This window comes from uncultured Stenotrophomonas sp., assembly GCF_913778665.1.
Lineage (GTDB): Bacteria > Pseudomonadota > Gammaproteobacteria > Xanthomonadales > Xanthomonadaceae > Stenotrophomonas.
This window is the reverse complement of the sequence record NZ_CAJYVQ010000012.1, coordinates 284,883-396,823: the sequence shown is the minus strand read 5'-3', so window position 1 is coordinate 396,823 and position 111,941 is coordinate 284,883. Positions and strand designations below refer to the sequence as shown.

The 111,941-nt window shown below is 67.2% G+C and carries 102 protein-coding genes, 1 other RNA gene, 3 pseudogenes and 2 riboswitches (2 of these 108 cut by a window edge); of the genes and pseudogenes, 39 read left to right on the top strand and 67 right to left on the bottom strand.

The genetic code is table 11. The annotated features are described in order from the left end of the window. The 6 genes and pseudogenes from QZ853_RS19455 to QZ853_RS19430 form a co-directional block, all read left to right on the top strand. Positions 1-1,251 (top strand): annotated as a pseudogene (locus QZ853_RS19455) (peptidylprolyl isomerase) (its annotated part extends 78 nt beyond the left edge of the window); the annotation flags it as partial. Positions 1,252-1,269: 18 nt separating this feature from the next. Then, on the top strand, positions 1,270-2,250 hold the full coding sequence (gene pdxA / locus QZ853_RS19450) for a 4-hydroxythreonine-4-phosphate dehydrogenase PdxA (RefSeq protein WP_295578520.1): 981 nt from the start codon (positions 1,270-1,272) through the stop codon (positions 2,248-2,250). Next, positions 2,247-3,050, top strand: coding sequence for a 16S rRNA (adenine(1518)-N(6)/adenine(1519)-N(6))-dimethyltransferase RsmA (gene rsmA, locus QZ853_RS19445; RefSeq protein ID WP_295578513.1), 804 nt, complete (start codon positions 2,247-2,249; stop codon positions 3,048-3,050). The genes pdxA and rsmA overlap by 4 nt, the downstream gene beginning before the upstream one ends. Before the next feature lie 13 nt (positions 3,051-3,063). After that, a complete protein-coding gene (gene apaG / locus QZ853_RS19440; RefSeq protein ID WP_295578505.1) occupies positions 3,064-3,447 on the top strand; it encodes a Co2+/Mg2+ efflux protein ApaG in 384 nt (127 codons plus the stop codon). Between the two features lie 15 nt (positions 3,448-3,462). Next, on the top strand, positions 3,463-4,488 hold the full coding sequence (locus QZ853_RS19435; protein WP_295578497.1) for a symmetrical bis(5'-nucleosyl)-tetraphosphatase: 1,026 nt from the start codon (positions 3,463-3,465) through the stop codon (positions 4,486-4,488). Beyond that, positions 4,485-5,132, top strand: coding sequence for a DUF1287 domain-containing protein (locus QZ853_RS19430; protein ID WP_295578490.1), 648 nt, complete (start codon positions 4,485-4,487; stop codon positions 5,130-5,132). The genes QZ853_RS19435 and QZ853_RS19430 overlap by 4 nt, the downstream gene beginning before the upstream one ends. Before the next feature lie 56 nt (positions 5,133-5,188). Here QZ853_RS19430 and QZ853_RS19425 read toward each other — a convergent pair whose 3' ends face one another. The 9 genes from QZ853_RS19425 to QZ853_RS19385 form a co-directional block, all read right to left on the bottom strand. Next, on the bottom strand, positions 5,189-5,680 hold the full coding sequence (locus tag QZ853_RS19425; protein WP_295579023.1) for a dihydrofolate reductase: 492 nt from the start codon (positions 5,678-5,680) through the stop codon (positions 5,189-5,191). A gap of 5 nt (positions 5,681-5,685) precedes the next feature. After that, the gene (locus QZ853_RS19420) at positions 5,686-6,480 is read right to left on the bottom strand and encodes a thymidylate synthase (RefSeq protein WP_295578484.1); all 795 of its coding nucleotides are present in this window, start codon (positions 6,478-6,480) and stop codon (positions 5,686-5,688) included. Continuing rightward, positions 6,477-7,364: a prolipoprotein diacylglyceryl transferase gene (gene lgt, locus QZ853_RS19415; protein ID WP_295578476.1), complete on the bottom strand. Its 888-nt coding sequence runs from the start codon at positions 7,362-7,364 to the stop codon at positions 6,477-6,479. Before lgt ends, QZ853_RS19420 begins: the two co-directional genes overlap by 4 nt. A gap of 95 nt (positions 7,365-7,459) precedes the next feature. Further along, a complete protein-coding gene (locus QZ853_RS19410) occupies positions 7,460-7,954 on the bottom strand; it encodes a TPM domain-containing protein (protein WP_295578457.1) in 495 nt (164 codons plus the stop codon). Continuing rightward, positions 7,954-8,832: a TPM domain-containing protein gene (locus QZ853_RS19405; protein WP_295578441.1), complete on the bottom strand. Its 879-nt coding sequence runs from the start codon at positions 8,830-8,832 to the stop codon at positions 7,954-7,956. The genes QZ853_RS19410 and QZ853_RS19405 overlap by 1 nt, the downstream gene beginning before the upstream one ends. Positions 8,833-8,835: 3 nt before the next feature. Then, the gene (locus QZ853_RS19400; protein ID WP_295578421.1) at positions 8,836-9,453 is read right to left on the bottom strand and encodes a LemA family protein; all 618 of its coding nucleotides are present in this window, start codon (positions 9,451-9,453) and stop codon (positions 8,836-8,838) included. Between the two features lie 565 nt (positions 9,454-10,018). Continuing rightward, entirely contained in the window at positions 10,019-11,179 is a 1,161-nt protein-coding gene (locus QZ853_RS19395; RefSeq protein WP_295578414.1) for an MFS transporter, read from the bottom strand. A gap of 187 nt (positions 11,180-11,366) precedes the next feature. Beyond that, complete coding sequence (locus QZ853_RS19390) at positions 11,367-12,116, bottom strand: TerC family protein (protein ID WP_295578395.1); 750 nt, start codon at positions 12,114-12,116, stop codon at positions 11,367-11,369. 33 nt (positions 12,117-12,149) lie between these two features. After that, positions 12,150-12,545: a diacylglycerol kinase gene (locus QZ853_RS19385; protein ID WP_295578389.1), complete on the bottom strand. Its 396-nt coding sequence runs from the start codon at positions 12,543-12,545 to the stop codon at positions 12,150-12,152. Positions 12,546-12,757: 212 nt separating this feature from the next. Between QZ853_RS19385 and QZ853_RS19380 the strand changes: the two genes are divergently transcribed. Further along, positions 12,758-13,459 carry an SGNH/GDSL hydrolase family protein gene (locus tag QZ853_RS19380; RefSeq protein WP_295578376.1) on the top strand — a complete coding sequence of 234 codons (702 nt, stop codon included), beginning with the start codon at positions 12,758-12,760 and terminating at the stop codon, positions 13,457-13,459. 133 nt (positions 13,460-13,592) lie between these two features. Here the strand turns inward: QZ853_RS19380 and QZ853_RS19375 are convergent, their stop codons facing one another. The 3 genes from QZ853_RS19375 to QZ853_RS19365 all read right to left on the bottom strand — a co-directional run bounded on the left by QZ853_RS19375 (position 13,593) and on the right by QZ853_RS19365 (position 16,481). Then, positions 13,593-14,864, bottom strand: a complete 1,272-nt coding sequence (locus QZ853_RS19375; RefSeq protein WP_295578369.1) for a HAMP domain-containing sensor histidine kinase — start codon at positions 14,862-14,864, stop codon at positions 13,593-13,595. 156 nt (positions 14,865-15,020) lie between these two features. After that, the gene (locus tag QZ853_RS19370) at positions 15,021-15,734 is read right to left on the bottom strand and encodes a response regulator transcription factor (protein WP_002811889.1); all 714 of its coding nucleotides are present in this window, start codon (positions 15,732-15,734) and stop codon (positions 15,021-15,023) included. Positions 15,735-15,821: 87 nt separating this feature from the next. Next, a complete protein-coding gene (locus QZ853_RS19365; protein ID WP_295578363.1) occupies positions 15,822-16,481 on the bottom strand; it encodes an arylesterase in 660 nt (219 codons plus the stop codon). Between the two features lie 61 nt (positions 16,482-16,542). On the opposite strand from QZ853_RS19365, the gene QZ853_RS19360 reads away from it, so the two are divergent. Together QZ853_RS19360 and QZ853_RS19355 are read left to right on the top strand one after the other, a co-directional pair. Then, positions 16,543-17,190 carry an ATP-binding cassette domain-containing protein gene (locus QZ853_RS19360; RefSeq protein WP_345777923.1) on the top strand — a complete coding sequence of 216 codons (648 nt, stop codon included), beginning with the start codon at positions 16,543-16,545 and terminating at the stop codon, positions 17,188-17,190. After that, positions 17,187-19,694 carry an FtsX-like permease family protein gene (locus QZ853_RS19355; protein WP_295578350.1) on the top strand — a complete coding sequence of 836 codons (2,508 nt, stop codon included), beginning with the start codon at positions 17,187-17,189 and terminating at the stop codon, positions 19,692-19,694. Before QZ853_RS19360 ends, QZ853_RS19355 begins: the two co-directional genes overlap by 4 nt. 78 nt (positions 19,695-19,772) lie before the next feature. Here QZ853_RS19355 and QZ853_RS19350 read toward each other — a convergent pair whose 3' ends face one another. From QZ853_RS19350 to QZ853_RS19320, 7 genes are all read right to left on the bottom strand, one after another. Beyond that, entirely contained in the window at positions 19,773-20,162 is a 390-nt protein-coding gene (locus QZ853_RS19350; RefSeq protein ID WP_295578342.1) for a hypothetical protein, read from the bottom strand. 23 nt (positions 20,163-20,185) lie between these two features. Then, positions 20,186-20,713 (bottom strand): hypothetical protein, encoded by a 528-nt coding sequence (locus tag QZ853_RS19345; protein ID WP_295578325.1) that lies wholly within the window; start codon positions 20,711-20,713, stop codon positions 20,186-20,188. Positions 20,714-20,987: 274 nt separating this feature from the next. Beyond that, the gene (locus tag QZ853_RS19340; protein ID WP_295578319.1) at positions 20,988-21,917 is read right to left on the bottom strand and encodes a DUF6607 family protein; all 930 of its coding nucleotides are present in this window, start codon (positions 21,915-21,917) and stop codon (positions 20,988-20,990) included. A gap of 73 nt (positions 21,918-21,990) precedes the next feature. Then, positions 21,991-22,590: a Hemin transport protein gene (locus QZ853_RS19335; RefSeq protein ID WP_295578316.1), complete on the bottom strand. Its 600-nt coding sequence runs from the start codon at positions 22,588-22,590 to the stop codon at positions 21,991-21,993. A gap of 4 nt (positions 22,591-22,594) precedes the next feature. Beyond that, entirely contained in the window at positions 22,595-24,751 is a 2,157-nt protein-coding gene (locus tag QZ853_RS19330) for a TonB-dependent hemoglobin/transferrin/lactoferrin family receptor (protein WP_295579020.1), read from the bottom strand. Between the two features lie 189 nt (positions 24,752-24,940). After that, on the bottom strand, positions 24,941-25,135 hold the full coding sequence (locus QZ853_RS19325) for a hemin uptake protein HemP (protein ID WP_005412278.1): 195 nt from the start codon (positions 25,133-25,135) through the stop codon (positions 24,941-24,943). 264 nt (positions 25,136-25,399) lie between these two features. Next, positions 25,400-26,371 carry an aldo/keto reductase gene (locus QZ853_RS19320; protein WP_295578313.1) on the bottom strand — a complete coding sequence of 324 codons (972 nt, stop codon included), beginning with the start codon at positions 26,369-26,371 and terminating at the stop codon, positions 25,400-25,402. Between the two features lie 193 nt (positions 26,372-26,564). Here QZ853_RS19320 and QZ853_RS19315 point away from each other — a divergent pair, with 193 nt between their 5' ends. From QZ853_RS19315 to QZ853_RS19290, 6 genes are all read left to right on the top strand, one after another. Continuing rightward, positions 26,565-27,863, top strand: a complete 1,299-nt coding sequence (locus QZ853_RS19315; protein ID WP_295578303.1) for a nucleoside transporter C-terminal domain-containing protein — start codon at positions 26,565-26,567, stop codon at positions 27,861-27,863. 25 nt (positions 27,864-27,888) lie between these two features. After that, on the top strand, positions 27,889-28,854 hold the full coding sequence (locus QZ853_RS19310) for a ribokinase (RefSeq protein WP_295578273.1): 966 nt from the start codon (positions 27,889-27,891) through the stop codon (positions 28,852-28,854). A gap of 251 nt (positions 28,855-29,105) precedes the next feature. Continuing rightward, positions 29,106-30,101 carry a tRNA dihydrouridine synthase DusB gene (gene dusB / locus QZ853_RS19305; protein ID WP_295578263.1) on the top strand — a complete coding sequence of 332 codons (996 nt, stop codon included), beginning with the start codon at positions 29,106-29,108 and terminating at the stop codon, positions 30,099-30,101. Between the two features lie 90 nt (positions 30,102-30,191). Further along, the gene (locus QZ853_RS19300) at positions 30,192-31,019 is read left to right on the top strand and encodes a class I SAM-dependent methyltransferase (RefSeq protein WP_295578261.1); all 828 of its coding nucleotides are present in this window, start codon (positions 30,192-30,194) and stop codon (positions 31,017-31,019) included. A gap of 169 nt (positions 31,020-31,188) precedes the next feature. Continuing rightward, positions 31,189-32,997, top strand: coding sequence for a hypothetical protein (locus QZ853_RS19295; protein ID WP_295578258.1), 1,809 nt, complete (start codon positions 31,189-31,191; stop codon positions 32,995-32,997). Next, positions 32,994-34,001 carry a glycosyltransferase family 2 protein gene (locus QZ853_RS19290; RefSeq protein ID WP_295578255.1) on the top strand — a complete coding sequence of 336 codons (1,008 nt, stop codon included), beginning with the start codon at positions 32,994-32,996 and terminating at the stop codon, positions 33,999-34,001. The genes QZ853_RS19295 and QZ853_RS19290 overlap by 4 nt, the downstream gene beginning before the upstream one ends. A gap of 50 nt (positions 34,002-34,051) precedes the next feature. On the opposite strand, the gene QZ853_RS19285 is transcribed toward QZ853_RS19290, so the two are convergent. From QZ853_RS19285 to QZ853_RS19275, 3 genes are all read right to left on the bottom strand, one after another. Beyond that, the gene (locus tag QZ853_RS19285) at positions 34,052-35,086 is read right to left on the bottom strand and encodes a metal-dependent hydrolase (RefSeq protein ID WP_295578252.1); all 1,035 of its coding nucleotides are present in this window, start codon (positions 35,084-35,086) and stop codon (positions 34,052-34,054) included. Positions 35,087-35,205: 119 nt separating this feature from the next. Further along, positions 35,206-36,006 (bottom strand): UDP-2,3-diacylglucosamine diphosphatase, encoded by an 801-nt coding sequence (locus tag QZ853_RS19280; protein ID WP_295578249.1) that lies wholly within the window; start codon positions 36,004-36,006, stop codon positions 35,206-35,208. Beyond that, complete coding sequence (locus QZ853_RS19275; protein ID WP_295578247.1) at positions 36,003-37,718, bottom strand: lysophospholipid acyltransferase family protein; 1,716 nt, start codon at positions 37,716-37,718, stop codon at positions 36,003-36,005. The genes QZ853_RS19280 and QZ853_RS19275 overlap by 4 nt, the downstream gene beginning before the upstream one ends. 332 nt (positions 37,719-38,050) lie before the next feature. On the opposite strand from QZ853_RS19275, the gene metK reads away from it, so the two are divergent. Beyond that, positions 38,051-39,262, top strand: coding sequence for a methionine adenosyltransferase (gene metK, locus QZ853_RS19270; RefSeq protein ID WP_295578244.1), 1,212 nt, complete (start codon positions 38,051-38,053; stop codon positions 39,260-39,262). A gap of 159 nt (positions 39,263-39,421) precedes the next feature. Further along, positions 39,422-39,928 carry an acyl-CoA thioesterase gene (locus tag QZ853_RS19265; RefSeq protein ID WP_295578241.1) on the top strand — a complete coding sequence of 169 codons (507 nt, stop codon included), beginning with the start codon at positions 39,422-39,424 and terminating at the stop codon, positions 39,926-39,928. Positions 39,929-39,995: 67 nt separating this feature from the next. Here the strand turns inward: QZ853_RS19265 and ppc are convergent, their stop codons facing one another. After that, positions 39,996-42,704 (bottom strand): phosphoenolpyruvate carboxylase, encoded by a 2,709-nt coding sequence (gene ppc, locus QZ853_RS19260; RefSeq protein ID WP_295579016.1) that lies wholly within the window; start codon positions 42,702-42,704, stop codon positions 39,996-39,998. Positions 42,705-42,927: 223 nt separating this feature from the next. Then, positions 42,928-45,444 carry a prolyl oligopeptidase family serine peptidase gene (locus QZ853_RS19255; RefSeq protein ID WP_295578238.1) on the bottom strand — a complete coding sequence of 839 codons (2,517 nt, stop codon included), beginning with the start codon at positions 45,442-45,444 and terminating at the stop codon, positions 42,928-42,930. A gap of 119 nt (positions 45,445-45,563) precedes the next feature. Further along, positions 45,564-45,647, top strand: a riboswitch (S-adenosyl-L-homocysteine riboswitch). Between the two features lie 36 nt (positions 45,648-45,683). Here QZ853_RS19255 and ahcY point away from each other — a divergent pair. The 3 genes from ahcY (at position 45,684) to QZ853_RS19240 (ending at position 48,284) form a co-directional block, all read left to right on the top strand. Beyond that, positions 45,684-47,129: an adenosylhomocysteinase gene (ahcY, locus tag QZ853_RS19250; RefSeq protein WP_049451423.1), complete on the top strand. Its 1,446-nt coding sequence runs from the start codon at positions 45,684-45,686 to the stop codon at positions 47,127-47,129. A 178-nt stretch (positions 47,130-47,307) separates the two neighbouring features. Continuing rightward, positions 47,308-47,781: a Cys-tRNA(Pro) deacylase gene (gene ybaK, locus QZ853_RS19245; protein ID WP_295578231.1), complete on the top strand. Its 474-nt coding sequence runs from the start codon at positions 47,308-47,310 to the stop codon at positions 47,779-47,781. Further along, entirely contained in the window at positions 47,781-48,284 is a 504-nt protein-coding gene (locus QZ853_RS19240) for a hypothetical protein (RefSeq protein ID WP_295578228.1), read from the top strand. The genes ybaK and QZ853_RS19240 overlap by 1 nt, the downstream gene beginning before the upstream one ends. Here the strand turns inward: QZ853_RS19240 and QZ853_RS19235 are convergent. From QZ853_RS19235 to QZ853_RS19215, 5 genes are all read right to left on the bottom strand, one after another. Then, positions 48,281-48,799, bottom strand: a complete 519-nt coding sequence (locus QZ853_RS19235) for an energy transducer TonB (protein WP_295578215.1) — start codon at positions 48,797-48,799, stop codon at positions 48,281-48,283. The two genes, QZ853_RS19240 and QZ853_RS19235, sit on opposite strands and share 4 nt — an antisense overlap. Positions 48,800-49,003: 204 nt before the next feature. Then, the gene (locus QZ853_RS19230) at positions 49,004-49,561 is read right to left on the bottom strand and encodes a DUF3228 family protein (protein ID WP_295578203.1); all 558 of its coding nucleotides are present in this window, start codon (positions 49,559-49,561) and stop codon (positions 49,004-49,006) included. Positions 49,562-49,611: 50 nt separating this feature from the next. Then, a complete protein-coding gene (locus QZ853_RS19225; RefSeq protein WP_295578190.1) occupies positions 49,612-50,343 on the bottom strand; it encodes a LytTR family DNA-binding domain-containing protein in 732 nt (243 codons plus the stop codon). After that, entirely contained in the window at positions 50,340-51,389 is a 1,050-nt protein-coding gene (locus tag QZ853_RS19220) for a histidine kinase (protein WP_286070968.1), read from the bottom strand. Before QZ853_RS19220 ends, QZ853_RS19225 begins: the two co-directional genes overlap by 4 nt. A gap of 36 nt (positions 51,390-51,425) precedes the next feature. Then, positions 51,426-52,352, bottom strand: coding sequence for an alpha/beta hydrolase (locus QZ853_RS19215; protein WP_295578146.1), 927 nt, complete (start codon positions 52,350-52,352; stop codon positions 51,426-51,428). A 203-nt stretch (positions 52,353-52,555) separates the two neighbouring features. Here QZ853_RS19215 and metF point away from each other — a divergent pair, with 203 nt between their 5' ends. Next, on the top strand, positions 52,556-53,383 hold the full coding sequence (gene metF / locus QZ853_RS19210) for a methylenetetrahydrofolate reductase [NAD(P)H] (RefSeq protein ID WP_197619763.1): 828 nt from the start codon (positions 52,556-52,558) through the stop codon (positions 53,381-53,383). 40 nt (positions 53,384-53,423) lie between these two features. After that, on the top strand, positions 53,424-54,008 hold the full coding sequence (locus QZ853_RS19205; RefSeq protein WP_295578133.1) for a DUF4124 domain-containing protein: 585 nt from the start codon (positions 53,424-53,426) through the stop codon (positions 54,006-54,008). An 87-nt stretch (positions 54,009-54,095) separates the two neighbouring features. Here QZ853_RS19205 and QZ853_RS19200 read toward each other — a convergent pair whose 3' ends face one another. The 3 genes from QZ853_RS19200 to QZ853_RS19190 form a co-directional block, all read right to left on the bottom strand. Further along, positions 54,096-55,052, bottom strand: coding sequence for a Nudix family hydrolase (locus tag QZ853_RS19200; protein ID WP_295578122.1), 957 nt, complete (start codon positions 55,050-55,052; stop codon positions 54,096-54,098). Positions 55,053-55,153: 101 nt separating this feature from the next. Then, positions 55,154-57,886, bottom strand: coding sequence for a preprotein translocase subunit SecA (secA, locus tag QZ853_RS19195; protein WP_295578108.1), 2,733 nt, complete (start codon positions 57,884-57,886; stop codon positions 55,154-55,156). 185 nt (positions 57,887-58,071) lie between these two features. Next, a complete protein-coding gene (locus tag QZ853_RS19190; RefSeq protein WP_295578080.1) occupies positions 58,072-59,028 on the bottom strand; it encodes a M23 family metallopeptidase in 957 nt (318 codons plus the stop codon). A gap of 12 nt (positions 59,029-59,040) precedes the next feature. On the opposite strand from QZ853_RS19190, the gene QZ853_RS19185 reads away from it, so the two are divergent. Next, positions 59,041-59,490 carry a DUF721 domain-containing protein gene (locus tag QZ853_RS19185; protein WP_295578069.1) on the top strand — a complete coding sequence of 150 codons (450 nt, stop codon included), beginning with the start codon at positions 59,041-59,043 and terminating at the stop codon, positions 59,488-59,490. 282 nt (positions 59,491-59,772) lie between these two features. On the opposite strand, the gene lpxC is transcribed toward QZ853_RS19185, so the two are convergent. From lpxC to mraZ, 15 genes and pseudogenes are all read right to left on the bottom strand, one after another. Further along, positions 59,773-60,684 carry a UDP-3-O-acyl-N-acetylglucosamine deacetylase gene (gene lpxC, locus QZ853_RS19180; protein ID WP_197582494.1) on the bottom strand — a complete coding sequence of 304 codons (912 nt, stop codon included), beginning with the start codon at positions 60,682-60,684 and terminating at the stop codon, positions 59,773-59,775. A gap of 191 nt (positions 60,685-60,875) precedes the next feature. Continuing rightward, positions 60,876-62,111, bottom strand: coding sequence for a cell division protein FtsZ (gene ftsZ / locus QZ853_RS19175; protein ID WP_295578039.1), 1,236 nt, complete (start codon positions 62,109-62,111; stop codon positions 60,876-60,878). A gap of 169 nt (positions 62,112-62,280) precedes the next feature. Further along, positions 62,281-63,516: a cell division protein FtsA gene (gene ftsA, locus QZ853_RS19170; RefSeq protein ID WP_005408083.1), complete on the bottom strand. Its 1,236-nt coding sequence runs from the start codon at positions 63,514-63,516 to the stop codon at positions 62,281-62,283. Between the two features lie 71 nt (positions 63,517-63,587). Then, positions 63,588-64,262: pseudogene (locus QZ853_RS19165) on the bottom strand (cell division protein FtsQ/DivIB); the annotation flags it as partial. Continuing rightward, on the bottom strand, positions 64,259-65,221 hold the full coding sequence (locus tag QZ853_RS19160; protein ID WP_295578027.1) for a D-alanine--D-alanine ligase: 963 nt from the start codon (positions 65,219-65,221) through the stop codon (positions 64,259-64,261). The pseudogene QZ853_RS19165 and the gene QZ853_RS19160, both read right to left, overlap by 4 nt. Continuing rightward, entirely contained in the window at positions 65,218-66,654 is a 1,437-nt protein-coding gene (murC, locus tag QZ853_RS19155; protein ID WP_295578015.1) for a UDP-N-acetylmuramate--L-alanine ligase, read from the bottom strand. Before murC ends, QZ853_RS19160 begins: the two co-directional genes overlap by 4 nt. Positions 66,655-66,694: 40 nt before the next feature. After that, a complete protein-coding gene (murG, locus tag QZ853_RS19150) occupies positions 66,695-67,780 on the bottom strand; it encodes an undecaprenyldiphospho-muramoylpentapeptide beta-N-acetylglucosaminyltransferase (RefSeq protein WP_295578011.1) in 1,086 nt (361 codons plus the stop codon). Beyond that, positions 67,777-69,096: a putative lipid II flippase FtsW gene (ftsW, locus tag QZ853_RS19145; protein WP_295578008.1), complete on the bottom strand. Its 1,320-nt coding sequence runs from the start codon at positions 69,094-69,096 to the stop codon at positions 67,777-67,779. The genes murG and ftsW overlap by 4 nt, the downstream gene beginning before the upstream one ends. 1 nt (position 69,097) lies before the next feature. Beyond that, a complete protein-coding gene (mraY, locus tag QZ853_RS19140) occupies positions 69,098-70,183 on the bottom strand; it encodes a phospho-N-acetylmuramoyl-pentapeptide-transferase (protein WP_004154219.1) in 1,086 nt (361 codons plus the stop codon). Continuing rightward, complete coding sequence (murF, locus tag QZ853_RS19135; protein WP_295578004.1) at positions 70,173-71,567, bottom strand: UDP-N-acetylmuramoyl-tripeptide--D-alanyl-D-alanine ligase; 1,395 nt, start codon at positions 71,565-71,567, stop codon at positions 70,173-70,175. Before murF ends, mraY begins: the two co-directional genes overlap by 11 nt. Then, complete coding sequence (locus QZ853_RS19130) at positions 71,564-73,072, bottom strand: UDP-N-acetylmuramoyl-L-alanyl-D-glutamate--2,6-diaminopimelate ligase (RefSeq protein WP_295578001.1); 1,509 nt, start codon at positions 73,070-73,072, stop codon at positions 71,564-71,566. Before QZ853_RS19130 ends, murF begins: the two co-directional genes overlap by 4 nt. Continuing rightward, entirely contained in the window at positions 73,069-74,913 is a 1,845-nt protein-coding gene (locus tag QZ853_RS19125; RefSeq protein ID WP_049461624.1) for a penicillin-binding transpeptidase domain-containing protein, read from the bottom strand. The genes QZ853_RS19130 and QZ853_RS19125 overlap by 4 nt, the downstream gene beginning before the upstream one ends. Further along, positions 74,910-75,173, bottom strand: coding sequence for a cell division protein FtsL (gene ftsL / locus QZ853_RS19120; RefSeq protein WP_005408074.1), 264 nt, complete (start codon positions 75,171-75,173; stop codon positions 74,910-74,912). Before ftsL ends, QZ853_RS19125 begins: the two co-directional genes overlap by 4 nt. Beyond that, positions 75,170-76,138, bottom strand: coding sequence for a 16S rRNA (cytosine(1402)-N(4))-methyltransferase RsmH (gene rsmH / locus QZ853_RS19115; RefSeq protein ID WP_295577988.1), 969 nt, complete (start codon positions 76,136-76,138; stop codon positions 75,170-75,172). Before rsmH ends, ftsL begins: the two co-directional genes overlap by 4 nt. Positions 76,139-76,152: 14 nt before the next feature. Beyond that, positions 76,153-76,599 (bottom strand): division/cell wall cluster transcriptional repressor MraZ, encoded by a 447-nt coding sequence (mraZ, locus tag QZ853_RS19110; protein WP_004143635.1) that lies wholly within the window; start codon positions 76,597-76,599, stop codon positions 76,153-76,155. 323 nt (positions 76,600-76,922) lie between these two features. On the opposite strand from mraZ, the gene QZ853_RS19105 reads away from it, so the two are divergent. Together QZ853_RS19105 and QZ853_RS19100 are read left to right on the top strand one after the other, a co-directional pair. Continuing rightward, positions 76,923-77,699, top strand: a complete 777-nt coding sequence (locus tag QZ853_RS19105) for an NRDE family protein (protein ID WP_295577976.1) — start codon at positions 76,923-76,925, stop codon at positions 77,697-77,699. A 101-nt stretch (positions 77,700-77,800) separates the two neighbouring features. After that, positions 77,801-78,271, top strand: coding sequence for a DM13 domain-containing protein (locus QZ853_RS19100; protein ID WP_295577961.1), 471 nt, complete (start codon positions 77,801-77,803; stop codon positions 78,269-78,271). A 113-nt stretch (positions 78,272-78,384) separates the two neighbouring features. Here the strand turns inward: QZ853_RS19100 and rnpB are convergent. Together rnpB and rsmI are read right to left on the bottom strand one after the other, a co-directional pair. Beyond that, positions 78,385-78,736, bottom strand: an RNA gene (gene rnpB, locus QZ853_RS19095) — RNase P RNA component class A. Positions 78,737-78,870: 134 nt separating this feature from the next. Continuing rightward, complete coding sequence (gene rsmI / locus QZ853_RS19090; RefSeq protein ID WP_295577948.1) at positions 78,871-79,689, bottom strand: 16S rRNA (cytidine(1402)-2'-O)-methyltransferase; 819 nt, start codon at positions 79,687-79,689, stop codon at positions 78,871-78,873. 81 nt (positions 79,690-79,770) lie between these two features. Here rsmI and QZ853_RS19085 point away from each other — a divergent pair, with 81 nt between their 5' ends. The 4 genes from QZ853_RS19085 (at position 79,771) to QZ853_RS19070 (ending at position 83,923) form a co-directional block, all read left to right on the top strand. Further along, entirely contained in the window at positions 79,771-81,492 is a 1,722-nt protein-coding gene (locus tag QZ853_RS19085) for a penicillin-binding protein activator (RefSeq protein ID WP_295577936.1), read from the top strand. Continuing rightward, positions 81,482-81,850 carry a YraN family protein gene (locus tag QZ853_RS19080; RefSeq protein ID WP_295577926.1) on the top strand — a complete coding sequence of 123 codons (369 nt, stop codon included), beginning with the start codon at positions 81,482-81,484 and terminating at the stop codon, positions 81,848-81,850. The genes QZ853_RS19085 and QZ853_RS19080 overlap by 11 nt, the downstream gene beginning before the upstream one ends. A gap of 109 nt (positions 81,851-81,959) precedes the next feature. Beyond that, on the top strand, positions 81,960-82,541 hold the full coding sequence (locus tag QZ853_RS19075) for a metal-dependent hydrolase (protein WP_295577924.1): 582 nt from the start codon (positions 81,960-81,962) through the stop codon (positions 82,539-82,541). Continuing rightward, on the top strand, positions 82,538-83,923 hold the full coding sequence (locus QZ853_RS19070; RefSeq protein ID WP_295577921.1) for an FAD-linked oxidase C-terminal domain-containing protein: 1,386 nt from the start codon (positions 82,538-82,540) through the stop codon (positions 83,921-83,923). The genes QZ853_RS19075 and QZ853_RS19070 overlap by 4 nt, the downstream gene beginning before the upstream one ends. A gap of 57 nt (positions 83,924-83,980) precedes the next feature. Here QZ853_RS19070 and QZ853_RS19065 read toward each other — a convergent pair whose 3' ends face one another. Further along, complete coding sequence (locus QZ853_RS19065) at positions 83,981-84,376, bottom strand: hypothetical protein (RefSeq protein WP_295577919.1); 396 nt, start codon at positions 84,374-84,376, stop codon at positions 83,981-83,983. A 150-nt stretch (positions 84,377-84,526) separates the two neighbouring features. Between QZ853_RS19065 and QZ853_RS19060 the strand changes: the two are divergent. Next, a pseudogene (locus tag QZ853_RS19060) lies at positions 84,527-84,936 on the top strand (hypothetical protein). A 64-nt stretch (positions 84,937-85,000) separates the two neighbouring features. Here the strand turns inward: QZ853_RS19060 and QZ853_RS19055 are convergent. The 3 genes from QZ853_RS19055 to QZ853_RS19045 are packed head-to-tail and all read right to left on the bottom strand — an operon-like array spanning position 85,001 to position 89,081. Then, positions 85,001-85,993: a fimbrial protein gene (locus QZ853_RS19055; protein WP_295577916.1), complete on the bottom strand. Its 993-nt coding sequence runs from the start codon at positions 85,991-85,993 to the stop codon at positions 85,001-85,003. Positions 85,994-86,025: 32 nt separating this feature from the next. Continuing rightward, positions 86,026-86,529 carry a fimbrial protein gene (locus QZ853_RS19050; RefSeq protein WP_295577913.1) on the bottom strand — a complete coding sequence of 168 codons (504 nt, stop codon included), beginning with the start codon at positions 86,527-86,529 and terminating at the stop codon, positions 86,026-86,028. Further along, positions 86,526-89,081 carry a fimbria/pilus outer membrane usher protein gene (locus tag QZ853_RS19045; protein WP_295577910.1) on the bottom strand — a complete coding sequence of 852 codons (2,556 nt, stop codon included), beginning with the start codon at positions 89,079-89,081 and terminating at the stop codon, positions 86,526-86,528. Before QZ853_RS19045 ends, QZ853_RS19050 begins: the two co-directional genes overlap by 4 nt. Before the next feature lie 296 nt (positions 89,082-89,377). Here QZ853_RS19045 and QZ853_RS19040 point away from each other — a divergent pair, with 296 nt between their 5' ends. The 3 genes from QZ853_RS19040 to QZ853_RS19030 are packed head-to-tail and all read left to right on the top strand — an operon-like array spanning position 89,378 to position 91,072. Next, positions 89,378-89,890 carry a fimbrial protein gene (locus QZ853_RS19040; protein ID WP_295577907.1) on the top strand — a complete coding sequence of 171 codons (513 nt, stop codon included), beginning with the start codon at positions 89,378-89,380 and terminating at the stop codon, positions 89,888-89,890. A gap of 12 nt (positions 89,891-89,902) precedes the next feature. Continuing rightward, the gene (locus tag QZ853_RS19035; protein ID WP_345777922.1) at positions 89,903-90,655 is read left to right on the top strand and encodes a fimbria/pilus periplasmic chaperone; all 753 of its coding nucleotides are present in this window, start codon (positions 89,903-89,905) and stop codon (positions 90,653-90,655) included. Between the two features lie 45 nt (positions 90,656-90,700). Further along, positions 90,701-91,072 (top strand): DUF805 domain-containing protein, encoded by a 372-nt coding sequence (locus QZ853_RS19030; protein ID WP_295577894.1) that lies wholly within the window; start codon positions 90,701-90,703, stop codon positions 91,070-91,072. Positions 91,073-91,262: 190 nt separating this feature from the next. On the opposite strand, the gene thiL is transcribed toward QZ853_RS19030, so the two are convergent. From thiL to QZ853_RS19005, 5 genes are all read right to left on the bottom strand, one after another. After that, positions 91,263-92,219, bottom strand: a complete 957-nt coding sequence (gene thiL, locus QZ853_RS19025) for a thiamine-phosphate kinase (protein WP_295579006.1) — start codon at positions 92,217-92,219, stop codon at positions 91,263-91,265. 218 nt (positions 92,220-92,437) lie between these two features. Next, positions 92,438-92,917: a transcription antitermination factor NusB gene (gene nusB, locus QZ853_RS19020; RefSeq protein WP_295577882.1), complete on the bottom strand. Its 480-nt coding sequence runs from the start codon at positions 92,915-92,917 to the stop codon at positions 92,438-92,440. Next, complete coding sequence (gene ribH, locus QZ853_RS19015; protein WP_010481977.1) at positions 92,914-93,381, bottom strand: 6,7-dimethyl-8-ribityllumazine synthase; 468 nt, start codon at positions 93,379-93,381, stop codon at positions 92,914-92,916. The genes nusB and ribH overlap by 4 nt, the downstream gene beginning before the upstream one ends. 152 nt (positions 93,382-93,533) lie before the next feature. Beyond that, positions 93,534-94,634: a 3,4-dihydroxy-2-butanone-4-phosphate synthase gene (ribB, locus tag QZ853_RS19010; RefSeq protein ID WP_295577869.1), complete on the bottom strand. Its 1,101-nt coding sequence runs from the start codon at positions 94,632-94,634 to the stop codon at positions 93,534-93,536. Beyond that, on the bottom strand, positions 94,631-95,233 hold the full coding sequence (locus QZ853_RS19005) for a riboflavin synthase (RefSeq protein ID WP_295577857.1): 603 nt from the start codon (positions 95,231-95,233) through the stop codon (positions 94,631-94,633). Before QZ853_RS19005 ends, ribB begins: the two co-directional genes overlap by 4 nt. Before the next feature lie 74 nt (positions 95,234-95,307). Beyond that, positions 95,308-95,453: riboswitch (FMN riboswitch) on the bottom strand. A gap of 187 nt (positions 95,454-95,640) precedes the next feature. On the opposite strand from QZ853_RS19005, the gene QZ853_RS19000 reads away from it, so the two are divergent. Next, entirely contained in the window at positions 95,641-96,261 is a 621-nt protein-coding gene (locus QZ853_RS19000) for a hypothetical protein (protein WP_295577844.1), read from the top strand. A gap of 152 nt (positions 96,262-96,413) precedes the next feature. Further along, entirely contained in the window at positions 96,414-97,298 is an 885-nt protein-coding gene (locus QZ853_RS18995) for a hypothetical protein (RefSeq protein ID WP_295577833.1), read from the top strand. Positions 97,299-97,381: 83 nt separating this feature from the next. Here the strand turns inward: QZ853_RS18995 and ribD are convergent, their stop codons facing one another. The 6 genes from ribD to glyA all read right to left on the bottom strand — a co-directional run bounded on the left by ribD (position 97,382) and on the right by glyA (position 101,906). Further along, positions 97,382-98,467 (bottom strand): bifunctional diaminohydroxyphosphoribosylaminopyrimidine deaminase/5-amino-6-(5-phosphoribosylamino)uracil reductase RibD, encoded by a 1,086-nt coding sequence (ribD, locus tag QZ853_RS18990; protein WP_295577830.1) that lies wholly within the window; start codon positions 98,465-98,467, stop codon positions 97,382-97,384. 71 nt (positions 98,468-98,538) lie between these two features. After that, on the bottom strand, positions 98,539-99,060 hold the full coding sequence (gene nrdR / locus QZ853_RS18985; protein ID WP_004143350.1) for a transcriptional regulator NrdR: 522 nt from the start codon (positions 99,058-99,060) through the stop codon (positions 98,539-98,541). Between the two features lie 151 nt (positions 99,061-99,211). Beyond that, a complete protein-coding gene (locus QZ853_RS18980) occupies positions 99,212-99,670 on the bottom strand; it encodes a hypothetical protein (RefSeq protein WP_295577827.1) in 459 nt (152 codons plus the stop codon). 18 nt (positions 99,671-99,688) lie between these two features. Beyond that, positions 99,689-100,105 carry a hypothetical protein gene (locus QZ853_RS18975; protein ID WP_295577822.1) on the bottom strand — a complete coding sequence of 139 codons (417 nt, stop codon included), beginning with the start codon at positions 100,103-100,105 and terminating at the stop codon, positions 99,689-99,691. Then, positions 100,098-100,586 (bottom strand): hypothetical protein, encoded by a 489-nt coding sequence (locus QZ853_RS18970; RefSeq protein WP_295577819.1) that lies wholly within the window; start codon positions 100,584-100,586, stop codon positions 100,098-100,100. Before QZ853_RS18970 ends, QZ853_RS18975 begins: the two co-directional genes overlap by 8 nt. Before the next feature lie 66 nt (positions 100,587-100,652). Further along, positions 100,653-101,906, bottom strand: a complete 1,254-nt coding sequence (gene glyA / locus QZ853_RS18965) for a serine hydroxymethyltransferase (RefSeq protein ID WP_295577817.1) — start codon at positions 101,904-101,906, stop codon at positions 100,653-100,655. Between the two features lie 275 nt (positions 101,907-102,181). Here glyA and QZ853_RS18960 point away from each other — a divergent pair, with 275 nt between their 5' ends. After that, a complete protein-coding gene (locus tag QZ853_RS18960; protein ID WP_295577789.1) occupies positions 102,182-105,397 on the top strand; it encodes an autotransporter domain-containing protein in 3,216 nt (1,071 codons plus the stop codon). A 57-nt stretch (positions 105,398-105,454) separates the two neighbouring features. Here QZ853_RS18960 and QZ853_RS18955 read toward each other — a convergent pair whose 3' ends face one another. Next, entirely contained in the window at positions 105,455-105,913 is a 459-nt protein-coding gene (locus tag QZ853_RS18955; protein ID WP_295577777.1) for an RcnB family protein, read from the bottom strand. 253 nt (positions 105,914-106,166) lie between these two features. Between QZ853_RS18955 and ettA the strand changes: the two genes are divergently transcribed. From ettA to QZ853_RS18940, 3 genes are all read left to right on the top strand, one after another. Continuing rightward, positions 106,167-107,831: an energy-dependent translational throttle protein EttA gene (gene ettA, locus QZ853_RS18950; RefSeq protein WP_010481992.1), complete on the top strand. Its 1,665-nt coding sequence runs from the start codon at positions 106,167-106,169 to the stop codon at positions 107,829-107,831. A gap of 101 nt (positions 107,832-107,932) precedes the next feature. Next, a complete protein-coding gene (locus tag QZ853_RS18945; RefSeq protein WP_295577765.1) occupies positions 107,933-109,249 on the top strand; it encodes an NCS2 family permease in 1,317 nt (438 codons plus the stop codon). Between the two features lie 131 nt (positions 109,250-109,380). Beyond that, positions 109,381-110,379 (top strand): DUF4434 domain-containing protein, encoded by a 999-nt coding sequence (locus QZ853_RS18940; RefSeq protein ID WP_295577753.1) that lies wholly within the window; start codon positions 109,381-109,383, stop codon positions 110,377-110,379. 59 nt (positions 110,380-110,438) lie between these two features. On the opposite strand, the gene QZ853_RS18935 is transcribed toward QZ853_RS18940, so the two are convergent. Both QZ853_RS18935 and QZ853_RS18930 read right to left on the bottom strand, forming a co-directional pair. Continuing rightward, positions 110,439-111,572: an acyl-CoA dehydrogenase family protein gene (locus tag QZ853_RS18935; protein WP_295577741.1), complete on the bottom strand. Its 1,134-nt coding sequence runs from the start codon at positions 111,570-111,572 to the stop codon at positions 110,439-110,441. 4 nt (positions 111,573-111,576) lie between these two features. Then, a protein-coding gene (locus tag QZ853_RS18930) for an alginate O-acetyltransferase AlgF (RefSeq protein ID WP_295577738.1) crosses the window boundary here: on the bottom strand, positions 111,577-111,941 show its 3' portion. 322 nt of this gene lie beyond the right edge of the window; the window shows 365 of its 687 coding nt (coding positions 323-687); the start codon falls outside the window, past its right edge — the gene reads right to left on this strand; the stop codon is at positions 111,577-111,579.

Genomic DNA, 111,941 nt, shown 5'->3' with positions numbered 1-111,941 from the left:
CAGCAGGCGCAGGCGCTTGACCGCATCGCCGCTGTCGTCGATGAGGACGTCATCCTGCAGAGTGAACTGCAGCGTGCGATCGCCAACATCAAGGCGCAGTACGCCGGCCGTGAAAACCAGCTGCCGCCGGAAGACGTGCTCAGCCGCCAGGTGCTCGAGCGCCTGGTGCTGGTCAAGCTGCAGGTGGCCCGCGCGCAGAGCAGCGGCATCCGTGTCAGCGACCAGGAGCTGAACCAGGCGATGAACACCATCGCCCAGCAGAACGGCTCGAACCTGGACGCCCTGCGCCAGCGCCTGGCCCATGACGGCATCGATTTCAATGATTTCCGGGCGTCGGTGCGTGACGAGATCACCGTGCAGCGCCTGCGCCAGAGCTTCGCGCAGAGCCGCATCAGCGTCAGCGAGGGCGAAGTGGATGCCGCGCTGAAGCAGCAGGCCACGATCGGCAACCAGTATCACCTGGCGCACATCCTGATCGCCCTGCCCGACGGCGCCAACGCTGACCAGATCGCCACCGGCCAGAAGAAGGCCGACGGCGTGAAGGCGCTGCTGGACAAGGGTGAGCTGGACTTCAATGCAGCCGCAGTCCGCTATTCGGACAGCCCCAACGCGCTGGAAGGCGGCGACCTCGGCTGGCGCAGCCTGGATGAAATTCCGCAGGCCTTCGCGCAGATGATGGAAAGGATGAAGCCCGGCGAAGTGGTCGGCCCGATCCGCGGCCCCAGCGGCTTCCAGCTGCTGAAGCTGGTGGAAGTGCGTGATGCCAGCGCCAGTGCCGGCGCCAACACCGTCACCGAGTACCACGGTCGCCACATCCTGGTGCGCGTGGACGACCACCAGACCGACGCGGCCGCCAAGGCCAAGATCGATACCCTGCGCGCCCGCATCGCCGGTGGCGCGGACTTCCAGACCGTGGCCAAGGAATCTTCCGAGGACAACAACAGCAAGGGCCAAGGCGGCGATCTGGGCTGGTTCCCGGCCGACGCATTCGGCCCGGCGTTCGGCCAGCAGGTGTCCGGCATCCAGGACGGCGGCGTCAGCCAGCCGTTCCGTACCGATGCCGGTTGGCACATCGTGCAGCGGGTGGCAACCCGCCAGACCGACGTGACCAACGACAACCAGCGTGCCCAGGTGCGCGAGACCATCGGCCGCCGCAAGCTGGAAGACGAGTACAACCGCTTCCTGCAGGAACTGCGTGGCGAAGCCTACGTCAGCTTCCGCAGCGGCGACCGCGCGGAAAACACCGCCACGCCGCCGCAGTCCTGACCGATGCGCCCCGAGCTCGCTCTGGTACCGGGCGAGCCCGCCGGGATCGGTCCGGAGCTGTGTGTCCGCCTGGTCCAGCAGCCGCGTGAAGACTGCCGGCTGTTGGCCTTCGCCGACCCGGACACCCTGCGCGCGGCCGCCGTCGCGCTGAACCTGCCGCTGCAACTACTGCCCGAGGATGCCGAAGCGCGCGCGCCCGGCGACCTGCGCCTGCGTGTGGTCGCCAATCCCGTACCCAGCCGCTTCGGTGTAGCCGCTCCCGCCAATGCCCACGCTGTCATCGGCGCCCTGCTGGGCGCCGGCCAGGCCTGCCTGTCCGGTGAACTGCACGGCGTGGTGACCGGCCCGGTGCACAAGGCGGTCATCAACGAGGGCGGCATCGCCTACAGCGGCACCACCGAGCTGCTGGCCGAACAGGCCGGGGTCAAGGTGGTGATGATGCTGGCCAACACCATCGTGCGCGTGGCTCTGGCCACCACCCACCTGCCGCTGCGCGAGGTGGCCGATGCGATCACCGCCCCCGCCCTGGAACACACACTGCGCACCCTGCACGCCGCGCTGCGCCGCGAATTCGGCCTGCCGGCGCCGCGCATCGCCGTGCTGGGCCTGAACCCGCATGCCGGTGAAGACGGCCACCTCGGTCGCGAGGAACTGGACCTGATCATCCCGCTGATGCAGCGTCTGCGCGCCGAAGGCATGGACTTGGTCGGGCCGCTGCCGGCCGATACCGCGTTCCTGCCGGCCAAGCTGGCCGGTTTCGACAGCGTGCTGGCGATGTACCACGACCAGGGCCTGCCAGTGCTGAAGTATTCCGGCTTCGAGCAGGCGGTGAACCTGACCCTGGGCCTGCCCTACCCGCGCGTGGCGGTGGACCATGGCACCGCGCTGGACCTGGCCGGCCGCGGCATCGCCAATCCCTCCAGCCTGCAGGCAGCCACGGCGCTGTGTGCGCAGCTGGCGCGGCAACGTACACTGAGCACATGAATTCCCCGCATTCCCCCTCCGGCCCGGTGTTCACCGCCCCGGCCAAGAAGCAGCTTGGCCAGCATTTCCTGGCCGATCGCCACTACATCGACAAGATCGTCATGGCGGTCAACCCGAAAGACGGTGACCGCCTGGTCGAGATCGGTCCCGGCCAGGGCGCGATCACGCTGCCGCTGCTGCGCGTGCATCCGAAACTGACGGTGATCGAGTTCGACCGTGACCTGATCGCACCGCTGACTGCCGCCGCCGAACCGCTGGGCGAGCTGACCATCGTCCACCGCGACGTGCTGCGCGTGGATTTCACCGAACTGGCCGCCGGCCAGCCGATCCGCCTGGTCGGCAACCTGCCCTACAACATCTCCTCGCCGATCCTGTTCCATGCGCTGGAGCACGCCGCGGTGATCCGCGACATGCACTTCATGCTGCAGAAGGAAGTGGTCGACCGCATGGCCGCCGGCCCGGGCAGCAAGGTCTATGGCCGCCTCAGCGTGATGCTGCAGGCGTACTGCCAGGTGACCTCGCTGTTCGTGGTGCCACCGGGTGCGTTCCGGCCACCGCCGAAGGTCGATTCGGCCGTGGTGCGGCTGGTGCCGCGCGACCCCGCCACGATCAACATCCTCGACCACAAGCGCTTTGCCGACGTGGTCAAGGCCGCCTTCGGCCAGCGCCGCAAGACCCTGCGCAACGCCCTGAACACTGTGGTGTCCGCCGAGCAGTTCATCGCTGCCGGCGTGCGTCCCGATGCCCGCGCCGAACAGTTGGACGTGGCCGAATTCATCGCTTTGGCCAATGCCTCCTGATTACACTGCCGGTATGGAAAACGCTGACGTTTATGCCATCTCTGTCGAAGTCGCGCCGCGCTTCCTCGACGATCAATCTGCGCCGGAAGACGGCCGCTATGCGTTCGCCTACACGATCCGCATCCACAACCAGGGGCGGGTTGCCGCACGCCTGGTCGCACGCCACTGGCGCATCACCGATGCCAACGGTCGCGTCGAGCATGTCGATGGTGACGGGGTGATCGGCGAGCAGCCGAGGCTGCGTCCCGGTGAAGACTTCCATTACACGTCCGGTGTCATGCTGGCGACCGATCACGGGACCATGCAGGGCCACTACGACATGGTCGCCGACGACGGCACCGAATTTGCCGCGCCGGTCGCACCCTTCGTGCTGGCCATCCCGCGCACCCTGCACTGACACGGAGGCCGAACGATGAGTGTGTGGGCGATCGGCGACCTGCAGGGCTGCTATGACGTCACCCAGCGATTGCTGGAGAAGATCCGTTTCGACCCGGCGCAGGACACCCTGTGGTTCTGCGGCGACCTGGTCAACCGCGGCGGCCAGTCGCTGGAAACACTGCGGCTGGTGCACTCGCTGCGCGAACACAGCGTGGTGGTGCTGGGCAACCATGACCTGTCACTGCTGGCCGTCGGTGCGCGCACCGAAGAGGAACAGCGCAAGGTCAACCCGGACCTGCTGCGCATCGTGCAGGCCGAAGACCGCGACGAACTGCTCGAATGGCTGCGCCTGCAGAAGCTGGTGCACGTGGACCGCGAGCTGGGCTGGATGATGGTGCACGCCGGCCTTGCGCCGAAGTGGACCACGCAGATGGCCGAGAAGCACGCGGCCGAAGTCGAAGCGCAGCTGCACGGTGCCGGCTATCGCAAGCTGTTCCGCAACATGTACGGCGACAAGCCGAGCTGGGCGCCCAACCTGTCCGGCTACGACCGCTCGCGCGCGATCATCAACGTGCTCACCCGCATGCGCTATTGCACCCCGCGCGGACGCATCGGCATCGAGGACAAGGGCACGCCGGGCACGCAGGAACAGGGGCTGTATCCCTGGTTCGAAGTGCCGGGCCGCGTCGAGCGTGACCTCAAGGTTGTCTGCGGTCATTGGTCCGCGCTGGGCCTGACCATCACCCAGGGCGTGCACGCCATCGACACCGGTGCGGTGTGGGGCGGCAAGCTGACCGCGCTGCAGCTGGACACCGACGAACTGCGCGTGGTGCAGGTGCCAGGCCGCGATGTGCCGGCGCCGGTTCCCAATGCACGTCCGCCGGCGCGCCCGGCGCACGAGCGGCCGGCGGCGGCTTTGCAGGGCAAGGAACACGGCGGCGGCAACACGCCCGCGGCCAATCCGGGCAACCGTGGACCGCGTCGCCGCCGCCGTCGAGGCGGGGGTGGCGGAGGTGGCTCCGCAGGCCCAGGCAACAACGGCGCCCCGCCGCAGGCATGATGCGCGCGGGCCGGGCACCAGGGACGGTGCTGCTGCTGACACTGGCAGTCGCCAGCGGCTGCCAGCCCGCCTCGTCTCCGGCGCCGACAACCGCGGAAAACGCCGCACACCCGGCGGCACAACCGCAGGTGCCTTCGCCGCCGTTGGTGGCTGCCGCACGCGCGCAGATCGGCGTGACCACCCGCTACGATCCTGCTTACCAGGTGCTGGCCTATCCCGGCGGCGACGTGCCACTGGATCGCGGCGTGTGCACCGACGTGGTGGTGCGCGCCCTGCGCGATCTGGGCCTGGACCTGCAGGCACGCGTGCATGAAGACATGCGCGACAACTTCAGTGCCTATCCGGCGATCTGGGGGCTGTCACGACCGGACCGCAACATCGATCATCGCCGCGTGCCGAACCTGATGCGCTGGTTCGAGCGGCAGGGATGGCAGCAACCGATCACAGGCTCTGCTGCCAACTACGCCGCCGGCGACATCGTGGCCTGGAATCTCAATGGCAACGGCCTGCTGCATGTCGGCATCGTCTCCGACCGGCGGCTGGCCGATGGCACCCCGCTGGTGCTGCACAACATCGCGCGCGGCACGCACGAGGAGAACCTGTTGTTCCAGCACACGATCATCGGCCATTACCGGATGCCGTAGCGACAGTCCCGGTAGAGTCGATGTTCCCGTCGGTGTTTTCGTTGGTATCTGCGCGATCAGCGGCGCATGTAGTGCACGAAGCGGAACGCGTAGGCGTGTCGTTCGTCGGCGGGGTGCGGCTCGCTGCTCACGTCCTGCCACACCGCGACATCCACCTCGGGGAAATGGGTGTCGGCCGGTACTTCGGCATCGACCCAGGTCAGGTACAGGTCACTGGCCTGGTCAAGCAGCTGACGGAAGATCTCGCCGCCGCCGATGACGCATAGCTCGCTAGCGCCCTCGCCTTCGGCAATCGCCTTCGCCTCCTCCAGCGACGCCACCGCGCGCATGCCCTCGAACGGCACCTGGCCGCTGCGGGTCAGCACCAGGTTGGTCCGCCCCGGCAGCACGCGGCCGATCGACTCGGCCGTCTTGCGCCCCATCAGGATCGGCTTGCCCAGGGTCAGTGCCTTGAAGTGCTTGAAGTCATCCGGCAGGTGCCAGGGCATGGCGTTGCCCTGGCCGATGCCACGGTTGCGGTCCAGCGCCACGATCATCGACAGCTTCATCGCGCTCACACCGCCACCGGCGCCTTGATGGCAGGATGCGGATCGTAGCCGTCGATGCGGATATCGTCGAACTGGAAGCCGAACAGGTCGGTCACCTCCGGGTTCAACCACAGCTTTGGCAGCGCGCGTGGTTCGCGCGACAGCTGCTCGCGGGCCTGCTCGAAATGGTTCGAATACAGGTGCGCATCGCCCAGCGTATGCACGAAGTCGCCCACGCCCAGACCGGTGGCCTGCGCCACCATGTGGGTCAGCAGCGCGTAGCTGGCAATGTTGAACGGTACGCCGAGGAAGATGTCGCCGCTGCGCTGGTACAGCTGGCAGCTGAGCTTGCCGTCCACTACGTAGAACTGGAACAGGTTGTGGCACGGCATCAGCGCCATCTGCGATAGCTCGCCCACGTTCCAGGCGCTGACCACCAGCCGCCGCGAATCGGGGTTGCGCTTGATCTCGTCCACCAGCCACTGCATCTGGTCGATCGCGCCGCCATCGGCCGTGGCCCAGCTGCGCCACTGTTTGCCGTACACCGGGCCGAGATCGCCGTTGGCATCGGCCCACTCGTCCCAGATCCGCACCTGGTTGTCCTTCAGGTAACCGATGTTGGTGTCGCCCTTCAGGAACCACAGCAGCTCGTGGATGATCGAGCGCAGGTGCAGCTTCTTGGTGGTGACCAGCGGGAAGCCGTCGTTGAGGTTGAAGCGCATCTGCCAGCCGAACACGCTGCGGGTGCCGGTGCCGGTGCGGTCGCTCTTTTCCGCGCCGTGCTCAAGCACATGCGAGAGCAGGTCCAGGTAGGGCTTCATGCCTTGCCCTCGGTAGCCACCGGCAGCTGCGGCTGCAGCACCGGCGCGCGGCGCGACATCACCAGCAGCACCAGGCCGAAGGCGATCAACGGCACGCACAGGATCTGGCCCTTGGTCAGCCAGCCGAAGGCCACGTAGATGCCGTTGTCAGGCATGCGCACGAACTCCACCGCGAAGCGGAAGATGCCGTACAGCAGCGCGAACAGGCCACCGATCAGGTAACGATGGCGGGGCTTGGCCGATACCGTCCACAGCACCACGAACATCACCAGGCCTTCCAGGAAGGCTTCGTACAGCTGCGACGGATGGCGCGCGAACTGGTTCAGTGCGCCGCTGGCGAACTGCGCCTGCAGCGTCGCGTGGTCGAGCTGGTTCAGCGGCGCCGGCAGGCCCGACGGGAACACCACGCCCCAGCTGCCATCGGTGTACTTGCCCCACAGTTCGGCGCCGATGAAGTTGCCGATGCGGCCGAAGCCCAGGCCCAGCGGCACCAGAGGCGCCATGAAATCCATGGTGTCGAAGAAGTGCAGCGCGTGCTTGCGCGACCACCACCAGCAGGCCGCGATCACGCCCAGCAGGCCGCCGTGGAAGCTCATGCCGCCGTCCCACACCTTGAACAGCAGCAGCGGGTTGTGCAGGAAATCGCCCAGCGCGTAGAACAGCATGTAGCCGATGCGTCCGCCCAGCACCACGCCGAGCATGGCGTAGAACAGCAGGTCGGAGAAGCCGTTGGCATCGACGCCCGGCAGGCGCCCGTCGGCGATGCGCTTGCGGCCCAGCAGCCAGGCCGCGGTGAAGCCCAGCAGGTACATGATGCCGTACCAATGCACCTTGATCGGCCCCAGCGAGAGGGCGATGGGGTCGATGTCGTGGAAATAGATCATGGAAGACGCCTGGCAGGAGTACGGACATTTTAGCGTCCCGGCCCGGCCCCGGGCCGGCATCGGCACGGGTCGGCCCGCACATCGCAGAACGGGGTTCAGCCCAGGATCTGCGGGGTGTCCGGCAACGCGTCATCCTCGGACCGCGCCGCCGCCGGAAAGTGCCCTTCGATCAGGCTTGACACCTCATCGATGGCGCCCTGCAGCGCCGCCACCGGGTTGGCCCCGCGCAGGCCCTCGCGCAGATGGGTACAGACCCGCTGCCATTGCGCCGGGCTGACCCGTCCGTGCAGGCCACGGTCGGCGACGATCTCGATCGCATGGTCGGCCAGCAGCAGGTAGATCAGCACGCCGTTGTTGTGAGTGGTATCCCAGGTGCGCAGGCGGGCGAAGGCATGTTCGGCGGCCTGGCGCGGGGTGACCCGCCGCCACAGCGCGTCGAGCGGCAGGTCGGCTTCCACCGCGAACATCACCTGGCCGCCGTGGCGCTGCTCACCGGCGGCGATGGCCTCGGTGATCGCCTGCAGCGTGGCCGGCGGGAACGCGCGCCGTACCGACGGCGAGAACAGATGGCGCCACAGACGTTGGATCATCACCAGCCCCCCGAAGCACCGCCGCCACCGGACCGGCCACCACCGCCACCCCAGCCGCCGCCGAATCCCCCCCCGCCACCGAAGCCGCCGCCGCCCCAGCTGCCACCGCCCCAGCCACCGCCGCCGGCAAAGCGGCCCGGGTGCCCGGAGAGCATGGCCACGATCAGGCCCACGATACCGGCCAGGCCGCTGGCCAGCAGCGTGGAGGTGAACAGGAACGCCGCCAGTGCCGCACCGGCGCCACCGAGCAGGCCGCGCAGCGGGCGCGGCACCCGCGAGAACACACCACGCAGGATGCTGCCGGCGAACACGCCGATGAACAGCGCCAGCAGCCAGCTGTCGCCGCCCCCATCGGGCTCGCGCCCGCGATGGCCACTGACCGGCGCCGGCAGGTCTTCGCCGTCGATCAGCTTGACCAGCACGCCGGTGGCGTCGCTGATGCCACCGGCATAGTCGCCGCTGCGGAAGCGCGGCACCAGGTATTCCTGGATGACCCGGTTGGCGATGGCATCGGGAATCGCCCCTTCCAGGCCGTAGCCCGGCTCGATGCGCACGCGCCGGTCCTCCTTGGCCACGACCAGCAGCACCCCGTCATCCACGCCCTTGCGGCCGATCTGCCACTGGTCGAAGACCCGCGTGGTGTACTGCGCGATGTCCTCGGGCTGGGTGCTGGGCACCACCAGCACCTGCAGCTGGCTGCCCTTGCGCTGCTGCAGCTCGACCGCCTGCTGCACCAGCGCCTGCTTCTGCGTCGCATCCAGCGTGCCGGTGGTATCGACCACCGGTGAATCCAGCGCCGGAATCGGCGCCAGCTGCTGCCCCTGCGACGCCAGCGGCAGCCACATCAGCAGGGCCAGCAGCGCAGTGGCCAGGCGCATGGCTCAGTGACCCGGCTGCGGGGCCGGCTGCTGCGGCGCGTTGCCGAAATCGACCGCCGGCGCGTTGGAGATCTGGGCTTCGTTTTCCACGGTGAAGTTCGGCTTGGTCTTGTAGCCGAAGATCTTGGCGGTGATCACCTGCGGGAACGAGCGGATGTAGGTGTTGTAGTCCTGCACCTGCTGGATGTAGCGGCCACGGGCGACGGTGATGCGGTTTTCGGTGCCTTCCAGCTGCGCCTGCAGGTCGCGGAAGTTCTGGTCGGACTTCAGCACCGGGTAGTTCTCGGTGACCACCAGCAGCCGCGACAGCGCGCTGCCGAGTTCACCCTGGGCCTGCTGGAACTGCTTGAGCGAGGCTTCGTCATCGGCGTTGACGTTGATCTGGCCAACCCGCGAGCGGGCGTTGGTGACTTCGGTCAGCACGCGCTCTTCCTGGCTGGCAAAGCCCTTCACGGTCTGCACCAGGTTGGGCACCAGGTCGGCGCGGCGCTTGTACTGGTTGAGCACTTCCGACCAGCTGGCCTTGACCGCCTCATCCTTCTGCTGGATGGCGTTGTAGCCGCAGCCGGAGAGCAGGGAGGCCAGCAGTATCAGGGGCAGGACACGGGTGAACAGGCGCATGGCGGAGGTTCCGGGTGGACGTGGCGCCGAGCATGCCATGGTTGGGGTGAAAGACCGGCCATCGGGCGGCGCCCCCTCCGCGGTGGCCATGCTCATGGATCGCCTGAGTAGTCCGGGCGGGTGGACATGGCGGGGGACGCCGTGAATCCGTCCCTGGAGGCTCAGCCGCGCCATCCATGGCGCGGATACCCCCGCCACGCCTACCCGCCCGGCCTCATACGGTTTCCTGCGCACCGCGGGAAGATCAAAAGAAAAAATCAAAGCAAAAGCGGGTTCTTGAGGCATTCGTGTCGACCAAGGTCGACACCTACCAGAGCGGAACGCCGTTACGACAGATCGCGGCAATCTGTCGGAGGTGGGGCGGTGTGGGTTGGCAGGACCGTTGCCGCCATGGATGGCGCCATCGAGCCCCTATGGATGGGTTCACGGCGTGTCCTGCCAACCCACACCGCCCCGCCCAACCCTCAGAAAACCAGCGCCGGCTGTTGCAGTTGCTGTTGCTTCGGCCGTTGCCTTGGCCTGTAGCGGGTGCAGGGCTGCAAGCCCTGCCGTAACCCCACCCCCCTCAGCAGGCCTCAGCCACCGCGCTGCGTGGACGCCCCAGCCACGCCAGCAGCAGGCCCGATGCCGCCAGCAGGCCACCGGCCACCGGCACCGCCGCGTACCCCAGGCCCGAGCTGATCACCGCGCCACCCAGTGCGGCGCCCACGGCGTTGCCGAGGTTGAACGCACCCACATTGATCGACGACGCCAGGCCCGGCGCCTCGCTGGCGGCCTGCATCACCCGGATCTGCAGCGGCGGCACGATGGCGAAGGTCGCCGCGCCGAACAGCAGTACACCCAGTGCCGCAGTGGCGTGATGCATGAAGGCCAGCGGCAGCACGAACATCAGCACAGCCAGCGCCGCCAGCAGGATGCGGGTGGCACCATCCAGCGACCAGTCGGCCATGCGCCCGCCGATGCCGTTGCCGACGGTGAAGCCGATACCGATCAGCATCAGCGACATCGCGATGAAGGCGTTGGAGGCTCCGGTCAGTTCGGTCAGCACCGGCGCCACGTACGTGTACAAGGTGAACATCGCACCCGCGCCGAGCACGGTGGTGCCCATCGCCAGCAGCACCTGTGGCTGCAGGATCGCCCGCATCTCGCGACGCACGTCCGGGCGCGGACCCGGCGCCGATGCCGGCAGGGCCAGGCCCAACGCGGTGATCGCGACCACCCCCAGCGCTGCGGTGCCGGCAAAGGACAGGCGCCAGCCGAGCTGCTGGCCGACCCAGGTGGCCAGCGGCACACCGCCGATGTTGGCGATGGTCAGGCCCATGAACATGGTGGCGACGGCCGCCGCCTGCTTGTCCTTCGGCACAAGGCTGGCGGCGACCACCGCGCCGATGCCGAAGAACGCACCGTGGTTGAGGCTGGTGACCAGCCGCGACAGCAGCAGCAGGCCGTAGTTCGGTGCAAGCGCGGACAACAGGTTGCCGACCACGAAGATCGACATCAGCAGCATCAGCGCGGTGCGCTTGCCGAACCGGCCCATCAGCAGGGTCATCACCGGCGCCCCCAGCATCACGCCGACCGCGTAGCCGGTGATCAGCATGCCGGCCGACGGGATGCTCACGCCGACGCCATCAGCGATGACCGGCAGCAGTCCCATCGGGGCGAATTCAGTGGTGCCGATTGCGAAGGCGCCAACGGCGAGGGCCAGCAGCGCGGCTCTGGAATTCATGGGGATTCCTGGGGGAGGAAATGGAAGCTGCGTAGCCTGCGCGCTTTCCCGCCGCCGATTAAGCCTCGGCGGGGGAAAACAGTGTTGACCCCGGTTCACAGGTGGCGACCGTAGCCATTCCCGCAGATCCGATACCTGCCCCATAACGCAGGACCCCCGGCAGTGCCGGGGGTCCTGGGTGGATCGCTTACCAGTCGCCGGCACCCGGCACGTGGTGATCGCGTGCGCGGCGGCGCATCAGCAGGTTCAGCCACTCCACCAGCACCGAGAAGCCCATCGCGGCGTAGATGTAGGGCTTGGGCACGTGCACGTCCAGGCCGTCGAGGATCAGCACCGCGCCGATCAGCAGGATGAAGGCCAGCGCCAGCATCTTCACCGTCGGGTTGGCATCGATGAAACGGCCCAGCGGATTGGCGGCCAGCAGCATCACCATCACCGACAGCAGGATGGCGGCGACCATCACCGGGATATGGTCGGCGATGCCGACCGCGGTGATCACCGAGTCCAGCGAGAACACGATATCGATCACCGCGATCTGGGCGATCACGTAGCCGAACACCGCCGAAGCCTTGGTGGTGCTGGGATCTTCATCCTCGCCACCGGTGATCAGCTCCTTGATCTCCATGTAGCCCTTGATGATCAGGAACAGGCCGCCGACGATCAGGACCAGGTCGCGGATGGAGATGCCCATGCCGGCCACGGTGAACAGGTTGGCGGCCATGTGCGCCAGGTAGGCCAGCGAAACCAGCAGCGCGATGCGGGTGATGCAGGCCACCGCAATGCCGAGCTTGCGCGCGAACGGGCGACGCTCTTCCGGCAGCTTGCTGACCGCGATGGAAATGAACACCAGGTTGTCGATGCCGAGCACGATTTCCAGCGCGCTGAGGGTGAACAGGGTCACCCAGGCGTTGGGGTCGGCGAGGAACTCAAAGGACATGGAAACTCTTCAAGGCAGTGGGGGAATGGGGTTTCAGCGGTAATTGCCGGCCAGCGCGTGCGGGACCACGACCAGCGCCCAGCACAGCAGTACGTTCATCATCAGCACAAACACCGCCGCCGAGCCCATGTCCTTGGCGCGGCCAGCCAGTTCATGGATCTCGCTGCCGTAGCGCTCGATCACCGCCTCGATGGCCGAGTTGGCCAGTTCCATCGCCAGCACCAGCAGCATCGAGCCGATCAGCAGCGCGCGCTCCACCGGGGTCTGGCCCAGCCAGATCGCGACCGGAGCCAGCAGGATCAGCAGGTAGACCTCCAGCCGGAACGAGGACTCGTGCAGCCAAGCGGCGCGCAGGCCCTGCCAGGACCAGCGGGCGGCCTGGAAGATGCGGCGCGGGCCACGGGGCAGATGACCGAACTGATCAGCCACGGGTGGAACATCCAGCAACAGGGGCGCGGCGCAGCGACCGCTCAGACGCACGGCAGGGAATCATAGGTGCACAGGAATAGGCAGATGGCCGTCATTTTGCCACAAGGCCGCCAGCCATACCCTGCGCAGCCCGTGCGAATGGCCCAGGTGGGGAAAGCGCCCGGCCGCCGCCTCCTCCTATGATGGAGGCCTCTTTCCTGCTGGAGCGCCCGATGTCCCGTCGCCCTACCTGCCTGTTGATGCTGGGCCTGCTGGCCGCCGCACCGCTGGCCCAGGCCCTGAGCCCGGCCAGGCAACCGCGTGTCCCCGAACAGGTCTCCAACGTGGCGTGGGCCAGCGACATGGCCCACTTTGCCAGCGCAGACCAGGCCAACCCGCCGCCGCGGGGTGGCATCGAATTCATCGGCAGCTCGTCCATCCGCTTCTGGGAGAGCCTGGCCCAGGACTTCCCGGGGCAACCGGTGTTCAACCGTGGCTTCGGTGGCTCGGAAGTGCGCGACAGCACTTGGTATGCCGGCCAGATCGTGGTGCCGTATGCGCCGTGCAAGGTGTTCTTCTACGCTGGCGACAATGATCTCAACAGCGGCCGCAGCGCCGTGCAGGTGCGTGACGACGTGGTCGCCTTCGTGCAGCGCGTGCATCGTGACCTGCCGAAGACCAGGGTGGAGTACCTGTCGATCAAGCCGAGCCCGTCGCGCGCGCACCTGTTGCCGGCGATCAACGAGGCCAACACGCTGATCAAGGCCGCCCTGGCCAAGCTGCCCAACACCGGTTTCACCGACATCTACACGCCGATGCTGGGTGCCGACGGCCAGCCGGACGCGAAGCTGTTCCGCGAGGACATGCTGCACATGACCCCGGCCGGCTATGCGATCTGGACCAAGGCGGTGGCGCCGAAGGTCAACTGCAACTGAGCCCCATCCACGCATCGCGTGGATCTACCGACTTTCCGGCAAGTAAAGCAGTCGAGCATGGCTCGACGCTACAAAGCCGGTTCCTGCAGAGCCGAGCCCTGCTCGGCTTCGTGCAGGGTGGCAGGTCGCCGCATCAGCGGAAGATCACCGTGGCCTCGGTGCCCTTCCCCGGTTCGCTGCTCAGGCTGACCTTCCAGCCGAAGCGGTCGCACAGGCGGCGCACGATCGACAGGCCCAGGCCGGTGCCCTGCGGGCGGCTGGGTTCGGCGCGATAGAACGGCTCGAACGCGCGCGCCAATGCCTCGGCCGACATACCGATGCCGGTATCGCGCACCACCACCCGGTCATTGAGCACCTGCACGTCAATGCGGCCCTCGTCGGTGTAGCTGCAGGCGTTGCGCACCAGGTTGCTGACCACCACCTGCAGCACCCGCGGCGGCGCATGCAGCTGCGCCGGGCCATCACTGTGCAGGTGCACCGCGACCGGGCGCGACCCGAGCAGTTCGTTGGCGTTGTCCACTTCATGGCGGACGATGTCGTTGACGTCGAACAGCTCGATCTGCGGCTCGACGTCGGCCTCGCGGGCCAGGATCAGGAACGCATCGATCACCGCTTCCATGTCACGCCCGGCGCGCTGGATGCGCTGCAGGCTGCGACGCAGGCGCGGCTCCAGGGTTTCATCGCCCAGTGCCATGTCGCTGGCAACGCGGATCACGGTCAGCGGGGTGCGCAGTTCGTGGCTGGCATCGCGGGTGAAGTTGCGTTCGCGCGCCACATGCGCGCTGACCCGGTTGGCCAGCGAATGCAGTGCGGCGGCCAGCTGTCGGGTCTCGCCCTGCATGTCGGCCGGCAGCTTGTTCGGCTCCAGATCGGCCGCCTCCGGATGTCCCGGGTCCCATCGCGACACCCGCCGTGCCAGCCAGTTCACCGGCGATACCAGCCGTTTGGATGCGCGGTAGGTCACCCAGCTGGCGCCATACACCGCCAGCAGGGTCAACAGCACCGGCACGATGCCGAACCAGAACGCCAGCATCTCCGCGCGCGAGCGCAGGAACACCAGGTACAGGCGACCGGCCGGGCGCACGTCGACCAGCACCAGCTGGTCGTCCTTGGGCAGTTCGTGGAAGCCGGGCTCCAGATTGCGCAGGTTGGCCGGCAACGACAGTGCCGACTGCCCGCTTTCCAGCAGATAGCCGCGAATGTTCTGGGTGTTGGGTGGTGGCTGCACCGGTGATGCGTCGTGCAGCGTCCAGAAGTACGCCGCCTCTTCGCGCAGGGCGGCGCCCACCAGGCTGTGCTTGATCACCAGCGAGACCAGCCAGGCACCGAGCAGGATGCCCAGGCTGGCCAGCACTGCCTGCAGGATGAAGGCGATACGGATCTTGCGCGGCAGGCCGTGCGGCATTACGGAGTCCCGGTCAGAGCGCTGCGATTATAGGCAGCGCACTGCGCAGTGGGGGGGCATGGGTGATGACCGTCGGCAATACCGGCCGGTCATCCCCTGCCCACGTGCGTGGCCATTACCCGGCCGGGCCTGCTGCAGCACCGGTGCGGGCCCTGCTCAGGCCATTGGCTGGGCGATGTCGGCAATGCGGTAGCCGGCGCTCTGCACGGTATGCAGCAGCGGACGGTCGAACGGCTTGTCGATGATCTTTCGCAGGTTGTACAGGTGGCTGCGCAACGTGTCCGAATCCGGCAGGCCGTTGCCCCAGATCTCGCGCTCGATCTCCTGGCGGGTGACCACACGCGGCGATTCGCGCATCAGGATGGTCAACAGTCGCAGGCCGATCGGCGAAAGCTGCAGCTCGGTACCGGCACGGGTGGCACGCATGCTGACCGGATCGAGCACGAGGTCGGCGACCTTGAGCACTTCCGAACCGACCTGGCGACGTTCGCGGCGGATCAGCGCGCGCAGGCGGGCTTCCAGTTCCTGGATCGCGAACGGCTTGGTCAGGTAGTCATCGGCGCCGAACCCGAGGCCGGTGAGCTTGTCGTCCAGGGTGTCGCGCGCGGTGAGCATCAGCACCGGGGTGGACTTGCGCGCATCGTTGCGCAGGCGGCGGCACACTTCGATGCCATCCAGGCGCGGCAACATGAGGTCGAGCACAACGACGTCATAGCTGTTTTCCGCCGCTAGGCGGTAGCCATCCAGGCCGTCCTGTGCATAGTCGACTTCGAAGCCGCGACCTTCCAGGTATTCCCCGATCATTTCGGAGATGTTGCGGTTGTCTTCGACCACCAGCACCAAGCCGGAGGTCTCCTTCGTCTGACGCATGTGATTCCCTCTAACTTCAGCTTTGTGAAACATGCCGCATCGACGGTGGACGTGATGTGAAGTTCCGTCAAGAGGAAACAAAATTGTTCAGAGCAGCGGCCTGAGCAGCGGCCAGACGTTGTCCAGTACCTTCGGCTGTCCCTGCGCGGTCGGGTGCAGGCCGTCGGCCTGCATCATGCCCGGTTGCAGCGCCACGCCCTCCAGCAGGAACGGCAGCAGCGGCACCTTGTACTGGGTGGACACCGCGCGATAGACCGCCGCCAGGCGCTGGCGGTAGGCCGGGCCATAGTTGGGCGGCACATCGATGCCCAGCAGCAGGACCTTGGCACCGGCTTTCTGGCTGGCCTGCACCATCTTCTCCAGATTGGCCTGCACCTGCGCGGGGGTCAGCCCGCGCAGCGCGTCATTGCCGCCAAGGGCGATCACCACCACGGTCGGCTTCTCCCTGGACAGCAGCCCCGGCAGCCGGGTCAGCGCGCCGGCGGTGGTTTCCCCGCTCATGCTGGCGTTGACGATGCGCGCCGGCGTTTTCGACTGCGGCCTGACCCGCTGCTGCAGCAGGCTGACCCAGCCGGCGTCGGCGGGGATATTGTGGGCAGCACTGAGGCTGTCGCCGAGCACCAGCACGGTGCCGGCCGGACCTTTGGCACAGGCCAGCCCCGGCAACAGCAGGAACGCTAGCAGCAGCACCATCATCGCGCCGGCTCGCCGGCTCCATTCCGTCTTGCGCATCTGGAGTCTCCTCATCGACAGCCTGTCCCCCCGCAGCGCGCCCGTCGCCATCGCCGTCGACCAGGTCGGCAAGTCCGTGCAGGGCCCGGAGGGTGAAGTCCACATACTGGACAACATCACCCTGACCGTCCATGAAGGCACCAGCGTGGCCATCGTCGGCGCCTCCGGTTCCGGCAAGACCACCCTGCTCGGCCTGCTGGCCGGGCTGGACCTGCCCAGCCGCGGCAGCATCCATCTGGCCGGGCACGATCTGGGAAACCTTGACGAGGAAGCACGCGCCCAGCTGCGCGCGCGCGAGGTCGGCTTCGTGTTCCAGAGCTTCCACCTGCTGCCGGCGCTGACCGCCGCCGAGAACGTGGCGCTGCCACTGGAGCTGGCCGGGCGCGAGGACCGCGCGCGGGTCGATGAGGTGCTGGCCCAGGTCGGCCTGGCCCATCGTGCGCGCCACTACCCGCGCCAGCTGTCCGGTGGCGAGCAGCAGCGCGTGGCGCTGGCCCGCGCCTTCGTCACCCACCCGCGCATCCTGTTCGCCGACGAACCGACCGGCTCGCTCGACCACGCCACCGGCCAGCACATCAGCGACCTGTTGTTCGAACTCAATGCCGGCAGCGGCACCACCCTGGTGCTGGTCACCCATGACCTGCGCCTGGCCGAGCGCTGCCAGTTCATCCACCGCATTGACGATGGCCGGCTGCTGCCGGTCGAACGCGGGGCCCAGGCATGAACGTGCTGCGGCACGCGTGGCGCGCGTTGCGCCGCGAGGCCCTGGCCGGCGACCTGCTGACCGTGTTCGCTGCGCTGGTGCTGGGCGTGGCGGTGATGACCGCGGTCGGCACGCTGGTGAACCGGGTCAACCTGGCCCTGACCGGCAGCGCGGCGGAGATGCTCGGCGGCGACCTCGGCATTGCCGGGCGCGACGACCCACCCGCCAACTTCGCCGACGAGGCGCAGCGACGCGGGCTGGCACACACCCGCATCGCCGGCTTCGGCAGCGTCCTGTTCCATGGCGATGCCAGCCAGATGGCCAGCATCAAGGCTGTGCAGGCAGGCTATCCGCTGCGCGGTACGCTGCGAGTGCGCAGCACGCCCGGTGGTGCGCTGATCGCCAACGCCGGCATGCCGCCCCAGGGCCAGGCCTACGCCGACCCACGCCTGCTGCAGGCACTGGGCCTGAAGGCCGGCGATGATCTCGAATTCGGCGCCGGCACGCTACGCATCAGCGGCATCATCGAGGCCGAGCCGGACAGTGGCGGCGACCTGCTCACCCTGTCGCCGACCCTGCTGGTCAACCGCGCCGATGTGGATGGCACCGGCCTGCTCGGCCCCGGCAGCCGCATCAACCACCGGCTGATGTTCGCCGGGCCGGCAGACCAGATCGCCGCGTTTCGGCAATGGCTGCTGCCGCAGGTCAAGGGCCTGCGCCTGCTGAGCGTGGACGACACCCAGCGCGGCGTGCGCCAGGCCTTCGACCTGGCCGGGCGCTTCCTTGGCCTTAGCGCGCTGCTGGCGGTGCTGCTGGCCGGCGTCGCCACCGCGCTGGCGGCCAACCGCTTCGCCCTGCGCCGCATCGACCAAGTGGCGATCCTGCGCTGCCTGGGCGCGCGCCAGCGCGACATCCTGCTCGGCCTGGCGCTGCAACTGCTGATGCTGGCGGTACCGGCCTGCGCGCTCGGCATCGGCCTGGGCATGGCCGCGCAGGAAGGGCTGGTGCAGGTGCTGGGCAGCCTGGTGCCGCAGCGCCTGCCGCTGCCCGAAGCGATGCCGGCACTGACCGGCGCCGGTATCGGTCTGCTGCTGTTGTTCGGCTTCGGCCTGCCGCCGCTGTTGCGCCTGCGTGGGGTGCCGCCGATGCGCGTGCTCAACCGTTCCTTCGCCGCCCTGCCGCGTGCCTCGCTGCTGGCCTATGTGGCCGCACTGGGGGCGAGCCTGTTGCTGGCGGTGCAGGTCACCGGTGACCTCAAGCTGGCGCTGTGGGTGCTGGGCGGCCTGGCCGCGCTGGCGGTGGCGGCCGGCGGGCTCGGCTTCGTGCTGCTGCAGCTGTTGCGCGGCCTGCAACACCGCCTGCATGGCAACTGGCGGCTGGGCCTGGCCGCGCTGACCCGGCGCCGGATGCTGGCGGTGATGCAGCTGGTCGGGTTGTCGCTGTCGCTGTGCGCGCTGCTGTTGCTGGCCGTGACCGGCCCCGGCCTGCTGCAGCAATGGCGCGAGCGGCTTCCCGCGGATACGCCCAATTACTTCCTGATCAATATCCAGCCCGAGCAGCGTGACAGCGTGCTGGCGACGCTGCGTGGGTTGGGCGCCAACGACGCCAGCATCGAACCGATGGCCACCGGGCGCCTGATCGCCATCAACGGCAAGCCACCGCAGCGCGTGGACCGCGAGCCGGGTCAGGACAGGCAACCGGCGCAGGGCGGCCAGCGCGATGACGAGAACCGGCCGTTGAATTTCAGCTGGCGCAGCACGTTCCCGCCGGCCAATACGCTGGTCAATGGCTCGTTCTGGAAAACCGACAGCACCGCACCGGAAGCCTCGGTGGAAATCGGCTGGGCCAAGCGCTACGGCGTGTATCCCGGCGACCGCATCAGCATTGCGGTGGGCGAGCAGGAGCGCGAGTTCACCGTCACCAGCGTACGCAAGGCGGACTGGAACACTTTCCGGCCCAACTTCTTCGTACTGTTGAACCCGAACGCGGTGGGTGACACCCCGCACAACCTGCTGTCGGCGTTCCATCTGCCGGCGGGCAAGGCCGCGGGGCTGGGCGAACTGGTACGCACACAACCCAACCTGTCGCTGCTGGATGTGGATGCGGTGATCTCGCAGGTGCGCGACGTGATGGACCGCGTGGCGCAGGCGGTGCAGCTGGTGATGGTGTTCAGCCTGCTGGCCGGCGTGCTGGTACTGCTGGCCGCGCTGCAGGCCACGGCCGGCGAGCGGCGCTACGACAGCGCGGTGCTGCGCACGCTGGGCGCGACCCGACGCCAGCTGCGCGGCGCAGTGCTGGTGGAGTTCGGCGCACTGGGCACATTGGCCGCGTTGCTGGCGGTCGGTGCGGCCGCGGCCATCGGTGTGGTGGTCTCGCAGAAGGTGTTCGAGCTGCCGTTGCTGCCGCCGTGGCCGGGCCTGCTGATCGGCGGCGTGGTCGGCATCGGGTTGAGCCTGCTGGCGGGCTGGTGGGGTACCCGGGCAATCCTGCATACGCCGCCGGCGTTGGCGCTGCGCGAGGCCTGAGGCGACCGTGACACGCTGCGGGTGGGGCCGGCTGTACGCTGCGCGCCCCACCTAAGCGCATCCACACATGGCGTGGGTCTACTGACGAGTGGCCGGGATGATGGACACCTGTTGCTGCGCCCAGGCCACGGTCGTGCTCATCGCGCGCTGCACGCCCAGAAGCGTTGTGAACAGGCAGAGCTCGTCCTTCTCCTCGTTATCCCCTACCCGCTTACGGACTTCGCTGTACTCAGGCGGGCTGTCAAAAATGACGATACGAACGATGTTGCCGCTGGGCAGGTGCTTGGCGGAGAAGATCGGGTTGGCATCGCGATCCTTAGTGCCATCGACGAAGAACGTGCTGTAGTGCGGGCTGCGGAAGTCTTCAATGCGCAGGCTTGCCGCGTTGATTCCCGTCATGAAGTGGTCGTGGATATGCTGTTCAAGACGATCGTAGACCTGCGGATCGGACAGATAGGTATCGAACATCTGGCGTTCTGGCACAACCATCATCAAGCCTCGTTTCCATGCATTGGAATCGCAAAGACACGAACAACTTCGTAACCGGGAGGGCCATCGGTGCGGCTTTCGCAGAAGCGAAAACCCGCGAGCAGGCCAGCATCTTCGACAACGGAGCGCACGGTGTCGATTTCCGTCGAGGTGTTGCTGCCGCTTTCGTGCCAGCGCCGGGCTCCAAATGCGATCCCCTCCGTACCTGGATAGTAGAAAACGTTGGGGAGCAGCACGCCCTCTTCCGCATACAGCTCGAAATCGGTGAAGCTCAATGCCAGAAACATCTTCGCTCCGGCTGGATCGCGCGCGCTGCCGGCAATACGAACGGTCGCCAGAACATGCATGCAGAGACTGAACAGATAAGCCGATGTCCATCGAGGCCCAAGACGCGCGAGCAGCCCGTCTATCCGCTGGGTTCGCGAAACAAGTGCGGCTTCCTCGAAGTCATCGATTTCGAGAAAGAAGCTGTCGATATCATCGCAGGCTTCGCCGGACAACATTTGACTGCACAAGGCGGAAAGCTTCATCTGCGGCGATGTTCAATGACTGCGTGGGCGGCCACCCTACCCCATGCGCAGAAGCCGGAAAGCGGACTCGGACAAAATCCAGCGAAATGCGTCATGTTTATGCGCACAAGGCACCAATCCGTCCGGCGACGCGCGCAGACACCGCATCGCGTCACCACCGAAAGCGTGCCGAGCAAGCTCGGCACCTACCAAGAGCACATGAACGGCCCGGCAGAGCCACGCCATGAGTGGATGCGGTTGTGGAGTCGAGCACAGCTCGACTCCACACGCGGCCTCAGTTCGGCGCCTTTTCCACGTACTTGGCGAACACTTCGTCGATCTGCTTGTCCTTCACCTTCTTGCCGGACTGGATCTCTTCGGCCTGGGTGAACAGCGGAATGATCATCGCCATGCCGTCGATCTTGGTCTTCAGATGCACCCCCGGGGCCTGGGTCAGGAACCCGTCCCAGCGCTGGCGCACCTTGGCCCAGTAACCGGCAGTGGCCTTCCAGTAGTCGCGGGCCGGAGCAAAGTCGATCTCGGTGGTCTTCACGTAGTCGTTGAAGCCGAATTCGCGCGCGATCTCCACCTGGCTGCCGTCGGCATTGCGCTGCACCTTGGTGTTGAACTGCTCGTGGGTCCAGCCGTTCGGGGTCAGGGTGTGGCGGTTGACCACGGCCAGCGCGTTGTAGTCGCTGCGCTTGGTGTACTCACGGCGCGGCAGCGGGCGCCAGCTCAGGTCGCTGGTCCAGCTCGGCACGTTGTTGGTGTAGGTCCATGTGCCGGTGCCGCAGTAGCGCGGTGCGTCGCTCACTTCGTAGACGCACTGGGTCCATGCGCCCTGGTTCACCGCCGCCGGAATGCTGCGCACCTGCCAGGTCTGGTCGGCACTGAACTCGAAGCGGCTGGGCGCTTCGTAGACCCAGTCCTGGCGCCAGTGCTTGGTGATGTGCCCGCTCTTTTCGTCCAGCAGCAGGTGTTGCAGCACGATGCGCTTCGGGGTGTCCTCGACCACGATGACCACTTCGTTGCCGCCGCTGCGCATCGCCGGCGCACGCTCGTAGCCGGGCTTCAGCAGTACGGTCTCGTCGAACGCGAAATCGACGGTGTACTCGCCCTGCATGGCAAGGATGCTGCCGTGGTCACGGGCGATATCGGAGGGCTGCGCGCTGGCCGCGCCGCTGGCGGCGAGCAGCAGCATCGCGCTGGCTGTCTGAAGCTTCATCGGGGTCTTCCTTCGGGGTTGCAGGTTCGTTGAAAGGCCGTCCATGGCCGCCGGGCGTTCCATCAGGAAAGGATCACAGGCGGATCAGCGGCAGGTCGCCGGGAACCCGCGGTGTCGGCCGGCGTGCAGCGTCGGCGCAGCAGCAATCGTCGATCGCCAGCTCGCCTTCGGCACCTTCCAACCGTGCGATGCGACGCGCGGTGGCCGCGCCCAGCGAGGACAACGTCGACAGGCTCGCGGCGAGGGTGCGGCCATCGTCAGCGGAATGCAGGCGCAGTGCGCACAGCCGCCAGCGTTGGCCACCGAGGTGGCCGGCCAGACGTCGCCACAGCCGCTCGCCGACGCTGCCATCGGCATCGCGCGGCCGCGCCGACGGCAACGCAGCCACCAGCCGGTCCCAGGCCAGGAAATCACTGTCCGGCAGCAGGTACAGCCGCCATACGCAGCGGCCGCGGGCATCGAGGAAACACAGGCTTTCGCGCAGGCCTTCGCTGTCCACGCCCTGGCAGGCGTGCACGCTTACCGCCTGGCGCCAGCCACCGAGTTCGTTGCCGTCGGCGCGGTACAGGCACAACACGGTGCCGAGCGCAGCCAGCTGTGCCGGGGTCGGCCACGCCGCGCGGTGTGGCGCGGCGATGGAGTCATTCCTGCGTGCGGACAAGGCTCGGCTCATGAGGTCACCAGGACACGGCAAGGCTGGCCGACAGGGTGCGGCCAGGGCTGGTATAGCGGTCCAGCACGCGACTGGCCGGCGACAGCGTCGAGCCGACGTTGGACCAGTCGATGTAGCGCTTGTCGCCCAGGTTGAACACGCCGACATTGAAGGTGGCACCCGGGGCGAAGTTCCAGTGCGCCATCAGGTCGGCCACACCGTAGCCGGCCGGGCGGTACACCGTGGCCGAGGCCACGCGGTCCTTGCGCTTGACGAAGGTGCCGGCCAGTTCAACACCCCAGGTATCGGTGTCGTACATCAGGCCCACGGTGCCACGCAGCGGATCGACCGAATCCAGCGGCGTATCCTCGGTCTTGTTGTCGCCACGCGACCACGCCACCGCACTGCGCAGTGCCCAGCCCTGCAGGCTCGGGCTGATCTGGCCGAAGTCGACGCCGGCCTTCAGTTCGGCACCGTAGATGCGGGCGTCGGCGATGTTGCGCGACTGGAATACCATCAGGCCCTGCGCGTTGGTGCCGACCAGCGACTGCGACTCGATGAAGTCCTTGTACTCGTTGTAGTAGCCGCTGACGCTGACGTAGGCAGCCGGTGACAGGAAGCGCAGGCCCAGTTCCATGCCATCACTGGTTTCCGGCTTCAGGTCCGGATTGGGAATGGCGGTGTAGCCGAAGGCGAAGTTGGTGAAGCCGAGGTTGACGTCGTTGTACGGCGGCGAGCGGAACCCGTGCGAGTAACCGGCAAACAGCGACCATTCGTCGGTGAAGCGATAGACCATGCCCAGCTTCGGCGAGACGCTGGTCTTGGTCAGCTTGGCCACCGGCACACCGGGATTGTCCTCGGCGAAGATGCTGTCCACTTCCGGCTTCAGCTCGTAGCGGTCCACGCGCGCACCCGGCACCAGCGACAGCTTGCCGCCGGCCATGCGCATTTCGTCCTGTACGTACAGGCCCAGCTCGGTGGTCTTGCTGATCGGGAAATCGCGGACCGGGAAGGCGTCGGGCAGGATGGTGGTACTGGTCTGGCCGTTGGCCAGCACCTGGAAACCATCGCGCTTCTGGCGGATCTCGGTGCGTGCGCCTTCGAAGCCATAGGTCAACGCGTGCTCGACGCTGCCGGTGCTGAAGGCCTTGTTGAACTGGGCCTGCAGTCCGTACACGCGCTGGTCGAAATTGAACTCGCGGTGGCGACGGCTGCGGTTGGCGCGGTCCTCGTCGGTGACCTGGGTGGTCTCGCTGTGCTGGGTGTAGACCTGCCAGTGCAGGCTGTCGGCGAAAGCCTTGTCCAGCGCATCCATTTCATGCGCGAACGACACGCGGGTGCGGTTCTGCTTGTCGCGCGCCTTCATGCCGGTGGTGGTGGTGCGGTCGATCGAAGACAGCACGTTGGTCTCGGTCTTGTCTTCGTTGCCTTCCATGGTCAGGCGGAAACGCTGGTCCTCGCTCGGTGCGTAAACCAGCTTGGCCAGGCCGCTGCGACCGTCGCGGTCCTGTGGGTTGGCGGCGGTGCGGGTATTGTCGTTGCTGCGCACGTCACCCTTGTTGTCGGTTTCCTGGCCCTGGCGATGGTTGATGTTGGCCATGCCGCTCCAGTGGTCGCCACCGAACGCGGTGGTGACACCGCCGAGCAGGCCCTTCCATTGGCCGTCGTAGCCGAACTTCAGGCCGACGTAGCTGTCCTTGCCGCCCTTCAGGTAATCGGCCGGGTCCTTGGTGACGAAGGCCACGACGCCACCGAGTGCGTCCGAGCCGTACAGCGAGCTGGCCGGACCGCGCACGATCTCCACGCGCTTGAGCGTGTCCAGGTCGGTGAAGTTGCGGTTGGCATTGGAGAACGAGCCGATGTTGAAGCTGGTCGGCATCGCGATGCCGTCGGTCTGCACGCGCACGCGGTTGCCGTCCAAGCCACGGATGCGGATGCTGCCCAGGCCGAAACGCGCAGCGCTGCGGTTGACCGACAGGCCCGGCTCATAGCGCAGCAGGTCCTTGATGTCCTGCACCAGATGGCGATCCATCTGCTCGCGATCGATCACATCGACCGTCGCGGCAACGTCGCTGACCGCACGTTCGGTGCGCGTGGCGGTGACCTGCACGCGATCGAATTCACGCGCATCCGGCGCGGCGCTGGTGGCGGTGGTGGCGTGGGCGGACAGCGGCAGCGCCATCCAGACAGCAAGGCAAAGGGCGGTATGGCGGGTCATCGGGTTCGTTCGGTCAGGCAGGGGAACCCCCGGTTACCGGCACACCCGGAAGGTGCACACAGTAGACCGAGGGGGAGAGAGCGGGAGCGGACCGGCCGCCTACCCTGTCGGCGCTGCCGGCAGGAGGGAGGGAGGCGGGCGACCAGACCGCGATTACTTGGTCAGGATCAGCTTGTCGTTGCTGGTGTGCCGCAGGCGATAGAAGCGGTCGCCGTGCTGGATCAGGATTTCACGACGGCCCTTGAGCAGGGCTTCGCTGTCGATGACCTCTTCCGGCGGAACGACACGGACCGGACGATCACGGAGGGTCAGCGTTTCGGGGCGCAGCAGTACAGGTTGAGCATTCATGAGCATCTGGACTCGTGCGAGGGACGAGTTAAATGATAATGATTCTCAGTTGACAATCAACAACCATTCTCACTTTCATTGATGAGATTAATGATCGGATTCTTAAATTCGATAGATGACATCGATCGAATGACGACGCCGGTGTGCAGAGTCGCCTGTTCGACTGCGGCTGCTTGAAGCAGTCGACCAACAGTCGACCCTACCGAGGCGCGAGCCCGGGCCGGCCTGATCGAGGCCCCCTCCAGGCCCCGTCGGCCCCGGGGTTCAGGCGAAGACGGCTTCGACCTGGGCCCAACCGTCCGCGTCGACCTGCTCCAGCACCTCTAGCGCCTGCAGGTTCTGCAGCAGCTGGCTGACCCGGCTTGCGCCGAGGATCACGCTGGAAACATTCGGGTTGCGCAGGCACCAGGCGATGGCCAGGGTGGCCGGAGGGTGGCCAAGCGCGCGTGCCACCTCACTGAAGCGCCGCACCTGGTCCAGACGCACGGCCGCGTTCTGGCCCAGCACCAGATCCTGCAGCCACCTCATGCCCTCGCGCCCCAGCCGTGCATCGGCCGGGATGCCCTGGTCGTACTTGCCACTGAGCAGGCCCGAGGCCAGCGGCGAGAAGATGGTGGTGCCCAGTCCGGCGTGCGCGTACAGCGGCGCGTACTCGACCTCGACCCGCTCGCGGTGCAGCAGGTTGTACTGCGGTTGCTCCATCGAGGGCCCCTGCCAGTTGTGGCGCGCGGCAATGTCCACGGCCTCCTCGATCTGCGCGGCCGACCACTCGGAAGTGCCCCAGTACAGCACTTTGCCCTGCCGGACCAGGGTATCCATGGCATGCACCGTCTCCACGATCGGCGCGTCCGGATCCGGGCGGTGGCAGTAGTAAAGGTCCAAGTAGTCCACGCGCAGGCGCTTGAGCGCCGCATGGCAGGCGTCGGTCACATGCTTGCGCGACAGGCCGCGCTGGGTCGGCCGCGGGTCCTTGGCACTGCCGAAGAACACCTTGCTGGACACGCAGAAGCCGTCGCGTGGCAGGCGCAGGTCGCTGATCACGTCGCCCATCACCTGTTCGGCGCGGCCGTTGGCGTAGCCCTCGGCATTGTCGAAGAAATTGACGCCATGATCCCAGGCGGCGGCCACGAGGTTGCGGGCCTCGTCGCGCGGGATCTGGTCACCGAAGGTCACCCAGGCGCCGAAGGACAGGGCGGAAATCGGCAGGCCGGTGGAGCCCAGGCGACGGTAGTGCATGCAAATCTCCTGCTGCGGGCCCGCATCCGGGCCGGGATCGAGCCCCATTCTACCTGCCGCCGCCAGCCGCAAGCCCTTGCCGTTGCTGGCCTGATCGGTACCGATGGGGGCGTGCACGCTGCTTTTCCTTGCCCCGGCCCCGGCCCTGCACTAGGCTTCCCGTTTTTCGCGACGCCCCAGGGGAGTCACTCACATGGTCGAAGGTTTGGGCAGGATCGGCTTCGGCCTGTTCGGGTTGGCGGTGCTGATCGGCATCACCTGGTTGTTTTCCAATAACAAGCGTGCGGTTGACTGGAAGCTGGTTGCCACCGGTATCACCCTGCAGATCGCCTTTGCGGCGCTGGTGATCCTGGTGCCGGGCGGCCGCGACGTGTTCGACGCGCTGGGCCACGGCTTCGTCAAGGTGCTGAGCTTCGTCAACGAGGGGTCGGGCTTCATCTTCGGCTCGTTGATGGACACCAAGAACTACGGCTTCATCTTTGCCTTCCAGGTGCTGCCGACCATCATCTTCTTCTCGGCGCTGATGGGCGTGATGTACCACCTGAACATCATGCAGGCGATCGTGCGCGTGATGGCGTGGGCGATCACCAAGGTGATGCGCGTGTCCGGCGCGGAGACCACCAGCGTCTGCGCCAGCGTCTTCATCGGCCAGACCGAAGCGCCGCTTACGGTGCGCCCGTACATCGCCAGGATGACCCAGTCCGAGCTGCTGACCATGATGATCGGCGGCATGGCGCACATCGCTGGCGGCGTGCTGGCGGCCTACGTGGGCATGCTCGGCGGCGGCGACCCGGTGCAGCAGGCGTTCTACGCCAAGCACCTGCTGGCAGCCAGCATCATGGCGGCGCCGGCCACCCTGGTCGTGGCCAAGCTGCTGATTCCGGAAACCGGCACCCCGCTGACCCGCGGCACGGTGAAGATGGAAGTGGAGAAGACCTCCAGCAACATCATCGACGCGGCGGCGGCCGGCGCCGGTGATGGCCTGAAGCTGGCGCTGAACATCGGCGCCATGCTGCTGGCCTTCATCGCCCTGATTGCGCTGCTGAACGCCCCGCTGACCTGGATCGGTGATGTCACCGGCCTGGCCGCGATGATCGGCAAGCCGACCAACCTGTCGACCATCTTCGGTTACGTGCTGGCCCCGATCGCCTGGGTGATCGGCACCCCATGGGCCGATGCCACCACCGTCGGCTCGCTGATCGGCCAGAAGGTCGTGATCAACGAGTTCGTGGCCTACACCGAGCTGTCGCAGATCGTGAACGGCCAGGTCGCCGGCGTGACCCTGTCCGATGAAGGCCGCCTGATTGCGACCTATGCGCTGTGCGGCTTTGCCAACTTCAGCTCGATCGCGATCCAGATCGGCGGCATCGGTGGCCTGGCCCCGGAACGTCGCCACGACCTGGCCAAGTTCGGCCTGCGCGCGGTGCTGGGCGGTACCATTGCCACCTTCATGACGGCAACCATCGCCGGCGTGCTGACGCACTTCAGTTGAACCCTTGGTTGAGAAAAGATTTCCTATGAGCAGCAGTGTCGTTGTCGTCGGTTCCTTCAATGTCGATCACGTGTGGCGGTGCGAGTCGCTGCCGGCACCGGGTGCGACCATTGCCGGCCGCTACAGCACCGGCCCGGGTGGCAAGGGCTTCAACCAAGCCGTCGCCGCCTGCCGCGCCGGCGCCGGGACGCACTTCGTGTGCGCGCTGGGCGATGACGCGGGTGGCGCCACCGCGCGCGAACTGGCGGCGCAGGATGGATTTGCACTCATCGCCGAGGCCAGCAGCGAACCGACCGGCACCGCCGGCATCTATGTGGACGCGCGCGGTCGCAACACCATCGTGATCGGCCCAGGCGCCAACGCCGCGCTCAGCACCGACTTCCTGGAGCAGCAGAAAACCCTGCTGACCGCCGCCAAGGTGGTGCTGGTGCAGCTGGAATCGCCGGTGCAGACCATTGAAGCGGCACTGGCCACGGCCCGCGAGGCCGGCGTCACCACCGTGCTCAACACCGCACCGGCCGACGCGCCCTCGACCATCGGCCTGCTCAAGCTGGCCGACGTGATCACCCCGAACGAGACCGAGTTCGCCGCCCTGCTCGGCCGTCACGTGGGTGAGCGCGTGGATGCCAACGACGTGGCCGCGCTGGATGGCGCCAGCCTGCACGCGCTGTGCCGCAAGCTGGTCGGCAACGGCACGGTGGTGGTGACCCTGGGCTCGGTGGGCGTGTTCGTCTCGCATGCCGACGAGAACCTGCGCGGCGATACCCAGCCGTACTACCGCGTGGGTGCCGAGCAGGTGCAGGCCATCGACACCACCGGTGCCGGTGACGCCTTCAACGGTGCGCTGGCCGCGTCGCTGGCGCAGGTGGCCGAAGCCCCGTTCGCCCGCCACGTGCGCTTCGCCAACCAGTTCGCCGGTCGCTCGACCGAGAGGGAGGGCGCCGCTGCAGCCATGCCGCGCTTCACCCCGGCCGATTCCGAAGCAAAGTAAATCCACGCCATGTGGATGAAGAGGCCCGGGCATGCAGATGCCCGGGCTTTTTCGTGGATCTTCCATCCAGGCAGGGCGTGGATCCGCGTTATCGTCCCAGCCAGCCGGCCACCATGGCCCGCCTTTGGGGGCGGCGGAAGCAACCTTCAAGCATCTGCTGATGCCGGTACGGCATGAGATCGGAGCCGATCGGCCTGAACCCGGGGGCCGCCGACACCACCGTGTCAACGCCCGCGCTCTACAATGGGGGCATGCAGATCGGCCCTTACACCATTGCCCCCAACGTCGTGCTGGCGCCCATGGCAGGCGTCACCGACAAGCCCTTCCGCCTGCTGTGCAAACGGCTGGGCGCGGGCCTGGCCGCCTCGGAAATGACCATCAGCGACCCGCGCTTCTGGAACACGCGCAAGTCGATCCACCGCATGGACCATGCCGGCGAGCCAGCGCCGATCAGCGTGCAGATCGCCGGCACCGAGCCGCAGCAGCTGGCCGAGGCGGCGCGCTACAACGTCGACCACGGCGCCCAGATCATCGATATCAACATGGGCTGCCCGGCCAAGAAGGTGTGCAACGCCTGGGCCGGCTCGGCACTGATGCGCGACGAGCAGCTGGTGTCGCGCATCCTGGCGGCGGTGGTCAACGCGGTGGACGTGCCGGTCACCCTGAAGATCCGAACCGGCTGGGACTGCGACCACCGCAATGGCCCGGTCATTGCCCGCATTGCCGAAGACAGCGGCATTGCCGCGCTGGCCGTGCATGGCCGTACCCGCGACCAGCACTACACCGGCCAGGCCGAGTACGCCACGATCGGCGAGATCAAGGCCGCGCTGCGCATACCGGTGATCGCCAACGGCGACATCGACTCGCCGCAGAAAGCCGCCTTCGTGCTGAAGCAGACCAGCGTGGACGCGGTGATGATCGGCCGCTCGGCGCAAGGCCGGCCGTGGATCTTCCGCGAGGTAGCGCACTACCTGGCCACCGGCGAGGAACTGCCGCCACCGTCGCTGGCCGAAGTGCGCGACATCCTGCTCGGCCACCTGCATGCGCTGCACGCGTTCTACGGCGAGCCGCAGGGCGTGCGCATCGCGCGCAAGCACCTGGGCTGGTACGCCAAGGACCGGCCGGAAAACGCCGCCTTCCGTGCCGTGGTCAACCGCGCCGAGGACCCGCAAAGCCAGATTGCGCTGACCACCGAGTATTTCGATCGCTTGATCGCCGGCGAACCAGCGCTGTCTTCGGCGGCCTGACCGAACCCATCACCGCCTCGAGCGTGCTCGACCGCCCAGCTTCGTAGCGCTATTTCCTCGATCACGCTCAACGCCCCAGAGTCCGCCCCCATGACCCCGCCGATCTTTTCCCCGACCTACCTGCACGGCTTCTCCGGCACCGAACAGCAGCGCCTGATGACCCAGGCCCGGCTTCTGGAATCGACCATCTTCGGCCAGATCGACTACAGCGGCGCGCGCCGGCTGCTGGAAGTGGGCAGTGGTGTCGGTGCGCAGACCGAGATCCTGCTGCGCCGCTTCCCCGAGCTGCACGTGACCGGCGTGGACCTGAGCGAGACCCAGCTGGCCACTGCACGCGAAAACCTGGCGCGTACGCCGTGGTGCAGTGACCGCTACACCCTGCAGCAGGCCGACGCCGGTGAACTGCCGTTCGAGGCACGCAGCTTCGACGCGGCGTTCCTGTGCTGGGTGCTGGAACACGTCCCGTCGCCGGCACGCGTGCTCAGCGAAGTACGCCGCGTGCTGGCCCCGGGGTCGCCGGTGTACATCACCGAGGTGATGAATGCCTCGTTCCTGCTTGATCCGTACTCGCCGCATATCTGGCGCTACTGGATGGCCTTCAACGACTTCCAGTACGACCATGGCGGCGACCCGTTCGTGGGCGCCAAGCTGGGCAACCTGCTGCTGGCCGGTGGCTTCCGCGACGTGCATACCGAGATCAAGACGATCCATCTGGACAACCGCGAACCGGCGCGACGCAAGACCATGATCGCGTTCTGGGAACAGCTGCTGCTGTCGGCGGCCGATCAGCTGCTGCAGGCCGGCACGGTGGACGAGGACACCGTGGAAGGAATGCGCCGTGAGTTCCGCCTGGTGCAGAACGATCCCAACGCGGTGTTCTTCTACTCGTTCGTGCAGGGTCGCGCGACCGTGTACTGAGGTCGGGCAACCCGGCATCAACCCGGGCAACCCGCTAGAATCTGGCCGTCCCGGTCCTGGAACGGCGCATACCGGGACCTCACTCCGAGCGGCAGCTGCGCATCGGCACGTGGGCCTGTGCGCACGGATGGACCTGACCTGCGAGCGCAAGATGAGTGATAGCGGCCGAATGCCTTTCCCTGCCCACACTCCGGACCAACCGGGCGGACTTGGCCGTGGCCAGGCGCGCCTGCTTGTCGCGATCGTCGCGCTGCTGTGCGTCCTCTATGTCGGGTTTGCACTGACGCCTTCGTCCTACTCGCTGGCCTACGAGTACTTGGGCCTGGCGCCTCAGCAACCGCTGCTCGGTAGCGCCCGTTACATCCGCACCGACGAATGGATGGTGTTCACGCCGTACATCCAGATCGCGGTCAACAACGACTTCGGCCAGGTCAATGCGCATTCGGCCTACCACGAAGCGCTGCGTACCTTCCAGGCGTTGCCGCTGCGTGACTGGGGGCTGCTGTTCAAGCCCTACCACTGGGCCTTCTTCGTGCTGCCCGCGGCGAACGCCTACTCGTTCTTCTTCCTGTTCATGGCCATGGCCTTCCTGTGCGGCTGGGCCCTGTTCCTGCGCCAGCTGCGGATGCCGGTAGTGGCTGCAGTGCTGGTTTCGGCCACGCTGTTGTTCGCCCCATTCGTGCAGGTCTGGTGGACCAGCAATGCCGGCGCCTTCGCCCTGGCGCCCTGGGCGGCCGTGGCCTGGCTGGGCATCCGCCGTCGCTGGCTGCGCATCGCGGTCAGTGCCTATGCATTGACCGCGTGGCTGCTCGCGGTGTCCTACCCGCCCTTCATCATCTCCTCGGTGCTTGTGCTGGCGGTGCTGGTGCTGGCGTTCCGCCGCGATGCCATCAGCCTCGCACGCCTTGTCGATGCTGCCGTCGCCGGCGCGATCGCGCTGGCGATGTTCGTCGGTTACTTCCACGACATCATCCCGATCGTGCGCAACACCGTGTACCCGGGCCAGCGCCAGAGCGCTGGAGGCGGAGTCGGGCTGATCTCGCTGCTCGCGCATGCCTTCCCGAATCTGATGACCTACCGGTTCGCGCCGCTGCCGATGTTCAAGGCTTCCAACGACTGCGAGATCGCCGTGCTCGGCAGCCTGCTGCCGCTGTTCACCCTGGTGCTGGCCGATGGCGCTCGCCTGCGCGGATGGACCCGCAGCCACCGCAGCTCGCTGCTGATCCTGGCCGCTGGCCTGCTGTTGATCGCCTGCTGGATCTTCCTGCCCGTGCCGGTCGTGGTCGGCCAGCTCACCGGCCTGTCGATGGTGCCGCCCGCACGGGCACTGCTCGCCTTCGGCCTGCTGCTCAACATCGGGTGCGCGATGATCCTGGTGCAGTGTGGCGTCCGCCTGCAGCGGTGGCGGCTGCTGTTGCTGGCCGCGCTGCTGGTCACGGGCAGCCTGGCCAAGTTCCTGTTCGGCGAAGGCCAGTTCAGCCGCCTGCACAGTGCCGCCGATGCCATCCCCTACCTATGCCTGGCCGCACTCGCCGTCACCGCGCGGCGCCCGCGCCTGCCGGTGCACGCCGCCAGCCTGGTGCTGGCCACGGCCGCGCTGGCCAACCTGCTGGGCAACGGCCTGTTCAATCCGGTACAGCCGGCCGGCCCGATCTTCGCGATGGACCGCGCCGCCGTGCTGCAGGCGATGCAGACGCGCGGGGCACGCACCACCAGTGAAGGCGTGCTGGTCGCCCCGGGAGGATTCGGCGGCCTGCTCCCCGGCGTTGGCATTCCCGCCGTGAACCACGTGCTGTACCTGCCACAGCTGGACTACTTCCGCCGCTACTTCCCGTCCTTGCCCGACGAGCAGTTCAACTTCATTTTCAACCGGTACCACCACATCACCGTCGCAGCCGACGGCAAAGCGCCGCAGGTGCTGCAGGGAGATCTGGTCGAGGTGCCGGCGAACGCCCTGCTGGCAGACCCTGCGCCATGACGCCGATCTCGCCCCTCTCACCGGCCGTCCCCGCCGAACCCCGGATCGCCGTGGTCATTCCCTGCTACAGGGTGACCCGGCAGGTACTGTCGGTGCTGGCCGCGATCGACCCGATGGTGACGGCGATCTACTGCGTGGACGACGCCTGCCCCGATGGCAGCGGCCGACTGATCCAGGCCGAATCGAATGATCCGCGTGTCACCGTGCTGTTCCATCCGCACAACCGCGGCGTCGGCGGAGCCATCAAGACCGGGTACCGCGCGGCGATCGCCGATGGCATGGACATCCTGGTCAAGGTCGATGGCGATGGGCAGATGGACCCGGCACTGCTGATGGACTTCGTCGCGCCGATCGCCGACGGCCACGCCGACTACACCAAGGGCAACCGCTTCTGGAACCTGACCCACATCCGCCGCATGCCCCCGGTGCGACGGCTGGGCAACCTGCTGCTGTCCTTCATGACCAAGGCCTCCTCCGGGTACTGGCAAGTGTTCGACCCGACCAACGGCTACACCGCCATCCATGCCAAGGTCGCCAGCCACCTCAAGCTCGATGCGGTCAGCGACCGCTACTTCTTCGAGACCGACATGCTGTTCCGCCTGAACACCGTGCGCGCCGTGGTGCAGGATGTGGCGATGGATGCGCACTACGGCGACGAGACCAGCAACCTCCGGATCAGCCGCATCCTGGGTGAGTTCACCTTCAAGCACCTGCGCAACACGCTCAAGCGCATTGCCTACAACTATTTCCTGCGTGATCTCAGCATCGCCTCGCTGGAACTGATCGCCGGCAGCAGCCTGCTCGCCTTCGGCGGGTTGTTCGGGCTGTATCACTGGGTGCGGTCGGCGCAGGCCGATGTGGCCACGCCGGTGGGCACGATCATGATCGCGATGGTCGCGCTGATCTCCGGGCTGCAGTTCCTGCTGGCCTTCGTTGGCTTCGACATCGCGAACGTGCCGCGCCAGGTGCTCAACCGTTCGATCAAGCTGAACCCTCCGCAGTAGAGCCACGCCCTGCGTGGCCGTTGCCCGCGCCATCCACGCGTGGCGGGGATCTACTGTTCGGGTGCATGCCAGATCCGCTGCCACATCGCGGCAAGCCGGCGCCCGACGTCGGCGCGCGCAGCCGGGCTGCTGTAGTCCACCCGCAGCTGCTCGGGCATGACCGCCCGCCACTGCCCGTCCACCTGTTCGGCCACGGCGAAGTTGAAGGTGTAATCCGGTTCCAGGCCCATGCGCAGATCACTCAGCACCAGGCGCCCGTCCACGACCTGCGCGCGCATGAAGCCGCGGTTGAACCACTGCAGGCGCTGCACCGCCGGAATCGCCTGCGCCTCACGCAGTGCCTGCACGTTGGACGGATGACCTTCGAACCGCATCGGGCCGTGGTCGGCCACCAGCGAGCGGTCGGCCACCACGTAGCCGTTCGGGGTCATCGCCACCACCCGCCACAGCAGCGTGTTGAACGGCATCGGCACCGAGAAGCGCGGGGCGTCGCCCAGCCCCATCGCGGCCAGGCTCTGTTGCGCGGCGCGGTCGACCTGCGCCTTGGCAACCAGGCCCCAGCCCAGGTAGCCGCTGCTGAGCAGCAGCGCAACGCCCAGCGCTTTGCCCGCCCACGGCCGCGCACGACCGAACCAGGCCACTACGCAGCCCAGCAGCAGCCACACCGTGTAGGCAGGGTCGATGATGAACACGCTGGAGCCCATGGTCGGGTGGGGCCGCAACGGCCACCACAGCTGGGTGCCGTAGACGGTGAATGCATCCAGCACCGGGTGGGTGACCAGGGCCAGCTGGATCGCCCAGAACCAGCGCAGCGGCGACTGCGCGACCCGGCCGTTGCCGAAGCGCTTGAACAACCACCAGATCACTGCGGCCAACCAGGGCAACACCAGCAGCGAATGGCTGAAGCTGCGGTGTTCGGTCATGTTGGCCACCGGGTCGGCGGCATTGAAGCCGAGCCACAGCGCATCGAGGTCCGGCAAGGTACCGAGTGCGGCACCGGCCAGCAGGGCCGCGCGGCGATGGCCGGGCGGAGCGATGGCAGCAGCGACGGCGCCGCCGAGCACGATCTGGGTCAGGGAATCCATGGCCCGATGCTAGCGGCTTGCGGGCGGTGCATGTAGAGCCGAGCCCATGCTCGGCTGCTCTTCGTTGCGTGTAACAGCAGCCGAGCATGGGCTCGGCTCCACAACAGGACAGACGCGGGTTACGCCGCCTGCGACAGGCGCGCGCCCGGCAGCTCCGCCAGCGTCTGGCCGTTGTGGTCCAGCAGGCGCAGCGCGCCGTCGTGGTCTTCGACCAGCGCGGTCAGGCTTTCCACCCAGTCACCATCGTTGGCGTAGACCAGGCCATCACGTTCGACCAGCGCGGCGCGGTGGATATGCCCGCAGACAATGCCGTCCAGGCCGCGCCGGCGCACGTCATCCAGGCCGGCCTGCACGAAGCGCCCGATGTAACGCTCGGCCGCACCGCTGCGCTTCTTCAGGAACTCCGACAGCGACCAGTAGCGCATGCCGAGCTGGCGGCGCACCGCGTTCAATGCCTGGTTGCCGGTGAGGATGCGGTAGTACAACCAGTCACCGAACCTTTCCTGCAGGCCACCGAAGTGGGTCACGCCGTCGTAGTCGTCGCCGTGCGCGACCAGCAGGCGGCGGCCGTCGGCGGTCACGTGGATGGCACGACGGCGCACCTGCATCGCCGGCAGCATCAGTCCGCAGACCTGGCGCAGCGAGGCATCGTGGTTGCCCGGAATGTAGATGATCTCGGTGCCGGCACGGCGCAGCGTGTGCAGGGCCTGGATGACTTCGCTGTGCGACTGCCGCCAGTTGGCGCGGCGATGCGCCATCCACCACAGGTCGATGATGTCGCCGACCAGGTACAGCCGTTCACAGCGCAGCTGCGAGAGAAACCGTGCCAGTTCGATGGCATGGCAGTGGCGCGAGCCCAGGTGCACGTCAGAGACGAACACTGCGCGCCGGTGCGGCGACAGGTTCGCCAGCGTGCTCATGCCGGCGTCCCCGCGTCGCGCAGATAGCGTTTTCGCTTGTTCGGCCGGATCGCACCCAGGTCCACCTCGATCAGGCCGTCGATCGAATCGCTGAAGTCCGGGTCGACACCGAAGGCGAGGAAGCGTGCACCGCCGGGTTCGCACAGATCGATGTACTGGCGGTACAGCGTCGGCACGCCGGTGCCGAGCGCAGCCAGGTTGGCTTTCAGCACGTCGAACGCGGCGCCCGCATCCAGTTCGCCGAAACTGGGCGGCGCGGCGAAGTACTTGAACGGCCGGTTCGATTCGGCCAGCCCGGCTGTACCGCCGTAATAGCGCTGGTAGTACGCCACCAGCTGCTCGCGTGCATCGCGCGGCAGCGCAGCGCTGATCGACACCGCACCGAACAGGTAGCGGATGCCCGGCCGGCACTGGAGGTAGGCACCGATGCCCTGCCACAGGTAGTCCAGGCTGCGGCTGCCCCAGTAGTCGGGCACCACGAAGCTGCGGCCCAGTTCCAGGCCTTCGGCGATGTGGGTGATGGCGTCGTCGGAATAGCGGAACAACGATGCGCTGTAAAGCCCGGACAGGCCGTGCCGGGCCAGTGCCTGGGCGCCGCGCATGATCCGGTAGGCGCCGGCGATGCGCTGCGCGGCGGCGTCCCAGATCACGATGTGCTCGTACTGCGGATCGAAGTCGTCCAGATCGCGGCTGCGGCCGGTGCCCTCGCCCACTTGGCGGAAGGTCAGTTCACGCAGGCGGCCCAGTTCCAGCAGCAGCGGCGAATCGGCGGTGCAGGTGGCCAGCAGGATCTGCTTGCCGTCGGCGGTCTGGCCGAGCTGGGTGGCGGCGGCGATGCCGGCGGCGACCTGCGAAGGCGGCACAGGGGACGCCAGCGGCTCGGGGCCTGCAAAGGCGGTGGCATCACCCGCCGCGCCATTGCGGCCGAGCGCATACAGCGCGCGGCGCACGGCCAGCAGCTGGGCACCGGGATCGCCGCCCTTGCCCAGCTGCATCGGCTCACCGATGCACAAGCGCAACGGGCGACCACGGCGGGTGAACATCTCGCGCGCCAGCAGCGCGGTGCCGGCCGGCTTGAACAGGGTCGAGGCGCCGTAGAAAAGCGCGGAATTGCGTGCTTCCACGCGCACCGGCAGCACCGGTGCACCGGCGGCACGGGCGAAGCGCACGAAGCCGCGCTGCCAGCGACCGTCGCGGATGCCGCGCAGCGACAGCCGCGAGACCTCACCGGCCGGGAACACGATCACGCACTGCTCGGCCGCGAGCGCCTCCTCCACGGCATGCAGGCTGCCACGCTGGGCCTTGCCGCCGAGAATGCGCACCGGCAGCAGCAGGTCCTGCAGTGGCGCGATCGCCCCCAACAGGTCGTTGGCCACGATCCGCACATCGCGTCGGATGCGGCCGACGGCGTCCAGCAGGGCCAGCGCATCCAGCGCCCCGGAAGGGTGATTGGCAACGATCAGCAGGCGACCGCTGGCTGGAATCTTGGCCAGCGCGGCCGAGTCCACTTGGTACCGGCCGTCAATGAACTCCAGCCCGGCCGCGACGAAGCCGAATCCGCGCAAACCTGCACTGCGCTGCAGGAAGGCGTCGATCTGGTCCAATCGCGACCAACGACCGACGCTGCGCAGCAGCGGCCGTGCCAGTTGGCCACGGCGGCCATGGAACCAATCGGGGAAGCGTTGCTGGAGACGCTGTTCAAGTTCCTGCATGGCGGTTCCACTCATGCCCGGCGGCCAGATTGGCCGACAGCCTGCGCCCGGCAGGCGGCAGCAAGATGGCGGTTTTGGGGCAGAACGATGACGGCCCGGCAGCCATGGGACCCTGACGCCCGCGCAGTTGAGGACCGCGGCAGCCTGGCTGGTTGTCACGCTGGTGGAACACTGGGCCTCAAGGCTGGGCCCCAATCCCGGCAGGACGGCCCCTACCGGGCCTACGCGGGCTTAACCACCGGCAACCGGTACCGGTTCACAATGCACAGGCGGCGCACCCCGTGTATCATGCGCGCCCATCTTTCCATCCGAATCAAGGGATATTACGCCTGATGTCCAGCTATCTCTTCACCTCCGAGTCGGTCTCCGAAGGCCATCCGGACAAGGTTGCCGACCAGATCTCCGATGCGGTGCTGGACGCGATCCTGACCCAGGACCAGCGCGCCCGCGTGGCCTGCGAGACCATGGTCAAGACCGGTGTCGCCATCGTCGCCGGTGAAATCACCACCAGCGCCTGGATCGACCTGGAAGCGTTGACCCGCAAGGTCATCACGGACATCGGCTACGACAGCTCCGACGTCGGCTTCGACGGCGCCACCTGCGGCGTGCTGAACCTGATCGGCAAGCAGTCGCCGCACATCGCCCAGGGCGTGGACCGCAAGAAGCCGGAAGAAATGGGCGCTGGCGACCAGGGCCTGATGTTCGGCTATGCCACCAACGAGACCGACAGCTACATGCCGGCCGCGATCCACCTGTCGCACCGCCTGGTCGAGCAGCAGGCCAAGATCCGCAAGAAGCGCAACTCGCCGCTGTCGTGGCTGCGCCCCGACGCCAAGAGCCAGGTCACCCTGCGCTATGAAAACGGCGAAGTCTCGGCCATCGATGCGGTGGTGCTGTCGACCCAGCACGCTCCGGGCATCAAGCAGAAGGACCTCATCGAGGCCGTCCGCGAAGAGATCATCAAGCCGGTGCTGCCGGCCAAGTGGCTGCACAAGGGCACCAAGTTCCATATCAACCCGACCGGCAAGTTCGAGATCGGCGGCCCGGTGGGCGACTGCGGCCTGACCGGCCGCAAGATCATCGTCGACACTTACGGCGGCTGGGCCCGTCACGGTGGTGGTGCGTTCTCCGGCAAGGATCCGTCCAAGGTTGACCGTTCGGCGGCCTACGCGGCCCGCTACGTCGCCAAGAACGTGGTCGCCGCTGGCCTGGCCGACCGTTGCGAAGTGCAGGTTTCCTACGCCATCGGCGTGGCTGAGCCGACCTCGATCTCGGTCACCACCTTCGGCACCGGCAAGATCAGCGACGACAAGATCGAGAAGCTGATCCGCAAGCACTTCGACCTGCGCCCGTACGGCATCATCAAGATGCTGGACCTGATCCACCCGATGTACCAGCAGACCGCGGCCTACGGCCACTTCGGCCGCAAGCCGAAGGAGTTCAGCTACCTCAACGGCGAAGGCGAGACCGTCAGCGCCACGGCCTTCTCCTGGGAGAAGACCGACCGCGCTGCCGCCTTGCGCGCCGATGCGAAGCTGAAGTAAAGCCGACTGTTGGTCGGTTGACGTTGAAGAAGGGCCGCGAAAGCGGCCCTTCTGCTTTCTGTAGAGCCGAGCCATGCTCGGCTTTCTCTTGTCCGCGCCAGAAGCAGTCGAGCGTGGCTCGACTCTACAAGGGCGTTGCGCGCCCGATACAATCGGCGCATGTCGACCGAACTCAAATCCCACCAGCTGTCCATGACCGTGCTGATGTCGCCGGACATGGCCAATTTCTCCGGCAAGGTCCATGGCGGCGCCGTGCTGCGCCTGCTCGACCAGGTGGCGTATGCCTGCGCCAGCCGCTATGCCGGCAGCTACGTGGTCACCCTGTCGGTGGACCAGGTGATGTTCCGCCAGCCGATCGCGGTGGGCGAGCTGGTCACCTTCCTGGCCTCGGTGAACTACACCGGCACCTCGTCGATGGAGATCGGCATCAAGGTGGTGGCCGAGGACATCCTCAAGCGCAGCGTGCGCCACGCCAACAGCTGCTTCTTCACGATGGTGGCGGTGGACGAAGAAGGCCGGCCGACGCCGGTACCGCCGCTGCAACCGGCCACCTCCGACGAGAAGCGCCGCCAGGCCGCCGCACAGATCCGCCGCCAGCTGCGCCAGGAAATGGAGCAGCGGCATCTGGAACTGCTGGCGTCGAACCCGCCTTCGCCGGAGGAATGAGGGCGTGCGGGGCAAGCTCCGCACCCACCGAGGCAGGTGGCGCCGGGTCATGCCCGGCGGATGCGGGTCACCCCGTGTTCTGCACGCCCTGCGAAACGCCGTTCACGCACGCCACCAGCGCGCGCAGCAGGTCCTCGTCTTCGCGCCCGCTGGCCCGCCAGCGCTGTAGCAGGTCCACCTGCAGCACGCTGATCGGATCGACGTAGGGATTGCGCAGGCGGATCGACAGCGCCAGCCGCGCGTCGTGGTCCAGCAGTGTCTTCTGGTCCATCAACGCCAGCAACCAGTGCCGGGTCAGTTCCAGCTCGCGCTGTACTTGCGGGAAGAAACGCCCGTGCAGTTCGCCCGACAGCTTCGAAAACTGTTCGGCGATGGTGATATCGCCCTTGGACAGCACCATCGCAATGTCGTCCAGGAATGTACGGAAGAACGGCCAGTCACGCGCCATATCGCGTAAGGTCTGTTCGTGGCCGGCCTCAACTGCCGCCTGCAGGCCACTGCCCACACCGTACCAGCCGGGGATGACCGCACGCGCCTGGCTCCAGGCAAATACCCAGGGAATCGCACGCAGGTTGCCCAGGGCCGCGTCCTGGCCAAGCCGACGCGATGGCCGCGAGCCCAGCGTCATCCGTTCGATCACGTCGATCGGCGTGGCGGTGCGGAAGTAGTCCATGAAGCCGGCCTGGCCGACGAAGCCACGGTAGACCTCGCTGCTGGCAGCGGACACCACATCCATCACCGGACGCCAATCGTCCTCCCGCGGCTCGGCGGCGCGCGGGCGCAGGCTGGCACGCAGCACCGCACCGGTGGCCTGTTCCAAAGAACGCAGGGCCAGGGCGCGGATGCCGTACTTGCGATGGATCACCTCGCCCTGCTCGGTCACCCTGAGCCGACCATCAATGCTGCCGCGCGGCGACGCATCGACCGCGTGCGTGGTCTTGCCACCGCCACGGCTGATCGAGCCGCCGCGGCCATGGAAAAAGGTCAGCCGGATGCTGGCCTCGGCCGCCACCTCCAGCAGTTCCACCTGCGCGCGCTGCAGGCCCCAGCGTGACGCGGCGATGCCGCCGTCCTTGCTGCTGTCCGAATAGCCCAGCATCACCATCTGCACGTCGCCACGCGCACGCAGATGGGCGCGATACACCGGGTCGGCCAGCAGGTCACGCAGGGTGGCCGTGCCACGCTTGAGGTCATCCACCGTTTCGAACAGCGGCGCAATGTCCAGCGGCACCGTGCCGCCCTCTCCCACCAGACCACCGCGTCGTGCAAGCGCCAGCACGGCCAGCACATCGCTGCGGTCATGCGCCATCGAGATGATGTAGCTGCCCAGTGCATCGCCGCCATGGCGCGCACGCGCATCGGCCAGTGCAGCGAACACCGCATCCAGGCGCTGGTTGCCCTCGTCATTGCCATTGGGCAATGCCGTTTCACCGCTGGCATGCGGGCTCAGCAGCCGTGCGCGGCCCAGCGCATCCAGCGCCTGCCATGCCTGCTCGCCCAGCACCGCGGCCAGCGCGCGCGCATGCACGCTCGATTCCTGGCGCACGTCCAGCCGCGCCAGATGGAAGCCGAAAGTCCTCACCCGCCACAGCAGGCGCTGCACGGCAAAGCCACCGGCGTGCTCGCCACGGTTGGCGCGCAGGCTGTCGAGGATCAGCTGCAGGTCGTCGATCAGCTCGTCCGGGCCAGCGTAGTTGCCTTCGCCATCATCCAGGGTGGCCTGCAGGCGCGCGCGCATGCGGTCGTTGAGCAGGCGGTACGGCATGTCGGCGTGGCGCGGGCGCGACTGCACCTGCGGCAGCAGCTGCTGGTAATGCGCGACACGTGCCTGCAGCGCATCACTGACGCCCACCCGCTCGGTCGACTGGCTGAGCAGGCTGGCCAACTGCAGCAGTTCCTTCTGGTAGCGCCCCAGCACCGCCTGCCGCTGCGCATCCAGCGTGTTGCGGATGGTGTGGGCATCCACATTAGGATTGCCGTCCATGTCACCGCCTACCCACGTGCCGAAACGCAGCAGGCGTGGCAGCGGCAGTTCTTCGCCGTAGGTATCGCGCAGCGCCTGCTGCAGCGATTCGTACAGCACCGGGATCACCCGGTACAGCACCTGCACCAGATAGAAGCCGACGTGCTCGCGCTCGTCATCCACGGTGGGCCGCACCGGTGAGGAATCGGTGGTCTGCCACGACGCGGTCAGCGCCATGCGGAAGCGCGCGGCATCGGCAGCGGCCTCGCCCGGTGTGCGCTGGCCATCCAGGTTGTCCACCAGGCTGGCCACCATCAGCTGCTCTTTTTCCAGCAGCGCGCGGCGCACCGCCTCGGTTGGGTGCGCGGTGAACACCGGTTCGATGTCGATGCGTGGCAACCACTGCGCCAGCTCGTCCAGGCCTACGCCCTGCGCCTTCAGGTGCTGCAGCGCGTCCTGCAGGCCATCGGGCTGTGCCCCTGCGGTACCGGCGCGCTGGTAGTCGCGACGTCGTCGGATCCGATGCACGCGCTCGGCGATGTTGACCACCTGGAAGTAGGTACTGAACGCCCGCACCATGGTCTCGGCCTGCTGCGGCGTGCGCCCGGCCAGGCCTTCGGCCAGCTCGGACAGCGGGGCCTGATTCTCGCGGCGGGCGATGGCGCGGGTGCGCACGTCCTCGACATCGTCGAGGAAGGCGGCCGAGACCTGTTCCACCAGCAGATCGCCGACCAGTGCGCCAAGCCGGCGCACATCATCGCGAAGCGGAAGATCGGGGGAAGCAAATTCGATGCTGCTGCGGTACTCGTTCATCGGCGACGCACGGGCCTCGGTCAACGGATCCAGGCCCCAAGCCTAAACCAGATTGCGCACCATGCTGCGATGCAAAATGGTTTCATCTGCATGCATCGCCTGATGTGACCGGAGGGGAAACACAGACTGGAACCACCGTGCGGGAAACACCGGCGGGGTAGAGTCGACGCTACCCCGTCGCGTCATGGCGGCCCCCGTTGCAGGGGCCGCCCTCATGCAGGTATCAGCGCTTCTTCTTCGCCGTTCCCTGCTCGGCCGGACCGATGGTCTGCTCCAGCCAGCGCTCGCTCTCGGCCAGCATGGTCATGATCGATTCGCGTGCGCGGTAGGCATGCGATTCGTTCGGCAGCATCACCAGCCGCGCGGTGCCACCCAGGCCCTTCACCGCGGCGAACATGCGCTCGCTCTGGATCGGGAACGTGCCGGAGTTGTTGTCGTCCACGCCGTGGATGAACAGGATCGGATCCTTGATCTTGTCGGCGTAGTTGAACGGCGCCATCTTCTGGTAGACGTCCTGCGCCTGCCAGTAGTTACGCTCCTCGGCCTGGAAACCGAACGGGGTGAGCGTGCGGTTGTATGCGCCGCTGCGCGCGATGCCGGCCTTGAACAGGCGGGTGTGCGCCAGCAGGTTGGCGGTCATGAACGCACCGTAGGAATGGCCACCGATGGCGATGTGGTCGCGATCGGTCACGCCACGCCGCACCACTTCATCCACCGCCGCCTGTGCGTTGGCCACCAGCTGTTCGATGTAGGTGTCGTTCGGCTCCTTGTCGCCCTCGCCGATGATCGGCATCGACGGGCTGGCCAGCACCACGTAGCCCTTGGCCAGGAACGCCTGCGGGCCCCAGTAGCTGACCGCATTGAAGCGATACGGCGAATCGGTCACCTGGCTGGCCGCAGCCGCGCTCTTGAACTCGCCCGGGTAGGCCCACATCAGGAGCGGCCGCGGACCGTCGCGCTTGGGGTCGTAGCCCGGCGGCAACAGCAGGGTCGCGGTCAGATCGACGCCATCCTTGCGCTTGTAGCGGATCTGCTCCTTCTGCACGCCCTTCAGCTGCGGCAGCGGATGGGCGAAATGGGTCAGCGCGCGCGGTGCGGCACCGGCATCGGCCAGCGACTGCACGTAGAAGTTGGCCGGCTCATCCGGGCTTTCACGGCTCAGCAGCAGCGAGCTGCCCTCGTCGTCCAGCAGTGCCACCGGCGCGGCGTAGCTCGGCGCCTGCGAGTGGAACAGACGGGTGGCCTTGCCACTGGCAATGTCGAAGCGGTCCACGAACGGGCGGTCGCCCTCCGGCGAAGCACCGGCACCGGCCAGGTACAGGCTGCTGCCATCCGGGCTGGTCTGCAGCAGCGAGCGCCCTCGGTCGTCGCTGGACAACAGCGGACGTCCCGGATCGGCGTAGCGGTCCTGCGCATCGCGATCCCACAGCAGGCGCGCTTCGGCGTTGGCATTGTCCGGAGCGATCAGCCAGGTCTTGGTCCTGCGGGTCTTCCACCACGATTCGGTCAGCAGCGCCAGGTCGCCACGGCCCCAGCTGATGCTGGCCAGGCGACTGCCGAGCTGGGCCAGGGTCACCGGCGGCTTGTCGAACGGCGCGGCCTGCATCAGCACCGCATCGCGTACCTTGGCCTCCCGGTTCGGATCACCACCGTCCTGTGCCTCGGCCCAGACCAGGGTGGCATCGGCATCACCCCGCCAGCTGATATCGCGCACGCCGGTCACTTCAGCGTCGTTGCCGGTCGGCAGGCCTTCCACCAGCGGGCGCACGGCCACGGTATGCACCAGCTTGCCGCTGGTACGGTCGATCACTTCGATGCGGCGCGGGAAACTGCTCACCGGCACCACATAGGAATACGGGCGCTGCACCGGCTGGCGCAGCACGAAGCGGCCATCGGGCGACACCGAGAAGCCCATGAAGATGCCGGCCGCGCCGATCGCGCGGGTGCTGCCGTCCAGGCCGACTTCCATCGGCTGGGTGGTGGCGTAGTAATCGAACTGGCGGGCGTCGGCCTCGTTCTTCAGCAGGTCCTGGTAGGTACGGATCGACACCACGCCGCCGCCCTGGCTGGTCTGCTGCACGGCCGGACCGGTCGGAATGCCGTCGGCGGCCGGGGCCGCACCGAGGTTGGCCGGGCGGGTGAACACCACCAGCCCGCGGCTGTCCGGCAGCCACTGGTAGCCGCTGCCGATCACCGTGTTCAGGCCGGCAGCCAAGCGACGGGCACTGCCACCGGCCACGTCCACCAGCCACAGTTCATTGGCGCCACTGCCGGCGTCGACCTGGTTGAAAGCCAGCCATTTCTGGTCCGGCGACCACATCATACTGGCGATCGACAGCTTGGCCGGCAGTCCGCTGATCTGCCGTTCCTTGCCGTCGGCCACGTTCATCAGCCACAGTTTCTCGCCGAAGCTGAATCGGCTGTCGGAGAACGTGCGCGGGTTGATGCGCAGGCCGGCCAGCTTCAGTTCCGGCTGCGCCACCACCTGGATCGACGGCAGCGACGGCATCTGCATCAGCGCGGCCACGTCGCGGCGTGGCGACAGGTACAACGAGGGCGCACGCGGGGCATCGACCACCGCCTGCAGCGCGGCCGAAGGCAGTTCGTAACCGGTGACGCCCTGCGCCTGCGCCGGAGCGGGCTGAGGGGCGCCCGCCCAGGCCAGCGGGGCCACCGCCAGCAGTCCCATCGACAGGACCAGGCCGGTCCAGCGGCGCCTGCGGCGCATGTGCATGCTCATCGTTCCACCTGTGTGATGCGTGAAAACACCGACCTTAACAGTCTGTGCACGCGATCCCATCTGCCGATGGTTGGGTCATCCGACGCCATGCCGACGCCGCGATATAATGGGGGTTATCCCCTGCCGAGGGGCGCTGCGACCGGATCCCACGAGGCCCGGCCAGGCTCGGTAAGGTGGCTTTGTAACAACGGCGCCCGGCTAGATGCGAGCACCCGCTCGTCCACAACCGGAGCACACGAATGAACGCTGTTGCCAAGACCTTCTCCACCGAAGGTGATTACAAGATCCGCGATATCACGCTGGCCGACTGGGGCCGGAAGGAACTGGACATCGCCGAGCACGAAATGCCGGGCCTGATGTCGATCCGCCGCAAGCATGCCGCCAGCCTGCCGCTGAAGGGCGTGCGCGTGACCGGTTCGCTGCACATGACCATCCAGACCGCGGTGCTGATCGAGACCCTGAAGGACATCGGCGCAGACGTGCGCTGGGCCTCGTGCAACATCTTCTCGACCCAGGACCACGCTGCCGCCGCCATCGCCGCCACCGGCACCCCGGTGTTCGCCTGGAAGGGCGAGACCCTGGAAGAGTACTGGGACTGCACCCTGGACGCGCTGACCTTCACCTTGGCCGACGGCACCCTGACCGGCCCGGAGCTGGTGGTGGACGACGGCGGTGACGTGACCCTGCTGATCCACAAGGGCTACGAACTGGAAAACGGCAGTGACTGGGTCAACACCGCCTCGTCCTCGCACGAAGAACAGGTCATCAAGAACCTGCTCAAGCGCGTCGCCAAGGAGCGCCCGGGTTACTGGGGCCGCGTGGTCAAGGACTGGAAGGGCGTCTCCGAAGAGACCACCACCGGCGTGCACCGCCTGTACCAGCTGGCCCAGGCCGGCACCCTGCTGATCCCGGCGATCAACGTCAACGACTCGGTCACCAAGAGCAAGTTCGACAACCTGTACGGCTGCCGCGAGTCGCTGGCCGACGGCCTGAAGCGCGCGATGGACGTGATGCTGGCCGGCAAGGTGGCCGTGGTCTGCGGTTACGGCGACGTCGGCAAGGGCTGCGCCGCCTCGCTGCGTGCCTACGGTGCGCGCGTGATCGTCACCGAGATCGACCCGATCTGCGCCCTGCAGGCGGCGATGGAAGGCTATGAAGTCAACACCATCGAATCGACCCTGGGCCGTGCCGACCTGTACGTCACCACCACCGGCAACAAGGACATCATCCGCATCGAGCACCTGAGCGCGATGAAGGACCAGGCCATCGTCTGCAACATCGGCCACTTCGACAACGAGATCCAGGTCGATGCGCTGGTGTCGTTCGCCGGCATCAAGCACGTCAACATCAAGCCGCAGGTGGACAAGTACATCTTCCCGAACGGCAATGCGATCTTCCTGCTGGCCGAAGGCCGCCTGGTGAACCTGGGCTGCGCCACCGGCCACCCGAGCTTCGTGATGTCCAACAGCTTCGCCAACCAGACCCTGGCCCAGATCGACCTGTGGGCGAACAAGGACAGCTACGAGAAGAAGGTCTACCTGCTGCCGAAGAAGCTGGACGAAGAAGTGGCTCGCCTGCACCTGGAGAAGATCGGCGTGAAGCTGACCACGCTGAGCCAGGAACAGGCCGACTACATCGGCGTGCCGGTGGAAGGCCCGTTCAAGCCGGACCACTACCGCTACTGATGCCGTGCCCGGGGTCGGATCCCTTTCCGCAGGAAAGGGCTCTGGTCCCAGCAACGGATGCGGACAGAACGGGCGCCTTCGGGCGCCCGTTCTACGTTGGCGTGCCGCCGCGCATCGCGCATCCAACCGCAGTAGCCTCGGTCAAGGCAACGCGTTCCACACGCGCTACGATGCAGCCATGACCCCGGCCATCAACCTCCTCAAGCGCGAGAAGATCGCCCATACCGTGCGCAGCTATGTGCACGACGCCCACGCCGAATCATATGGCGGCGAAGCTGTCGACAAGCTCGGCCTCGACCCGGCCCAGGTGTTCAAGACCCTCCTGGCCAGCACCGAGGCACACGAACTGCTGGTGGCGATCGTGCCGGTGGCCGGCCAGCTGGACCTGAAGTCCTTGGCCGAAGCCGCCGGCTGCAAGAAGTGCGAGATGGCTGCCGCCGACGCCGCGCAGCGCGCGACCGGCTACCTGGTCGGCGGCATCAGCCCACTGGGGCAGAAGAAGCGCCTGCGCACGTTCCTGGATGCCAGTGCCGAAGCGCTGCCCGCGCTGCATGTCAGCGCCGGACGCCGTGGCCTGGAAGTGGAACTGGCACCGGCCGACCTGCTACGGCTGACCGCCGGCCACTACGCCGCGATCGGCAAGGCACGTTGATGCGCTGGCCGTGGTCCGCTGCGCCGATTCCCCGGCTCGACGATGCACAGGCCGATGTGCTGCTGCAGGACCTGCTGTCGCGCGACGCCACGCGCATCACCGATGCCGCACGCAACGTCGCCCGATTGTTCACTCCCGCATCCCTGGAGGCGTTGAGCGCGCATGTGAATACGATTGAACGCAGCTGCCAGGGCGTCGCCCTTGGCGGCATGCTGATCAGCAACCAGGCTCACCTCAAGGCGGCCCTGCAACGGCTGCGCTACTGGCAGGCGCGCGAAGGCTGCCTGTGTGCGCTCTACCCTTCCTATGTGTTCTTCAGCCCCGAGCCGCTGCTGGAACAAGGTCACGTGCAGCTGCGTGCACGGGGCGAAGCGGAGGACGGCTGGGGCGAATGCTACCGGCTGACGTGCACCTGCTGCGCGCAGCCATGGAGTGCGACCGAGCGCGAGTACCACTACCGCTGGTGGGAGTGGAAGGCCGAGCCCGCCCTGCAGATGCCCTAGTTGAGCTTGAACGTGACCGTTCCGCGTATCAGGCTCATGTTTGGCGCCTTGCCCGCCGCTTCACGCTCATAGCGCCAGTCGCGCGCGTGCTTGAGCGCCGCCGCATCGAGCAGTGGGTACCCACTGGATCGCGACAGAATGATCGCCTGGGTCTTGCCCTGTGCATCCAGCAGCAGCATCAGCTCGACGCCACCCTGCTGGGCCTCGCGCATGGCGGCCGCAGGATACATCGGGACCGACGAGAGCCGCCGCTGGTGCCAGCCTCCTTCCCGGGCAATCAACGGCGTGCTGGAGGAAAGCGGGCAACGCGCAGGCATCTGCAGGTCGAAGCCCGCAGCCCCTTGCGAAGGCCGGGTGGTGGCTGGCGCAGCACAGGCGATCGCCGACACGCTCTGCAGCAACGACTGCTGACGCGAAAGCGCTGCTGCGTCATCCGCTTCCACATGGAACGTGCAACGCCCCGAGGTTGCCTGCGCCTGCAGTGAACCCACGCCCGCGTCGCGGATCTGCGTCACGTCGGACAGGGACCCACAGGCTGCGCCTGCATCGTACTTTGCTGCCGAGCTTTCACATGCGGCCAGCAGGCCTGCGGCGACCCACGCGAACAGCCTCCAATGTCGAACATCCATCCCTGTGCTCCCTGCGTTGATTCACCGCCATGGTAGCGCTCCACTGCCGTTACCCTCTTCGCATGCCGGCTGTCCGGCCACAGCGTGGGCTCAGGGCCGCCAGTTGGCGTTGTTCTCCCAGAACGCCACCGAGCGCCGGTAAGCCTCGCGATCCAGCGGCACGCCGGACCCACCCTCCTCCACGCCCAGTGCGTTGCGCATCATCGTGATCGGCGCCATCGGCACCTCTTCCGGTTCCGCGGTGTAGATGCAGCCGACAATGCCCCAATCGGCCTCGATCGGTGAACCTTCCTTCGCCAGCTGCTCGGCGCTGTACAGGATCACCACCAGATAGTTCGCACGCGGGGACTCCACGCCTTCGAACCAGCGCACCAGCACCGGCAGTTCGTCACGATTACGCGCCTCGTAGCCACTGCGCAGCTGATGGCGGTTGGTCTCGGTGATCGGTACGGTCAGGCAGCGCGTGCTGGTCCAGTTCTCATAGACGAACAGCTTGCAGAACGGCCCGTAGCCATCGAGCACCTTCAGCGGCGCATGCGCATTGAGGTGGGCCTCGAACTGCTCGGCGGTGCAGTCCTGGATGGTGTTGCCACGCGGCACGCGCGGGAACAGGCGGGGGCGGGCGAAGTCGGTGAGGACGATGGACATGGCAGGGCGTGATCAGGGATTCCACCGCACAGGGTAACCGCTGGCCGCCCCTACAACGCCATCCGCTCGCGCAGTTCCCGCGCCTGCCGCCGCGACACCTCCACCTCGCTGCCGTCGTCCAGCATCAGGTCGTACCCATCGCCGATGCTGGGCGTCACGCCACGGATGCGGCGCAGGTTGACCAGGGTATTGCGGTTGGCACGGAAGAACAGATCCTGCGGCAGGCGTGCTTCCAGCGCGCTCAGGCTGCGGGTCAGCAGGGCGTTCTGGTCGCGGAACCACAGCCGCGTGTAGTTGCCATCCACCACCAGCCGGCGGATCTCGGAGACCGCGACGAACCAGCAGTGTTCGCCCTCACGCACGAACACCTGGTCCTGCGCGGCCAGCGTACTGCGTGACTGCGGCGCTTCGGCCTGCACGGCCTCGCGCTGGCGCGCCCGCTCCAGCGCCTCCAGCAAGCGTGGCGCCTCGACAGGCTTCACCAGATAATCCAGCGCATTGGCCTGGAACGCGCGCACGGCGTAGGTATCGTAGGCAGTGACGAACACCACCGCCGGCACCGTTTCCAGGCCGTCCAGCACATCGAAACCACTGCCGGAAGGCATCTGCACGTCCAGCAGCACCAGGTCCGGCGCCAGCGTGGCGATCGCCTCGCGCGCGGCAGGCACATCGTCGGCCTCACCCACGCACTGCACCCATGGCAGCGCCGTCAACAGCGTACGCAGCTCCTGCCGCGCCAGCCGGGCGTCATCGACAATCAGCACACGCAGTACGCCACTCATTGCGGAATCTCCAGAAGGGCCTGCATGCGGTCGCCGATCGGCTGCAGGGTGAAACGGCCACGCGAACCGAGCTGCGCACGCAGATAGGCCAGGCCGACGCCATGCCCGTCGGCAGGCTCGCTGGCGTTGCCCAGCGGGTTGTCCACCTGCAGTCGCAAGACATCGCTGTCCAGCGTGACCTGGATCTGCACCTCGCCACCACCGGGGCGGCTGGCAATGCCGTGCTTGATCGCATTCTCCACCAGCAGCTGCAGGACCATCGCCGGCAACTGCGCCTGCAGGGCGTCAGCATCGATGCGCCGAGCTACCTGCAGGCGCTGCTCGAAGTGGATGGCTTCGATCGCCAGATAGTCGTCCACCACCGCCAGTTCTTCGGCCAGCGTGACCTGCTCGCTGCGGTTGTGCGCCAGCGCTTGGCGCAGCGTGCGCGACAGGCGCGTGACCATGTCGCGGGCGCGCTCGGGGTCTTCCAGGATCAGCGCGCGCAGGTTGTTCAGCGCGTTGAACACGAAGTGCGGATTGAGCCGTGCGCGCAGTGCATCGCGTTCCAGCGCGCTGCGTTCGGCTTCGGCGCGCAGGCGCGCCAACTCACTGTGGCGGGCCCGGCGCAGGCCATGCAGGCCGGCCCACAGTCCGGTCCACATCAGCAGGAACAGCGCGGTGTTCATCCAGTACACCAGCAGCGAAGACCACCGGTAATCCGCGTGGCCGCCGGGCAGCTGCACCCAGCCCAGTGCCAGCGCCGGTAGCAGCAGCGCGGCAGTTGCCACCTGCGCGACGCTGGCGCCGGCCACCACACCGGCGGCCAGTTTCAACACCAGGCTGCCCAGGCTCCCCTCCCACCAGCGCTGGCGCAGTGCCACCGCGCGCAGCATGCCGCTGCACATCCACAGGCAGGCGGCTACGCTGACGGTGATCAGCACGATGCCGCTGAACACCACGCCGCCGCCGATCCGCATCCCTGCCCACAGCCCGTACATCGCGTAGCCGGCCCAGGCCAGCGCATTGAGCGTCCAGAAGCGGCGGGATGAGGTGGTGGCGTCCATGCGGACTCTCGGCGGTGGCAGGAGGGCAGACAAGGGTCAGGGGTGCGTGGCGAGGAAACGCTGCACCTGCTGCTGCAGCCAGCGCGGATCATCCCACATCAGGAAGTGGAACCCCTGCGCGCTCATCGCGATCTGCACGCCCTGCAGTTTCGCGTACTGCGCCTGGAACACCGCGCGGGTGCTTTCTTCGGTACCGCCCATCGGCTGGTAACCGGCCCAGCTGCCCAGTACCAGCGTCGGTGCGCTGACGGAGGCGATGCTGTCACGCAGGTCGGTGGTCATCACCCCGTGCATGGCGTCGGCAGTGGTCTGGCGGTCACTGCCCTCGCCCCAGCGGCCCAGCTCGGCCTGGCGCTGCGGATCACGGGTCATGCCCGGCAGGCCGGCTTTCAGCTGCGCCTGCCACTGCGCGGCATCGGCGGCGAGCATGCCCTTGCGCAGCTGGTCGGCCATTGGCCGCGCGCTGCCTGCGGTGGCGTTCGGGTCGCGTGCCGCCGGCAGGAACGGCAATGCGTCAACCACCACCAGCGCGCTGACCGCCTTCGGCTCGGCCTGCGCCATCTGCAGGCCCAGCAGGCCGCCGAGGCTGTGGCCGATCACCACCACCGGGCCCAGGTGCTGGTCGTGCAGGTAGGCCAGCAACTGGCCGCGCACCGCCGGCAGGAACTCGGCCGGGCGCGGATCGGCGGGCGCTGCGCCGGCAAAGCCCGGCAGCTGCACCAGGTGGCACTGCACGTTCTCCAGCGCCAGGCAGGTCTCGCGCCAGACCTCGGCGCTGCTGTTGAGGCCGGGGATCATCAGCAGCGGGCGGCCCTTGCCGACCACCTCGACCTGCACCTTGCCGGTGCCTGAGGCCGCCGCCGCATGGGCCGGACCGGAGCCAAGCACGGCCATCGCCATGCCGATCATCGCCAGCCGGGCCAGCGCCTTCATTGCATACCAGAGTGCCAGGAAGATCTTCATCGTCTGCTCCTTCGTCGGGTGGGTGTTGCCGGGATGGGAGCAGCGTGGGCCTGCCCGAGGCGTACCGGTTGCGATTTCGGAGCAGCGGCCGCCCGGCGGGGCGAACGGTCGCGTGCCACGGACGGCCTTCCTTCACGCAGCCGACAAACATCCATCTTGATGAAGCGATATACTGTTTCGCACCTGCCGCCGCCGCCCGCGCCATGACCGCCATCAGCTTCGAGTTCTATCCGCCCAAGACCGACGAACAGCGCAGCCAGCTGGACCGTGCCGCGGCCAAGTTGAAGGACTACGATCCCCAGTACGTGTCGTGCACCTTCGGTGCCGGTGGCTCGACCCTGAGCTACACCTCCGAGACGGTGCGCCACCTCAACCAGCACCACGGGTTCGACGCGGCGCCGCACCTGTCGTGCGTGGGCGGCACCCGCCAGGAGATCCGCGAGCTGCTCAAGCTGTACCGCGCCATCGGCTGCCGTCGCTTGGTCGCACTGCGCGGTGACCTGCCCTCGGGCATGGGCTTCCCCGGCGACATGCGCTATGCCGCCGAGCTGATCGCCTTCATCCGCGCCGAGCATGGCGATGCGTTCCACATCGAAGTGGGTGCGTATCCGGAGACGCACCCGCAGGCGAGCGATGCGCTGGCCGACCTGAAGCACTTCAAGGCCAAGATCGATGCCGGTGCCGACGCGGCGATCACCCAGTATTTCTTCAACCCGGATGCCTACTTCCACTTCGTCGATGAAGTGCGCCGGCTCGGTGTGCAGGTGCCGATCACGCCGGGCATCATGCCGATCGCCAACTTCAGCCAGCTGCGCCGCTTCTCCGAACAGTGCGGCGCGGAGATTCCGCGCTGGATCAGCCGCAAGATGCAGGCCTACGGCGATGACGCCGAATCGGTGCGTGCGTTCGGCACTGAAGTGGTGGCCAGGCTGTGCCAGCGCCTGATCGAAGGCGGCGCACCGGGCCTGCATTTCTATACCTTGAACCTGGCCAAGCCCACCACGTCGGTCCTGAAACTGCTGCAAGGCTGAAAGCACGCCATGCGCACCGGATCGGCGCTACCCTTTCTGGATGATCCGCGTTTCCCTCCTGCTGGTGCTGTTGCCGCTGTGCGCGATGGCCCCTGTTGCCCATGCGCAGTCCCCGCGCCTGAACCGCTGCACCGATGCGCAGGGCCAGAGTGTCTACACCGACCGTCCCTGCGACAGCGTGGGCGCACGGTCGCGGCTGCCGCAGCCCCCCCCTGCCGGCAACACTGCACCGCGCGACACGCTGGGTGCCCGTTGCCCGCGCCGGTTGAGCGAGCTCGTGGACGCATTGCGCAACGGCATCCTCAGCAACGACGTCAATCGGCTGTCTTCGCTGTATCTGTGGGGCATGGTGTCCGACGCCGGCGCGCAGCGCATTCTCGGCCAGCTGGAATCGCTGGCGCGGCGGCCGCTGGTGGACGTGGTGCCGGTGTATCCGCGGCAGGATCAGGACGTCCCGCCGGAGGAGGATCAGAGCGCTGCTGCGCAGGGTTCCGACCCGGAGCCGCCAATGGCACGCCATCCGGTCGGCCTGCGCCTGGAGCAGACGTTGCCGGGCAGCGTGGCGCGCGCCTCGACGGTGCTGGGGCTGCGGCGGCAGTACGGGTGTTTCTGGATCACGTTGTGATTGTGGGCAACCATCCACGCATGGCGTGGATCTACTGCTTCCATTTCACAGGCTAGCGCCGGGCCATGCCCGGCGACCGACGCGGCGTCACGCCGGCCACAGCCCGCGGATGGCCGCGATGCCCTGCCCGCCGTGGCGGCGGGCTTCGGCAATGTGGCCGGCAACCATGCCGCCCAGCGCGTAGATCGGCAGCGAAACCTGGGCGCGCAACGCGGCAAAGGCATCCCAGCCCAGCGGCGCGGCATCGGGGTGGCTGGCGGTGGCCTGCACCGGGCCCAGCACCGCGAAGTCGCAGCCCAGCTGCTGTGCGGCCTGCAGCTGTTGCAGGTCGTGGCAGGACGCTGCAACCAGTTGTCCTTCGGGGAGCGGGCGTTGCTGCAGCTCCAGCAGCTGTTCGCTGCCCAGGTGCACGCCCACGCCCAGCGCACGCGCCAGTTCGATATCGCGGTTGAGCAGCCACTGCACGCCGCTGCGGCGGTGCACGCGCAGAGTCTGCTCGACCAAGGCCTGCCGCTGTGGATGTGACGTGGGCAGGCGCAGCTGGATGCGCTGCTGGCCGCCCGCTACCGCGCGCTGCAGCTGCTCATGCCAGCGCTGCACGGCACTGGCATCGTCGGCCGGCACGGGGGTGATCAGGTAGCGGTCGGGCTGGCGCAGCGCGGCCACCACTGGCAGGTCGGCCGGCGGCATCGAGTAGCGGGCCAGCTTGTCCGGCGCCACCCAGGTGATCGCCTGGCCTTCGCGCCCGCGCGGCGTGCCCTTCCAGCTGCGCACATGGCGCACTTCCAGGGTCAGATGCTTGTCCGGGTAGCGCTGCGGTACGTCCATCAGCCATTCGCCGACATCGGCCTCGATCCCCAGTTCTTCGCGCAGTTCACGCACCAGCGCCTGTTCGGAGGTCTCGCCGGATTCGCGCTTGCCGCCGGGGAATTCCCACAGGCCCGCCATGTCGCGGTTCTCGGTGCGGCGGTTGAGCAGCACGCGGCCACGGGCATCGGTGATGACGGCGGCCACGACATGGATCGATCGGATCGGGGAAGGCATGGGGGAAGCATGCCCAGAACAGGGCGACCCGCGCAATCGCGGATCCGGCCAGAATCATGCACCGCAAAGGAAAAGCCCCGCTTTCGCGGGGCTCTTCGGGATCAGCTCAACTGGCCGTGGCAGTGCTTGTACTTCTTGCCACTGCCGCACGGGCAGGGATCATTGCGACCGATCTTCGGCTCATCGCGCTGCAGCTGTGCCACACCCTGGCGCTCGGCCTCCACCTGCGCCGCTTCCTCGTCGGCGCTGTAGCTGCCGGCGTCCTGGTGCTGGAACTGCGACTGGCTCAGGCGGGCTTCCACCTGCTGGCGTTCGGCGGCTTCCAGCGCCTGCACCTCCTCGTCGCTGCGGATGCGCACGCGCGACAGCAGGGTCACCACTTCGCGCTTGACGTTCTCCAGCATGTCCGAGAACAGCTCGAAGGCTTCCTTCTTGTATTCCTGCTTCGGCTGCTTCTGTGCGTAGCCGCGCAGGTAGATGCCCTGGCGCAGGTAGTCCATGCGCGCCAGGTGCTCCTTCCAGCTCTGGTCCAGCACGGTCAGCATCACGTGCTTCTCCAGCGCGCGCATGGTCTCTTCGCCCACGCCGGCTTCCTTCTCGGCGAAGTGCTGGTTGACGCGTTCCTGCACCTTGGCGGCGATCGCCTCGGCGTCCAGTTCCTCGTGTTCCTTGACCAGGTCGGTCAGCGACATCTGCAGGCCGAAATCCGACTCCAGGGTCGCTTCCAGGCCACGCAGGTCCCACTGCTCGTCGATCGAGTTCGGCGGCACGAAGCGCGCCACCACGTCGAAGATCACGTCATCGCGGATGCCCTCGACGTTGCCCTTCACCGACTCGGCGTCCAGCAGCTCATCGCGCTGGGCGTAGATCACCTTGCGCTGGTCGTTGTTGACGTCGTCAAAGTCCAGCAGGTTCTTGCGGATGTCGAAGTTGTGGGCCTCGACCTTGCGCTGCGCCTTTTCGATCTGGCGGCTGACCAGGCGGTCCTCGATGACGTCGTCTTCCTTCATGCCCATCATGCGCATGGCCTTCTGCACCCAGTCGGAGGCGAAGATGCGCATCAGGTTGTCTTCCAGCGACAGGTAGAAGCGGGACGAACCCGGGTCACCCTGGCGGCCCGAACGGCCACGCAACTGGTTGTCGATACGGCGCGATTCATGGCGCTCGGTGCCGACGATGTGCAGGCCGCCGGCAGCCTTCACTGCCTCGTGGCGCTTCTGCCATTCGGCCTTGACCGCGGCCTTCTGTTCATCGGTCGCGTCCTCGCCCAGGGCGTGGATCTCCGCTTCCAGCGAACCACCCAGCACGATGTCGGTACCACGACCGGCCATGTTGGTGGCAATGGTCACCGCCGCCGGACGGCCGGCGTTGGCGACGATGGTCGCTTCGCGGTCGTGCTGCTTGGCGTTGAGCACTTCGTGCTTCACGCCGGCCTTGCTCAGGTGCTCGGACAGCATTTCCGAGGTTTCGATCGAGGTGGTACCCACCAGCACCGGCTGGCCGCGCTTGGCACACTCTTCGATGTCGGCCAGCACCGCGTTGAACTTGCCCTTGCGGTTGAGGAACACCTGGTCCGGGCTGTCCTTGCGGATGGTCGGGCGGTTGGTCGGGATCACCACCACTTCCAGGCCATAGATGCTCTGGAATTCGAACGCCTCGGTATCGGCCGTACCGGTCATGCCGGACAGCTTCTTGTACATGCGGAACAGGTTCTGGAAGGTGATGCTGGCCAGCGTCTGGTTCTCGCGCTGGACCGGCACGCCTTCCTTCGCTTCCACCGCCTGGTGCAGGCCGTCGGACCAGCGGCGGCCGGCCAGGGTACGGCCGGTGAATTCGTCGACGATGACCACTTCGCCGTCGCGCACGATGTAGTCCACGTCACGCTGGTAGATGGCGTGCGCGCGCAGCGCGGCGTTGAGGTGGTGCACCACGGTCAGGTTCTGCGCCGCGTACAGGCCTTCGGTCTCGCCATCGAGGATGCCGGCGTCGACCAGCAGCTGCTCGGCGTGCTCCATGCCCGCTTCGGACAGGTGCACCTGCTTGCCCTTCTCGTCGACCCAGAAGTCGCCTTCGCCGTCTTCCGCTTCCTGCTTGATCAGGTGCGGCACGACGCGGTTGACGCGGATGTACAGCTCCGGGGAGTCGTCGGCCGGGCCGGAGATGATCAGCGGGGTACGTGCTTCGTCGATCAGGATGGAGTCGACTTCGTCGACGATGGCGTAGTGCAGGCCGCGCTGGTAGCGGTCGGCCTTGGACAGCGCCATGTTGTCGCGCAGGTAGTCGAAACCGAATTCGTTGTTGGTGCCGTAGGTGATGTCGGCGGCGTAGGCCTCACGCTTGTCGCTGTGCGGCATGCCCGGATACACCACGCCCACGCTCAGGCCCAGCCAGTTGTACAGCTTGCCCATCTGCGCGGCGTCGCGGCGGGCCAGGTAGTCGTTGACGGTGACCACGTGCACGCCCTTGCCTTCCAGCGCGTTGAGGTACACCGGCAGGGTCGCCACCAGGGTCTTGCCTTCACCGGTGCGCATTTCTGCGATCTTGCCCAGGTGAAGCACCATGCCGCCGATCAGCTGCACGTCGTAGTGGCGCATGCCCAGCACGCGGCGGCCGGCTTCGCGGCAGACCGCGAAGGCTTCCGGCAGCACCTTGTCCAGGGCTTCACCGCCAGCGATGCGCTGCTTGAACTCCGGCGTCTTGGCCTGAAGCTGCTCGTCGGAAAGCTTCTCGATCTCCGGCTCCAGCGCATTGATCTTGGCGACGATGCGGTTGAGCTGGCGCAGCTGTCGTTCGTTACGACTGCCAAATACGCGGGTAAGCAGGCTGTTGATCATTGAAGGAACCGGGTTGGATGGACACGACGCCCGGCCTCCCCCAGGGAATCCGTCCGTCGCAAACGAAACAGGGCGCCTGGCGCCCTGTCGATGGCAACACCCATTGTAGCTTGGGACGGCCGGCTGAGGTTTCAACCCTTTGGCGGCAATGGCATCGGAACGTTCCCGGCAGTGCCGGCCGGGGATCAGCCGCGGCTGATGCGGCCGACCGGCGTGTTGCCGCCGTCGCCGAGGAACTTGCGCGGGTTGACCACGTTGCCGTTCTCCCACACCTCGAAGTGCACGTGGGCGCCGGTCGAACGACCGGTGGAACCGGCCTTGGCCACTTCCTGCCCGGCACGGACCAGATCGCCTACCTTCACCACCAGGCGCGAATTGTGCGCGTAGCGGGTGACATACCCATTGCCGTGGTCGACGTCGACGACGTTGCCGTAGCCGCCCTTCACGCCAGCGAAGCTGACCACGCCTTCGGCCACGGCCATCACCGGGTCGCCGACCTTGGCGTGGAAGTCCATGCCCTTGTGGGTGGCGGCACCGCGGCCGAACGGGTCGGCACGGGTGCCGAAGCCGGAGGTCACGTAGCTGTTGCGGATCGGCATGCGCGAGGGCACGGCGTTCTGCTGCAGCTGGTGGTCGAACATCAGCGATTCCATCACCGACAGCTGGCGGCCTGAAGCAGCGAAGCGCTGCTCCAGCACCTGTAAGTCGGCGTTGACGTCCTTGATCGGGATGTCGCTGGTAGGGCCGCCGGCATCGCCGTCACCCAGGCCGGGGGTCTCGTTGAAGTCGAACTCGCCGTCTTCCAGCTTGCCCATCTGGGTCAGCCGTTCGCCGAGTGCGTTCAGGCGGGTGGCCTGCGCCTGCAGCTCGCCGAGGCGGGCGGCCAGCGCATTGACCTGGGTCTGCGCATCGCGCTTGACCTTGGCCAGCTCCGCGTCCTGGCGGTCGACCTTGGCCTGCAGGCGCGAATCATTCAGCGCGCTGGCGCCAATGCCGCCGGCAAGGCCGATAATGCAGCCTACCCCGAGCACGCTGCCCAGCAGGGCGCGGGGGCGGTCCTCGAAATAGAACCGCAAACGCGCGATGGGCGATGCCTTGGCCTGTCCTTCACGCGTTTTGATTACGATCTTTTTGAATGCCATCAGTGAGTTTTCATGTCTGAGCCGAAATCCAGCGTTCGCCCCGCAGCAGTGCCGAAACCGGCGCTGGATGCGGTGATGGCTGACAAAAGCGGGAACCCGCTGCGTCGTGCCATGTGGCTCGACGCGCTGGACCGTCAATTGCGCCCCCAGTTGCCGCCACCTCTGCGCAGCCGTTGCCGACTGGCCAATGTGGACGGGGAACACCTCGTTTTTCTCGTCGAGTCCCCGGTCTGGCATGCCAAGTTGCGGCTTGCCGAAGCCCAGTTGCTCGACGCGGCCCGTTCCATCGGGCTGAAGGCCACCAGGGTGACCGTCAAGACTGCGTCCACCACTCCCTCACGCTCCCCAGCGATCGACAACCGGAATGGCCCCCACGCAGTTTCAGCCGCCACGCACAAAGGGCTACGCGACGCCTTGGCTTGCCTGCAGGACGTTCCTTCGCGGCCGAAGAAGCGGTCCTGACGACAACGGAGCCTCCTGCTCCGCTCCCCGTCGCGCGTGTCACCACGGCGTGAAACATTTCGGGGGCCGGGTCGCATCCTAGCCGCCATCCGGGGGCGTGTCGTTAGATTGTTGTTAAGACCGCGTTAAATTCAGGCTTCCGATCCAACAGGTTCACAAAACCGTGACCTCGAGCCGCCCTTGACGATCCTCAAGCACGCTGAATGCGCCGCGCCCGCCGGAAACAGCAACGCCGCCCTGGGGGGCGGCGTTTTTGCTTGCAGAATCAACAGCCTATGCAGATCAGGCGTAGGCCGGCGTGGCGTATTCAACCGGATCCGGCGTGGCCGGCGAGTCGAAGGTGACCCACTCCCACGCCGTGGCGTCAGCCATCAGCGCCCGTACCAGCTTGTTGTTGAGCGCATGGCCCGACTTGAAGCCCTCGTAGGCACCCAGCACCTGGCCGCCGGCCAGATAGAGGTCGCCGATCGCATCGAGGATCTTGTGGCGCACGAATTCGTCGGCGTAGCGCAGGCCGTCTTCGTTGAGCACGCGGAACTCGTCAAGCACGATGGCGTTGTCCATCGACCCCCCCAGGCCCAGGTTGCGCTCGCGCATGTACTCCAGGTCGCGCATGAAGCCAAAGGTGCGCGCGCGGGAGATTTCCTTGGTGTAGGCCAGGGTCGAGAACTCGATCTCCTGCCGTGACTGCTTGGCCGGAATCATCGGGTGGTCGAACTGGATGGTAAAGCCCAGCTTGTAACCCTCATACGGGGTGAAGCGGGCCACCTTGTCGCCCTCGGTCACTTCCACGGTCTTCAGCACGCGGATGAAGCGCTTGGGCGCATCCTGTTCCACGATGCCCGCCGACTGCAGCAGGAAGACGAACGGGCCGGCCGAACCGTCCATGATCGGCAGCTCGGCCGAGGACAGTTCGACGATGATGTTGTCCACACCCAGGCCGGCCAGCGCCGACATCAGGTGTTCGACGGTCTGGATCTTGGCGTCGTTGCAGGTCAGGCCGGTGCACAGGGTCACTTCGGTGACCAGTTCGGCCTTGGCCGGCACTTCCACCACCGGGTCCAGGTCCACGCGCCGGAACACGATGCCATGGTTGACCGGTGCGGGGCGCAGGGTCATGTAGACCTTGTCACCGCTGTGCAGGCCAACGCCGGTGGCGCGGATCGTGTTCTTGAGGGTGCGTTGCTGGATCATGGGGATGGACCGGAAGTGACACATTAGATTAACACGCACGGTCCCCTACCCCGGCTGAAAGGCAGGCAGGACACACCGGCGCGCCAATGGGACGCACATGAAGCAGGGCGGCCGGGCCGATCCTGGCCCGGCGCCCGCATTTTCAGGACATGGTGGCGCAACCCGGGGAGGACAACCCCGGGCAGCTCCGCTCAGTCCGCCTGGCGGCGCAGGAACGCCGGGATGTCCAGGTAGTCGTTGGGCAGTTCTGCGGCTGCCGGGGCCGAAGCGGCCGGAGCCGACGGCGCAGAAGCGGAAGCGGTGTCGCTGCTGGCACGACGCAGGCCCAGGCCCATGCCGCCCACGGCCTTGGACACGGCATCGCCGCCATTGTCGAACTCGCCGAATTCCGGCTGGCCGGTGGTGGCGTTGCGGACCAGCTTGATCGGCGCACGCTCGCCCGGGCGCTGGGTCTTGCTGGCCGAGACGCGGTTCAGGCCGGTGGCAACCACGGTCACGCGCACTTCGTCCTGCATGTCCGGGTCGAGCACGGTACCGACCACCACGGTGGCGTCTTCCGAAGCGAAGCCGTCGATGGTGCGGCCGATCTCGTCGAACTCGGCCATGGTGAAGTCGGCGCCGGCGGTGATGTTGACCAGGATGCCGTTGGCACCGGCCAGGTTCACATCGTCCAGCAGCGGGTTCTGGATCGCCGACTCGGCGGCGGCCTGGGCGCGGTCATCGCCACGGGCGGTGCCGGTACCCATCATCGCCAAGCCCATTTCGGACATGACGGTGCGCACGTCGGCGAAGTCGACGTTGATCAGGCCCGGACGCACGATCAGGTCGGCGATGCCCTGCACGGCGCCCTGCAGCACGTCGTTGGCGGCACGGAAGGCCTGGATCATGGTCGCGTTGCGGCCCAGTACGGTGATCAGCTTCTCGTTCGGGATGGTGATCAGCGAGTCGCAGTGCTGGCTCAGCTCCTCGATGCCCTTCAGCGCCACCTGCATGCGGCGACGGCCTTCGAACGGGAACGGCTTGGTGACCACGGCCACGGTCAGGATGCCCATTTCCTTGGCCAGCTGTGCCACCACCGGTGCCGCGCCGGTGCCGGTGCCACCGCCCATGCCGGCGGTGATGAACACCATGTCCGCGCCCTGCAGGGCGTCCATGATGCGCTCACGGTCTTCCAGCGCGGCCTGGCGGCCAACTTCCGGGTTCGCGCCTGCGCCCAGGCCCTTGGTCACGTTGGTGCCCAGCTGCAGCTGCAGCTTGGCACCGCAATTCTTGATGGCCTGCGAGTCGGTGTTGGCGGTGATGAATTCCACGCCATCCACGGCCGAGTTGACCATGTGCGCCACGGCATTGCCGCCGCCGCCGCCCACGCCAACCACCTTGATCACCGCATTGGGTGCCATCTTTTCGATCAGTTCAAAATGCGCCATGTCCGTGTCCTCGTTGTATCCGCTTGTCGGTGGCATGGACGGTCGGGCCTCCTGCCTTCGCGTGTCATGTTGCCGATGCGGCTGTGTGGGTTGTGTGTTGCGTTGCTGCGTCTGTGATGCGGGTGTTGCAGGTGTTGCCCGGGCATCGCCCGGTGTGGCAGGCGCCGCGTCAGAACTCGCCGCGGAACCAGGTCTTGAGTTTCTTGAACATGCTTCCGGCGCGCCCGGTCGGCAGCGACGGGCGACGCGGGTGCTCGATCTGGCTGCCCATCAGCAGCAGGCCCACACCGGTGGCATGCACCGGGTTGCCGACTACTTCGCCGAGGCCGGTGACGTGCTGCGGAATGCCCACGCGCACCGGCATCTGCAGCATTTCCTCGGCCAGTTCGACCACGCCTTCCATCTTCGAAGCGCCACCGGTCAGCACCATGCCGGCGCGCACCAGTTCCTCGAAGCCGGAGCGGCGCAGTTCGGCCTGCACCATCTCGAAGATTTCCTCGTAACGGCCCTGCACCGCCTGCGCCAGCGAATGGCGTGGCATCCGGCGCGGCGGACGGTCGCCCACCGACGGCACCTGGATGCTCTCCTCGGCGGTGGCCAGCTGGGCCAGGGCGCAGGCATAGCGCACCTTGATCTGCTCGGCTTCCGGGGTCGGCGTGCGCAGCATGTGCGCGATGTCGTTGGTCACGTGGTCGCCGGCGATCGGCAGCGAGGCGGTGTGGCAGATCGCGCCCTGCACGAACACCGCGATGTCGGTGGTGCCGGCGCCCATGTCCACCAGCACCACGCCCAGTTCGCGTTCGTCTGCGGTCAGCACGGCCACGCTGGAGGCCAGCGAGGACAGCACCAGGTCATCCACCTGCAGGCCACAGCGCTGAACGCACTTGCTGATGTTGGCCGCGGCCGACTGCGCGCACACCACCAGGTGCGCGTGCACCTCCAGGCGCACGCCGGTCATGCCGACCGGGTTGCGGATGCCTTCCTGCGAGTCGTCCAGCACGTACTCGCGCGGGATCGCGTGCAGGATCTTCTGGTCGGCCGGAATCGCCACCGCCTTGGCCGCATCGAGCACGCGATCCAGGTCGCCCCAGGTCACTTCCCCGTCGCGGATCGGCACGATGCCCGGCGAGTTCTTGCACTGCACGTGGTTGCCGGAGATCGAGGCGTACACCGAGCGGATCTCGCAGCCGGCCATCAGCTCGGCTTCTTCCACCGCGCGCTGGATCGACTGCACGGTCGATTCGATGTCCACCACCACGCCGCGCTTCAAACCGCGCGACTCATGCGAGCCGATGCCGATCACTTCGATCGGATTGCCCGGCGAATACTCGCCCACCAGCGCCACCACCTTGGAGGTGCCGATGTCCAGGCCAACGATCAGCGATTTGTCACCCTTGCGATTCATGTCCTTTCCTGCGTCCTGCTGGCCGGGGTCGCCGGCGTTTTCGCCGGCGTGGCCGGGGTACCCCAGCTCAGCGTGAAACCATTGGTGTAACGGAGGTCGGCGCGCTCGATCGGCGCGTCCTGGCGGTTCAGCTGCGGCAGCACCTTGACGAAGCGCTGCAGGCGCGAGCGCGCGTCGTCGCGGCCAACCACCACTTCGGTGCCGTTGCTCAGCACCAGCGACCAGCTGCCGCGTGCATCCATCGTCACCCGGCGCACGTCGACGCCGGCCGGTGCGAACAATGCACGCGAGTCGCTGTACAGCTTCATCACTTCTTCGGTCTGGCTGTCCGGACCGTCCAGTTCGGGCAGCGCCAGGTCGGCCAGCTTCTTCGGCGTGGGGAACAGCTTGCCCTGCTCGGAGACCAGGCGATCGTTGCCCCAGCGCGCGAATGGCTTGTGCTCGACCAGGGTCACTTCCAGCACATCCGGCCACTGCTTGCGTACCCGCGCGCTTTCCACCCACGGCAGCTTTTCGAGTGCGTCCTGGGCATCCTGCAGCTTGACCGCGAAGAACCCGGCGCGCGCGTAGGGCAGCAGTACCTGCTGCAGCTGTTCGGCCGGTACACGCTTGAACTCACCGTGCACGCGCAGCTTCGCCAGCGGCCAGCGCTCGGCGCCGACCCAGCCATTGACCACGGCCACCACCGGCAGTGCAACCACCGACAGCGCCAACAGCCAGACGAAGATGCGCAGCACCGCGTTCATGCGTGCGAGGCCTCCAGGGTCTGTTCCAGCACGCGCCACACCAGCTCTTCAAAGTTGATGCCGGCCTGCCCGGCCGCCTTGGGCACCAGCGAGTGGCTGGTCATGCCCGGCGCGGTGTTCACTTCCAGCAGGAAGAAGCGGCCGCTGCTGCGGTCACGCATGACATCCACGCGGCCCCAGCCACGGCAACCGGCGGCACGGAACGCGGCCAGCGCGATGCGGCGGATCTCGTCCTCGTCGGCACCGTCCAGGCCCGGGCACAGGTACTGGGTGTCCTCGGCGATGTACTTGGCGTTGTAGTCGTACCACTGGCCCTTGGGCACGATGCGGATCGACGGCAGCGCGACGTCACCGAGGATGGCCACGGTCAGTTCGTCGCCGACCACCATCTGCTCCATCAGCAGCTGGCCGTCGTAGCGCGCGGCCAGCGCCACGGCCTCATCCAGGCCGGCCTCGTCGGTGACCCGGCTGATGCCCACGCTGGAGCCTTCATTGGCCGGCTTCACCACCACCGGCAGGCCAAGTTCGGCCGCCAGCGCATGCACGTTCGACGCGTCGACCTTCCGGTACTGCGGGGTCGGCAGGCCCAGCGACAGCCACACCTGCTTGGTGCGGATCTTGTCCATGCTCAGCGCCGAGCCCAGCACGCCCGAACCGGTGTACGGCACGCCGAAGGCATCCATCAGGCCCTGCACGATGCCGTCCTCACCGCCACCGTTGTGGCCGTGCAGGATGTTGAACACGCGGTCGATGCCACCGGCCACCAGCGCCTTGGCCAGCGCGGGGATACCGTCCACGGCGAACGCATCGACGCCGCGCGACTGCAGCGCTTCAAGCACGTTGCGGCCAGAGTCCAGCGAGACCTCGCGTTCGCTGGAGCTGCCGCCGAGCAGCACGGCGACGCGGCCGAACACGGCCGGGTCAGTGACGCGCAGCGGCGGGAAGGTCAGCGTGCTCACGCCTCGCCCTCCGCCTTGAAGCCTTCCACTGCGATGTGGCTGGCCACGGCGCCGATGTCACCCGCGCCCATCATCAGCAGCAGGTCACCGTCCTGCAGTACGTCCGGCAGCACGCTGGCCAGCTCGGCCGCCTTGCCCACCACCACCGGCTCGCTGCGACCGCGTGCACGGATGGCGCGCGCCAGCGCATGCGAATCGGCACCGGCAATCGGTTCCTCGCCGGCCGGATAGACCTCGCTCAGCACCAGCGCATCGACACTGGACAGCACGGCGGCGAACTTGTCGAACTGGTCACGGGTACGGCTGTAGCGGTGCGGCTGGAAGGCCACTACCAGGCGCTTGTCGGCCCAGCCACCGCGGGCGGCGGCAAACACAGCCTCCAGCTCGCTCGGGTGATGGCCGTAGTCGTCAATGATGCGGACCTTGGCACCGCTGGCGGTGGTCACCTCGCCCAGATCGTTGAAGCGACGGCCAACGCCGGCGAAACTTTCCAGCGCGCGTGCGATCGCGTCCGGGGCCACGCCCAGCTGCCAGCCCACCGCCGCAGCGGCCAGCGCGTTGAGCACGTTGTGCCTGCCCGGCAGCGCCAGCACCACTTCCTGGCTGGTGCCCTGCGGCAGGCGCAGGGTGAAGCGCATGCGCGACCCTTCCTGCACCACGTTCTCGGCACGCACGTCGGCCTGCGGGCTCATGCCGTAGCTCATCACGTGGCGCGGGGTCTTCGCCGCCAGCGCGGCCACTTCCGGGTCGTCGATGCACAGCACCGCCAGCCCGTAGAACGGCAGGCGCTGCAGGAACTCGGCGAACGCCGCCTGCACGCGGGCGAAATCGTTGCCGTAGTTCTCCAGATGGTCCGCATCGATGTTGGTGATGATCGACATCAGCGGGTTCAGGCGCAGGAAGCTGCCATCGCTTTCGTCGGCCTCGGCCACCAGCCACTGGCCACCACCCAGCTTGGCGTTGGCACCGGCGGCCAGCAGCTGGCCGCCAATCACGAAGGTCGGGTCCAGGCCGCCTTCGCTCAGCACGGCGGCGGTCAGGCTGGTGGTGGTGGTCTTGCCATGGGTACCGGCCACCGCGATGCCGCGGCGGAAGCGCATCAGTTCGGCCAGCATCGCCGCACGCGGCATGATCGGAATGCGCTGGCTGCGCGCTTCCATCAGTTCCGGATTGTCTTCGCGGATCGCGCTGGACACCACTACGCAGTCGGTGCCCAGCACGTTGGCTGCCGAGTGGCCGCGCATGATGCGCGCGCCGAGGCTGGCCAGGCGGCGGGTGGCGCCGTTGTCGGCGTTGTCCGAGCCGGATACTTCGTAGCCCAGCGTCAGCATCACTTCGGCGATACCGCTCATGCCGGTGCCGCCGATGCCGACGAAATGCACGCGCGGGAACGCGCGCACCAGGTCGTTGGTGTCGTGCAGGCGGCGGATCATGCGCGGCCTCGCGCAGGGCAGGCGCGGTGGCATGCCTTCTTCATACAGCTTCCTCAAGAATGATATCGGCGATGCGCTCGGCGGCATCGACCTTGGCCAGGGCACGCGCGGCTTGTGCCATCTGCATGCGGCGGGCGGGATTTTCGGACAGATCGCGCAGCAGTGCGGCAATGCCGTCGGCCAGCGTTCCGTCCTGCTTCAGCAACACCGCCGCGCCGCGCTCGGCCAGGTACTCCGCATTGCGGGTCTGGTGATCGTCGACGGCAGCGGGGAATGGCACCAGCACGCTGCCGACACCGACCGCGCACACCTCGGCCAGGGTCGACGCGCCAGCACGGCACACGACCAGATCGGCCCAGGCAAACGCCGCGGCCATGTCGGCGATGAACGGGGTGATTTCAGCCTGCACACCGGCCTTGGCATACGCCTCGACCGCTTCGGCGTGCAGCTTCTCACCGCTCTGATGGCGCACCTGTACCGGCACCGTCGCGCCCAGCGCAGCAATGGCCTGCGGCACGCCGGTATTGAGCGCACGCGCGCCCTGGCTGCCACCGACCACCAGCACGCGCAGGGGGCCATGGCGGTCGGCGAAGCGCTGTTCGGGCGGTGCGATGGCGGCGATTTCCGCGCGCACCGGGTTGCCGACGAACTCTTCGCGCGCGGCGAAGGTACCCGGGAAGCCGGTCAGCAGGCGGCGCGCATAGCGCGACAGGATTCGGTTGGTCAGGCCCGGCGCGCGGTTCTGCTCATGCACCAGCAGCGGCAGCCCGTGCAGGCGCGTGGCAATGCCACCCGGGCCGGAGGCGAAGCCACCGAAGGCGACCACCGCGCGCGGCTGGCGCTTGCGGATGATCATGCCGGCCGCGCGCAGCGCGCGCATCAACCGCCACGGTGCACCCAGCAGGGCCAGCTTGCCCTTGCCGCGCAGGCCCGTGATCGCCAGCGTGTCGACCGGGATGTCGTGCTGCGGCACCAGGCGGGTCTCCATCGCGCCTTCGGCGCCCATCCAAGTGACCGGCACGCCACGCTCGCGCAGCACGCGGGCCACGGCCAGGCCGGGGAAGATGTGACCGCCGGTACCACCGGCCAGGATCATCACCGGACGGGTGTTGGAGGCGCTGCTCATGACAGCCTCCCGAAGGTCGGTTCGATGCGCGACTGCAGGCGGCTGGTGCCACGCGCAGCGGTCGGCGCGCCGGTGGCCACCGGCTCGGCGCTCATCGGCACGCTGGCGGCCACCGGCGCGGCCGGCGCCTCGCTGGGCTCGGCAGCAGCGTCTTCGGCGCCACCGATGCGCACCGCCTGGCGACGCTCGGCGCGCTTGAGCTCATAGGACACGCGCAACAGCAGGCCCATCGCCACGCAGGTCATCAGCACCGACGAACCGCCGGAGGAGATCAGCGGCAGGGTCAGGCCCTTGGTCGGCAGGATGCCCAGGTTCACGCCGATCGAGACGAAGGTCTGCATGCTGATCCACAGGCCGATGCCGAAGGCGATGTAACCGGAGAAGTGGCGCTTCATTTCCACGCAGCGCATGCCCAGCCAGAAGGTGCGGCCGACCAGCAGCGCGTACAGGGCCACGATCACGCAAGTGCCCAGGAAACCGAACTCCTCGGCGGTAACCGAGAAGATGAAGTCCGTATGCGCTTCGGGCAGGTAGTACAGCTTCTGCACCGAGTTGCCGAGGCCGACGCCGGTCCACTCACCGCGGCCCACCGCCATCAGCGCGTTGGACAGCTGGTAGCCGTCACCCTGCTGGTCGGCCCACGGATCGAGGAACGAGGTGATGCGGCGCATGCGGTACGGCTCGATGATGGCCAGCGCGCTCATGCCGACCAGGCCGATGATCACCGGCATCGACATGCGCGGCATGTTGACGCCGCCCAGTACCAGCATGCCGGCGGTGATCGCCAGCAGCAGGGTCGACGAACCGAAGTCCGGCTGCAACAGCAGCAGCACGACCAGCGCACCGGCCACGCCCAGCGGCTTGAGCATCGCCGGCCAGGTGGCGTTGACCTCGTCGCGGAAGCGCACCAGGTAGCTGGACAGCCACACGATGTACAGCACCTTCACCGCTTCCACCGTCTGGAACTTGGAGATGCCCAGGTTGATCCAGCGGCGCGCGCCGTTGACCGTGCTGCCCAGCCCCGGCGCGAACACCGCCAGCAGCAGCACGAAGCAGCCCAGCAGCAGCATCTGGTTGTACTGCTCGATGGACTTCAGCTCGGTGCGCGCGGCGATCACGGCCAGCACGATGCCGACCGCCAGGAAGATCAGGTGGCGGTTGAGGTAGTAGAACGGGCTGCTCATCAGCGCGATCGAGCTGGACGCCACCATCACCACGCCCACGCCAGTGAGCGCGATGATCGCGCCCAGCAGCCACTTGTCGTAGCTGCCTTCGATCGCTTCAAGGCGTGTTGCCTGGCGGGACAGGTCGTTCATCTCAGCGCACCTTCAACGTGGCCAGGCCGATCAGCACGAGCACGACGGAGATGATCCAGAAGCGCACGATCACGCGCGGCTCCGGCCAGCCCTTCAGTTCAAAGTGGTGGTGGATCGGCGCCATGCGGAACACGCGCTTGCCGGTCAGCTTGAACGAAGCGACCTGGATCATCACCGACAGCGTTTCGATGACGAACACGCCGCCCATGATCACCAGCACCAGCTCCTGGCGGGTGATCACCGCGATCGTGCCCAGCACCGCGCCCAGCGCCAGCGCGCCGATGTCGCCCATGAACACCATGGCCGGATAGGTGTTGAACCACAGGAAGCCGAGGCCGGCGCCGGCAATCGCCGCGCAGATGATCACCAGCTCACCGGCCCCCGGGATCTGCGGAATCTGCAGGTAGTTGGCGAACACCACGTTGCCCGAGGCGTAAGCGAACACGCCCAGCGCGCAGGCCACCAGCACGGTCGGCATGATCGCCAAGCCGTCCAGGCCGTCGGTCAGGTTCACCGCATTGGAGAAGCCGACGATCCAGAAGTAGGCGATGGCCACGAAACCGATACCGGCCAGCGGCAGCGCCACCGACTTGAACATCGGGATGTAGAAGGTCAGCGCGGCCGGCACGTCGGCCGTGTAGAACAGGAACAGACCTGCGGCCAGGCCGAAGATCGACTGCAGCAGGTACTTCCAGCGCGACTTCAGGCCGTTCGGGTCACGACGGACGATCTTGATCCAGTCGTCATACCAGCCGATGGCGCCGAAGCACAGCATCACCGCCAGCACCAGCCACACGTAGCGGTTGCGCAGGTCGGCCCACATCAGCACCGACAGGGTGATGGTGAGCAGGATCAGCGAACCGCCCATGGTCGGCGTGCCGGCCTTGGAGAAATGGGTCTGCGGACCGTCCTTGCGGATCGGCTGGCCGCCTTTGAACTGGGCAAGCTTGCGGATCATCGCCGGGCCCAGCCACAGCGACAGGAACAGGGCCGTCAGCGCGGCAAGGATGGCGCGGAACGTCTGGTAGTTGAACAGCCCGAACAGGCTCTCCAACTGCTGCAACCATCGAGCCAGTTCATACAACATGCGGGGATTCCTCTCCTTGCGCCAGCAGCGCTTTGACAATCGTGTCCATGGCGCTGCCACGGGACCCCTTGACCAGGCAGCGCACGCCGGCGTGCAGCTCGTCCTTCAACGCCTGCGACAGCGCGTCATGGGTGGTGAAGTGACGGCCGCCCTCGCCGAACGCGGTGGCGGCAGCGGCGCTGAGCGGACCCAGCGCATACAGGCGCTTGAGACCGGCCGCGCGCGCGCGCAGCCCGGCCTGCGCATGCAGCGCTTCGGCATCCGGGCCCAGCTCGCGCATGTCGCCCAGCACCAACCAGCCCTCTTCCGGGGCCGCAGCCAGGGCATCGATGGCAGCGGCCAGCGAACCGGGGTTGGCGTTGTAGCTGTCATCCACCAGCACCGCGCCATTGCGCAGCTGGTGGGCGATCTGCCGGCCCGGCACCGGCTGTGCTTCGGCCAGGCCGGCGGCAATCAGCGCCAGCTCGACACCGGCGGCCAGCGCCAGACTGGCGGCGGCCAGCGCGTTGCTGACGTTGTGGCGGCCCGGCAGGCCCAGCACCACACGGGCTTCGCCAGCCGGCGAAACCAGGGTGAACTGGCTGCCCTGGGCACCGGCGCGGATGTCGCGCGCGGTGATGTCCGCCGTATGTTCCAGGCCGTAGCGCAGCACGCGGCAACGCGGCGGGGTGCCGACAAAATGCTGTTCGAACCAGCGTCCGTAGGCGTCGTCGGCGTTGATCACCGCCACGCCATCGGCCGGCAGTGCGGCGTAGATCGCGCCCTTGGTCACCGCCACGCCGAGCAGGCTACCCATGCGCTCCAGGTGTGCCGGGGCGATGTTGTTGACCAGTGCATAGCGCGGCCGGGCGATGTCGGTGAGATAGGCGATGTCGCCCGGCTTGCCGGCGCCCATCTCGTAGACCGCGTAGTCGGCATCTTCCGGTGCGTCGATCACGGCCAGCGGCAGGCCGATCTCGTTGTTGCGGTTGCCCGGGTTGGCGTAGACCACCTTGTGCGCGTGCTGTGCCACCTGCTGCAGGATCGACAGCAGCAGGCTCTTCACGCTGGTCTTGCCGTTGCTGCCGGTGATCGCGAACACCTCGGTACCGCGGTCGCGCTGCATGCCGGTGGCGATCTTCGCCAGTGCCCGCTCGGCGTCGGCCACCAGCACCTGCGGCAGTTCGATCGGCAGCAGGCGCTCGACCAGCAGCGCGCTAGCACCGCGCGCCAGCGCGTCGGCGGCGAAGTCATGGCCATCGAAGCGCTCGCCACGCAGCGCCACGTACAGGCTGCCCGGGCCAAGATTGCGGGTGTCATTGCTGACCGCATCGATGGCCACATCGTCGCCGTGGATCTCGCCACCTGCCCAGTGCGCGATCAGCGAAAGCAGGGTGCGCTTCATGCGGCGCCCTCCCCGGCCTGGGCTGCCAGAACACCGGCCTTGGCCGCCAGCGCAGCCGCCGCCACTTCGGTGTCGTCGAAATCATGGCGCACGCCATTGACCTCCTGGTACGGCTCGTGGCCCTTGCCGGCGATCAGAATGATGTCGCCGGCGCCGGCACGCTTCACCGCCAGGCCGATCGCACGCGCGCGGCTGCGCTGCACGGTCACCGCGTCGGCGTTCTGGAAGCCGGCCAGGATATCGGCCACGATCACGTCGCCATCCTCGCCACGCGGGTTGTCGTCGGTGACGATGACCTGGTTGGCCAAGCGTTCGGCAATCGCGGCCATCTGCGGGCGCTTGCCGGTATCGCGTTCGCCACCGCAACCGAACACGCAGAACAGCGCGCCATGCAAGTGCCCGTGCAGGCTGTCCAGCGCCTGTTCCAGCGCGTCCGGGGTATGTGCGTAATCGACCACCACGGTCGGCAGGCCGTCCTCGCCGCCGAGGCGGTTCATGCGGCCGCGGATGGGCTGCAGTGCCGACAGCACCTCGGCGATGCGCGGCAGGGGCTGGCCCTGCGCATGCAGGGTACCGGCCACGGCCAGCAGGTTGTCCACGTTGAAGCGGCCCAGCAGCGGCGACTGCACCGCAGCGCGCTGGCCGTCGATGACCAGTTCGAAGGCGATGCCACGTCCATCCAGCTGCAGCGCTTCGGCGCGCACGCTGGCATCGGTGGCACCGCGCGAACTCAGGCCGATCGGCTGCACGCCCGCCGGCAGGCCGGCGAACAGCTGACGGCCGAAGGCGTCGTCCAGGTTGATCACCGCCGCCTTCAGGCCGGGGCGATGGAACAGCCGCGCCTTGGCCGCGCCGTAGCTAGCCATGTCGCCGTGGTAATCCAGATGGTCGCGGGTGAGGTTGGTGAACACCGCCACGTCGTAGTGCACGGCATCCACGCGGCCCTGGTCCAGCGCGTGCGAGCTGACTTCCATCGCCACAGCGCGCGCACCTTCGTCGCGCAGCTGCGCCAGCAGCGCGTGCATCTGCAGCACCAGCGGCGTGGTGAAGCCGGTCGGCTCGACCGCGCCATAAAGTCCGGCGCCCAGCGTGCCGATACTGCCACTGGACGTACCGAGCAGGTGCCACGCCTGGGCCAGCAGCTGCACGGTGGAGGTCTTGCCGTTGGTGCCGGTCACGCCGACCATCGCCATCGCCCGCGACGGTGCGCCATGGAACTGGTCGGCCATCGCGCCCATGCGCGCGCGCAGGCCCGGCACCGCGATCGCATCGGCCGGGGCCGGCAGCTCGGCAGGCGCAGGTGGTTCGAACAGGATGGCACTGGCGCCGGCGGCGCGGGCCTGCTCGACAAAGCCCAGGCCATGCGCGCCGAAACCGGCGATGGCGACGAAGGCATTGCCGGGGCGCACGGCGCGGCTGTCCAGCGCCAAGCCGGTCAGAACGGGATCATGACCCGCCAGGGCCACGTCCGGAAGCAACTGCGAAAGCAACATCGAAGGACTCATTGCGTGCCTCCCGTAGCGGGTGGCGTCTGGGCTTGCGCGCTGGGCAGCGCAGCATCGAATTCGGCGGCGGCATCCACCGGCAGCGCGGCTTCGGCCGGTGGCGCGGGCAGGATCGAGGCCGAGTGGCCGACCTTGCCGGACTGTTGTGCGGCCAGCCACGACTGCAGGTCGTCCAGCGGCACGTCCATCAGGCGCAGGGTGCCTTCCATCACGTTGTGGTAGACCGGCGCCGATACCAGGCCGCCGTAGAACTTGCCGGCCTGCGGGTCGTTGATGACGATGACCGTGGCAAAGCGCGGATTGGTGGCCGGCACCACACCCGCGAACAGCGCGTTGTAGTGGCCCCGCTCGTAGCCGCCCGGACCGGCCTTGCGCGCGGTACCGGTCTTGCCGGCCACGCGGTAACCCAGCACCGCCGCCTGCTTGGCGCCGCCCTGGGTGACCACCGTTTCCATCATCGCCACCACCTGCTTGGCGACGTTCTCGTCGATGATCTGCTGACCTTCATTGCGCTGGCCCTTGACGAAGGTCGGCGCGATCAGACGACCGCCGTTGGCCAGTGCCGAATAGGCAGTAGCGATCTGCAGCGGGGTGACGTTCAGGCCGTAACCGTAGGACATCGTGGTCTTGGTGGTACCCGACCAGCGCGCCGGGCGCAGCACCACGCCGCCGGATTCACCGGGGAAACCGCTGTGCGGCACCGAGCCATAACCGAAGCGGCGCACCCCGTCGTAGAACACCTGGTCCGGCATCTTCGCCGCGACCTTGGCCGCGCCCACGTTCGAACTGCGGGTGATCACGCCGGTCACGTTCAGCACGCCGTTGTTACGAGGCACGTCGCGGATGGTGAAGCGGCCCAAGGTCATGTAACCCGGGTTGGTGTCGATGATGGTGTCCTTGGTCACCGCACCGGCCTGCAGCGCGGTGGCGATGGTCAACGGCTTCATCGTCGAACCCGGCTCGACCAGATCGGTCACCGCACGGTTGCGACGCGCATCGGGCAGCGCGCCGGTCAGCGAATTCGGGTTGTAGGTCGGCAGGTTGACCATGGCCAGGATCTCGCCGGTGGTCACGTCCATGATGACCATCGAACCGCCGGCCGCCTTGTTCGCCACCAGCGCGTTGCGCAGCTCCTTGAAGGCCAGGTACTGGATGCGGCGGTCGATGCTGAGGGTCAGGTCCTTGCCCGGCTCGGCGGCGCGCAGCAGATCGCTTTCGACGGTCTCGCCCTTGCGGTTGCGGATCACCCGCTTGGCTCCGGCCTTGCCGCGCAGCCATTCGTCGAACGCCAGCTCCAGGCCTTCCTGCCCGCGGTCGTCGATGTTGGTGAAGCCCAGCACGTGCGCCATCGCCTCACCCTGCGGGTAGAAGCGACGGAACTCGCGCTGTGCGGCCACGCCCGGAATCTTCAGCGCGACCACCTTCTCTGCCTCGTCCGGATTGATCCGGCGACGCAGGTACATGAATTCCTTGTCCGACTTCTGCGACAGGCGGCTGCTCAGCTCGTCCACCGACATGCCGACCGCCTGCGCCAGCTCCGGGATGCGCTCGGGCGAGCGCAGCAGGTCCTGCGGATTGACCCAGATCGAGGCGACCGGCGTGGACACCGCCAACGGCTCGCCGTTGCGGTCGGTGATCATGCCGCGCGAGGTCTTGATCGGCAGCTCGCGCAGGTAGCGGGCTTCGCCCTGGCGCTGGTAGAAGTCGCTGTTGATGATCTGCACGTAGGCGGCGCGACCGACCAGCGACACCGAGCACAGGCCGAGCGCCAGCGCGACCCAGCGCAGGCGCTGGCGCAGGTTGAAGGCGTTGCGCGGGCGGTTGCGGCCGGTCTTGCTCATGGCCGCACCACCACGATGTCCCCGGCTTCGGGGAACTTCATGCCGAGCTTCTCGCGGGCGATGCGATCCACGCGGTTGGCTTCGGCCAGCGTGGCCTGCTCCAGCTGCAGTCGGCCGAACTCAAGATTGATGTCATCGCGCTTGCGCTCGGCGCGCGACAGTTCGATGAACGTCTGCCGATGACGGTGACGCACGAACACGACGCCGATCGCCGAGGCCACGGTCGAGGCCAACAGGATGATCAGCAGCAGCCGGCTCATGCATCGGCCTCGCGCTTCTGTGCCACGCGCAGCACGGCACTGCGGGCACGCGGATTGGCCGCCAGTTCTTCGTCGGTGGCCTTGATGGCACCGCCGATCAGGTCCAGCGTCGGCACGAACGCCACCGCCTCGGGCAGGCGGCGGTTGGCCGGCGGCGCCTTGGCCAGGCGGTTCATGTACTGCTTGACGATGCGGTCTTCCAGCGAGTGGAAGCTGATCACCGCCAGCCGGCCACCGGGCTTGAGCCGCTCCACCGCCGCATCGAGGCCGGCTTCCAGATCGGCCAGCTCGCGGTTGACGTGGATGCGGATGGCCTGGAAGCTGCGCGTGGCCGGGTGGATCTTGTCTTTCCCACGCGGCATCACTGAGGCGATCAGCTCGGCCAGTTCGGCGGTGCGGGTGAACGGCTGCTTCTCGCGGCGGGCCACGATGGCACGGGCGATGCGGCGGCTTTGGCGCTCTTCGCCATAGGTCCACAGCACGTCGGCAATCTCGCGCTCTTCCACGCGGTTGATCCACTGCGCGGCGCTTTCACCGCTGTCCGGGTCCATGCGCATGTCCAGCGGGCCGTCCTTGCCGAAGCTGAAACCACGTTCGGCCACGTCCAGCTGCGGCGACGACACGCCCAGATCGAACAGCACGCCGTCCAGGCCTTCAGCCGTCGCATCCCACTGCAGCAGCTGGGCGAAGCTGCCACGGAAGATGGACACGCGCGGGTCCGGCGCGAAGTCGCGCTCGGCAACGGCGATGGCTTCCGGATCCTTGTCCATGACCAGCAAGCGCCCCTCGGGACCCAACTGGGTGAGCACGCCACGTGCATGACCGCCACGACCGAACGTGCCATCCAGATAACGTCCGTTTTCGATCACCCTCAGGCCTTCAAGGACCTGGGTGTACAGGACCGGCAGGTGCACCGCCGGCGACTGCGACACCGGAAGGTGACCGGTCTGCGCTTCTGGGCGCATCCGGGCACCCCGGCTCACAACTTCAGGTCGAGCAACCCATCACCCAGATCCTCGTCAGACAACGTCTGCTGGATCAGGGCCCGATGCGCCTGCTCGCTCCACAATTCGAACTTGTCGCCCATACCGAGCAATACCGCCTTCTTCTCAATGCCCACCGCACCGCGGTGGCTGGCGGGGATGCTGATGCGACCGTTGCCGTCCAGCTCCAGATGAGCGGCCGAGCCGACCAGCTTCTGCTGCAACAGGCGCACGACGCGCTGGGTGTTGGGCTTGGACATGACATCGTCGCGGACCCGCTCCCATTCCGACTCTGCATACAGCCACAGGCAGCCGGCTTCGAACGGGTTGTAGGTCAGAACGAGACGGTTGTTGCTGGCGCGCGCGACCAGGTCGCGATAAGCGGTGGGAACCGCCATGCGCCCTTTGTCGTCAACTGTGATGGCCGTCTCGCCCTGGAACACGACGCGTGCACCTATCCTTCGCCCGGTGAAACATTGAACCACGAAAACCCACAAAACACCCGGATTTCCCTCTGATGCCCACCTTAGCAGCGGGCCGAGGGTTGTCAACAACTTTTCAGCAGGGAAATCGCCAGCCGCATCAATGGCTTGCAACAACCTTTAGAGAATTGTTCAAGGCTTATCCACAAGTTGCTGATCCGTCTCAATTTTTGAGATTGAACGGAAGTTCAGGGGTGTAGACAGGGCGTGAAACATAGGCCGCGCATTCATCCCCAGCGCGCCTGAGACGGCGCCAGACTGCGCAAACCGTGCACAATGAGGCCATGTGCCTGCTCGCTCTTGGCTGGATGCACCACCCGCATTGGCGGCTGGTGCTGACCGGCAACCGTGATGAGTTCCACGCCCGCCCGACCGCGGCGCTGGCCCCGTGGCAAGATGAGACCTCCATCATCGGTGGGCGCGACCTGCGCTCCGGCGGTGGTTGGGCAGGCGTCGGTGCGGGTGGCCGGATGGCAGTGGTCACCAATGTCCGCGACCCGCTGGCCGCACAGACCGGCCCATCGCGGGGCGCGCTGGTGGCCGATTTCCTGCGCGGCCGCGACCCGGCGGCCGTGCATATCGAGCGCTTAGCGACCGTGGCTGGCGCCTACGCCCCGTTCAACCTGCTGCTGGCCGATGGCGACCGCTTGGAGTACCTGGGCAACCACCCAGCCGAACGCCAGAGCTTGGGCGCCGGCGTGCACGGCATGTCCAACGGCGCGCTGGACGCGCCGTGGCCGAAGACCCGGCGGCTGATGGCTGCGCTTGAAGCCTGGCTGCAGGAAGACGGGGTGAGATCCCTTTCCCAAGGGGAAACGGATCTGACCTCGCTCTGGAACGCCCTCGCCGACGAACAACGCCCCGCCGACAACGACCTGCCCGACACCGGCATCGGCCTGGAGCGCGAACGCTGGCTGAGCCCGGCCTTCATCCGTGGCGACGACTACGGCACCCGTGCCAGCACGGTGCTCCTGATCGACGCCCATGGCCACGGCCAGATCCACGAGCGTCGCTTCGGCCCGCAGGGTGTCCCCCTCGGCCAGAGCCGGGTCGATTTCTGACCCTGTACCTGTTTTCTGTGTCTATAAATGCCTGCACGCACGCCACACGATGACCACGCGCGGTCCTGCCGCGCGCCCCACCGATCCACAGGGAGTCATCGATGCGCCGTATCTTCATGCTTGCCGCCACCCACCTGCTCACGCTCGGCTTGGGCTTCGGCCTGGGCATCTACCTGCTGCCGATCCTGATCGCCCCCGACGACCCTCCGGTCGCGCAGGTGCAGGCGGCGATGGGCGACGCCCGTTACCACACCACCTTCCGTCGCGACCTCAAGGGCAGCGACGCAGTGCACTGGGCGGAAGGCAAGGTCAGCGTCAGCGCACGCCAGGTGGCCTTCGACGGAAAGATGGGACCGGGACCGGACTACAAGGTCTACCTGGTCCGCGACTTCGTCGACAACAAGGCCGATTTCCTGAAGATCAAGGCGCAGGCCCAGCGCATCGGCGAGGTGAAGACCTTCAACCGGTTCCTGGTGGACGTGCCTGAAAGCGTCAACGTGAACGACTACACCACCGTGGTGGTGTGGTGCGAACGGTTCGAGCAGTTCATTTCCGCCGGTCAGTACCGCTGATCGGAAAGGGGTCGGATCTCTTCCTGCGGAAAGGGATCCGACCCCGTAATGTTGGCGCACCGACGCCATACATCGGCATCAGCAGATCCACGCCATGCGTGGATGGAAGAAAGAGGCGGAGCCGGCCGATAAGCCGGGTTCTGTCGTGGACAGTCATTCCTCTAGGCGTTACGTCACCGCAACGCTCAAGCAACCTACCCGGATCCAACGCGGGCCGCGCCAAAGGATCCCTATTTGGTCTTGCTCCAGGTGGGGTTTGCCGTGCCGGTCTGTTGCCAGACTCGCGGTGCGCTCTTACCGCACCATTTCACCCTTACCGGCCTTCCGAAGAAGACGTAGGCGGTATCTTTCTGTTGCACTTTCCGTCGGCTTGCGCCGCCCAGGCGTTACCTGGCACCTTGCCCTATGGAGCCCGGACTTTCCTCGGCACCCCCGAAGGGATGACGCGACTGTCTGGCCGGCTCCGCCAGCGCGCATTCTAGCGCACGTGGGTGGCTCCTGCCGCGTTGATCGCGACGTGCAGTTCATCCATCCATGCATGGCGTGGGTTTACCGATGCCACTGCGCTGGTGGGTGCGGACCTTGGTCCGCACGATCCATCAACTCCCGTACAACGCCTTGCGCGGCGCGCCGGTCAGCTCGGCCGCCAGCTTCGCCGCGGTCGACGGCGGCAGGTGCTCGCTCAGCTTGGCGTACACACGGCGGCCATGCGCCAGCTGCGCTTCCTCATCGTCGCCGGCACCCTGCACCATCACCACGAACTCGCCCTTGCGCTGGTTCTCGTCAGCTTCCACCTTCGCCAGCAGGCCGGCCAGGTCACCATCGAGCACGGTCTCGAACAGCTTGGTCAGCTCGCGGGCCAGCACCGCCGGGCGCTCGCCGCCGAAAATCGTGGCCATGTCGGCCAGCGATTCGGCGATGCGGTGCGAGGATTCGTAGAACACCATCGTGCGCACTTCGCCGGCCAACGCCTGCAGGCGGTCGCGGCGCCCACTGGCCTTGGCCGGCAGGAAACCCTCGAAGCTGAAGCGGTCGCTGGGCAGGCCAGCCACGCTGAGCGCGGCGATGGCGGCGCAGGCACCGGGGATGGGGCTGACCTTGATGCCGGCCGCACGCGCAGCGCGGACCAGACGGAACCCGGGGTCACTGACCAGCGGCGTGCCGGCATCGCTGACCAGGGCCAGCGACTCGCCGGCCTGCAGCCGCGAGACCAGACGCTGGGCCAGGGCATCCTCGTTGTGTTCGTGCAGGGCCACCAGCGGTTGTTGGATGCCGAAATGGGACAGCAGCTGGCCACTGCGGCGGGTGTCTTCGGCACAGATGGCCGCCACCGAGCGCAGCACCTCCTGCGCGCGCGGGCTCAGATCGGCCAGGTTGCCGATCGGGGTGGCGACGACGTACAGGGTTGGCACACTCATTTCAGCGGTACTCACGGGGCAAGGGTAGAATCGTAGCGTGTACCCGGCCAAGGCCGCTGCCCTCATCGCATGGACCCGATCATGAACAAGCCCGCCGCACGGATCTCCGCCCTGTCGCTGTCGTTGATGCTGCTGGCCGGCTGTGCCACCACCAGCCTGACCAGCGCGCCCGAATCGCCGGCCCAGAGCCAGGCGCTGGCGCTGATCGACCAGGGCAAGCCGCGCGACGCCGCACTGCAGCTGGAAGGCCTGGCTGCCACCCTGCGCGGCGGTGCCCGCGCCAACGCCCTGGCCGACGCCGCCTGGGCCTGGAACCTGGCCGGCGACAGTGCCCGCGCACGCAGCCTGCTGGGCCAGCTCACCTCCCGCCAGCTGACTGGTGCCAGCCTGCAACGCTACCAGCTGACCGGTGCCGAGCTGGCACTGGGCGACAAGCAGCCGGCGCAGGCGCTGGCGCTGCTGAAGGACAGCGGCGACAATGTGCTGCCGGCGCTGCGCACGCGCTGGTACCTGGCCCGTGCCAGTGCCCTGCAGGGCACTGGCGACAACTTCGGCGCCGCCGCCGAACGCGCCCGCGCGCACGCCAGCCTGGCCGGCACGGCCCGCAACGAGAACCAGGCCGCCATCGCCGGCCTGCTTGGCACCCTCGACGATGCCAGCCTGCGAAGCCGTGCCGCCGCGCTGCCCGCCAACGATCCGCTGTACAACTTCGCCGGCCGCGCACTGATCGCGCGTGGCCTGCCGCTGCCGCGCCCGTTCGACCGCGATGGCGCTGCCCAGTTCGATACCAGCAAGCGCCCGCCGGCGCTGAGCGACGGTTACCGCCCGCCGGTCAAGCTGGCCGTGCTGCTGCCGCTCAGCGGCCGCCTGGCCACCGCCGCGCAGCCGGTGCGCGATGGCCTGCTGGCCGCCTACTACGGCGAGACCCGTCGCCGCCCGGACATCACCTTCATCGATACCGCTGGTACTGCGGCCGGTGCGCTGGCCGCCTATGACAAGGCCGTCACCGCCGGTGCTGACTTCGTGGTCGGCCCGCTCGGCCGCGACGAAGTGGACGCGGTGTATGGCCGCCAGCAACTGAAAGTGCCGGTGCTGGCGCTGAACCGTGGCAAGGATGCACCGCCGGCCGGAAGCGCTGGTTTCTCACTGGCGCCGGAAGACGACGGCATCGTCGCCGCCGAGTACCTGCGTGGCCGCGAGCGCGGCAAGGCGCTGGTGATCAACAGCGCCGACGACACCGGCCGCCGGGCCGCCGCCGCCTTCGCCCAGCGCTTTGCCCAGCGCGGCGGCCAGGTGGTGGCCACGATCGGCGTCAGCGATGCGGTCGGCGATGTCGGCACGCAGGTGCGCAATGCCGGTCAGGTCGACGCCGTGTTCCTGGCCGTGCGCGCACCGCAGGCCCGCCTGCTGGCGCCGCAGCTGGCGCTGGCTGGCGCCGGTGGCGCCACCCGCGTCGGCACCTCGCAGCTGACTGTCGGCAGCGGCAAGGTGGAGGAAGACGTGGCGCTGGACGGCATCGTCTACCCGAACGAAGCCTGGAACGTGCGCAGCGTGTCCGGCCTGCCGTCGGCAAGCCAGGTCGCCAGCACCCTGCCCAGCGCACGCGGTGCGGCCGGCCGCCTGTTCGCCTTCGGCGCTGATGCCTGGAAGATCACCGCCTACCTGGACAAGCTGTCCAATGAAGGTGGCCTGGACGGCGCCACCGGCACCCTGTTCCTGGACAGCAACGGCAACATCCTGCGCCAGCCGGCCTGGTCCACCTTCAATGGCGGCCGGCCGATGCCGATCGTCGGTGGTCGCTGAGCGCAGCCAACGGGGCTCGGCGGTGGAAGCCGCCGCCGAGCAGCATCTGCAACAGGCCGGATTGTTGCCGCGCGCGCGCAACGTGCGTTATCGCGGCGGCGAACTGGACCTGGTGATGGACGACGCCGGCACCGTGGTGTTCGTTGAAGTGCGCTACCGCGCGAGATCCGATTTCGGTGGCGGCGCTGCCTCGGTGGATCTGCGCAAGTGCCGACGCGTGGCGCATGCCGCGTTGCTGTACCTGCAGGACCATCCCGCGCTGGCCGATGCGCCCTGCCGTTTCGATGTGGTGGAAGCCACGGGTGAACCGCCGCAGTTGAACTGGCTGCGCGATGCGTTCCGGATGGATGATTGCTGATGGGTACCGTTTGCTTTGGCAGAGGCCGACTCTGGGCGGCGCGCCTGTGCCAGCCCAGGTTGGCACCCACCAGCACGCAGGCTGCCGGCACGACCCTGGAGCGTGACTGATGCCATCGATCATCACCCATGCTGCTGTGCCGCTCGCGCTGTGGTGCGCCGCGGATCGTGGCCGCGTTCCTGCGTGGCTGCTGGCTGCCGGTGTGGTCGCCGCGATGCTGCCCGATGCGGACGTGTCGGGCTTTGCATTGCACATTCCCTATGCTGATGCGTTCGGCCATCGCGGTGCCAGCCATTCGTTGTTGTTTGCCGGGGTGATGGCGGCGTTGGCCGCGGTGTTGGCGTTCTTCGGTAGCGTCCGACCTTGGGCGGCGGTTTCGTGCCAGCCAAGGTTGGCAGCTACCTCGCAGGCGGCGGTGTTCATCTTCATCTGCGCCGCCAGCCATCCCCTGCTCGACGCCATGACTTCCGGCGGCCTTGGCGTTGCCCTGGCCTGGCCGTGGAGCGAGCAACGCTTCTTCTCCCCGTGGCGGCCGATCCGCGTTTCACCGTTTGCGCCGCAGTTCTTCAGCGCGCGCGGCATCGCCACCCTGCTCTCTGAACTACGCTGGGTGTGGCTGCCGCTGGCCGCCGCCGTTGTTGCCTGGAAACTGATCCAATCCGCCCCTGCTGTTCCTCGAGATCCGTCATGAGTACTGCCCTGCCCGCTGCCCTGGTTGCCGAACTGTCTGCCCTGCTGGGCGCGGAGGGCTGGCATATGGATGACACCGCGCTGGAGGCGAACGCGCAGGACAACTCGTGGCGCCATCAGCGCCCCGCCGCCGTCGCGCTGCCGGCCAATGTTGAGCAGGTGCAAGCACTGGTGCGCGCCTGCCGTGCCCATCACGTGGCGCTGGTCGCGCGCGGTGCGGGCACCGGCACCACCGGCGCGGCGGTGCCGGTGCCCGGCAGCATCGTGCTGTCGTTCACCCGCATGGATCGCATCGTCGAGATCCGCGCCGGTGACCGCTGCGCAGTGGTGCAGCCGGGCGTGCTCAATGGAATGCTTCAGCAGGCGCTGGCACCGTACGGCCTGTTCTGGGCGCCGGACCCGTCCAGCGCGGAGATCTGCAGCGTGGGTGGCAACCTGGCCTGCAACGCCGGTGGCCCACGCGCGGTGAAGTACGGCACCAGCCGCGACAACGTGCTGGGTCTGGTCGCGGTCACCGGCACCGGCGAGGTGATCCGCTGCGGTGGCGCCTACACCAAGGATTCGACCGGCTACGACCTCACCCACCTGCTGGTGGGCAGCGAAGGCACGCTGGCGCTGATCGTGGAAGCCACCCTCAAGCTCACTCCGCTGCCGGTCAGCCAGGCCGGGCTGCGCGTGCTGTTCCGCGATGCCGATGCGGCCGCCGCCGCGGTGTCACGCCTGATGTCGCAGCCGGTGGTGCCCACACGCCTGGAATTCATGGACGCCCGCAGCCTGCAGCTGCTGCGCCTCAACGGTGCTGAAGTACCCGAGGCCGGCGCGATGCTGCTGGTCGAAGCCGATGGCGACCACGACACCCTGCCCTACCTGCTGCAGGCTCTGGCCAGCGCCGCTGAAGGCGACGGCATGATCGAACTGGACGTGGCGATGGAAGGCCGCGCGCGCGACCAGCTGTGGGCGGCACGCAAGGCGCTTTCACCCGCACTTCGCACCGTGGCACCGGGCAAGATCAATGAAGACGTGGTGGTGCCGGTATCGCGCATCCCCGACCTGGTGGCCGGCGTGCAGGCACTGGCATGCGAGTACGCGCTGACCATCGTCACCTTCGGTCATGCCGGCAACGGCAACCTGCACGTCAACATTCTTTACCACCCGGACGATGCCGACGAGAACGCCCGCGCGCATGCCGCGCTGCCGAAGATCTTCGAACTGACGCTGTCGCTGGGTGGCACGCTGTCGGGCGAACACGGCATCGGCCTGGCCAAACGAGATTTCATGGCGCAGGCGTTCAGCCCCGCCACGCTGGCGACGATGCGCGCGATCAAGGCCGCGCTGGACCCGGATGGCATTCTGAACCCGGGCAAGGTGTTGCCGCCGGTGTGACACCAACAGTTGCGCCCACCGCACTGTAGCGACGAGCCACGCTCGGCTGCTCTCCGCTCAACCCTTGGGATTCGGGTACGTCACTGGCAAAAGCTCGTAGCTGGCAGGATCCATTTCGACGCGATGCACCTTGTCACCCTGCGCGTCGTCGCAGGGCTCGAACATCCCTGGCACCGCGACGAGGTCCGTACCCAAGCCGTCGACCGGACGCACGGCATGTGCGTCGCCCTGAATTTTGACGCAATCGTCTTTTTTCGGAGCACCGTGCTGCGCGCGCATCACAGTTGCAAGAATTCTGAATTTGAAACTCTCATGATTGGTCCAGCAGCATCTTCGTGCGCATGATGCACACGCCACCGCAACCGGTGGCACGGGCTTCCAATCCCATTTGATCAACGTCATTTCCGCTTGCCTGCCGGGGTCGTTCATCCCTCGGATGACGTCGGCAGGCACGCTGTCAGCCAGTCTCTGGCGGGCGGTGCGTAGGGGCCTTGTGCCCGCCGGAGTTTCGCGACGTCAATCACCGGTATTGGAACCACGCACTGTCCGCCCCGCTCGCTGCTGAGCGGTGTGGCTTCCTGTTTCGCACACAAGGAAGCTGCCATGACCAAGTCGAAGTATCCGCACCTGTTCGCCCCCTCGGCGAAGCCACCGCGCGCCTGCCCAGCGATCTGGCACGCACCCTGGAGTACACCTTCGTTTCGCTGAAGGACGGCGACGGCAGCAACTCCGTCACCCTGCAGGCCGGCCTGCAGCACATCCGCCAAGGCGATGCCGCCGATGGCCAACCGTGGCCCGGGAACAACCGCAAGCGCGGGCAACGCCTGGCCCTGGCGCGTATCGACCGCGCCAATGCAGGGCTGAGTTTCCCGCTGGAACTGCTGCATGCCACCGAACGTGTGCGCGTGGACGGTGACATCGATCCGCAGATGGACGATGGCGCGCGCGAAGGGCTGCTGCTGGCCTGTCGTGGGCTGGCAGAGTATGTGGATGTGCAGTTGCAGGCGGCGTGATGCAGGTAGCGCGACGGGCGGTGCCCGGCGGGAATCGTCAACTCAATCGCTTCTGACGCACGGGTCAGTGATAGTCCGCCGTGAGCACCGCCTGCCCTTCCACCACACCGACCTTGAGCGCGCCACCCACACGCGTATAGCGCGCCTGCAGATCGATATGCTGCCAACCAGCACCGCCTGTGCCGTGGGTCCACTGCTGCCCAAGCACCACGGGCACGCCATTGCGCAGCAGCTCCACCTGCACGCCCACTGCGGTGGCGTTGGCGGTAGGCATCAACAGGCTACCGGTGGCCCCCGGTGCGTTGGCATCGGTCAGCGTCAGCCTGACCGGCACACCGGTAGCCTCACACCTCATCTGGACCGGGAAGGTTTCCTCGCGACTGCTGCCGGTTGTGCCCAGTACGTCGGCAGACACATCGGCCAGGGTGAAGCCGGCATCGCTGAGTTGGCAGGTGGGCTGTTTCACGTTCACCGTCACATTCAGTGTGTTGCGAAGCGAGAGCGGAAAGCGGGTGTGCTGCACCACCTCGGTGCCAAGCACTGTCGCGTCAACCGATTGCATGCCGGCACGCTTTACCACGCCCACATGGGGGTAGATCAACATCTGATCGCCGGGACCAACCGCGGCATTGACCGGGGTGCCTGTTCCCTCTGCAGCTGGCACCAGCTCGTAGCCACCAACGACACCCGGGTTGGAGGTCTTCACGTTCACCGGGAAGAAGAACAACGGCGAGGTGGGCCCCAGCTCATAGGTGGTGTAGGTCTTGCCGCGGTAGACCACGCTGGAGACCGGCGTCAGACCCATCGCTTCCAGCGAGACCCGCAGGGGCTGCACCTGGCCGACGTCGCAGTTTGACATCCACTGCGCAGTGGCACTGGCCACGCGCGTCGTGCCGGGTGCATCCGCCGCAAGCATGTCCACAGAGAGATTGATGGTACGCGGAGAATGGGCCTCGGTGCAGGCCAGCGCTGCGCCCGCTGACAGGCACAATACAGCCCCGCCAAGCAACCGCGCGATGGCTCTGGGGCTGACATGGGCATGGAGGTATGAATGCATGAATCACCTGGAGTAGGTCCGAAGAGGGGCGCTTACTTGTAATCCGCCGTCACGGTGATCTGCGCGCTGACATCGCCCGCCTTCAGCAATGTGCCGGCCTTGCGGTAGTAGCCGGTTCGCATGTCCAGCTTACCGGTGGCCGCACCATTCACGGGAACTGTCTTCTTCGCTCCTTTCTGCAGGAACGTGCCGCCGGTGGTGCCATCCAGCAGCGCCACGGCCACACCGGTCGCACCGCTGGCAGCCTGGTTGAGCCAATGCCCGTCCTGTGCGGCATCGGCGGCGCCGTCGAAGGTCAGATCAACGCTGGTCACGCCCACGCAGCCGGTGAAGTTCAGTACCGCTGGCTTCAAGCCATTGTCATGCCCGGTCTTCAGATCGGTGGCATCGATGTCGGCCAGTGTGACCGGCACGTTTGCCATGGTGCACGTGCCAGGCAGCACCTTGCCGGTGACGGTGATGGTGGCCGAATCAGCATGGGCCTGTGTGGCAACGCCGAACATCAGCAGGGCCGCGATAAGATCAGGGGTTCTCATTTGGGAGCTCCAGAAGTTGAAGTAGAAACACCGTCGGCCAGCAGTGCCGGCGGAATGGCCGCACACCGTGCCTGGGCCCAGTACTGGCCGTGCGCATCAGCCACTTCGGGCATGGTGTAGTGCAGGCGGCAGGCCATTCCATCTTCGGTCTGCACGTGCACGAAGCCGGTCGGTTCCAGCCCGCGTAGAGCCACCACACCGCCCTGCCCGACCTGGCCCAACGTGCGGCCATCGGCGTGCATGATCTGCGCGCCATATGCCAGCGGGGTGCCGTCGGCATGGCTGGCGTCGATCAGCCACAGGCGTTCGTTGCGCGACTGGAAGCTGACCTTGACGATGCTGCCGGCGCTGGGTGCCACGCGCTGCGAGCTGGCCTGCACCTCCACATCCAGCGGCAGGTGGGCAGTGTCCAGGTTGATCTGGTTCCAGCGGTACGGACTGGTGTACGGCAGCACCGCATAACCATTGCCGGCTACGGTGACGTTGCGGCCACTGCCCACCGTGGCGCCTTGTGCGCCCTGTGCGTCCACCAACGCAAAGCTGTCGCCCAGCGCCGGGCCGAAGTTGATGCCACCTCCGTGCAGTACCACGCTGCCGGTGGCACCTGCATTGAAGCTGCTGCTGCCGTTGGCACGGCTGTAACCGGCGCTGAGATCAGCACGGCTGCCCTGGTAGCTGGCATAGGCGTTGTAGCCGCTGCCGCCCTGGCCGCGGCTGCCCGACAGGCTGTAGGACAGTGCGCGGTCCTCGCCCAGGTTGCCGTTGATGCCCAGCTGCTGCTGGCTGCCCAGGTGGCTTTCATTGTACGTAGCGGTGGCGCGCGGCGCATTGGAAGTGCGGCCCAGCGGCAGGCTGAGCATGAATGACAGGCGCGTATCGGGCGCGCCGCTGGCCATGCGGTAGCGCGTAGCCGACACGGTGTAGTTGGCGCTGCGGAAGCTGCTGTGGAAGCCCAACTGCAGATCGTTATGCTTGCCCGCGCGGTTCCAGTAGGTCACATGGCCACCGGACAGGTACAACTGGCCGCGCGTACCCACGCGCTGCGAGAAGTTCAACTGGAAGCGCTGGCGGGTACGCATCACGAACGCATTGGCGGCCTGCGGCCGATCGAACGACAGCTGCGAGACATCGGTGAGGGTAAAGAAGCCCTCGGTGCTGTAGCGGTACGCGGCCAGGCCCAGGTTGGTGCCAGTGCGCGCCACGCTGCGCTGGTAATTGAGGCGGTAGCTCCGACCCGATTGTGCCGGCAGGCCAGGCACACTGGTGCGGGCATTGGTGACGTCGGCACCGATGGCACCGACCGGCGTGTTGAAGGCCGCGCCTGCCAGGCCGGCCTGGTAGTGCTCAGCCACCTGCACGCCGCCCAGCAGGGTCATGCGGTTGTTGACGCCGCGCGCGTAGGTGCCTTCGGTGAAGCGCAGCGTCTGCTGATACAGCCCCGTGTTGCGAAGTTCTCCAGCGGTAACGCTGAAGCGCTGGCTACCTTCGCGCAACGCCTGCGGCACGGCGGAGAAAGCGACCGTGAAGCGCTCCTCGCGGCCATCGGCCTCGTTGACGGCCACCTCCAGATCGCCGCTGCCGGCGTTGGGGTACAGATCATCAATGGCGAACGGACCCGGGGCCACCGTGGTTTCGTACAGCACCGCGCCGTTCTGGCGGATGGTGACGCGCGCACTGCTCTGCGCCACGCCACGCACCACCGGGGCGTAACCACGCAGCGAGTCGGGCAGCATGCGTTCATCGGTGGCTACGCGTACGCCGGTAAAGCCCACGCTGTCGAACAGCTCGCCACCGGTGTTGCTCTGGCCAAGGGTGAACTGGCTGTTCCAGCGCGGCAGATCACGCTGCAGGTAGCTGTTGAGCGTACTGAAGTGCGTACCCTGCGCGGTGTGGCTGACGGAGCTGCGGTGGCGCAGTCGCCACGCGCCCAGGTTCACGCCGCTGGTGATGCCGACGTAGCTGTTCTGCTGGCCCTGGCTGCGGTAGTGGTTGACGGTGTAGCCGAAGAACGCGGCGGTGATGCCATGGTCGCGCTGCTCGGGGGCGACGAAGCCGCGTGCCTGGCGCTGCAGCGCCACCTGCGGCAGTGAGATATCCAGCCGCAACTGGCTGTCGTCGTAGTTGACGCGTGCACCGTCGATCACCGCATGCAGATCTACGCATTGTGGGTTTTCAGCGGATTGCACGGCTTCGCGCGCAGCGTCGCTCAGGCCCAGTGCAAGCAGCAGCTGCGCGGGCATGCAGGGCTTGGCAACGTAAGCCGTCTCGGATTCCACAAGCTCGATGTCATCGCGGCGCACGAACTCGCCGTTGACATGGATATCGACGCTGTAGTGACCGGGTTCCACTGGATTACCCATGCTGAAGCGTGCCAGGTCGCCGCTGCCGAAGCCGGTGGCGAAGCCCTCACTGAACTCCACTTCGCCGCCTGGTTGCGCGTGCGCAGGCAGCGTGCCCGCAAACACCAGTGTGGTGCTGATGGCCGCAGCCAGCGCGGTATGTCGCAGGCAGTACTGCGCGGCGCTTTGACAGGGGGAGGAAAACAGGCGCATGGCGTCGACGCGGCCGCAGTGCAGCCCCGGTAGTGTTGGGAGGCGTGCAGACTAGGCCGCGATCGCGCAATCCAATATGCAACTACTTGCAGTTTTCCCGGAATGTAAGCGTTTGCAACAAGTTGTATGGTCCCCGACGGACATCAGGCCGAACATGCGCCGGCAGATAAACGGGCGGGCGTCGTCCCGTGTCGGCAACGGATCTGCCTGCGGGCATCTCGCCCTCTGCCCCGTCCACCCATCGCACAGATGACGGGTGGCGTTCCCGATTCCATCACTTGTTGAAGAGCACACCCATGAAGAACCTGAAGACCCCGATGGCCCTGGCCATCCTGCTGGCCGCTGCCCCGGCAGTTGAAGCGGCCGACCTGACCATCACCGGCGAGATTGTTGAAACCACCTGCGCTGCCACCATCAACGGGGGTGTTGCCGTGGCAATGGGCAAGATGGATCTGGAAGACCTGAAGAGCAATGAGCGTATCGGCCGTCGCGACCTGGACGTGGCCGTGGCGTGCCCGGGCGCCGCCGGCTCGCACGATGTAGCGGTGAAGTTCAGCGGTGCGTCCACGGCGGATGGCGGCCTTGCGCTGACCGCGGCCAGTGACGCCGAAGGCGTGGCGTACAAGATCTATGACAGCACCGATACGCTGCTGAAGATCAACAGCGCGCCAACGCAGTTCGTCACCGTCACCGATACCGCACCGCAGACAGTCAAGCACAGCGTTTGGTACACCAAGACCGGTGCGGCGGCTGACATGGTCGCCGGCAAGGCCAACGCCACCGCGCAGATGGACATCATCTACAAGTAAGCACCCTGCCCGGTGGTGCACTGCCGGGCGGTTCTTCCCCAGGACATTCCCATGAACATTCGCGCATGCGCACTGCTGCTGGCTCTGGGCTGCACAGGCCACGTGCTTCCCGCTACGGCGGCAGTGACACTGCAGGGCACCCGCGTAATCTACGACGGAAGCAAGGGTGCGGTGACGGTGAACGCCAACAACCGCGGTGACAAGGTTTCGCTCGCCCAGGTGTGGCTGGATGATGGCGACGCGAGCGCCAAAGCCGGCAGCCAGAAACTGCCGTTCGTGCTGACGCCAACCACGCGCCGCATCGAGGCTGGCCACGCACAGGCGTTTCGGCTGACGTATGCGCCAATGGCCGGAGCCGCAATGCCCAGCGACCGCGAATCGTTGCTGTACTTCAACCTGCTGGACATCCCGCCGAAGCCCGAAGCAATGGATGGCCAGAACCTGCTGCAGTTCGCCGTCCGCACGCGGGTGAAGCTGTTCTATCGCCCCGCCGGCCTGCCCGGCAATGCGCGCGACGCCGCGGCGGCATTGCAGTGGCGCGTCGAAGGACAGGCATTGCAGGTGTTCAACCCCAGCGTCTACCACGTGACGTTGAGCCGGCTGACGCTGCCCGACGGCAAGGTGATCGAGGTGGACATGGTGGCACCGGGCGAGCGATTGAACCTACCGCTTCCGTCGGGCGCATCTGTGCCGGGAACCCTGAAATTCCAATGGCTGGACGACTACGGCACGGCGCGCGATGCCGAGGCAAAGGTCATCTATTGACGCCGGACAATGGCTCGGCGCCACCAAAAGAGAAAAGCACGCAACATGAAAAAAATGATGATTCCGCTTACCCGCTATACACAGTTCAGCGGGCGCGCCAACCGCAGCGAGTACTGGTGGTTCCAGTTGTTCATCGTGATCGTTTCGATCCCGTCGTACATCCTGAGCTTCTATGCCGGTTACAGCGGTTCGCAGGGCCTCGCCCTGGCATCGACCGGACTGAGCGTGGTGATGTGGCTGGTGTTCGCCTTGCCGTGCATTGCCGCAACCATCCGCCGCCTGCACGATACCGATCGTTCGGGCTGGTGGCTGCTACTGGCGTTCGTGCCGTTTGCCGGCCTGCTGCTGCTGGTGTTCCTGGTACTACCCAGCACGCCGGGCGACAACCGCTTCGGTGCGCCGGTTCCGCACGTGTAACCAGGCCCCGTTGGTAGGTACCGACCTTGGTCGGCACGGTGTTGCCATGCGCGACTGACACATCCATGCCAACCAAGGTTGGCACCTGCCAGAGCAACACCGATGTGCTTTGCTTGGCGCCAGATCCCTTTGCGGCGCAAAGGGATCCTGCCCCCGAAGGTTGGCACCCAGCAGGGCAGTACCGCTGCGGCTACGCGAAGTGCTGGTAACCACCACCGGCGGCTTCACCATCCACATGCACGCCCTGCCCTTCGGCGATGCGGCCGATACGGGTCAGCGGCAGGTCCAGCGATTCGGCGAGGTAATGCAGCGCGTCGCGCTGGTCGGCGGCGGCGGTGAAGCACAACTCGTAATCGTCGCCACCCCGCAGCGCGCATTCGCGGGCGGTTTCGCGGCCCAGCAGCTCGCGCAGCGCGTTCGAGATCGGCAACAGATCGGCATCAACATGGGCAGCCACCGCGCTGCGCGTGGCGATGTGGCCCAGGTCGGCCAGCAGCCCATCAGACACATCCACCGCCGCATGCGCGAACGCACGCAGGCGCAGGCCGAGGGTGACGCGCGGCGTGGGCCGCAGCAGGCGCAGGCGAAGGCTTTCGTAGTCGGCCAGCAGCGTGGCGGTGGTCACGTCCAGCGCGCCCTGCTGCCAAAGCTTCAGTGCACCGGCGGCATCACCGATCGTGCCGCTGACCCAGACATCGTCGCCCACCTGCGCGCGGTCGCGGCGCAGGGCCTGGCCGCGGCCAACCTGGCCCATCGCGGTCACGGTCAGCGACAGCGGGCCACGCGTGGTGTCACCCCCAATCAGTGCGATGTCGTGCTGGTCGGCGAGCGCGAAGAAGCCATCAGCGAAGGCCTCGATCCAGTCTTCGGTGGCTTCCGGCAATGACAACGCCAGCGTGCACCAGGCCGGGCGCGCGCCCATCGCGGCCAGGTCGGACAGGTTCACGGCCAGCGTCTTCCAGCCGATATCGAAGGCCGGGGTTTCCACCGGGAAATGCACGCCGCTGTTGAGCGTGTCGGCGGTGACCACCAGCTGTTCGTTCGGGCGCGGCTGCAGCAGCGCGGCGTCATCACCGATGCCAAGCAGGATGTCGTCGCGCTCGAGGGTGCGGGCGCGGATGCGGTCGATCAGGGCGAATTCGGCCAGGGACATGGGGCGCTCCGGCGGGTTGCATGGATGGGCGGCGGGCGCGAATGCGGGCGGATCGTGCCGATCGGATGGAACCGGCAGGGTAGAGCCGACTGTTAGTCAACTGCCTTTCCATCAGCGGTCGTATCGCCGGATCAAGAGCAGTCGACTAACAGTCGACTCTACCAAAGCAGATTCCCGCGCCGTTCAACGAACGATTCGGGACGCAGGGGGGGTCAGTGGCCCGATTCGACCTTGCGCCATTCCACGGCGGCACGATCCAGCACGCCGTTGACGTAGGTGTGGCCATGCTCGGAACCGAAACGCTTGGCCGATTCGATGGCTTCGTTGATCACCACGCGGTACGGCACGTCCAGGCGATAGCGCAGCTCGTAGCCGGCCAGCCGCAGCACGGCGCGTTCGATCGCGTCCACTTCGTCGATGCCACGGTCCAGGTACGGGGCGAACGCATCGTCGATGTCACGGCGGTTGTCCAGCACGCCATGCACCAGCGCTTCGAAATAGGCCAGATCGGCAATTTCGCGGGCCTGCTCGTGGGCGAACTGGGCGATCAGCGACTGTGCGTTGCCGCCCGAGATCTGCCAGGCGTAGATGGCCTGCACGGCACGGCGTCGCGCGCGCGAGCGCAGCACCGGATCGACACCATCGCGGCGGACGGGTTTACCGGAGGGCTTGCCCTGGGTGTTCTTGTTCATGGCAGCTGCTCCAGAAGGTTGACCATTTCCAATGCGGCGAGTGCGACTTCCTCGCCCTTGTTGCCGTGGCTGCCGCCTGCGCGGGCCTCGGCGTCTTCTACACGTTCCACCGCCAGCACGCCGTTCAGCACCGGCACGCCGAAATCCAGCTGCACGCGCATCAGGCCCTCGGCGCAGCGATCGGCTACGTGCTCGTAGTGGCGGGTGTCGCCACGGATCACACAGCCCAGAGTGAGGATGGCGGCGTGTTCATGGGCAGCGGCCAGGCGCGCGGCGACCAGCGGCAGTTCCCACGCACCCGGCACGCGGATCACGTCGATGTTGGCTTCGGTAATGCCGTTGCCGGCCAGGCTCTGGCGGGCGCCAGCGACCAGCGTGTCGGTGATACGGGCGTTCCAGCGGCTGGCCAGGATGGCGAAGCGCGCCGACTCGGGAGTGCGAAGATCGCCTTCGTAGTGGCTCATATGCGGCTTGGGGATTCGATTAAGGGGTAATTCTAGCGTGGATGGGCCCCGGCCGTGGTTGGCGGGGGCCTGGAGCGGTGCCGACCAACGGTCGGCACCCACCGGAATTGCCGGCCAGCGGCCGGCACTACCGATCCTTGGCGCGGCAGGGGTTACGGGGCCACCGTCTCCACCACTTCCAGGCCGTACCCGGCCAGGCCCACCTGGCGGCGCGGGGTGCCCAGCACGCGCAGCTTGCCCAGGCCCAGGTCGGACAGGATCTGCGCGCCGGCACCGTTGCGGCGCCACTGGCTCACGTCCTTGTCCTTGCCCGGCACCACTGGCGCCGGCTGCTGGCGCAGGCGCGCCAGCAGCGCTTCGCCGTCGCGCGGGGCCTGCAGTACCACCATCACGCCGGCGCCTTCGGCATCGATCGCGCGCAGGGCGTCGGTGGCGGCCACGCCGAAATCATCCCGACGCCAGTGCAGCAGGTCGGCCAGCGGGTTTTCCACCTGCACCCGCACCAGGGTCGGGGTGTCGGCTTCCGGCGTGCCGCGGACCAGCGCGAAATGCAGGTCGTGGGCGATGCGGTCGCGGTAGGTGACCAGCTTGAACGGGCCGAATTCGGTGTCGATCTCGCGCTCATCAACGCGCTCGATGGTCTTCTCGGTGGCCAGGCGGTAGGCGATCAGGTCGGCGATGGAGCCCATCTTCAGGCCGTGCTCGCGTGCGAACACTTCCAGTTCCGGGCGGCGCGCCATGCTGCCGTCCGGGTTCAGGATCTCCACCAGCACGCCGGCCGGTTCCAGACCGGCCAGCATGGCCAGGTCCACGCCGGCCTCGGTGTGGCCGGCGCGGGTCAACACGCCGCCCGGCTGCGCGATCAGCGGGAAGATGTGGCCCGGCTGGTGCAGGTCGGCCGGCTTGGCGTTGGGCTTCACCGCCGTGCGGATGGTGTGCGCACGGTCATGCGCGGAGATGCCGGTGGTGACACCCTCGGCAGCTTCGATGCTGACGGTGAAATTGGTCTGGAACTGCGCGGTATTGGCCTGCACCATCGGCGCCAGGCCGAGATCGGCGGCGCGCGTGCGGGTCAACGGCAGGCACACCAAGCCACGGCCGTGGGTGACCATGAAGTTGATGTCCGATGGCTTGACCAGCTCGGCGGCCATGATCAGGTCGCCTTCGTTCTCGCGGTCTTCGTCATCAACGATGACGACCATGCGGCCCTGGCGGATGTCTTCCAAAATCTCGGGGATCGGGGCGAAATTCATGCGCGGGCTCCTTCACCCAACAACCGCTCGACATACCGAGCGACCAGATCGATTTCAAGATTGACCGCGCTGCCCTCGCCGGTGGCGGAGAACGCTGTATTGGCCACGGTGTGCGGAATCAGCGCGACTTCGAAGCCTTCATCGTCCACTTCGTTGACGGTGAGGCTGACGCCGTCCACGCAGATCGAGCCCTTCTTGGCGATATAGCGGCGCAGCGAGGCGGGCGCAGCAAAGCGCCAGCGCTGGGCGCGTGCATCTTCGTGGATGGACAGGACCTGGCCGAGGCCATCGACGTGGCCGCTGACCAGATGGCCGCCGAGGCGGTCGGTCGGGCGCATGGCGCGCTCCAGGTTGATGACGGCACCCTCGCCCAGCTTGCCCAGCGTGGTCAGGCCCAGGGTCTCGGTGGAGGCATCGGCCTGGAAGCTGTTGGCGTCGAATGCGATGACGGTGAGGCAGACGCCGTTGATGGCAATGCTCTCGCCCATCTGCACGTTGTCGAACGGCAGATTCCCGACATTGAAGGTGAAGCGGACATCGCCGCCGATAGGATCGCGTGCGGCCAGACGGCCGACGCCTTCGATGATTCCAGTAAACAAGAAACGTTCTCCGCAGGATGTGAGCGAAAAACGCCGCAAGGCAAACAGGCACGCACAGGGCATGCGCCCTGTGGCACCGTCTTCTTTCATCCGGACTATGACCGTCGGCTCCGGCATTGGACCGGATCTGCTGACCCCCGGCCGTGGGCCGGGGCGCTCGCGGGCTCGTGCTTGCGCACCTACCGCCGGTGGGGAATTGCACCCCGCCCTGAAGACGTTTGTGTACCGGCGAACCGGCGTAGCCAGTGTAACAGCCCGGGCTGAACGGGGTCGGATGCTACAGCTGTGACGGCCGTCGTTCGCAATTTGTAAAACTTTCATTAAAATTCTGCCCCGGACGACATGATGTCGCCACGGGCAGCCGCAAGGGCAGGCCCGCCAATGGACTGAAATTCACAGGAATTCCCATGCGCAAGATCCTGATCGTGGCCGCCCTGCTGGCCGCCGCCCCGTTCACCGCGTCGGCCGACGCCCTGAGCTACACCTACGTTGAAGGTGGCTGGACGCAGGTCAAGGTTGACGACAACGCACTGGACGACCCGAAGGTCGACGGCGGCTACCTGCGTGGTTCGGTCGCGCTGGCCGAACAGGTCTACGTGTTCGGCGGCTGGTCGCGTACCAGTAAGACCCGCCATTACGGCGAAGATTCGCTGAAGCTGGAACTGAACCAGCCGGAGCTGGGCATTGGTTACCACATGCCGTGGACCGACCGCGTGGACTTCACCGCCGATGCCGCCTGGGTGCGCCAGAACGCCGAATCGACCCTGCGCTATGACGGCGAGCGTTACCACGGCAAGGACCACACCAACCTGGGCCGCGTCACCATGGGTATCCGCGGCAAGCCATCGCGCATGACCGAAGCCTGGGCCAAGGCCGGCTACATGGATGGCGGCAACAACTTCAAGGGCACCTGGGTCGGCACCGTTGGTGGCCAGATCAACTTCACCAAGACCTGGGGCCTGGTGGGCGAGATCTCCGGCTACCGCGACGTCACCCAGTACTCGGTTGGCGTGCGCGCCAGCTTCTGATCCAACGATCGCTTCTCGTCGAGCGATCGAACGGGCCCCGCAAGGGGCCCGTTTTTTGGGCCGGTGTGCAACCGTCATGTGACCGCTGGTCGCCATCGAAAGTACTGCGGGTGCGCTAGGCTTGCGCGCCTCTGGAACAGGAAAACACCGTCATGAAGACCTTCACCCGCACGCTGCTGGCCAGCGCCCTGCTGTGCACCCCGCTGCTGGCCGGCGCCGCACCGGCCCAGCTGACGCCCGAACAGGCCTTCGACCTGTATGCGCGCACCCTGCTGGAAGACGACGCGGCGGCTACGCGCACGCTCAACGATGCGCTGAAACCCGCCTTTGAAGGCCAGGACGCGGTGACCCCGACCCCGGGTGCACTGGCCAAGGCCCTGGCCGAACCGTGGCAGACCGTGCTGGCCAGCGCCGGCGACAAGACCGACACTGCGGCCACCGAAGCGCTGTACGCCAAGGCCCTGCGCGATTCGAAGTGCCGCGCGACCAAGAGCGTGATCGAAGACAACGAATACCTGGAAGACCAGAAGCTGGCGCGGATCACCTTCAGCTGCCAGGTGCCCGACCTGGGCAAGGTGCGCCCGTTGTTCGCCGCCAGCCTGGCCGCCGATGCCAGCCCGGCCTCGCGCAAGCAGTTCACCGATGCCTATACCCAGGCACTGCAGAGTGCCGCGCGCGTGCCGGTCAGCGGCACCTTCACCCTGTACCCGGCCAAGGACAACGGCTACTGGTACAGCGGAAATTTCGATGATTTGGTCGGCACCGTGACCGGTGCGCTGGCACCGTTCGAAGAGTGGATGCAGGACGCGCAGGCGGCCACCGCGCCGAAGGTGACCGGCGTACCGGGCTGCGATCTTCTGTTGCAGCAGCACCGCGCCTGCGTGGCGAAGATCGCGCCGGACCAGCTCAGTGGCGTGGACGCGATGGCCGAGGAACTGAAAGCCAAGGCGCAGGTGAAGTCGGCCAACGAGATGACGCAGGAGTGCAAGGCCCTGCGCCCTATCGCCGAGATGATGTGGACCGACGAATGCGCGTAAGACGCTAAGTGGTGGCGCCGGGCCATGCCCGGCAGTTCCATCCCACGACATGCGCCGGACAATGCCCGGCGCATGTCATTGCGCTACGACCGCAGCAACAAGCGGATGTCCTCACCCACCTGCCGCTGATCCACCACGCGCAGCCGCCGCTGCTGGTCCATCGCATCGATACCGAGGCCAGCCAGCAGCGGCCGACCGTTGTCGCCCAGCAGCGTCGGTGCCTGGTACAGCAGCAACTCATCCACCCAGCCGCCACGCAGCAGTGCGCCGGCCAGGGTCGCGCCGGCTTCGGTATGCACCTCGTTGATGCCACGTTCGGCCAGCAGGGCCAGTACCGCGCCAAGATCCAGGCGTCCATCAACACCGGGCACGCTGGCGAATTCGGCGTCGGCCGCATCCGGTGCGCTTACCGCTGCGCCATGCAGGTACAACGTCGGCGCCCCGCCCTCGCGTACACGGCTGCATTCCAGCGAACGCAGGCGCGAATCGAGCACTACGCGCAGCGGCGGCATCACCTCGGTATCGGCCAGGCGCACGGTCAGCATCGGGTCGTCGGCGAGGACGGTGTCGGCGGCGGTCAGGATCGCGCCGGCGCGGGCGCGCCAGTGCTGCACGTCCTCGCGCGCGGCCGGGCCGGTGATCCATTTGGAGCTGCCATCGGCCATCGCGGTGCGGCCATCGAGGCTGGCCGCCAGCTTCACCCGCAGCCAAGGACGGTTGCGCTCCACGCGTGACAGGAAGCCCTTGTTGAGCTCGCGCGCCTGCGCGGCCATCAGGCCTTCGGCGACCTCGATGCCCGCATTGCGAAGGAGATCGAAGCCACCGCCGTCGACCTTCGGGAACGGGTCGCGCATCGCGGCGACCACGCGCGACACGCCGGCTTCGATCAGCGCCAGCGCGCAGGGTGGCGTGCGCCCGTAGTGCGCGCAGGGTTCCAGGGTGACGTAGGCGGTGGCGCCGCGTGCTTCGCTGCCGGCCTCGCGCAGGGCGAACACTTCGGCATGCGGACCACCGGCGCGCTGGTGCCAGCCCTGCCCGACCACGCGTTCGCCGTGGGCGATCACGCAGCCGACCATCGGGTTGGGGCGGGTGGTGTAAGCGGCGCGCTCGGCCAGGCGCAGCGCGTTGGCCATGTGCAGGTGGTCGAGGACGGAGAACGGGATGCTCATGCCGCCATGGTACCGCCGCCGGTGTGGATGCACGCCATCGGTAGATCCATGCCATGCGTGGATGGAGCCAGTCAGCCCTTCTTCTTCTTGGTCAGGGCAATCACGTCGCCCAGCAGCTGCAGCTGTTCGGTACTGGACGGCAGGTCACGTTCCAGCTTCTCGATCTCCTCGCGGAAATCGGCCACGTCCTCGAAGCTGCGGTACACCGATGCGAAGCGCACATAGCCCACATGATCGAGCTTGCGCAGTTCGTTCATCACGAACTCGCCGACCTTGATCGAAGGCACTTCGCGCTCGCCGCTGATGCGCAGCTGGTGAACCACCGCGCGCACCGCCGCCTCGATCTTGTCTTCGGCCACGGCACGCTTCTGCAGCGCGCGGTCGAAGCCCGCCCGCACCTTGCGCTGGTCGAACGCCTCGCGGGTGCCGTCGCTCTTGACGATGGCCGGCAGCTTCAGTTCAACCGTTTCCATGGTGCTGAAGCGCTCGCCGCACGCCTCGCACTCACGCCGACGACGGATCGTCGCGCCGTCTTCAGAGACGCGCGAGTCAATGACCCGGGTATCGGCATGTTGGCAGAAGGGGCAATGCATGGAACGCCTGGCTCAGGGGGCAACCTAGATGCCACGGTCATGGCAGCGTCGCAAAGGTACCTGAGAAAGGGTCCAGCAGCAAATGCTGCCTGCGCGGAAGTGCCTGCGCGAAAGCCGGAATGGGCGCCTGATGCGCTCTTTGGCCCGCCACTCAGCCGGCCGGGCCGGACGCCGGAGTATTCCCGCCCCAGCGCAACCACAACAGGTGCGCGGCCAGCACCAGCAGCAGTGGGCCAAACCCGAGAAAGCCCAGGGTCGAGATCTCCCCTTCCTTGAAGGTGAAATACAGCGTGGCGGCGACGACACCCAGCGCGGCCAGTATTCCCAGCACCAGGCCAATCCATGCGACCACCGGCGCCTGATGCAGGCCTGCGCGCCCACGCCACAGGAAGAGGCCGCTCAGCCACATCCAGGACAGCAGGCCGAGCACTCCGGCCGATGACCAGAGCAGCAACAGCGAGTGCTCATCGCCAGTCAGATACTTGCCATCCAGCACGACCATCAACCCCAATACTGCCCCGGTGCCTCCTGCCGCCGCGGTGGGCAGGCCCACCAGCAGGCCTGCTATCCCCATCCATCGCTTGTGCTGCTGCTCCTCCCTGCGTTCCATTCCCTTTGATTGGCCGCGTCAGGCGCGGCGCTTGAGCCACACCAGCATGGCGGCCGGTACCAGCATCGACGGCCCCAGCAGCAGTAGTTCCAACGCGGCGCCCCCCTGCTGGAAGCCGAACCATGCGGTCATCCAGAGAACCGGCAGCGCGGCCAGCCCACCGGCCAGCAGCAGCCACCACCAGATCGCGCGCACCTGCAGGCCGGCCCGGCCCTGCAGCAGGTAGCCGGCGCTGAGCCACAGCCATGCCAGGCAACCCGCCACGCCGGCCAGGCCCCACAGCAGTGGCGCCAGATCGGGTGAGCGGTTGCCGCCGAAGGATTGCAGGCCAACAACCAGGAACATCACCGCGACCGCGCCGCCCATCGCCAGGCCGGGCAGGCCGAGCAGTACCGCCAACGCGGCATACAGGTATTTGAGGCGGCGCTCATCCATGCGCGGTGACTCGCGATGCCCGCGCTCGTACGGGCGGCACATCCACGGCATCGGCACGCGCACGCAGGAGCATCAGCATGCCGGTGGGCACCAGCAGCGACGGCCCTGCGAAGAGACCGCCCACCACCGCCGGGCCCAACCCGGAGAAGGTATATATCGCCAATCCCAGCAACGGCAGGCCCGCCAGCACGCCCATGCCCAGCAACCACCACCAGCGTGGCGAGGCCGTGCGCAGGCCCCGCAGTCCATCACGCAACCAGATGACGCTGAGCGCAACCCAGGCCACCAGGCCGACAAGCGCGGCCGTTCCCCAGACGCACATCACGGCGGCGAACCACAGCTTGTCAGCATCCAGCGAGACCAGGCCGATAACGCCCATGACCAGGGCGATGCAGGCACCGGCGCCGCCCATGAAAAGGCTGGGCAGGCCGAGCAGCGCGGCCAGCATCACGTACAGATACTTGAGGCGGCGCTCATCCATGCAGGGTTGCTCCAATACCGGGGTCAGCGCCCTTCCCTGCGGGAGGGGATCCGACCCCGGTTGCGATCAGCCGTAGACCGGGTACTTGCGGCACTGCGCGCTGACCGCATCGCGCACGCGGGCGATGACGGCTTCATCGGCCGGGGCGTCGAGCACGTCGGCGATCCAGTTGGCCAGATCCACGCAGTCCTGTTCGACGTAGCCGCGGGTGGTGACCGCCGGGGTGCCCAGGCGCAGGCCCGAGGTCACGAACGGCGAACGCGGGTCGTTCGGCACCGAATTCTTGTTGACGGTGATGTGGGCTTTGCCCAGCGCGGCTTCCGCGTCCTTGCCTGACACGTCCTTGCCGATCATGTCCACCAGCATCAGGTGGTTCTGGGTGCCGCCGGAGACGATCTTGTAGCCGCGCGCGATCAGCGTGTTGGCCATCGCCTGCGCGTTCTTCACCACCTGCTGCTGGTAGGCCTTGAAGCCCGGTTCCAGCGCTTCCTTGAAGGCCACGGCCTTGCCGGCGATGACGTGCATCAGCGGACCGCCCTGGATGCCCGGGAACACGATCGACTGCAGCTTCTTGACCAGGTCCTCGTCGGCGCCCTTGGCGACGATGATGCCGCCGCGCGGGCCGCGAAGGGTCTTGTGGGTGGTCGAGGTGACCACGTGGGCGTGTTCCAGCGGGCTCGGGTAAACGCCGGCGGCGACCAGGCCGGCGACGTGCGCCATGTCGACGAACAGGTAGGCCCCGACCTTGTCGGCGATGGCGCGGAAGCGCGCCCAGTCGATCACCTGCGAGTAGGCCGAGAAGCCGGCCACGACCATCTTCGGCTTGTGCTCCAGGGCCAGGCGCTCGACTTCGTCGTAATCGATCAGGCCCTGGTCGTTCACGCCGTACTGCACGGCATTGAACAGCTTGCCGGAAGCATTGACCTTGGCACCGTGAGTGAGGTGGCCACCGTGGGCCAGGCTCATGCCGAGGATGGTGTCACCTGGCTGCAGCAGCGCGAAGTACACGGCCTGGTTGGCCTGCGAACCGCTGTGCGGCTGCACGTTGGCATAGTCCGCACCGAACAGCTGCTTGAGGCGGTCGATCGCCAGCTGCTCGGCGATGTCCACGTATTCGCAGCCACCGTAGTAGCGCTTGCCCGGGTAGCCTTCGGCGTACTTGTTGGTCAGCTGGCTGCCCTGGGCTTCCATCACCGCCGGGCTGGTGTAGTTCTCGCTGGCGATCAGCTCGACGTGGTCTTCCTGGCGCTGGATTTCAGCGGCGATGGCCTTGGCCAGTTCGGGATCGTAGGATTCGATGCGGACGTCACGCGGGAACATCAGTCACTCCAGGCAATAGGGGGACAGCGGGCCTGCAATTGTAAGCCCGCCGGGGGGCGGCGGCGACCGCAGCCAACGGGGCTTGGCGCGCCGCGCATGGCATGATGTGCTGGCCCGGCTGCGTGCCGGCAGCCGCGCGGGCCGTTTACGCAACGCCCCGCCGGATTTCGGGAAACGTGATCCGCTTCCTTGCAAACTCATATTTTTTAATTAAGCAAGACTAAAGCCTGCCGATCTGCGGCCGATACGCCCTGTCCAAACAGGGGAAATCGCGCGTGATCCATTCGTACCTCGCTTCGCCGGCAATGACGCTGGCCGTTCGTCGCACCACTGCTTCCACCGGCCGTCGTGCCGGCTGCACCTCCTTGCTGGCACTGGCCATCGGCCTGGCCATGAGCGGCCATGCGGCCGCCCAGGCGACCGTCATCACCGAACGCGACCCGGCCGTACTGGACGGCGCCTGGTTCGCGCCGGGCGGCTGGACCAACGGCACCCCGCAGCTGACCGTTGAAAACCACGCGTACATCGACAGCCCGACCCAGGTCGTGGTGGATGTACCCAATGCCGTGTCGTGGCGGATCGACGTCGGCCACGCCAGCAGCGGCGAACTGCTGATCCACGATGGCGGCATCCTGGAGAGCACGGCGATCTTCATCGCCACCCAGGCCGGCTCCTCCGGCAAGGTGACCGTGACCGGTGCGGGATCGAAGTGGATCGGCAACAACAGCATTGGCGTGGGCCACTTCGGCAACGGTACGCTGGACGTGCTGGCCGGTGGTGAAGTGGACAACGCACAGGGCACCTGGGTGGCCTCTGAACTGGGCAGCACCGGCGTACTGACCGTGGCCGATGCCGGTTCGCGCTTTGCCACCGATCTGATCCACGTGGGCGCGCAGGGCGCGGGCACGGTGAACGTACGCGCCGGCGGCAGCTTCGAGACCGGCGTGGCGCGCCTGGGCAGCTACGCCGCCGTGGCCCACGGCGAAGCGCTGGTAACCGGCAGCGGTTCCAGCTGGTTGAACAACAGCGACCTGCTGATCGGTTTCACTGGCACCGGCCGCATGGTGGTTGAAGACGGCGCAACGCTGACCGTGCTGGGCAGCACCCAGCTCGCCCAGCAGCGCCACAGCCCCGGCATTTCCGATGCCGTGCTGGAACTGCGCGGCACCGGCACGCAGGCCACCACCGGCTACGTTGCCGTGGGCCAGAACGGTGTGGCCGAACTGAACGTGCTGGACGGCGCGCAGCTGACCGCGGGCGATGTGGGCGTGGGCGAAAACACCCTGGGCGACGGCACCTTCCGCCTGGCCGACGCGGGCAGTTCGGCCAGCATCGGCCGCCTGGCCATCGGCAACTTCGGCACCGGCGCGGTGCAGGTGAGTGATGGTGCGGTACTGAACGTTGCCGGCGTGCTGGGCCTGGGCGGTGCCAGCGGCAGCAGCGGTTCGCTCACCGTTGGCCCGCAGGGCACGCTGAACCTTGCCGGCGGGCAGATCTACCGTGGTGGCGGCGGCGCCAGCGTGCTGATCGACGGCGGGACCCTGCACTTCACCAACACCGCGTTCACGAGCAACGTGGACATGCAGTTGAATGGCATTGCGACGCTGGACACCGACCAGGTGGATGCACTGTTCAGCGGCACCCTGAGCGGTGCCGGCACCCTGCGCAAGATCGGCAGCGGCACCCTGACCAGCTACGCCGACAACCGCTACAACGGCGGCACCCTGGTGGAACAGGGCACGCTGGTGCTGGCCGGCAGCGGCGCGATCCGCGGTTCGGTGGACGTGGCCTCGGGCGCGACGCTGAAGCTGCAGCGCAACGGCCACACCGTGTTCGCCAATGTGCTGTCCGGTGCCGGTGATGTGGTCAAGCTGGATGCTGGTCTGCTGACCCTGCTCGGCGACAGCAGTGGCTTCACCGGCACCACCCAGGTACGGGCCGGTGCCATGGAAGTGCGCGGCAGCATCGGTGGCCTGGTCGACATGGCCGCCGGCACCGAACTGACCGGCACCGGCGAACTGGGCAACGTGATCATCCGCAGCACGGCCAGCCTGGCCCCGGGCCTGACCGGCGCCTCGGGAAGCTACGACGTGCTGTCGATGCGCGGCAACCTGCTGATGGAAAACGGCTCGCGCTATCTGGTCGATGTGGGCGCCGACGGCGGCAGTGACCGCGTACTGGTCGGCGGCACCGCCACCCTGCAGGGCGGCAACACGCTGGCCCTGGCCAGCAATGGTGACTGGTCGCCGCGCACCCGTTACACGATCCTGAGCGCCGCACAGGGCGTGCAGGGCACGTTCTCGGATGTCTCCACCACCCTCGCCTTCCTGAGCCCGACCCTGGACTACGACGCCAGCAACGTCTACCTGACCCTGGCCCGCAACGACATCGCGATGCCGGACATCGAACTGGCGTTCCCGGACGTTGTGGTGAACGACAACCAGAAGGCCGTGGCCGGCGCGGTGGAAGCGCTGGGCAATGGCAACGCGGTCTATGACGCGGTGGTGCGTTTGGACGTAGCCGACGTGGTGCCCGCCTTCGACAGCCTGTCCGGCGAGATCCATGCGGCCAACCGTGGCGCCCTGCTGCAGAACCGCTTCCTGCGCGATGGCATTGACCGCCACCTGGACGGTGCGGCGATGGCCGGGCAGATCGCACCCGGCGTGCGCGCCTGGGTAGCCGGCAGCAGCAGCCAGCGCCGTACCGATGCCAGCGCGCAGAACGCCGGGCTGCGCACCTCGCAGCACGGGCTGATGGCCGGCGCCGGCTGGATGCTGGGCGATGCACTGGAACTGGGCGTGGCCGCCGGCCAGCAGCAGCAGGTCAGCCGCCTGGCCCAGCGTGATGCACGCGCCGAAACCGACAGCACCGAGTACGGCGTGTACGGCCAGTACCGTTGGCAGGGCCTGAGCCTGCGCGCGGGTGTCAGCCGCGCAGACTACCGCACCGACAGTACCCGCACTGCGCAGGTCGGCAGCACCCTGTCCGAAGGCCTGGCCGCACGCGAGGACGCCACCGGCACCACGACCTTCCTGCGTGCCGGCTGGACCTTCGGTGGGCCGCGCCTGCAGCTGACCCCGGAACTGGAGCTGGCACAGGTGCGCCTGCGCAGCGACGGCGCCCAGGAACGCGGCGGCCACAGTGCGCTGCAGCTGGATGGCGAAACCGCCCGCTACCGCACCGGCCTGGCCGCGCTGCGCGCGGACTGGGACATCAGCGGTGGCCAGCGTGACCGTGCGGCGCTGACCGCGCGCGTAGGCTGGCAGGCAGCCGGCGGTGATCGCCTGCCGCAGGTCGCGGCGCGCTTCGTGGAAGGTTCGCAGGGCTTCGGCATTGCCGCTGCACCGCTGGCCCGTCGCAGTGCGCTGGCCCAGCTGGGCGTGGCGGTCAGCCCGACCGACAACAGCCGCCTGTCGCTGCAGATGCAGGGGCAGCGCGGTGATGGCCAGCGCGAGGTGGGCGCACAGCTGGATCTGTCGGTGGCGTTCTAAACGCTGGAACGGGTCGCAGCCCTTCCCGGTGGGAAGGGCTGCGACTCCGTTTCTGCATCAGCGGTTGTTGATGATGTAGTCGGCGATGATGCCGGTGGCCACGGCGACCAGCAGCAGGTTGCCGCGGTCATCGCGGATCCAGTGGTGGCCATACGGCGGGCGGCGCAGGTGATAGCGCGGGTAGTCATTCACCACGTAGATCGGGCCACGGTAGTAATCGCGGTAGCGGTGCCCACGCTGCCAGCCATAGCCCGGGCCCGGCCCGTAGCCGGGGCGGTAGACCACGCGCGGCGGCGGCGGTGCCGGGTGGTAGTGGCGGCGGTCGTGGTCGCGGCGCCAGTCGCGGCGGGCCTCGCGGCGGTCACGCTCCCAGTCGCGGCGGTCCTGGCGCCACTCGCGGCGGTCTTCGCGCCATTCACGGCGGTCACGGTGGTCGTTGTCGGCGAAGGCCGGAGCCACGGCGCCGAGCGCCAGCACAGAGGCCACGGCACTGGCCATTACTCGATTGATGCGCATGTCAGACCTCTGCTTGGGTGGGTGGTGAGCCCATATTGCGCATACGATCTGAACGGTTTCCGGCTGGAAACGCTTCCTCCTGCAGGACTGTGACGGAGTATTCAGGCCATAGCCAGCCGGGGGCCGCCTCCCGGGAGCGGCCCCGAACCGGTTCCGGCTATAATCAGCGGCATTCCATTTCAGTCTGTGCCCGCTGCCGCAACGGGATCTTCCCGTGACGGACCGGGCGCAGGGCCGCGCCTACGGAGACCGCATGTCCTCGCAATACATCTACACCATGAACCGCGTGTCCAAGGTGGTCCCGCCCAAGCGGCAGATCATCAAGGACATCTCGCTGTCGTTCTTCCCGGGCGCGAAGATCGGCCTGCTGGGCCTGAACGGCGCCGGCAAGTCCACCGTGCTGAAGATCATGGCCGGCGTGGACACCGATTTCGAGGGCGAGGCCCGCCCGCAGCCGGGCATCAAGGTCGGCTACCTGGCGCAGGAGCCGGAGCTGGACCCGACCAAGACCGTGCGTGAAGCGGTCGAGGAAGGCGTGGGCGAAGTGCTGCAGGCGCAGGCCGCGCTGGAAGCAGTGTATGCCGCCTACGCCGAGGAAGGCGCCGACTTCGACGCGCTCGCCAAGGAACAGGAGCGCCTGGAGGCGATCCTCGCCGCCGGTGATGCACATACCCTGGAAAACCAGCTGGACGTGGCCGCCGATGCGCTGCGCCTGCCGCCGTGGGATGCCGTGGTCGGCAAGCTGTCCGGTGGTGAGAAGCGCCGCGTGGCGCTGTGCCGCCTGCTGCTGCAGAAGCCGGACATGCTGCTGCTCGACGAACCGACCAACCACCTCGACGCCGAGTCGGTGGAATGGCTGGAACAGTTCCTGGCGCGCTACACCGGCACCGTGGTGGCGGTCACCCATGATCGTTACTTCCTGGACAACGCCGCAGAGTGGATCCTGGAACTGGACCGCGGCCGTGGCATTCCGTGGAAGGGCAACTACACCGACTGGCTGACCCAGAAGGACGAGCGCCTGAAGCAGGAAGACAACCAGGAAAAGGCTCGCCAGAAGGCGATCCAGAAGGAACTGGAGTGGTCGCGCCAGAACGCCAAGGGCGGCCGTACCAAGGGCAAGGCGCGCCTGGCCCGCCTGGAAGAGCTGCAGTCGGTCGATTACCAGAAGCGCAACGAAACCAATGAAATCTTCATCCCGCCGGGCGAGCGCCTGGGCAATGCGGTGATGGAGTTCAAGAACGTCTCCAAGAAGTTCGGCGACCGCCTGCTGTTCGACAACCTGAGCTTCCTGGTGCCGGCCGGCGCCATCGTCGGCATCATCGGCCCGAACGGTGCCGGTAAGTCGACCCTGTTCAAGATGATCACCGGCCAGGAAAAGCCGGATACCGGCGAGATCGTGGTCGGCCCGACGGTGAAGCTGTCCTACGTGGACCAGAGCCGCGACGCGCTGGAAGGCAACCACAACGTCTTCCAGGAAATCGCTGGCGGCCTGGACATCCTCAACATCAACGGCATCGAGATCCAGTCGCGCGCCTACATCGGCCGGTTCAACTTCAAGGGCCAGGACCAGCAGAAGATGGTCGGTTCGCTGTCCGGTGGTGAGCGTGGCCGCCTGCACATGGCCAAGACCCTGCTGCAGGGTGGCAACGTGCTGCTGCTCGACGAACCGTCCAACGACCTGGACATCGAAACCCTGCGTGCACTGGAAGATGCGCTGCTGGAGTTCCCGGGCAACACCTTCGTCATTTCGCATGACCGCTGGTTCCTGGATCGCATCGCGACCCACATCCTGGCGTTCGAAGGCGACTCGCACGTGGAATTCTTCCAGGGCAACTACCGCGAGTACGAAGAAGACAAGCGCCGCCGCATGGGCGACGACGCCGCACCGAAGCGCCTGCGCTTCAAGGCGCTGAAATAAGGCAACCGGAAAGGCCGCGCTCGCGCGGCCTTTCTCCTTTCGGTACCCGCCACGTCCATGCAAGCCGGCCAGCGGCCGGCCTTCTACCCATGAGTGACCCCATGTCCCTCTTCGAACGCCTGTTCCAGCTGCAGCAACACGGCACCACCGTGCGCACCGAGCTGCTGGCCGGTGTCACCACCTTCCTGACGATGTCCTACATCGTCTTCGTCAACCCCGAGATCCTCGGCACCACTGGCATGGATGCAGGTGCGGTGTTCGTAGCCACCTGCCTGGCGGCGGCGCTGGGTTCGGCAGTGATGGCGCTGGCCGCCAACTTCCCGGTCGGCATGGCACCGGGCATGGGCCTGAACGCGTTCTTCGCCTTCACCGTGGTCGGCGCTGCCGGCCTGCCGTGGCAGCAGGCATTGGGCGCTGTGTTCATTTCCGGGCTGGTGTTCCTGGTGCTGTCACTGACCGGGGTGCGCGCGTGGCTGGTGTCCGGCATTCCGGCGTCGCTGCGCTCGGCAATCGTGGCCGGCATCGGCCTGTTCCTGGCGATCATCGCGCTGCAGAAATCGGGCGTGATCGTCGGCAATGAAGACACGCTGGTGGCACTGGGGCCACTCAATACCGCGCCGCCGCTGCTGGCACTGGCCGGCTTCCTGTTGATCGCGGTGCTGGAAGCGCGCCGCATCCGCGGTGCGATCCTGATCGGCATCCTGGCCGTGACCGGCGCCGGCTGGGCGCTGGGCGACGTGCAGTACCAGGGCCTGGTGTCGTTGCCGCCAAGCCTGGCGCCAACCTTCCTGCAGCTGGACCTGCCGGGCCTGCTGCACCATGACGGCGGTGCGCCGATCGCGGTGCTGCTGCAGGTGGTGCTGGTATTCGTGCTGGTGGAAGTGTTCGACGCCACCGGCACGTTGTACGGCGTGGTCGGCCGTGCGGGCCTGCTGAAGCTGCCGGGCGCGCAGAAGCGCTTCGGCCGCGCCTTGTTGGCCGACAGCACCGCGATTGTTGCAGGCTCGCTGCTGGGCACCAGCAGCACCACTGCGTTCGCCGAAAGCGCCTCGGGCGTGCAGGTGGGCGGCCGCACCGGCCTGACCGCGCTGGTGGTGTCGGCGCTGTTCCTGGCCGCGCTGCTGTTCTCGCCGCTGGCGGCGATGGTACCCAGCTATGCCACCGCACCGGCGCTGTTGTTCGTGGCCGGCCTGATGCTGCGCGAGCTGGTGGAAGTGGACTGGAGCGACCTGACCGAATCGGTGCCGGCGGCGCTGTGTGCGCTGGCGATGCCGTTCACCTACTCGATTGCCAATGGCCTGGCGTTCGGCTTCATCGCCTATGCCGCGCTGAAGGCCGGCACCGGGCGCTGGCGCGAAGTGCATCCGGCGGTGTGGCTGGTCGCGGTGCTGTTCACCCTGCGCTACGCGTTGGAGTAAGCGCTGCCGGGGGTCGGATCCCATTGCTGCGCCATGGGATCTGACCGCTGTTCGAAGTGGCCGGCCAGCGGCCCGCACTACCCGAAGGGTTGGTTCACCCGCTGCGCACGGTGCTCTGGGATGATGGGCGCATGTCGCCGCCCATGCTGCCTTCCGATCCGTCTTCGCCGCTGCGCCGGCGCCTGCTGCGTGCCGCCCTGCTGGCACCGGTGGCGGGCGCGCTGGCCACCCTGCCCGGTTGTTCGCTGCCGGAACAGGTCGATGGTACCTTCCTGCAGCCCTGGCGCAGCCACCTGCAATGGGGCATGGCGGACTGGCAGCGTTCGCTGCAGCTCGCGCGCAGACTGGGCTGCAGGCAGCTGGTCCTGCAATGGACCGGCATCAGCGGCGGCGCCGATGGCGATTGGGAGCTGCCCGACACCAGCGTGCGCATGCTGTTCACCGCCGCAGCCGAAGCCGGTATCGCCGTGCGCGTCGGCCTGCCGTTCCAGCAGCACTGGTGGAAGGCGATCGGCGCAGACGATGCGACGCTGCAGGCGTTCTTCGCCGACAGCCTGGCGCAGGCACGCAGCTGGCTGGCGAAGGCGCCGTGGGCACGCCTGCAGGCGTTCAACGGCTGGTACGTGCCCTACGAACTGGAGCAGTACCACTGGGCCGACCCGGCGCGCCAGCAGTGGTTGGCGCAGTGGCTGCACGGCATCACCCAGGCCAGCGCGGACGGCGGTGGCAACTGGGCGATTTCCTGCTATTTCAGCCGCCTGGCCACCGACGGCAACCTGGTGACGCTGTGGGATGCGGTGCTGGCGCAGGCCACGCTGCGGCCGATGGTGCAGGATGGCGTGGGCGTTGCCGGCGCCGGCAACGTGCAGCAGCTGCAACCGCTGCTGCAGCATCTGCGCGAGCGTGGTGTAGTCTTCGATGCGATCGTGGAACTGTTCCGCGAACTGCCCGGCGGGAACAACGATGGCACCCAGTTCAAGGGCCAGACCGCCGATGCCGCGCGTATCGAACGGCAGCTGGCGTGGGCCCGCGACAGCGGCGCCGAACACGTGCTGGTGTACGCGCTGGACCCGTGGCTGTCGCAGGACACGCCGGAAGCAGCAGCCCTGCGCAAACGCTGGGGCGTGTAGGGGCAGTGCTGGCTGGGGTCAGAGCCCATTCCGGTGGAATGGGATCCGACCCCGTCCGCCTACAGCGCGCGGCCGATGATGTCGCGCAGGATCTCGCTGGTGCCGCCGAAGATGCGCAGCGCGCGGGCGTCGGCCCAGGCGCGGCCGATGCCGTATTCGCTGCTGTAGCCATAGCCACCGTGCAGCTGCAACAGGTCATCCAGCACCCGGCCCTGCAGTTCGGTGGCGTTGAGCTTGGCCATGGCGGCGCGCATCGGCTGCAGCCGCCCCTGCATCTGCTCCCCCAGGCACTGGTCGAGGAAGCTGCGCAGCATCGCCAGCTGCGCCGCCGCCGACGCCAGTACGAAGCGGGTGTTCTGGTGGTCGATCAGCAGCCGGCCGAACGCCTTGCGCTGGCGCACGTAGGCCACGGTCTCCTCAAGCATGCCCTCGGCCGATGCCGCTGCGCGCAGGGCGATCGCCAGACGCTCGGCTGCCAGCTGCTCTTCCAGGTAGGCAAAGCCGAGCCGCTCTTCACCCAACAGGTGATCGGCCGGGACGAACACCCCCTCGAAGAACAGTTCGGCGGTGTCCTGCGCGTGCTGGCCGACCTTGGCCATCGGTTCGCCACGGCTGACACCGGGCTGGCGCAGATCCACGCAGAACAGGCTGAGGCCACCGGCACCGAGTTCCGGCGCGACGGTCGCCACCACCACTGCCATATCCGCGTTGCTGCCGTTGGTGATCCAGGTCTTCTGCCCGCTCAGGCGATAGCCACCGTCCACGGCTTCGGCGCGCGTGCGGATCGTCTTCAGGTCGCTGCCTGCGCCAGGCTCGGTCATTGCGATCGCGCCGATCACTTCGCCGCGCGCCATCCTCGGCAGCCATGCGTCGCGGGCGGCCGGCGTGGCGTACTGCATCAGGTACGGCGCCACCATGTCCGAGTGGATCGAAAACCCGATGCCGAGGAAGTTGGCGCGGGCCAGTTCCTCGATCACGCAGGCGGCATGGCCGAAATCACCGCCCAGGCCATAAGGCTCGGGCAGCTGGCAGTTGAGCAGCCCCGCCTCGCCCGCGGCCTGCCACAGCGCGCGCGGGGTGATGCCATCGCGTTCCCACTGTGCGTAGTGCGGCGCGATGTGTTCATCGATGAAGCGACGCACCTGTTCACGGAACAGGTCGTGGTCGTCGCGGAAGACTGCACGCTCGGCCATTGCGTCAGCGGCTCACGCTGTCGGTACCACTGAGCTGCCCCTGCAGCACCGGAGCGCTGGCAGTACCGGTCAGGAACAGGCTGTAGTGATCTCCGGGCTGCAGCGCCGGCAGTTCCAGCGCGGTGCTGTCCTTGGCACCACAGCTGGCGACCAGGCGCGCCTTCACCGGATTGATCGCACGTGCTGCGCTGCGCCCGGCGGCCACCGCCGGGAACACCGCGGCGCCCTTGTCGGCCATCGCCAGCTTGCCCTGCGCGCAGCCGGCGGCCAGGTTGTAGAAACGGATCTCGGCCTTCAGCGCATCGCTGCTGCCGCCGCCGTCTTCCAGCACCGCCAGCGGCTTGGACGGCGCAGCGCCATCCAGCACCA

What these genes read in the sequence shown, in the direction of transcription:
- QZ853_RS19410 (WP_295578457.1), bottom strand. Translation starts at nt 7,954, where the DNA reads ATGATCCAACGTCTGTGGCGCCATCTGTTCTCGCCGTCGGTACGGCGC.
- QZ853_RS18955 (WP_295577777.1), bottom strand. Translation starts at nt 105,913, where the DNA reads ATGCGCATCAATCGAGTAATGGCCAGTGCCGTGGCCTCTGTGCTGGCG.
- QZ853_RS19070 (WP_295577921.1), top strand. Translation starts at nt 82,538, where the DNA reads ATGAGTACTGCCCTGCCCGCTGCCCTGGTTGCCGAACTGTCTGCCCTG.
- ribH (WP_010481977.1), bottom strand. Translation starts at nt 93,381, where the DNA reads ATGAGCCACTACGAAGGCGATCTTCGCACTCCCGAGTCGGCGCGCTTC.
- QZ853_RS19375 (WP_295578369.1), bottom strand. Translation starts at nt 14,864, where the DNA reads ATGCCGCACGGCCTGCCGCGCAAGATCCGTATCGCCTTCATCCTGCAG.
- murC (WP_295578015.1), bottom strand. Translation starts at nt 66,654, where the DNA reads ATGATCCGCCGCCTGCACGACACCAACGACCTGGTGCGCGCGTTCCCG.
- QZ853_RS18980 (WP_295577827.1), bottom strand. Translation starts at nt 99,670, where the DNA reads ATGGAACGCAGGGAGGAGCAGCAGCACAAGCGATGGATGGGGATAGCA.
- QZ853_RS19435 (WP_295578497.1), top strand. Translation starts at nt 3,463, where the DNA reads ATGAGTGTGTGGGCGATCGGCGACCTGCAGGGCTGCTATGACGTCACC.
- ahcY (WP_049451423.1), top strand. Translation starts at nt 45,684, where the DNA reads ATGAACGCTGTTGCCAAGACCTTCTCCACCGAAGGTGATTACAAGATC.
- QZ853_RS19330 (WP_295579020.1), bottom strand. Translation starts at nt 24,751, where the DNA reads ATGGCGCTGCCGCTGTCCGCCCACGCCACCACCGCCACCAGCGCCGCG.
- QZ853_RS19280 (WP_295578249.1), bottom strand. Translation starts at nt 36,006, where the DNA reads ATGAGCACGCTGGCGAACCTGTCGCCGCACCGGCGCGCAGTGTTCGTC.
- QZ853_RS19040 (WP_295577907.1), top strand. Translation starts at nt 89,378, where the DNA reads ATGAAGAACCTGAAGACCCCGATGGCCCTGGCCATCCTGCTGGCCGCT.
- QZ853_RS19050 (WP_295577913.1), bottom strand. Translation starts at nt 86,529, where the DNA reads ATGAGAACCCCTGATCTTATCGCGGCCCTGCTGATGTTCGGCGTTGCC.
- QZ853_RS19075 (WP_295577924.1), top strand. Translation starts at nt 81,960, where the DNA reads ATGCCATCGATCATCACCCATGCTGCTGTGCCGCTCGCGCTGTGGTGC.
- QZ853_RS18970 (WP_295577819.1), bottom strand. Translation starts at nt 100,586, where the DNA reads ATGGATGAGCGCCGCCTCAAGTATCTGTACGTGATGCTGGCCGCGCTG.
- QZ853_RS19350 (WP_295578342.1), bottom strand. Translation starts at nt 20,162, where the DNA reads ATGTTCGATACCTATCTGTCCGATCCGCAGGTCTACGATCGTCTTGAA.
- QZ853_RS19185 (WP_295578069.1), top strand. Translation starts at nt 59,041, where the DNA reads ATGTCTGAGCCGAAATCCAGCGTTCGCCCCGCAGCAGTGCCGAAACCG.
- QZ853_RS19390 (WP_295578395.1), bottom strand. Translation starts at nt 12,116, where the DNA reads ATGTCCTTTGAGTTCCTCGCCGACCCCAACGCCTGGGTGACCCTGTTC.
- QZ853_RS19130 (WP_295578001.1), bottom strand. Translation starts at nt 73,072, where the DNA reads ATGAGTCCTTCGATGTTGCTTTCGCAGTTGCTTCCGGACGTGGCCCTG.
- QZ853_RS19045 (WP_295577910.1), bottom strand. Translation starts at nt 89,081, where the DNA reads ATGCGCCTGTTTTCCTCCCCCTGTCAAAGCGCCGCGCAGTACTGCCTG.
- ftsL (WP_005408074.1), bottom strand. Translation starts at nt 75,173, where the DNA reads ATGAGCCGGCTGCTGCTGATCATCCTGTTGGCCTCGACCGTGGCCTCG.
- QZ853_RS19300 (WP_295578261.1), top strand. Translation starts at nt 30,192, where the DNA reads ATGACCCCGCCGATCTTTTCCCCGACCTACCTGCACGGCTTCTCCGGC.
- rsmH (WP_295577988.1), bottom strand. Translation starts at nt 76,138, where the DNA reads ATGCGCCCAGAAGCGCAGACCGGTCACCTTCCGGTGTCGCAGTCGCCG.
- QZ853_RS19200 (WP_295578122.1), bottom strand. Translation starts at nt 55,052, where the DNA reads ATGCCTTCCCCGATCCGATCGATCCATGTCGTGGCCGCCGTCATCACC.
- murF (WP_295578004.1), bottom strand. Translation starts at nt 71,567, where the DNA reads ATGAAGCGCACCCTGCTTTCGCTGATCGCGCACTGGGCAGGTGGCGAG.
- QZ853_RS19345 (WP_295578325.1), bottom strand. Translation starts at nt 20,713, where the DNA reads ATGAAGCTTTCCGCCTTGTGCAGTCAAATGTTGTCCGGCGAAGCCTGC.
- QZ853_RS19055 (WP_295577916.1), bottom strand. Translation starts at nt 85,993, where the DNA reads ATGCATTCATACCTCCATGCCCATGTCAGCCCCAGAGCCATCGCGCGG.
- apaG (WP_295578505.1), top strand. Translation starts at nt 3,064, where the DNA reads ATGGAAAACGCTGACGTTTATGCCATCTCTGTCGAAGTCGCGCCGCGC.
- QZ853_RS19355 (WP_295578350.1), top strand. Translation starts at nt 17,187, where the DNA reads ATGAACGTGCTGCGGCACGCGTGGCGCGCGTTGCGCCGCGAGGCCCTG.
- QZ853_RS19320 (WP_295578313.1), bottom strand. Translation starts at nt 26,371, where the DNA reads ATGCACTACCGTCGCCTGGGCTCCACCGGCCTGCCGATTTCCGCCCTG.
- glyA (WP_295577817.1), bottom strand. Translation starts at nt 101,906, where the DNA reads ATGTTCCCGCGTGACGTCCGCATCGAATCCTACGATCCCGAACTGGCC.
- QZ853_RS18975 (WP_295577822.1), bottom strand. Translation starts at nt 100,105, where the DNA reads ATGGATGAGCGCCGCCTCAAATACCTGTATGCCGCGTTGGCGGTACTG.
- QZ853_RS18940 (WP_295577753.1), top strand. Translation starts at nt 109,381, where the DNA reads ATGTCGCCGCCCATGCTGCCTTCCGATCCGTCTTCGCCGCTGCGCCGG.
- QZ853_RS19225 (WP_295578190.1), bottom strand. Translation starts at nt 50,343, where the DNA reads ATGAGTGGCGTACTGCGTGTGCTGATTGTCGATGACGCCCGGCTGGCG.
- QZ853_RS19380 (WP_295578376.1), top strand. Translation starts at nt 12,758, where the DNA reads ATGTCCCGTCGCCCTACCTGCCTGTTGATGCTGGGCCTGCTGGCCGCC.
- QZ853_RS19255 (WP_295578238.1), bottom strand. Translation starts at nt 45,444, where the DNA reads ATGAGCATGCACATGCGCCGCAGGCGCCGCTGGACCGGCCTGGTCCTG.
- QZ853_RS19295 (WP_295578258.1), top strand. Translation starts at nt 31,189, where the DNA reads ATGCCTTTCCCTGCCCACACTCCGGACCAACCGGGCGGACTTGGCCGT.
- QZ853_RS19285 (WP_295578252.1), bottom strand. Translation starts at nt 35,086, where the DNA reads ATGGATTCCCTGACCCAGATCGTGCTCGGCGGCGCCGTCGCTGCTGCC.
- QZ853_RS18995 (WP_295577833.1), top strand. Translation starts at nt 96,414, where the DNA reads ATGAAGACCTTCACCCGCACGCTGCTGGCCAGCGCCCTGCTGTGCACC.
- QZ853_RS19215 (WP_295578146.1), bottom strand. Translation starts at nt 52,352, where the DNA reads ATGAAGATCTTCCTGGCACTCTGGTATGCAATGAAGGCGCTGGCCCGG.
- QZ853_RS19030 (WP_295577894.1), top strand. Translation starts at nt 90,701, where the DNA reads ATGAAAAAAATGATGATTCCGCTTACCCGCTATACACAGTTCAGCGGG.
- QZ853_RS19290 (WP_295578255.1), top strand. Translation starts at nt 32,994, where the DNA reads ATGACGCCGATCTCGCCCCTCTCACCGGCCGTCCCCGCCGAACCCCGG.
- lgt (WP_295578476.1), bottom strand. Translation starts at nt 7,364, where the DNA reads ATGATCTATTTCCACGACATCGACCCCATCGCCCTCTCGCTGGGGCCG.
- QZ853_RS19315 (WP_295578303.1), top strand. Translation starts at nt 26,565, where the DNA reads ATGGTCGAAGGTTTGGGCAGGATCGGCTTCGGCCTGTTCGGGTTGGCG.
- QZ853_RS19325 (WP_005412278.1), bottom strand. Translation starts at nt 25,135, where the DNA reads ATGAATGCTCAACCTGTACTGCTGCGCCCCGAAACGCTGACCCTCCGT.
- mraY (WP_004154219.1), bottom strand. Translation starts at nt 70,183, where the DNA reads ATGTTGTATGAACTGGCTCGATGGTTGCAGCAGTTGGAGAGCCTGTTC.
- ppc (WP_295579016.1), bottom strand. Translation starts at nt 42,704, where the DNA reads ATGAACGAGTACCGCAGCAGCATCGAATTTGCTTCCCCCGATCTTCCG.
- QZ853_RS19230 (WP_295578203.1), bottom strand. Translation starts at nt 49,561, where the DNA reads ATGTCCATCGTCCTCACCGACTTCGCCCGCCCCCGCCTGTTCCCGCGC.
- secA (WP_295578108.1), bottom strand. Translation starts at nt 57,886, where the DNA reads ATGATCAACAGCCTGCTTACCCGCGTATTTGGCAGTCGTAACGAACGA.
- QZ853_RS19265 (WP_295578241.1), top strand. Translation starts at nt 39,422, where the DNA reads ATGTCGACCGAACTCAAATCCCACCAGCTGTCCATGACCGTGCTGATG.
- QZ853_RS19085 (WP_295577936.1), top strand. Translation starts at nt 79,771, where the DNA reads ATGAACAAGCCCGCCGCACGGATCTCCGCCCTGTCGCTGTCGTTGATG.
- ybaK (WP_295578231.1), top strand. Translation starts at nt 47,308, where the DNA reads ATGACCCCGGCCATCAACCTCCTCAAGCGCGAGAAGATCGCCCATACC.
- ettA (WP_010481992.1), top strand. Translation starts at nt 106,167, where the DNA reads ATGTCCTCGCAATACATCTACACCATGAACCGCGTGTCCAAGGTGGTC.
- metK (WP_295578244.1), top strand. Translation starts at nt 38,051, where the DNA reads ATGTCCAGCTATCTCTTCACCTCCGAGTCGGTCTCCGAAGGCCATCCG.
- metF (WP_197619763.1), top strand. Translation starts at nt 52,556, where the DNA reads ATGACCGCCATCAGCTTCGAGTTCTATCCGCCCAAGACCGACGAACAG.
- QZ853_RS19365 (WP_295578363.1), bottom strand. Translation starts at nt 16,481, where the DNA reads ATGAGGAGACTCCAGATGCGCAAGACGGAATGGAGCCGGCGAGCCGGC.
- QZ853_RS19000 (WP_295577844.1), top strand. Translation starts at nt 95,641, where the DNA reads ATGCGCAAGATCCTGATCGTGGCCGCCCTGCTGGCCGCCGCCCCGTTC.
- nusB (WP_295577882.1), bottom strand. Translation starts at nt 92,917, where the DNA reads ATGAACAAGAACACCCAGGGCAAGCCCTCCGGTAAACCCGTCCGCCGC.
- rsmI (WP_295577948.1), bottom strand. Translation starts at nt 79,689, where the DNA reads ATGAGTGTGCCAACCCTGTACGTCGTCGCCACCCCGATCGGCAACCTG.
- QZ853_RS19405 (WP_295578441.1), bottom strand. Translation starts at nt 8,832, where the DNA reads ATGCGCCTGGCCACTGCGCTGCTGGCCCTGCTGATGTGGCTGCCGCTG.
- QZ853_RS19420 (WP_295578484.1), bottom strand. Translation starts at nt 6,480, where the DNA reads ATGAAGCCCTACCTGGACCTGCTCTCGCATGTGCTTGAGCACGGCGCG.
- ftsW (WP_295578008.1), bottom strand. Translation starts at nt 69,096, where the DNA reads ATGAACGACCTGTCCCGCCAGGCAACACGCCTTGAAGCGATCGAAGGC.
- QZ853_RS19340 (WP_295578319.1), bottom strand. Translation starts at nt 21,917, where the DNA reads ATGAAGCTTCAGACAGCCAGCGCGATGCTGCTGCTCGCCGCCAGCGGC.
- pdxA (WP_295578520.1), top strand. Translation starts at nt 1,270, where the DNA reads ATGCGCCCCGAGCTCGCTCTGGTACCGGGCGAGCCCGCCGGGATCGGT.
- QZ853_RS19240 (WP_295578228.1), top strand. Translation starts at nt 47,781, where the DNA reads ATGCGCTGGCCGTGGTCCGCTGCGCCGATTCCCCGGCTCGACGATGCA.
- QZ853_RS19275 (WP_295578247.1), bottom strand. Translation starts at nt 37,718, where the DNA reads ATGCAGGAACTTGAACAGCGTCTCCAGCAACGCTTCCCCGATTGGTTC.
- QZ853_RS19370 (WP_002811889.1), bottom strand. Translation starts at nt 15,734, where the DNA reads ATGCGTCAGACGAAGGAGACCTCCGGCTTGGTGCTGGTGGTCGAAGAC.
- QZ853_RS18945 (WP_295577765.1), top strand. Translation starts at nt 107,933, where the DNA reads ATGTCCCTCTTCGAACGCCTGTTCCAGCTGCAGCAACACGGCACCACC.
- QZ853_RS18935 (WP_295577741.1), bottom strand. Translation starts at nt 111,572, where the DNA reads ATGGCCGAGCGTGCAGTCTTCCGCGACGACCACGACCTGTTCCGTGAA.
- lpxC (WP_197582494.1), bottom strand. Translation starts at nt 60,684, where the DNA reads ATGATCCAGCAACGCACCCTCAAGAACACGATCCGCGCCACCGGCGTT.
- dusB (WP_295578263.1), top strand. Translation starts at nt 29,106, where the DNA reads ATGCAGATCGGCCCTTACACCATTGCCCCCAACGTCGTGCTGGCGCCC.
- ribB (WP_295577869.1), bottom strand. Translation starts at nt 94,634, where the DNA reads ATGAATTTCGCCCCGATCCCCGAGATTTTGGAAGACATCCGCCAGGGC.
- ftsA (WP_005408083.1), bottom strand. Translation starts at nt 63,516, where the DNA reads ATGAATCGCAAGGGTGACAAATCGCTGATCGTTGGCCTGGACATCGGC.
- QZ853_RS19430 (WP_295578490.1), top strand. Translation starts at nt 4,485, where the DNA reads ATGATGCGCGCGGGCCGGGCACCAGGGACGGTGCTGCTGCTGACACTG.
- ftsZ (WP_295578039.1), bottom strand. Translation starts at nt 62,111, where the DNA reads ATGGCGCATTTTGAACTGATCGAAAAGATGGCACCCAATGCGGTGATC.
- QZ853_RS19395 (WP_295578414.1), bottom strand. Translation starts at nt 11,179, where the DNA reads ATGAATTCCAGAGCCGCGCTGCTGGCCCTCGCCGTTGGCGCCTTCGCA.
- QZ853_RS19425 (WP_295579023.1), bottom strand. Translation starts at nt 5,680, where the DNA reads ATGAAGCTGTCGATGATCGTGGCGCTGGACCGCAACCGTGGCATCGGC.
- rsmA (WP_295578513.1), top strand. Translation starts at nt 2,247, where the DNA reads ATGAATTCCCCGCATTCCCCCTCCGGCCCGGTGTTCACCGCCCCGGCC.
- QZ853_RS19220 (WP_286070968.1), bottom strand. Translation starts at nt 51,389, where the DNA reads ATGGACGCCACCACCTCATCCCGCCGCTTCTGGACGCTCAATGCGCTG.
- nrdR (WP_004143350.1), bottom strand. Translation starts at nt 99,060, where the DNA reads ATGCATTGCCCCTTCTGCCAACATGCCGATACCCGGGTCATTGACTCG.
- murG (WP_295578011.1), bottom strand. Translation starts at nt 67,780, where the DNA reads ATGAGCAGCGCCTCCAACACCCGTCCGGTGATGATCCTGGCCGGTGGT.
- QZ853_RS19190 (WP_295578080.1), bottom strand. Translation starts at nt 59,028, where the DNA reads ATGGCATTCAAAAAGATCGTAATCAAAACGCGTGAAGGACAGGCCAAG.
- ribD (WP_295577830.1), bottom strand. Translation starts at nt 98,467, where the DNA reads ATGAGCATCCCGTTCTCCGTCCTCGACCACCTGCACATGGCCAACGCG.
- QZ853_RS19400 (WP_295578421.1), bottom strand. Translation starts at nt 9,453, where the DNA reads ATGCGCCTGTTCACCCGTGTCCTGCCCCTGATACTGCTGGCCTCCCTG.
- QZ853_RS19125 (WP_049461624.1), bottom strand. Translation starts at nt 74,913, where the DNA reads ATGAGCAAGACCGGCCGCAACCGCCCGCGCAACGCCTTCAACCTGCGC.
- QZ853_RS19310 (WP_295578273.1), top strand. Translation starts at nt 27,889, where the DNA reads ATGAGCAGCAGTGTCGTTGTCGTCGGTTCCTTCAATGTCGATCACGTG.
- QZ853_RS19335 (WP_295578316.1), bottom strand. Translation starts at nt 22,590, where the DNA reads ATGAGCCGAGCCTTGTCCGCACGCAGGAATGACTCCATCGCCGCGCCA.
- QZ853_RS19100 (WP_295577961.1), top strand. Translation starts at nt 77,801, where the DNA reads ATGCGCCGTATCTTCATGCTTGCCGCCACCCACCTGCTCACGCTCGGC.
- QZ853_RS19105 (WP_295577976.1), top strand. Translation starts at nt 76,923, where the DNA reads ATGTGCCTGCTCGCTCTTGGCTGGATGCACCACCCGCATTGGCGGCTG.
- QZ853_RS19205 (WP_295578133.1), top strand. Translation starts at nt 53,424, where the DNA reads ATGATCCGCGTTTCCCTCCTGCTGGTGCTGTTGCCGCTGTGCGCGATG.